This window comes from Streptomyces sp. NPDC031365, from assembly GCF_055569765.1.
Genome location: NZ_JBVIIM010000015.1, coordinates 1 through 92,104, shown reverse-complemented (window position 1 = coordinate 92,104; position 92,104 = coordinate 1). Strand labels below are relative to the sequence as shown.

The window sequence follows — 92,104 nt, the reverse complement described above, 5'->3', positions numbered from 1 at the left end:
GCCTGACGGCACTGCGCGCCTGACGGCACTGCGCGCCTGACGGCACTGCGCGCCTGACGGCACTGCGCGCCTGACGGCACTGCGCGCCTGACGGCACTGCGCGCCTGACGGCACGCCGGGCCGTTGTGGGTGGCTACTTCTCGTCCGCCGCCCGGTACACGCCGAACATCGCGCCCTGGGGATCCCGGAGCACCGCGATGCGCGGACCCTCCGGGTGCGAGACGGGCTCCATCAGCACCGTGCCCTCCACCGCGGTGGCCGTCACCACGGCGGCGTCCACGTCGTCGACGGCGAAGTACGGCAGCCAGTGTGTCGGCACCTCGTGCGGGAACTTGTCGTCCATCGTCACCATGCCCCCGAAGTCGGCGCCGTCGATGCCCCACTGGGGGTAACGGAGCGACGGCTCCACGCTCCAGCCGAACACGGTGGTGTAAAAGGCCACGGCCTGCCGGGGCGCGCGGGTCAGCAGCTCGACCCAGCCCAGTGACCCTGGCACGTTGAACGCTCCTGCGCCCCGGAAGGTGCCCGCCTGCCACAGCTGGAACACGGCGCCGGTGGGATCGGCGGCCACCGCGAAACGGCCCATGTCGAACACGTCCATGGAGCCGAGCAGCGGCTGCCCGCCCGCCGCGCGCACCGCGCGAAGGGTGGCGTCGGAGTCGGTCACCGCGAACGACACGTTCCAGGCCACCGGCTGCGACTCCTGGTACAGCGGCGCCAGCGCGGCCACCGGCGCCTCATCGAGGTACGCGACCGTGTAGCCGCCCGCCTCCCGGCGCTGATCCGTTTCGGGGCGCCAGCCGAACAGCCGCGTGTAGAACCGTTTCGCGGACTGCAGGTCGGTGGTCCCCAGCTCGGCCCAGCAGGGCCCCCCGGTCACCGGCGCGGACAGTCTCATGACACTCCTTCCGTCCTCCAGCACGCTAAGCCCGGCGCCCGGCCCCGGCCATCCGGCGCGAAAGCGGCTGGCGCGGACCTGAAGCCGGGCCGTACCCTCGCTCCGTACCGCACCGCGTGGCGGCCACCGGCTCCTTCACCCCGCCTGGAGGTACCCCGTGCCCGCACTCGCCGTACGTCCCTTCCGCCGCACCGACCGCGATCAGCTCACCGATCTGGTCAACGCGCATGTCGCGGCCGTCGTCCCCGGCGTCTCCGTCTCCGTGAACACCGTCCTGGCCGACCTGGAGCGTCAACCCGACGAGTTCATCACGGACCCGTGGGTGGCCGAGCGGGCGACGCTCGTCGCCGAGCGGCGCGGACACGTCGTCGCCGGCGCCCATATGCTGCGCTATCGCGCCGATTCCGAGGTCGGCGAACACTACCGGAACGCGGGCGGGATCGACTGGTTCGTCTGCCGGCCGCCGACGTCGTTCCTCCCGGACGTCGTGGACGCCGGGCACACCCTGATGCGGGCGTGCCTGGCCCTGCTCACTCGTTGGAACGTCCGCATCCGCTACGCCGACGGATCCCTGCCCGCCCCCGTCGTGTACGGCCTGCCCCGGAACTGGCCGCACATCCGCGCGGTCTACGAGGCCGCCGGCTTCCGGCACGTCGGGGACACGGAGGTGGTCCTCCTGGCCCGGGTGGCCGACCTGCCGCGCGACGAGCCGGGCGAGGACATCACCGTCGAGCGCACCCTGGGGGAGTGTGGTACACGCTTCACGGTGTACGCGGACCGAAACGCCCACGGCTTCATCGAGATCGACACGGCACTGGCCCGCCCCGAACGCCTCGCGCGGGCCGCCGGCCTGGCGGACATCGGCAATCTGCACCTCGACCCCGTCGCCCACGACACCGGTCTCGAGCACCGTCTGCTCGCGCACGCCGCCGACTGGCTCCGTCTGTGTCGCGTCGACCGCCTGGTCGCCTGTGAGCCGGAGACCGACCGGACCGCGCTCGGCCGTCTCACCCGGCGCCGGCTTCCGCGAGCTGACCCGCACCGACCGGGGCTGGGAGCACCGCCCGGACTGACCGCCGCCCTCAGATTCCCGGCCGGTACCGCAGCGGATGGCCGCCCGGGACCTCGACCAGGACGATCGGTGTCCCGTCCGGATCCTCGATCCACATCTCGATCAGACCCCATGGCTCCTCCACCGGAGGACGGACGACCCCGACCCCCTCGGCCACCAGTTCCTCGTGCACCGCCGTGACGTTCTCGACCTGGAGCCACAGCCGCACATCCGGGGAGGCCGGCGAGGAGGCGTCCGAGCGTCCGGAGAGTTCCAGGAAGCCGCCGCCGAGGAAGTAGACGGTGCCGCGCTCCGGGCCCGTACCGAACTCGCGGTGGACGGCGAGGCCCAGCTGTTCGCCGTAGAACGCGCGGGAGCGGTCGGGGTCGGTGGGGCGGAGCAGGACACGGCTGCTCAGTACATGCACCATGCGGCCGAGCGTAGTGGCCGGGTTAGTCTCGTCCCCGTCCTGGCCACGCCGAAAGCGACGCACACGAATCAGGGGACCAGCCCATGGAATCCGCCACCGACACCGAACCGACCTTCCGCGACGCCACCGACGCCGATGTGGACGCGCTCGTCGCGCTGATCGAGTCGGCGTACCGGGGAGACGCCAGCCGGGCCGGGTGGACCACCGAGGCGGACATCCTCCAGGGGCAGCGGACCGACCCGGAAGGGGTGCTGGAGATCATCAAGTCGCCGGACAGCCGGCTGCTGACGGTGGAGCGCGAGGGCCGGATCGTCGCCTGCTGCCAGCTCGAACACCGTGGCGCCCACGCCTACTTCGGCATGTTCGCCGTCAGCCCCGCCGTCCAGGGCGCGGGGCTCGGCAGAACGATCATCATGGAGGCGGAGCGTCAGGTCCGCGAGACCTGGGGTGTGGACGAGATGCACATGACGGTGATCTCGGTACGCGAGGACCTGATCGCCTGGTACGAGCGGCGAGGCTACCGCCGTACGGGACGGATGACGCCCTTCCCGTACGGCGACGAACGCTTCGGTATCCCCCAGCGTGACGATCTGCAGTTCGAGCTGTTGGTCAAGGAACTGGCCCGACCGTCGTCAGGCACCGGGCCGGTCACGCGGTGAAGCGGCCGGTGCGTTTGATCTCCGGGTAGTCGGTGGTCGCCCCGTCGAGCCCCAGGGCGCGGACCAGCCTGAGGTGGTCCTGGGTGTTGACCACCCAGCCGTAGACGGCCAGGTCGGCCTTCCGTGCCCGCTCCACGATCTCCAGGGTGAGCCGGCGGATGTTGAGGCAGACGGTCGAGGCGCCGGCCGTGACGGCTCGGTCCACGACATCGGTGCCGTAACGGCTGGCGACGAGGGCCGTGCGCACGCCGGGCACCAGCCGGGCGATCTCGATGACCGCATCGTCGTGGAACGACGAGACCTGGACCCGGCCGGCCAGTCCCCGTTCGTTCATCACCTCGGCCAGTGCCCTGGCTGCCCGTACGTCCTTGATCTCGGCCTGGAGCGGGGCCCGGACGGCGTCCAGGACCTCGTCGAAGAGGGGCACGCGCTCGCCGCGCCCCGCGTCCAGGGCACGCAGTTCGGCAAGTGTCTTGTCCGCGATGGCGCCCGTGCCGTCCGTCGTGCGGTCCACTTCGGTGTCGTGCATGACGACGAGCGCGCCGTCCTTGCTCAGATGCAGATCGAGCTCGATGACGTCGAGGCCCGCATCCTGGGCGGCGGCGAAGGACCGGAGGGTGTTCTCGGGCTCGACACCCATGACTCCGCGGTGACCGATGGTGAGGAAGTTCAAGAGACGACTCGCTTCCGTCGACGGCGGCGGGGGGCCGCGTCCCTACGGCCCTCCTGGACCGTATCGCCTGTGCCCGCCGCGTCCAGAGGCTGAACATCGATTGCACACAGCGTCGGCCAGTGGGGTGTCACACAGGAAATAATGCGGTGAGGTTGGGGGCGAGGCAGGATGATTTGCGGAGGTGCCCCTTGCTGGGAGAAACCGCCTATGTATACGGTCTTCTCACGTGAGGTTCTCCTGTGAAGGATGGGAAATGACGGAAATTCTTGTGCAGGTGGGTACGGAGGGGCGGGTTCCTTCGGTGACCAGGGTGATCGAGCACCCGGCATGGCCCGTGCTCAAGGATGCCGTGGAGCGGATCCGGCCCTGGCAGTCCAAGGACGGGTCGATCGACTTCGAGGCCGACGGCGCCCCGGACCGCGCCGATGCCGAGAGTGCGGTGCGGACCGTGGTCGGCGCCGTCGAGGAGCTCTCCGCGCTGCTCCCGCACGACAGTGCCTACCACGAGGCGCTGGCCAAGGACCTGGGCCGCTGGGCCGAGGGCGGTTTCGAGGTGCCCGACTTCCTCGACTCGCTGCTGGCGTTCCAGCCCGCCGCGGCCCGTGAGGACGGCCTCCAGCACCTGGTCGTCTTCCCGATGTACACGCAGAACGGCAACCCCGACCGCAACCTCGAGGCGGTCGTGCTGCGCATGGTCTGGCCCGACTGGCTGGCCGAGCTGGAGCGCACCCGCTACGACAACCCGCTGTTCTGCGGCATCACCTTCGAGGACTTCACCGCGGGATACGACACCAACTCCGCGGTCCTCTTCCCCGAGACCATCGCCGTGCGGGAGGCCCCCGAGCGCTTCACCTGGGGCGGCATCTTCTGCGACCGCGAGGCCGCGCGCTTCCGCCGCGTCACCGAGGCCGCCGTCGACATCCTGGGTCTCAGGCTGCCCGAGGACGTCGCCGCCATGGTGCACGACCAGAAGCGCTGCGAAGAGGCGTTCGTGCTGTGGGACATGGTTCACGACCGCACCCACAGCCACGGCGACCTGCCGTTCGACCCGTTCATGATCAAGCAGCGCCAGCCGTTCTGGATGTACGGCCTGGAGGAGCTGCGCTGCGACCTCACCGCCTTCAAGGAGGCCGTGAAGCTCGCTGACGACGGCATCCCGCAGGCCCGTGACGTGCAGGTCGCGGTGCTGTTCGACAGGATGTTCCGCTTCCCGGTCACCGGTGAGCGGATGCGCAACTACGACGGTCTCGGCGGCCAGCTGCTGTTCGCCTACCTGCACAAGCACGATGTCGTCCGCTGGACCGACAACCAGCTCACCATCGACTGGGAGCGCGCCCCGCAGGTCACCAACCAGCTGTGCGCCGAGATCGAGAGGCTGTACCGCGACGGCATCGACCGCCCCAAGCTCGTCCACTGGTTCGCCGGGTACGAGCTCGTCTCCACCTATCTCTCCCCGCACCCGGGCTCCAAGTGGGCCAAGGGTCCCGACGCCCTCGACCTGACGCTGCCGCCGCGGAAACTCGTGGATGACGTGCTTCCGGACGAGTTTCCGCTGAGCATGTTCTATGAGGCACTGTCCAAGAAGCTGAAGAACGTGATCGCCGCGACCAGGGGCATCACGGCGGACGGCGCCGAGCGGGTCGCCGCGTGAGCGATCCCGTTCACAACACTGCTCAGGAGGCGAGGATCATGGGGAACGGGGCGCTCGACGGTGCGGTGATCGCGGTGGCCGGCGCGGGAGGACCCGCGGGACGTGCGGCGCTGCTCAGGCTGGCCGAGGCCGGCGCGGTCGTCATCGGTTCGGACAACGACCCGGAGCGGCTGGCGGAGGCGGTCGACGCGGCGCGTTACGCGCACGGCGGCGCGACCGTCACCGGTGAGACGGTGGACCTGCTCGACCTGGGCTCCACACGCGAGTGGGCCGCCCGGGTCGAGAAGGAGTTCGGCCGGGTCGACGGCCTGGTCCACCTTGTCGGCGGCTGGCGCGGCAGCGAGACCTTCACCAAGACCAGCCTGGACGACTGGGACTTCCTGGAACTGCTGCTGGTGCGTACCGTGCAGCACACCACCCTCGCCTTCCACGAGGCGCTCCAGCGCAGCGACCGCGGCCGGTACCTGCTGATCAGCGCGGCCGGCGCGAGCAAACCCACCGCGGGTAACGCCGCGTACGCCTCCGCCAAGGCCGCCGCCGAGGCGTGGACGCTGGCCATGGGCGACTACTTCCGCAAGGCCGGGGGCGAGCAGGGGCCCACATCGGCGGCTGCGATCCTGGTGGTGAAGGCGTTGGTGCACGACGCGATGCGCGCCGACCGCCCCAACGCGAAGTTCGCGGGCTTCACGGACGTCAAGGACCTGGCCGAGGCCATCGTCGGAGTCTGGGACAAGCCCGCCGCGGAAGTGAACGGAAACCGTCTGTGGCTGACCGAGAAGCCGTGAACCCACCCAGGACCGACGCGCGTCGTCATCACGACCCGGACGTCCGGGGTTTCGCCAGCGACAACTACGCCGGGGCCCACCCGGAGGTGCTCGCCGCCCTGGCGGTGGCCAACGGCGGGCACCAGGTCGCGTACGGCGAGGACGCGTACACGGAGAACCTGCAGCAGGTGATCCGCAGCCACTTCGGCCCCACGGCCGAGGCGTTCCCGGTGTTCAACGGCACCGGCGCCAACGTCGTCGCGCTCCAGGCGGTCGTCGACCGCTGGGGCGCGGTGATCTGCGCCGAGAGCGCCCACATCAACGTGGACGAGGGCGGCGCACCGGAGCGGGTCGGCGGCCTCAAGCTGCTCACCGTTCCCACCCCGGACGGAAAGCTCACCCCCGAGCTGATCGACCGGCAGGCGTACGGCTGGGACGACGAGCACCGGGCGATGCCGCAGGTGGTCTCCATAGCCCAGACCACCGAGCTGGGCACGGTCTACACGCCGGACGAGATCCGCGCCATCTGCGACCATGCCCACGCGCACGGCATGAAGGTGCACGTCGACGGCTCCCGGCTGGCCAACGCCGCCGCCACGCTGAACGTGCCGCTGCGCACCTTCACCAACGCGGTCGGGGTCGACCTCCTCTCACTGGGCGGAACCAAGAACGGGGCCCTGTTCGGCGAGGCGGTCGTGGTGCTGAACCCGGACGGCATCCGGCACATGAAGCACCTGCGCAAGCTGTCCATGCAGCTGGCGTCGAAGATGCGCTTCGTGTCCGTGCAGCTGGAGGCACTGCTGTCCCGGGACCTGTGGCTGCGCAACGCCCGGCACGCGAACGAGATGGCCCAGCGCCTGGCCGAGGGCGTACGCGCCGTCCACGGCGTGGAGACCCTCTACCCGGTGCAGTCCAACGCCGTCTTCGCGCGGCTGCCGCACGAGGTGAGCGAGCGTCTGCAGAAGCGGTTCCGCTTCTACTTCTGGGACGAGGCAGCGGGCGACGTCCGCTGGATGTGCGCCTTCGACACCACCGAGGACGACGTGGACACCTTCGTGGCGGCGCTCAAGGAGGAGATGGCCCGCTAGCAGGGTGTGCATAGGTATGCGGTCAATCGGAAATTCATTGACTGTCGGTCGGCCGCTTACCTATGCTGTGACGTCATGCAGATGATCCAGGAAACCCCGGACCTCTCCGCGTATCTGGCCGCCGACGAGGCGATCGACCATCACCATCCGCTGGTCCGCGAGACAGCCGCGCGGCTCGCCGCAGGTGTGGCCAACTCGTATGAGTATGCGCGGGTGGCCTTCGAGTATGTGCGTGACGCCGTCCCGCATTCACAGGACTCCGGTGATCTCCGTGTCACCTGGCGCGCCTCCGACGTCCTGGAACGGCGCACCGGCATCTGCTATGCCAAGGCCCACGCGCTGGCCGCGCTGCTGCGTGCCGAGGACATCCCGACCGCGCTCTGCTACCAGAACCTCGGAGTCGTCCACGGTCTGGTCGCCGTGCGGTTCCATGGCGCCTGGCACCGCCAGGACCCCCGCGGCAACAAACCCGGAGTGGACGCCCGGTTCTCGCTGGAGGGTGAGCGGCTGGCCTTCACGCCCGATCAGGGGTCCGGCGAAATGGACTATCCAGTCCTGTATGCACGACCTCATCCCGCCGTGCTGGGCGCCCTCCAGGCCGCTTGTGACCGACCCCATCTGTGGCGCACCCTGCCCACCGCGCTCTGAGGACACGGCGGACCGTGTTCTCCGCACCCGGCCGTGTCACGGCGAGGTGTGCCCTCGCGCCCTGTTTCACCCACGGCACTTGGTGGCCCGGTGCGCGTTCCACACGGCGTTCGGCTCCCAGCCGCTCCGCACCCGCGACTCGTCCGAGGCGCTCGCCGGATTCTCTCGACGCGTTGCCGGCAAACGGAGCCGGCGTGCGAATACGCCGGCTCGCCGTCACGGGCAGGACCCCGGTCGACAGCGCGTGGCACCGGGGGCGACGGGTGTCAGTGTGCCTCGGCCCGGCGGACCTGCTCCGGGGTCGGGGCCGTACCGCCGAGGTGGGCCGGCATCCACCACGTGTCGTCCGGGCCCTTGGGCCGCACCGGGTACGCGCGCTGCGCCGCTTCCAGCAACTCCTGCACGCGCTCGCGCAGCTGACGGGTGATCGCTCCCGCGTACTTGTCCTTGGATGCTTCGATCGCCTCACCCACGCGGATGGTGATGGGGATGTGGCTGCGCTTGAAGTTGCGCGGTTGGCCCTTGGTCCACAACCGCTGCGTACCCCACACCGCCATCGGGATCAGCGGCACGCCCGCTTCCTGCGCCATACGCGCGGCACCCGACTTGAAGCTCTTCAGCGTGAACGACTGCGAGATCGTCGCCTCCGGGAAGACACCCACGATTTCACCCGACCGCAGGGACCGCAGCGCGTGCTCGTACGCCGCCTCGCCCTGCTTGCGGTCCACCGGGATGTGCTTCATGCCGCGCATCAGCGGACCGGAGACACGGTGACGGAAGACCGACTCCTTCGCCATGAAGCGCACCAGGCGCTTCTGGGGAAGCGCCGCCAGCCCGTCGAAGACGAAGTCCAGATAGCTGATGTGATTGCTCACCAGCACGGCGCCGCCCGAGCGCGGGATGTTCTCCGAACCCTGGCAGTCGATCTTGAGGTCCCACGCCTTGAACAGGGTGCGGGCGAAGCCGACGACGGGCCGGTAGACAAGTTCTGCCATGGGCGGGTAGGAACCCTTCCTTCTCTGCCTGGGGTGGGAGGCTCCCAGTCGAAGTTACGCAGCCGTAGGTTTTACGGCTTGTCGCAGATGGTGCCCCAAGAACGGCTGGTGAACCAGCCCTGGTGCCCGTCGGCGGCGAGATTCTCGTCACGTCCACCCCTTGATCCACCTGGTCTTTGTGCGACGCCCGGGAATGTTCGAGGCGCTGGGGACGCTGGTGACGGTTGACAGTGGGCTTATGGCGGGGGAGGGCGAGTGCGAGGCCGGGACGACGAGGGAGGGCTCCGGGTGGACGCGGAGACCTGGGCGGCGCTGGGAATCAGGCCGGGGGAGCGCGCCACCCTTGTGCAGTTCTCCAGCGCCTTCTGCGCGCCCTGCCGGGCGACCCGGCGGGTGCTCGGCGAGGTCGCCGATCTGGTCCCGGGCGTGGCGCATGTGGAGATCGACGCCGAGGCCCATCTGGACCTCGTGCGCCGGCTGGAGATCGTGAAGACCCCGACGGTGCTGGTCCTCGATGCGGGAGGCCGGATCGTGCGGCGAGCGACCGGACAGCCGCGCAAGGCGGATGTGGTCGCGGCGCTCGGGGAGGCGGTGTGAGGGCCTTCGGGACCACGGTGAGGCATCTCCCACATCACGGGACCGACTTGACTGTGCATGCCACACGTCGTCAGCCTGGCTCCATGCCTTCGGAACTCCTTCGCCCCCGACGGGTACCCGGCCGTCCGGCGGCCGCCCGCGCCGCGCAGGTGCGCCGACCGGGCCGGTGAGCAGCCGCGAACCCGCTCGCCACCTCTCGCAGAAGGACAGTTTCATGACGGCCACGTCCGGCCTCGGTACCGCCCGGCCCGCCTCGCCCGACCTGTTGCGCTCCGTCTTCCGCAGGCACGCGGCGGGCGTCGCCGTGATCACTGCGAGCGGCCGTCGCGGCCCGGTCGGCTTCACCGCCACGTCGCTCGCCTCCGTCTCCGCCGAGCCGCCGATGCTGTCCTTCGGGGTCGGCGCGGGGAGCTCCAGTTGGCCCGTGATCGCGACGAGCGACCACGTCGGCGTGCACGTCCTCGGGGAGCACCAGCAGGAGCTGGCGGCGACCTTCGCGCGCAGGGGCGCCGACCGCTTCGGTCCCGCCACCGCCTGGCGGGAAGGGCCCGAGGGCGTCCCCGTGCTGGACGACGTGCCGGCCTGGATGGTGTGCAAGGTGGTGGCGCGGGTGCCCGCCGGCGACCACCGGATCGTGGTCGCCGAGGTGCTGCTGGGCGATCCCTCGGGCCACGGCCGTCCGCTCCTCTACCACCAGGGGCGTTTCAACGGACTGCGTGACTGAGGCGGGGTCGCTCCTGGTCGCGGACCCGTCGAGTTCCGGTTACGCTGCGTTGCGAAGGTCACAGTTCAAAGCGCTTGCTTAGCGGGAAGGAACTGGGTGTACTGACGAGTAATATTTCGTTCGGAGCGCGGGTCGCCCCGACCGGGATCGCCCCCTTCAGGCGCCTATGCTGCCTGCAGGCAGGCAGCCAGAAATGACGATGCAGTAGGAGAGCCGGCGTGAGCTTGAGGATCGTTGTCACTGTGAAGTACGTGCCCGACGCCACTGGCGACCGGCACTTCGCCGATGACCTGACCGTCGACCGTGACGATGTGGACGGTCTGCTCTCCGAACTGGACGAGTACGCGGTCGAGCAGGCGCTGCAGATCTCGGAGAACTCCGACGACGACGTGGAGATCACCGTTTTGACGGTGGGCCCGGAGGACGCCAAGGACGCGCTGCGCAAGGCGCTGTCCATGGGCGCCGACAAGGCGATCCACGTCGAGGACGACGACCTGCACGGCACCGACGCCATCGGCACCTCCCTGGTCCTGGCCAAGGCCGTCGAGAAGGCCGGCTACGACCTGGTCATCTCCGGCATGGCCTCCACGGACGGCACCATGGGCGTCGTACCGGCGCTGCTCGCCGAGCGCCTGGGCGTGCCGCAGGTGACCCTGCTGTCCGAGGTGTCCGTCGAGGACGGCACGGTCAAGGGCCGCCGTGACGGCGACGCCGCCTCCGAGCAGCTCGAGGCCTCCCTCCCCGCGGTCGTGTCGGTCACCGACCAGTCGGGCGAGGCTCGTTACCCGTCCTTCAAGGGCATCATGGCGGCCAAGAAGAAGCCGGTTCAGTCCTGGGACCTCTCCGACCTCGACATCGACGAGGACGAGGTCGGCCTGGAGAACGCCTACACCACGGTCGACGCCGCGGCCGAGCGTCCGGCCCGCACCGCGGGCACGATCGTCAAGGACGAGGGCGAGGGCGGCAAGCAGCTCGCCGAGTTCCTCGCGAGCCAGAAGTTCATCTGAGCCAAGAGGCTCGACCGGCGTCCCGCCCCCTCACACTTCGCAAGCAGGAGAGAAGAAGTCCCATGGCTGAAGTTCTCGTCTACGTCGACCACGTGGACGGTGCCGTCCGCAAGCCGACCCTGGAGCTGCTGACCCTGGCCCGCCGCATCGGCGAGCCGGTCGCCGTCGCGCTGGGCAGCGGCGCCGCCGACACCGCCGCCACGCTCGCCGAGCACGGCGCGGTGAAGGTCCTCACCCACGAGGCCGCCGAGTACGCCGACTACCTGGTCGTGCCGAAGGTGGACGCCCTCCAGGCCGCCCACGAGGCCGTCTCCCCGGCCGCCGTCCTGGTGTCCTCCTCCGCCGAGGGCAAGGAGATCGCCGCCCGCCTGGCGCTGCGGCTCGGCTCCGGCATCATCACCGACGCCGTCGACCTGGAGGCCGGCGACGAGGGCCCGGTGGCCACCCAGTCGGTGTTCGCCGCTTCCTACAGCACCAAGTCCCGTGTCTCCAAGGGCACCCCGGTCATCACGGTGAAGCCGAACTCGGCCGCCGTGGAGGCCGCCCCGGCCGCCGGTGCGGTCGAGGCCCTGTCGGTGACCTTCTCCGACGCGGCGACCGGCACCAGGGTCACCGGCCGTACGCCGCGTGAGTCGACCGGCCGTCCGGAGCTGACCGAGGCCGCGATCGTGGTCTCCGGCGGCCGCGGTGTCAACGGCGCGGAGAACTTCGGACTCATCGAGGCGCTCGCCGACTCACTCGGCGCGGCCGTCGGTGCCTCGCGTGCCGCCGTCGACGCCGGCTGGTACCCGCACACCAACCAGGTCGGCCAGACCGGCAAGTCGGTCTCGCCGCAGCTGTACATCGCCTCCGGCATCTCCGGCGCGATCCAGCACCGGGCCGGTATGCAGACCTCGAAGACCATCGTGGCCGTCAACAAGGACGCCGAGGCCCCGATCTTCGACCTGGTCGACTACGGCATCGTCGGCGACCTGTTCGACGTGGTCCCGCAGCTGACCGAGGAGATCAAGACCCGCAAGGGCTGATCACCCGAGGACCCGACCGGGCCTCCCGTGACCGCATCGGTCGCGGGAGGCCCGGTGTGTCACAGGGTCAGGGATGCCTGGACCGGCAGATGGTCGCTGGGGAACCGGCCGCCGGACGCGAAGGTGTTCACCGACGCCCGGTGTACCGCGGCACCGGGCGTCACCAGGATCCAGTCGATGCGTGCGCCGTCCGGCACCAGCGGCCGGTACCCGTGGAACGTCCCGTACGCCTCCCCGCGCCCGGCGGCCGCGTCCCAGGTGTCGAGGAGCCCGGCGCCCAGCATCGTGTCGTGGACCGGGTCGGAACGCGCCGCCGAAGTGTTGTCGTACTCCAGCGGCACGAGCCGCCGGGTGTCGTAGAGGACCGCCGTGAACTCGTCCCCGCGCTCGTCCGCCGAGGCCGGGGCGCGGGACAGTGCTGTACTGGACAGCGGAAGGGCGGCGGTGGCGGCGAGGCACCCTTCGGTACCGGGCGGCGTGTGAGACGGCTGTGGGTCGGCACGGACAAACGGGGCCAGATGGACGTGTGCATGGCGAGCGGGTGGAGCGGGCCGGCTCACGACACGGTGTTGACCGCCGAAAAGGCCGCTCGATAACTTCATCATGCGGATTGTTGATTCTGCATCGCGGAACCATGGGAGGGTACGGGATGGGTCAGGAGCAGCAGGAGCGGGTGGCGACGAGCCTCGCGGGCGCCGTCACCGAGGAGATCGACGCCTCCCTCGCCACGGTCGACGCCGAACTGGAGCGCCGCTACCCCGGAGACCCCGGCACCCGCCAGCCCGTCCACACCGTCTACGTTCCCGCCGACGCCTTCGCCGAGGACACCCTCCGCACCTGGGGCGACCGGGCCCTCGCGGCACTCGACGAGCACGCCCCCGATGCCGCGTCCTTCGCCGCGGTCCTCGGGCTGGACGACGCGCTGGCCGAGGACGTGTACGGCCGCGTCCGCGCCAAACTGGAACGCGAGCCGGTGGAAGACCTGCGTGTCGACTTCGAGGACGGTTACGGAAACCGTCCCGGGGCCGAGGAGGACCAGACCGCGGCCCGCGCCGCCCGGCTGATCGCCAGGATGTACGCGGCCGGTACCGCGGCCCCGTACATGGGCATCCGCATGAAGTGCATGGAGGCCGCCGTACGTGACCGGGGCATGCGCACCCTCGACATCTTCCTCACCGGCCTGATGGAGGCCGGAGGTCTGCCCGAGGGGCTGGCCCTGACTCTGCCCAAGGTCACCTATCCCGAGCAGGTCACCGCCATGGCCCGCCTTCTCGGCGCCTTCGAGGAGACGCACCGTCTGGCACCCGGCCGGATCGGCTTCGAGATCCAGATCGAGACCAGCCAGTCCATCCTCGCCAGTGACGGCACCGCCGCCGTCGCCCGGATGATCCAGGCCGCCGAGGGCCGTGCCACCGGGCTGCACTACGGGACCTTCGACTACAGCGCCTGCCTCGGCGTCTCCGCCGCGCACCAGTCGAGCGACCACCCGGCCGCCGATCACGCCAAGGCCGTCATGCAGGTCGCCGCCGCGGGCACCGGCGTGCGCCTCTCCGACGGCTCCACCAACGTCCTGCCCGTCGGGCCCACCGAAAAGGTCCACGACGCCTGGCGCCTGCACTACGGACTCACGCGCCGCGCCCTCGCCCGCGCCTACTACCAGGGCTGGGACATGCACCCCGGCCACCTCCCCACCCGGTACGCGGCCGTCTTCGCCTTCTACCGGGAGGGCTTCGAGCGGGCCGCCGCCCGCCTCGCCCGGTACGCCGGGCGGGCCGGCGGTGACGTCATGGACGAGCCCGCCACCGCCAGGGCCCTCTCCGGACACCTCCTGCGCGGTCTGGACTGCGGGGCCCTGGGCAGCGGCGAGGTCGCCCGGGCGGCAGGCCTGACCCGTGCGGATCTGGAGGGCTTCGCCTCGCCCCGGCGGGGCGACCTGACGGTGCCCGCCCGGTAGCCCGGGGGAGGGTGCCCGGCCATTTGCTTCATCTATCGAGTTTCGATAGATTTCCATCGTGGTTCGGGTGAAGGAGGGGCAATGGGACGACTGACCGTGCTCGCGCTGCGCGCCGTGATCGTGGTGCTGCTGGCGGGTTCGCTGGGGGTCCAGGCGGTTCTGGTGCCGCTGCTGGCGAGCGACCTCGAAGGGCTGGACACGGAGTACTCCTCTCTGCGCGCCCCACTCCTGCTCATCGTGGTCCTCACGGCGGTGACGGCCCAGACCGTCCTGGTGTGCGTCTGGCGGCTGGTGACGATGGCCCGGCGGGGGACGGTCTTCTCCCACGCCGCCTTCCGCTACGTGCACCTCGTCATCGGCGCGTTCGTGGCCGCGGCCGTGCTGGTGTTCGCGCTCGGGGCGCTCCTGGCGCCGGGAGAGGCCGTCGCTCCGGGCGTCGTGCTCCTGCTCGGCGGGGCCGGTCCGGCCGTTCTCGGGGTCGCGCTCATCGTCCTGGTCCTGCGGATGCTGCTGGCGCAGGCCGTCGCCCGCGACGTCGAGGCCTCGCGGATGCGGGCCGAGCTGGCCGGGGTGATCTGATGCCGATCGCCGTCGACATCGACGTGATGCTGGCCAGGCGGAAGATGTCCGTGGGCGAACTCGCCGAACGCGTCGGCATCACCCCGGCCAATCTGGCCGTACTCAAGAACGGCCGCGCCAAGGCGGTACGTTTCACGACCCTCGCCGCGCTCTGCGACGTGCTCGAATGCCAGCCCGGCGACTTGCTGCGCTTCGAGCCCGAGGAGGCACCGGCCGCTGCCGTCGTCCCTTCCGCCTAGGCCGTACGCCGTCCCGCGGGCGGTGGGTCCACGGAACGGGACCGGGGCGTCAACGGGGGAGTGCGGACCGGCGGACGGAACCGCTCGGCCGCCACCGGGTCCCCGCTCGGTCGCCGCGGCATGGGCGTCGTCCGGAAAACGGTGGACGAGGCGCGAACGGCCGGTCCGGGGGACCCGGCCGGGGACAGCGCCGCCCCTGCCGGCCCCGGCACGAGCACTGCGGGAAGGCCCGGACAGCGGCGGGTCCGATCCCGGTGCCGCGCCCACGCGGGCCCCGGCCCGCCGGCCCATCGGCGGGGCGGGTAACCCTGCGACGTCCGGCGCACCGCCTGGTCCCCCACCGTCTCCGGCTCCGAGGCCGGCCCTCTCGGTACGCGCACCGACTGCTCCTCCTGCCGGCGGGAACCGGGCCTGCGCCAGGCCCGGGGCCAGGGGGCCCACGTCCGGTGGAACCGAGGACGGCGGCAGCACGGACGTCCGGCCGACGACGTCCCCGTCCCCGTCTACGGCGACGCCCTGATGCCCGGACCTCCGTACCGCTGAGGGTCGGCGTACCGCTCCAGACCGCAGGCCGTCACCCTCTTCTCCACGGCGAACAGCCGTGTGCCCCGGGCGCACAGCTCCCGGTCGGCGCGGGCCCGCGCGCAGAACTCCTCGGGGGAGGCGCCGAACAGCTCCCGCAGCCCCGGCACGTCACTGAGCAGATCGGTGAGCAGCGGCCGCTGGCCCGGATGGGTGCGCGGTGCGCCGGTGCCGTCGTGCAGCACGCCGTGGCGGTTGACGTACGCGTACGCGCCGGACAGCGTGGAGCCGTCGGCGAGTTCGATCCGCACGTCGGGGGCGGGCAGCCAGACGCGACGGAAGTTGCCGTCCGGTCGCGGCACGCCCTCGCTCGCGTCGATCACGGTGAGCTGCCGGGCGCTGAGCCAGAGGACGAAGAGCTCCCGCACCGTTCCCGGGGCGGCGACCGGCGAACGGGAGACGTAACCCATGCGGCTGACGTGCGCCGAGACGCCGATGCCGACGCCCGTCACGCGGGTTCGCACCATCGGCAGCGGCGTGATGATCCCGGACTCGGCCATCTTGTGCCGCAGCTGACCGGGACAGGCGTTGGAGCCGACCGCCAGCACCGGCACCCGGTCCTCGTACACCAGACGGTCCAGTGGCAGCAGCCGCTCTCCGTCGAGCAGCCCCGACGCGCGGGGCCACGCGCCCGGATACAGCAGCGGGTGCTCGCGCGGGGCCTTGTCCAGCCCCAGTGCCCGCAGGGTGCGGTCCTCTTCCACCGGCGCCGCCCGGTCAGTCCGCCGGGGGCAGCTCGCCGGAGCCGCGAGTGATCAGCCGGGTGGGGAGCTCGATGCGCTCCGGGGTGAGCAGGGTGCCGTCCAGCTGGCGGAACAGCCGCTCGGCCGCGGTCCGGCCGAGGGCTGCCGCGTCCTGGGCGACGACCGTGACACCCGGCTGGAGGAGATCGGCGAGCTCGATGTCGTCGAAGCCGACCAGGGCGACCGCGCGGGCGTGCTCGGCCAGCACCCGAATCACGGTGACCGTCACCCGGTTGTTGCCCGTGAAGATCGCCGTGACCGGCTCCGGGCCGGAGAGCATCTCCCGGGCCGCCCGGCGCACCCGCTCGGGGTCGGTGACACCCAGCGACATCCAGGGGTCCGCCACCGGTATCCCCGCGTCCTCCATGGCGGTCCGGTAGCCGCGCAGCCGCTCGGCCGCCGTGTGGATACGGGGCATGTCGCCGATGAAGCCGATTCTGCGGTGCCCGTGCGCGATCAGATGGCTGACGCCGCCGTGGGCGCCGCCGTAGTTGTCCGACACGACGACGTCCGCGTCGATGTTCCCGGCCGGACGGTCCACGAAGACGGTGGCGACACCCGCCTTGAGTTCCGGTTCCAGGTAGCGGTGGTCGTCACCGGCCGGGATCACCACCAGTCCGTCCACCCGCCGGGCGCACAGCGCCAGCACCAGTTCCTGCTCGCGGTCGGCGTCCTCCGCGCTGGAGCCGTTGATCAGCAGCGCGCCGTGGGCGCGGGCCACCTCCTCCACCGCCCGGCTCAGCGGCCCGTAGAACGGGTCCGCGAGGTCCTCCAGGACCAGGCCGATGCTGGCGGTGCGGCCCTTGCGCAGCACCCGGGCGCTGTCGTTGCGGCGGAAGCCGAGCGCCTCGATCGCCTCCTGGACCCGGCGCTCCGTATCCGGCGTGACGCCGGGTTCGCCGTTGACCACCCGGGAGACCGTCTTGAGGCCGACCCCGGCACGGGCTGCCACGTCCTTCATCGTCGGACGGTTGCCGTAACGGGTGCCTGGGAGGCGGCGTTCGGTGCGGCGGGTCGTCTCCGGCACGGTGCGGTGTCCTGTCCTGTCGGCCACGGGAATGCGTAGGTCCATGGGTTGTATGAGGATGTGGCGTCGAGCATAGAGCCTGGACAACGTTGTCAGAGTCGGGAGACACTGTCCGACGCGCACTCCGGCCCATGCTTCACCGCTCGATCGGGCCGCTGTCCGTTTCCATGTGTTACCTCGTGGTCGCACATGGTCGTTCTCGGCGATTTACTGATGTCTGACGGGGAGATCCGACACTGATGCACACCGACCTCGTGGCCGCGCTCGACATCGGCGGCACCAAGATCGCCGGCGCGCTGGTGGACGGCCAGGGCCGGATCCTGGTTCGCGCCCAGCGGCCCACACCCGCGCGGGAGAACGGGGACACCGTCATGCGCGCGGTCGAGGCGGTGCTCGGTGAGCTCACCGCGTCCGAGTTGTGGCGGTGCGCGGGCGCGGTGGGTATCGGCAGCGCCGGCCCCGTGGACGCCTCGGCCGGCACGGTGAGCCCGGTGAACGTGCCGGGCTGGCGCGACTACCCCCTCGTCGCCCGGGTCCGGGAGGCGGCCGGGGGGCTGCCCGTGGAGCTGATCGGCGACGGCGTGGCCATCACGGCCGCCGAACACTGGCGGGGCGCCGCGCGCGGCCACGACAACGCGCTGTGCATGGTGGTCTCCACCGGGGTCGGGGGCGGCCTGGTCCTCGGCGGCCGACTTCACCCCGGGCCCACCGGGAACTCCGGCCACATCGGCCACATCAGCGTGGACCTCGACGGCGACCCCTGTCCCTGCGGCTCGCGCGGCTGCGTGGAGCGCATCGCCAGTGGTCCCAACATCGCGCGCCGGGCTCGGGAGAGCGGCTGGCTGCCCGGCCCGGACGGTGACACCTCCGCCGCCGCGGTGGCCGCCGCCGCCCGGGACGGGGACCCGGTGGCCGTGGCGTCCTTCGAGCGGGCGGCCAGGGCGCTGGCCGCCGGTATCGCGGCCACCGCGACGCTCGTCGAGATAGACATAGCCGTGATCGGCGGGGGCGTGGGCAAGGCGGGCGAGGTCCTCTTCGCCCCCCTGCGCAAGGCGCTCACCGAATACGCCACCCTCTCCTTCGTCCAGCGCCTCGCGGTGATCCCGGCGCAGATGGGCACCGACGCGGGTCTGGTGGGCGCCGCGGCGGCGGCCCTGGCCGGCCGGCCGGACGCGGCGGTCGCGGGAGTCTGAGGCGGCGCGGCACGGACGGCGGGCCACGATCCGGGAAGTGGGGCGTGACTCCGGGGCGGTCCGCGCAGTTGAGCCGGGTATGAAGAAGCGCAGCATGCTCGCCATTGCCTCCCTCGCCACCGGCTTCGTCGTCGCGGCCGTCACCCCGTCCCACGCGCTCGGTGACACCGTCCTCAGTGACACCGCCCTCGGTGGTCTCGACGTCGGGGACAGGCTCAGCACCTTCGACCGGACCGTCGGCGACAACACGCTGGAGCTGGACGTCGCCCAGGAGGACGAGGTCTGACGGGCCCCACGACGGAGCCGTACGGCGCCGGCGCACCCGGACGGGAGGGGCGCCGGCGCCGTCATGCGTTCTCTACGGGAGTTGGTTTCCGTGGCAGGGTGGAGCGGGCAAGCCACAGGGGGCCAACAGAAGAGGGGGAACCGTGATCGTCTGGATCAACGGCGCGTTCGGGGCGGGGAAGACCACCACCGCACGTGAACTGATCGAGCTGATCCCGAACAGCACGCTCTTCGACCCGGAGGTCATCGGCGGAGCACTGGAGAAGCTGCTTCCGCCCAAGCGCCTCGCCGAGGTCGGCGACTTCCAGGACCTGCCGGTCTGGCGACGACTCGTGATCGATACGGCGGCCGCGATGCTCGCCGAGCTCGGCGGGACCCTCGTGGTCCCCATGACCCTACTGCGCCAGGAGTACCGCGACGAGATCTTCGGGGGTCTCGCCGCCCGCCGGATACCGGTCAGCCATGTTCTGCTCGCTCCGGCGGAAACGATCCTGCGGGAGCGGATAGCCGCCCGCGACCTCTCCACGGACCTGCCCGACGGGGAGATACGCGTCCGACAGTGGGCATACGACCACATCGAGCCGTACAAGGCGGCGCTGGCCGCCTGGCTCACCGCCGACGCCCATCCGGTCGACAGCGGAGCCCTCACTCCCTACGACACCGCCCTGAGGATCGCCGAGGCGGTCGGCAGCGGGGCGGCCCCCGCCTGCGACATCGTGCAGACGCCCGAGCCCACCGCCGAGACGGTCGCCGCCGGTGTCCTGCTCTTCGACGAGCAGGACCGGGTGCTGCTCGTCGACCCGACCTACAAGGCGGGCTGGGAGTTTCCGGGCGGAGTGGTCGAACGCGGTGAGGCTCCCGCGCGTGCGGGGATGCGCGAGGTCGCCGAGGAGACCGGGATCCGCCTCGACGACGTACCGTCGCTCCTCGTCGTCGACTGGGAGCCGCCCGTTCCGCCCGGATTCGGCGGCCTGCGGCTGCTCTTCGACGGCGGACGCCTGGAGTCCGCGGACACCGGGCGGCTGCTGCTGCCCGGCCCGGAGCTGCGCGGCTGGCGCTTCGCCTCCGAGGCCGAGGCCGCCGAACTGCTCCCGCCGGTGCGCTACCAACGGCTGTGCAGGGCGCTGCGGGCACGGGAGCGGGGGAAGGCGATGTACCTGGAGGCCGGAGTGCCGGTCGGCTGACGGGGGAGCGCATGTGCGGCCACCCTGCGTTGTCGGCCGTGTCACACCCTGCGTTGTCGGCCGTGTCGGCCGTGTCGGCCTGCGGCTCCTGCCGGACGGACCGGTCTCCGGCCGCCCGTCAGCGTGCTGCCTGCCCGCCATCCGGCGGAGCACCGGCCGCATCCGCCATCGCGTGCAGCGCCCGCGCCGCCCCCGCGAGCACCGGGTCGCCATGACCGAAGCAGGCCACCTCCGCGTCGAGAGCGGCGAGCCGGTGGCAGGCGGCAAGGACCTGGCGCCGGTCGAGGTTGAACACGCCCGGCATCACGGCGCCGTCCACGGGCGAGGCGGCCACCGTGTCGCCGGTGAACAGCACCCCGTACCGGGGCAGATGCAGCGCGACACTGCCATGTGTGTGCCCCGGTACGTGCACGACCTGCGCCCCGCCGCCCACGTCGAGGACGTCACCGTCCGACACCTCCGTCACCCTGACCGGACGTTCGAAGTCCCCTGAGGGAAGGAGCCGCACGGCCCGCTCGTGCAGCGGCCGCTCCCAGTCCTCGAACACCGGTTCCGGACCCCACACTTCGCCGCGCACGTGGGGCGCGTCCAGACGGTGGGCGAGCACCTCGGCACCGGTGAGTGCCGCCACCTCGGCCGCCCCGCCCGCGTGGTCCTCGTGGAAGTGGGTGAGCACGACACGGCATACGTCCCGCGGGTGCAGGCCGAGCGCGGTCACGGCCTCGGCGATCGCCGTCCCGGACCCCGCCGGGCCGGCGTCGATCAGGGTGAGCCCTTGCCCGTGCCCTTCCCGGCCGTCCCGCCAGAGGTACGCCTGGCCGACCGGGAACCGCAGGAGATGAAGGCGCGGGAGGAGTTCGACGACGTCCATGGGACGACCGTAGGGCGAAGTCCCCGCCGAGGACGGGGACTCTGCCGTGAGCAGAGCGGTGAACCGCTGTGGGTCAGTGCGCGCCGGACGCGTAGTTGCGCAGGAACAGCGCCTCCGCGACCGACAGCCGCTCCAGCTCGTCCGGGGACACGCTCTCGTTCACCGCGTGGATCTGCGCCTCCGGTTCGCTCAGGCCGATGAGGAGGATCTCCGCCTTCGGGTAGAGGCCGGCGAGAGTGTTGCACAGCGGGATCGAGCCGCCCTGGCCGGCGTAACTCATCTCCTGGCCCGGATACGCCACCGCCATCGCGTCGGCCATGGCCCGGTAGGCCGGGCTTGTGGTGTCCGCGCGGAACGCCTGGCCCTGACCGATCTGCTCGGTGCTCACCCGCGCACCCCATGGCGTGTGCGCCTCCAGGTGCGCCCGGAGGAGCTTCGTCGCGTGGGCCGCGTCGACGCCCGGTGGCACCCGCAGGCTGATCAGCGCGCGGGCGCTCGCCTGTACGGACGGCGTGGCGCCGACCACCGGCGGGCAGTCGATGCCGAGCACGGTGACCGCGGAGCGCGCCCAGATGCGGTCGGCGATCGTGCCGGAACCGATCAGCTCCACACCGTCGAGCACCTTGGCGTCCTTGCGGAACCGCTCGTCTTCGTACTGCAGGCCGTCCCACGCGCTGTCACCGGTCAGACCGTCCACGGTCGTGGTGCCGTCCTCGGCGCGCAGCGAGTCCAGTACGCGCACGAGTGCGGCCAGCGCGTCCGGCGCGGCCCCGCCGAACTGGCCGGAGTGCAGATTGCCCTCGAGGGTGTCGATCCGTACCCGGACCAGTGTCATGCCGCGCAGCGTGGAGGTGACCGTGGGCAGGCCGGCACGGAAGTTGCCCGCGTCGCCGATCACGATGGTGTCGGCCGTCAGCAGATCGGGGTGCTCCTCCGCGTACCGCTCCAGACCGCCGGTGCCCTGCTCCTCCGAGCCCTCGACGATCACCTTGACGTGTACAGGGATGCCTCCGTCGGCCTTGAGCGCGCGCAGCGCCAGCAGGTGCATGATCACGCCGCCCTTGCAGTCGGCGGTCCCGCGTCCGTACCACCGGCCGTCGTGCTCGGTCAGCTCGAAGGGAGGGGTGGTCCAGCCGGATTCGTCCAGCGGCGGCTGAACGTCGTAGTGCGCGTACAGCAGCACGGTCCTCGCACCGTCGGGACCGGGCAGGTAGCCGTACACCGACTGTGTGCCGTCCGGGGTGTCCAGCAGCGCCACGTCCTCGAAGCCCTCGGCGGTGAGCGCGTCGGCGATCCAGCGTGCGGCGCCCTCGCTCTCGCCTCGCGGGAACTGGCCGAAGTCCGCCACCGACTTGAAGGCCACCAGCTCGGTGAGCTCCTCCTTCGCCCTGGGCATCAATGAGGCGACGGTCGCGGCGACCGGATTCGCGGACATGGGCACGCTCCTTGTGGGTGCGACGTTGTACGTGTGCGTACTTCTTCGTAAGAGATGATCGTTGCGGTGTGCGTGAGGTCCCGTGTACGGGGCACTTGCGCCGCCGATCCTCCCACAGTGGCCCAGGACGACCGCCGCCGTAGGATGCGGGAGGACATCAGCGGCAGGCGGCTGGATCGGGAGCAGTAGACCATCGTGAGCAGCGAGAACTCTTCGGCGGACGACGTGCGGCAGGTGTGGGACGTCGTCGTGGTGGGCGCGGGACCCGCGGGGGCCTCGGCCGCCTACGCGGCGGCGGTCGCGGGACGGCGTGTGCTGTTGCTGGAGAAGGCGGAGCTGCCACGCTACAAAACGTGCGGCGGCGGCATCATCGGCCCTTCACGTGACTCGCTCCCGCCCGGTTTCGAACTTCCTTTCAAGGACCGGGTGCACGCGGTGACGTTCTCCCACAACGGCCGTTTCAGCCGCACCCGGCGTTCGCGTCAGATGATGTTCGGGCTGATCAACCGGCCCGAGTTCGACCAGCAACTCGTGGAGCACGCACAGAAGGCGGGTGCCGAGCTGCGCACCGGTGTCGCCGTACAGCGGGTGGAACAGCACGGCCCGGCCGTACCGGACCGGCGGACGGTCGCCGTGGTGCTGCAGGACGGCGAGACGGTGCTGGCGCGGGCCCTGGTCGGCGCGGACGGCAGCGCGGGACGCATAGGAGCGCACGTCGGGGTCAAGCTGGACCAGGTCGACCTGGGCCTGGAGGCGGAGATCCCGGTCCCGGAGACCGTCGCCGACGACTGGAAGGGACGGGTGCTCATCGACTGGGGTCCGATGCCCGGCAGTTACGGCTGGGTCTTTCCCAAGGGTGACACGCTGACCGTGGGGGTGATCTCGCGCCGCGGTGAAGGCGCCGCGACCAAGCGGTACCTGGAGGACTTCATCGGGCGGCTCGGCCTCGCCGGCTTCGAACCGAGCATCTCCTCAGGACACTTGACCCGCTGCCGCGCCGACGACTCGCCGCTGTCGCGTGGGCGGGTGCTGGTCTGCGGGGACGCGGCGGGACTGCTGGAGCCATGGACCCGCGAGGGCATCTCCTTCGCGCTGCGCTCGGGCCGGCTGGCGGGGGAGTGGGCCGTGCGGATCGCCGAGGCCCACGACGCCGTGGACACACGCCGCCAGGCACTGAACTACGCCTTCGCCGTCAAGGCGGGGCTGGGCGTGGAAATGAGCGTCGGCAAGCGGATGCTCGCGGCGTTCGAACGGCGTCCCGGGGTGTTCCACGCGGTCCTCACCGGCTTCCGCCCGGCATGGAAGGCGTTCAAGGACATCACCCAGGGCTCGACGTCGCTCGGTGAACTGGTCCGCACCCATCCGCTGGCCCACCGCGCCCTGCTGGCACTGGACCGGCGTCCTGCGGGCGACGAGGTCAGTTCCCGACCGTGACCCGGAAGACCGGGTGGTACGCCGTTGGCCTCGTGTATGCGCAGCAGGGCCCCGCGACCGCACCGGGACGGCCCGCGGCCCAGCCGTCATAGGAGGCCGGGCCGCCCGGAGTACTTCGCAGGGAGTACGGGTGAGCACCACGCCGGGCTGACGTCGCCGGGGGTGCCCGGCGTCTAGCGTGACGGACATGGACGAGCGTGGACCCGCCGGCGGGACCCCGGGGCGGTGGCGGCACGGGCGGCCGCCCCAGTGGTGGCGGCACGGCCCACCCGCATGGAGCCGCTGGACCGACGAGCGAGAGGGGGCCCTCGAGGGCGGTGCCGAGGCCGGTGGGAGCCGGCACCCCCGGTGGCCGTGGCGCTCCACCGTGCTGCTCACGGCGTTCGTGCTGACGGGTTCCACCTTCGCGGCCCACGCCCAGGAGGGCGAACGGGTCGCCCTGGATCCCTTGGCCCGCATCCTGCTGTTCATGGCCGGCGCGATGCTGCTGTGGCGCAAGCGCCACCCCGTGCTGGTGCTGTCCGGCACGGTGGCCGCCGTCCTGCTCTACACGGCGGCCGGATATCCGTACGGCCCGGTCTTCCTCACCGTCGCCGTGGCCTGCTTCAGCGCCATCGTCTCGGGACGCAGGCACGCGACCTGGGTGGCGATGGGGGCATTCTGGGCGGGGCAGGCGCTGATCGCCCACGTCCTGTACCGGTGGCTGCCACCGTCCGGTGACCACGCCGTCTCGTGGAACCAGGAGATCGTGATCGCCACCTGGGTGGTGGCGCTCGTGGCGGTTTCGGAACTGGCACGGACCCGCCGTGAGCAGTGGGCGGGGGAACGGGCCGAGCGGGCCAGGGCGGCGCGGCGGCGCGCGGACGAGGAGCGGCTGCGGATCGCCCGGGAACTGCACGACGTGCTCGCGCACAGCATCTCCGTCATCAACGTGCAGGCGGGTGTCGGTCTCGCACTGCTGGACAGCGACCCGGAACAGGCGCGCACCGCGCTGACGGCCATCAAGGCGAAGAGCAAGGAGGCGCTGGGAGAGGTGCGTCAGGTGCTCGACACGCTGCGCGCACCCGGAGCCGCGCCCCGTACGCCCGCACCCGGTCTGGACCGGCTGCCCGAGCTGGTGGAACAGGCCGCGAGCGCGGGCCTCACCGTCACCGTCGAGGGACAACCGCCGCGACTGCCGCCCGGCGCGGACCTGGCCGCCTTCCGGATCGTCCAGGAGGCCCTCACCAACGTCGTACGCCACTCGGGCTCCAGGGAGGCACGCGTGTGCGTCGGACAGGAGGCGGGACGGCTGCGACTGCGCATCGACGACGACGGGCCGGCCACCGGAGACGACGCGGAAGGCGGCGGAAACGGGCTGGCCGGGATGCGCGAGCGGGCCGCCGCGCTGGATGGCACCATCGAGGCGGGCCCCCGCCCCGACGGCGGGTTCCGGGTGCTGGCCCTGCTGCCGCTCGAGGTCGAGGAGGACCGGTGATCCGTGTACTGCTCGCCGACGACCAGTCGCTGGTCCGGGCGGGTTTCCGCGCGCTGCTGGACGCGCAGCCGGACATCGGGGTGGTGGGAGAGGCGCCCGACGGTGAGGAGGCCGTGCGCCTGATCCGCGAACTGCGGCCCGACGTCGTGCTGATGGACATCCGCATGCCCGCACTCGACGGCCTGGCCGCCACCCGCCGTGTGACGCGGGACGTGGAGCTGGGAGACGTCAAGGTGGTCATGCTCACCACCTTCGAACTGGACGAGTACGTCTTCGAGGCCATCCGCGCGGGAGCCTCGGGCTTCCTGGTCAAGGACACCGAGCCGGAGGAACTCCTGCGGGCGGTGCGGGCGGTGGTGGGGGGTGACGCGTTGCTCTCCCCCGGGGTGACCCGTCGGCTGATCGCCGAGTTCGCGGCCCGGTCCAAGGAACCGGCCGCCGCCGACGCCCTCGCCGGCCTCACGGAGCGGGAGCGGGAGGTGATGGCGCTGGTCGGCATGGGCCTGTCCAACGAGGAGATCGCCCGTCGTCTGGTGGTCAGTCCGCTCACCGCGAAGACACACGTCAGCCGCACCATGGTGAAACTGGGCGCCCGTGACCGTGCCCAACTGGTGGTCCTGGCCTATGAGTCGGGACTGGTACGGCCGGGCTGGCTGGGCTGAGCCGCCCGCCGGAACCTGACCAGCACGGCGACGGTGCGGATCACGAACAGGGCGGTCGCGAGCGCGGGCCCGCCGCGGAGCAGCAGCACCTCGGCGAAGACCGGCAGTTCGAAGAGCAGCGCCGGTCCCGCCACGGCGCCGAGGACGACCGCCGCCGCGAAGGCCGCACTCACCAGCGCGTACCCGATCTCGACGGTGATCGCGTCCCGCTCGGCCTGACTCCGGCGTCCCCCGTAACCCGTCACACTCGTCCCCTGGTCGCGCTCACTCAAGGAGTCAAACAGGCGTGCGTCCGGCGGGCAAGCGACGCGGCTGCTACGGTGCGCCCATGGCGGCGGAGACGGCCGAACAGGCGCTCGTGGAACGGTGGCGGGACATACTCGCACTGCATGCGCGCACCCAGTGCGAGATAGACCGCGCTCTGCACCAGCACGGCTTGTGTGCCAGTGACTTCGAGGTCCTCGACATTCTCGCGCCGGGTTCCGGGCCGGAGGGCCGCTCCTACCGCGTCCAGGAGATCTCCGAGCGCGTCCATCTGAGCCAGAGCGCGCTGTCCCGGCTGATCGCCCGGCTGGAGAAGGACGGCCTGGTCGAGCGCGGGACGTGCGCGGAGGACCGGCGGGGGGTGCGGGTGACGCTCACGGCGAAGGGGTGCACGCTGCACGGCGAAGTCCTGCCCGTACAGCGCGCTGTGCTGGCCCGGATGCTCCCTCAGGACTGAGCGGCCGGGCCCGCGGGGCTCAGATCACGGCGGACGTCTCCCGCCACAGCGCGGCGAGTTCCGGGTCGCCCGACAGCGCCGGAACCGGCCGCCGGTTCCACAGCGCCAGATACAGCTCCTCGGCCGGTCCGGCCAGTTCGCACTCCGCGTGCCCTGCCGCGTCCCGCGTGGTCATGGGCGGCTCCGGGGACAGCCGTACGGTCCACACCGCGTCCGCGTCGGTCGTGCGCACCCGCAGGGTGCGGGGCGCCCCGGTGCGCACGCGGCTCCTGTGCCGGGCGTGGAAGCCGCGCAGCAACTCGTCGACACCGTCCACTGCGAAGTCCGTCTCGATCGGTGCCGGAGTGCCGCCGCGGGCCGCCTCCGCGTCGAACCGGTGGACGGTCGTCTCGTGCGCCTGCCGGCGGGCCCAGAACGCGAGCGGGGAGGACGGTCCGGGCAGAAAGGTGAAGCACTCCACGTCGGGCGCGGCGCCCGCCAGGGTGTCCACCAGTCGGCGGTGACTGTCGCGGTACCAGGTGAGGAGCCCGGGCCCGTCCAGCTCGGGAGGCTCACCCATCGGGCGGGGCGCCGCGTGCCCGTCGGCGACGAAGGCGGCGGCCCATCGGTGCACCACGCCGGTGTGCCGGAGCAGGTCCCGTACGTCCCACCCCGGGCAGGGCGGAACGGAGGCGGTCATACCCGCCTCCTCCGCGGCGCCGGCCAGCAACTGGCCCTCTCTCTCCAGGATTTCCAGGAACCAGGCAGTGTCCATGGCGACGAGTCTGCCGTACGGACCACCCGCCCGGGCTACGGCAACGGGGTTCCGCCGGTCGCGTTGACGATATCGGCGGTGATGTACGACGCCTCCTGGGAGGCGAGGAAGACATATGCCGGGGCCATCTCGGACGGCTGCGCCGGCCGGCCGATGGGAGCCTGCTTGCCGAACTCCTGTGTGTCCGGCAGCGTCGCCGGGATCAGCGGCGTCCACACCGGGCCCGGAGCCACGGCGTTCACCCGGATCCCCCGTTCGATCAGCATCTGTGCCAGGCCCTGGGTGAACGTGACGATGGCACCCTTCGTGGTGGCGTAGTCCAGCAGGTGCGGGCTCGGCTTGTAGGCCTGCACGGAGGCGGAATTGATGATGCTGCTGCCCTCCCGCATGTGCGGCAGGGCCATCTTGCACAGCCAGAACATGCCGTACAGGTTGGTGCGCACCACGCGGTCGAACTGCTCGGTGGAGATGGCCTCGATGCCATCTGGCTGGGACATCTGGTATGCGGCGTTGTTCACCAGGATGTCGATCCGGCCGAACTCCCGCGCCGCGCGCTCGACGAGTGCCCGGCAGTTCTCCTCCTCCCGCACGTCGCACGAGACGGGTACGGCCCGCCGGCCCGCCTCCTCCACCCAGCGCGCGGTCTCGGCGGCGTCGTCCTTCTCGCTGTCCAGATGGGTGAAGAGCACGTCGGCACCCTCCCGGGCGAATGCCAGGGCGACCGCCCGGCCGATCCCCGAGTCCCCACCGGTGATCACGGCCGTCCGGTCGGCCAGCCGGCCGCTGCCCCGGTAGGAGTCCTCACCGTGGTCCGGCGGCGGGTCCATGGGGCCGGTCCAGCCGGGATGCGGCTGGTCCTGGGCCGGGAAGTCGGGGGTCGGATACTCGTCGACGGGGTTCTGCTGCTCGGTCACGGTCTCTCCCGCTGGGCGTGAAGGGCGGTCGCGCTGCCGGCGTCCGCCGACGGAAGGACCGGCGGACGCCGGCGTCCGGGTACCCCGACACGGCGCGCCCGATCCCTCCGCCGGCGACACCACCCGTACGGCCGCCGGGGACCGTACGGGATCAGTCCGCCTGCACCTGGCGGGTCGCGAAGCCGATGACGGTGGCGACGGCGGCCAGCACCGCCACGCTGGTCAGCGCCGCCGGGAGGCTGAACCAGTCCGCCATGAAGCCGATCGCGGGCGGACCGAGCAGCATGCCGCCGTAGCCGAGGGTGGAGGCGGTCGCCACCCCGCTGGGGCCGGCGAGAGCTCCCGCCCGTTCGATGGCCACGGGGAAGAGGTTCGCGAGCCCGAGGCCGGTGATCGCATAACCGAGCAGGGCCGCCCACAGGGACGGCGCGAGCGCGCCGAGCAGCATTCCGGCCGCCGCGGTGGAGCCGCCCGCGAGGATGGTGCGGGTCCGGCCCAGGCGTTCCAGCAGCGTCGTACCGGTGAGCCGCCCGATGGTCATGGCGAGCGCGAAAAGGGTGTACCCGACCGCCGCCGCACCGGGTGAGGCGCCGAGGTCCTCCTCGAGATGGAGCGCGCCCCAGTCGGCCAGCGCCCCCTCGCCGTACGCCGTGCACAACGCGATGAGGCCGAAGACGATCACCAGCGCACGGGTACGCCGGTCCAGTCTGCGCGGGGCCACCCGCTCGGCCCGTCCGCCGGCCGCGGGGGTGAGCGGCTCGCACCGCATCAACGCCCGTCCCGCGACTGCGGTCACCAGCAGTCCGACGGTGGCGAGCCCCCACAGATGACGGGTGGGCGACAGGGACCCGGCGACCAGTGCGCCCAGGCCCGCCCCGATCATGCCGCCCAGACTGAACGCGGCGTGGAAGCCGGGCATGATGGGCCGCCGCAGCACCGTCACCAGATCGACGGCGGCACTGTTGAAGGCGACGTTGATTCCGCCGTAGGCGGCGCCGAACAGCAGGAGCACGGTGCCGAGTGCGGCGGCGGAGTGGGTCAGCGGAGGCAGGGCGACGCTGAGGCAGAGCAGGACCGCGCAGACGACGGTGACGAGGTGGCTGCCGTACCGGCGGCACAGGCGGCCGGTGAGCGTCATGGTGATGACGGCCCCGGCGGAAACGCCGAGCAGGGCGAGGCCCAGCGCGCTCGCGGAGGCGCCGGTCTGCTCCTTGATGGCGGGGATGCGGACGACCCAGCCGGCGAAGACGAAGCCGTCGAGGGCGAAGAAGGCGGTCAGGGCGATACGGAGCCGGACAAGGTCGGTACCCGGCACCACGGTGTGCGAACGGGTTTTGTTTATTGGCGGCACAAAGTGAGGCTAAGTGGTGATCGAACCGGGGGCAAGGGTTCCCGGAGGGCACCCGGGGGAGAGTGGAGAGTGCTGCCCGTGTGCCGTCGCGGGGTGAGGGTGTTAGCCCGAGTGAACGTCCCGGATGGTGGGGTCGCGCGGCATGACTGACCGTGGATCGTGCCGGAGGACGGGACAACCGTGCTGACGAGATGTCAGCTGCCCGGCCCCCAGCGGAAGGACTGAACGATGCGCTCTGCCCGCATGGTGCTTGCCACCGCAACGGCCGCGGCGGCCCTTGTCATCGCCGCGCCCGCGGCCTATGCCGATCACGCCGGTGAGGACGGCCACGACACCTCTTCCTACAGCAAGGAGGACGACAAGGAGGGCAAGTACGACAAGGAGGGCAAGCGCGACAAGCCGCACGGCGGAATGCACACGGGCGGCGGGGCTCTGGCCGCTGTGAGCGAGGGGGACTGGGGCACCGCCAAGGACCCGAAGCACGACCCGGAGACCTACAAGGACAAGGGCGACTCCCAGAAGGAGGAGTCCTGGGGCGGCAAGCAGGACAAGGAGTGGAACCACGAGAAGCCGCGCGGCGGCGTGCACACCGGCGGCGGCGGGCTGGCCCAGCCCGGTGTCACCGCCGGCGGCCTGGCCGCACTCGGAGTCCTCGGCGCCGGCGCCTTCGCGCTGCGCCGCAAGAAGGTCGCCGGCGACGTGGCCTGAGTCATGCCCGGCGTCATAGCGGCCGGGGCCGTCGGACGTGCCACGCGCGTCATGACGGCCCCGCCCGCTCTCCCCCGTGTCCCCCCTGCCGTGCCCGAATGAGGTGGTTCCCCCGATGTCGGCCAGTCCCCCCACTCCCCCCGAAACCGATCCGGCGCCGCCGATGAGGCGAAGACTGCGCGCCACCATGACGGCGGTCTTCTGGGGCGGGGCCGGCCTGGTGCTGGCCGCGACGCTGTTCGGGGGAGGGGAGGACCCTCCCGACGACGCCCATGGGCCGCACGCACCCCCCGCGGTCGCCACGGCCGCGGGCGAGCCCGCTCCCACCGCGCCGGCCGGCAGGCATCTGCCGCGGTCCGAGCCGACCCGGCTGGTCATTCCCGGCATCGACGTCGACGCCCCCTTCACCGATCTCGCCATCAACAGCAAGGGACAGCTCGAAGCGCCGCCGTCCCACAACACCAACCTGGTCGGCTGGTACGCCAAGGGCGTCTCCCCGGGAGAACGCGGTACGGCAATCATCGCCGGCCACGTGGACACGGCGACGTCCCCGGCCGTGTTCGCGCGGCTCGGCGAACTGGAGAAGGGAGACCGCTTCCGGGTGCTGCGCGGCGACGGCAGCAAGGCCACGTTCGTGGTCGACGAGACGGAGTCCTTCGACAAGGACGACTTCCCCGACGAGCGCGTCTACGCCGACACACCCGACGCTCAGGTCCGGCTCATCACCTGCGCCGGCGACTACGACCACTCCGCCAAGGACTACACCGAGAACCTGGTGGTCTTCGCCCGTCTCGTCTGACCGGCCTGCTGCCCGGGAGGAGGAGGACGCCTCCCGGGCAGCCCTTCCATCAGGCCAGGGAGCAGTCCGCGCCGTTCAGGCTGAACGCCGTGGGGCTGGGGTTGCTACCGGACCGAGTACCCGTGAAGCCGACGGTGACCGAGCCGGACGCGGGGATCGACGCGGTGTACGAGGCGGAGGCGACGGTGACCTCGGAGCCGCTCTGGACCGGTGTGCCGCCCCACATGGTGGTGATCCGCTGGCCGGCGGGGAAGGCCCAGCGCAGCGTCCACCCGTTGACCGCCGAGCTGCCGGTGTTGCGGACGGTCACCTCACCCTGGAAGCCGCCGGGCCACTCGCCCGTCACCCGGTAGCCCACCTCGCAGGCTCCGGTGGTACCGCCGGAGGACGTGGTGACGGTCACCGCGGCGGAGCGCTGAGAGCGGTTTCCGGCGGCGTCCCGGGCGTAGACGGCGAAGGTGTACGACGTGTCCGGGCCGAGGCCGGTGACGGTCGCGGAGGTGCCGGGGGTGGTGCTGACGGCTGACTCCTCGCCACCGCTGATCCGCACGACGTCATACCCCGTGACGCCGACCGCGTCGGTGGCCGCGCCCCAGCGGAGGGTCACCGATGACGCGGTCACCGCCGAGGCGCTCGGGGCACCGGGAGCGGTCGGGGCGGTGGTGTCGTCGCCCGGGCCGGAGCGGTAGACCGCCGCTTCCTCGGACGTGGCGGCGATGCCGTCGGCGCCGTTGAAGAGACGCTCGCCCCAGCCGGTCAGCTGGGCGGGGTCGAAGTTCGTGACCATGTCCAGGTACTCGACCCCGCCGCCGTTGCCGCTCCAGGACCAGCCGAGGTAGCCGAGACCGAGCTGCCGGGTGACGGCCAGGATGGTGTCCTCGTCGGGGTTGCCGTCGGAGTGGTCGTGGCCGAACTCACCGACCACTATGGGGAGTTCAGCGGCGACGAAGCGGCCCAGGTAGTCGCTGACCTCCGCGGCGGTGTCGAACACGCCGTACATGTGGATGGAGAAGACCGTGTTGGCGTCCGGGTCTGCGGCGAAGACCGATGCGGCGTTGTCGCGCATGGTGAACGCCCAGTCCTGGCCCCAGTTCGGGGCGTCGGCCATCAGGGTGTGGTCGAACCCGGCGGCGCGCAGCTTCTGGATCGCCGCCTTGGTGTCGGCTGTCCAGTTCGCGTAGCCGGTGTTGCCGTGCGGCTCGTTGCCGATGTTGACGATGACGTAGTCCTCCTGGCCGGCCAGGGCACTCTGCACGCTGATCCAGTAGTCGGCGGCGCGGGAGAGGGTGACCGCTCCGCTCTGCTCGCCGTAGCCGGTGGTGTCGTGCACCTCCAGCACGCAGATCAGCCGGTTCTGCCTGCACTGGGCGACGACGTTCGCCACGTCCGAGGCATCGTTGCGGGTCCAGCGGTCGCCGCTGGAGAGCACGACGCGTACGGTGTTGGCGCCCTTGGCCTTGATGTGCGCCAGCGAGTCGATCCGGTCGGCGTACCAGGTGTGCGCGTGATTGACGCCGCGCATCACGAAGTCGTTCCCGGAGGCCTCGAGCAGCCGGCCGTTCTCCACCCGGAACCCGGTGGGCGCCGCGTGGGCCGCAGTGGTGACGGCGAGGAGCGGGAGGAGGAGTCCCAGAAGGGTGACCAGAAGACCGGCGGTGCGTGGGACGGTGCGGCGGCGTTCGGGGGATCTCATGGCGGCTCCAGTGGGTGGGAGGGGATCTGTGTCTGCCTGCCGTGCGTCAGGAGGCGGCTGTGCAGCCGAGGGTTGCCGCCGGGGTGGGCGAGGTTGCGGGGGTGGTGGCAATGAGGCCGAAGGCCGTGCTCGCGCCGGGGGCGAGAGTGCCGTTCCAGCCCGCGTCGGTGACGGTGGCCGTGCCGTCGGCGGCCGAGTCGAGGGTGCCGTTCCAGACCTGGGTGACACGGGCGCCGCCGGCCGGTACGACCGTCACCGTCCAGCCCGGGACAGGGGCGGTGGAGGTGTTGGTCACCGTCACCTCGGCCTGGTAGCCACCCTGCCAGGCGGAGACGGTACGGAAGGACGCCGTACAGGCGGGCTCCCCGGGCTCCCCGGGCTCCCCGGGGTCGCCGTTCTCCAGGAGCGCGGCCAGGGCCGGGAACCAGCGCGCGGCGATCTTCTCGTCGCCGGCGGCGTTCGGGTGCACACCGTCGTAGGTGTCGGTGGCGGTGTCGAATCCCGTCCACTGGTCGACAACGGTGACCGGGGAGTGGCTGGTGCCGGTCGCCGCGGCCCACCCGGGTATCCGGGCGTTGAAGTCGACGACGCGCTGGGCGCAGGCGGCGCACGAGCTCGGGTTCATGGGGATGAGCTGGGCCACGAGCACACGCATGTCCGGGTTGGACGCCCGCATCTGCGCGACCAGCCCGGTGTAGGCGGCGAGAATGCGGTCGGGGGAGACACTGCTCCAGACGTCGTTCGTGCCGAAGTGCATGACAACGATGTCCGGCAGCGTCGCGGCAAGACGTGCGGGAAGCAGGTTCTGGTCCGCCACGCGGGTGGCCAACTCGCCGCCGTGCCCTTCGTTGTCGCCGTCGTGTTCCACACCGCAGCCCTGTTCCGGCAGGGTGCCGACGAAGTCGATGTCCGTATGGCCGGCGTCCTGCAGCCGGTTCCACAGTGCCGCCCGCCAGCAGCCGGGCGAACCGGTGATGGAGTCACCGAGCGGCATGATGCGCACCGGCGCGGCGGCGGCCGCCGCCGGCGCTGCTGCTGCCGCGCCAGGCGCCATGGCCAGCCCGAGGGGGAGGAGCAGGGCGGCCAGCAGGCCGAGGAGCGGAAGCGTGGGTAAGTGCAGAAGGCGGGTGTCGCGCATGGCTTTCCCTTCCTGAGAGTGGGAGCGCTCCCATGTCGGACATGAAGCCACTGTTGTCGCTGACGCGTCAAGAGTTGGGATGGATTGCGGTACGAGCGCGACGGTGCCCGTACGGCGACGGCGTGCGGCCGCCGCGTGCCGTGCCCGGGGAGTCGAACGGCCGGTTCGATCAGGTCCGGGCGCCTTCCGGGGTGCCGCCCTGCATGCCGGCGGCCGGGCGGGGAGGAGTGCCGCAGCCGCGAAAACAATCACCGATAACGGTGTGTTGACCGGACCTGTGACGCGCTGCCCACCGTGATCGTGGTCGTGCTCGGACCGCCCGCCGCCCGCCGCCCGCCGCCTGCCGCCCACCGCCGCGCACGCCACGTCCGGGTCACGGGCGTTCCGGCGGCGCGGGGTTGTCCTGGTCCGCGGCCGGGCCCAGGGTCTGCGGAGAAGGGGCTGCAGTGGCGGGGGCCGCGGGACTTCACCGGGGGAACGGTTCTCGCGCCGGGGCACGGTTCCGGTTCCGGCGCGGATGCCGGGAAGCTCATGGGGACGCGGAGCGCGTGGCTCGCCTTCACGGCGGAGCACGACGCATACGACGGTCACTCCACGCTCGTCTTCGCGCATGCGCCGGAGAACCTCGAGGCGGGGCGGGCTTGTTCACCCGTCGCACTGGTTCGTGCGCTCGGAGCCGGTACCGTCGGTCGCGTTCTCCTGGGCGTTCTTCGAGGAGTTCACGCTGGCGCCGGGCGAGTCCTTCGCGTACCGGTACCGGGTCGTGGTCGCGGACGGTGCCTGGGACGGGGAGCGGGTGGAGGCCTACCTGGACGGCCTCGCGTGGTGAGCGGGGCCGCGCCGTCGCCGGGGCTGTCGTACCGTGCCCTTCGCGGGCACCCGCTGTCGCCCGCCGCGGGCAGCCGCGCCTTCCCCTCCGGCCGCGTCGGAAACGGCCTTGGAGGTATTCCCAGGGCGATCGGGTGGGCCCGGCGGCACCCGGTCGGTGCCGGGCCGGGCATCCCCGCTCCGCGCCAACGCCGGGGGTACCGGTGAGCGGCGGGTGGCGCAACCGGCCCGGGGAGCCGCACCGGCCCCGGGCAGTGGGCGAAACTCCGTTCCCCGGACCTCTGGCGCTCCTCACCGCGCCGTGAGGCAGGCGCCTCACCCCTGCCGGGGCCCCCGCGCATACGACGCGGGGAAACGGGCCGACGCCACGGCCAGCGCGGTCGCCGCACTGGCGATACCGAGCACCGCCCCCGCCGCCACATCGCCGGGATAGTGCACCCCCGTATGGATACGGGAGTATCCGACCGCCCCCGCCAGCGCCCCCAGCGGTACGGACGCCGCAGGCAGCATGGTCCCGACCGCCGTCGCGAACGCGACCGCCGACGCGGTGTGCCCGGAGGGGAACGACGCCGAGGTCGGCATCGGTACATGGCGGTCCACAGTCACCCGCGCCGCCTCCCGGTCCGGACGGTCCCTGCGTACCAGACGCTTGCCCAGCAGATTGGCCGACGCCGACGCCACCGCTATGGCCCCGACACCGGCGAGCGCCGCCCGGCGCGGACGTGACCCCGCCAGGGTGAGCGCACCCGCGATGCTGAACGAGATCTTGGAATGGTCAGCCGCGTGGGAGAGACGGCGCAGCGCCCGGTCGAGGGTCGGCGTCGGCGTGGCCGCGACCGCCGCGTACAGGGCGCCGTCCACCGCTCTGAGATCACCGAGTACCGCGGAGGCCACCCTGCGCAGTCCGTCGGCCGGCGGCACGGGCTCGGTGAGTGGACGGGTGACGTCCTGGGCGGTGGTGGGCGGCTCGCTCATCTGTCTCTCCCGCGGTGGCATCGTGGAGTGGCGTACCCGCACAGTGGTGCGGGAATCACCAGGTGCCCACGGTACGCAAACACCACACGGGGTGCCCGCCCGCCCCGTCCCCCGGCGGGTCAGGCGGCCCGGAAAGTGCGCAGGCGCAGGGAGTTGCCGACCACGAAGACCGAGGAGAAGGCCATGGCCGCCCCCGCGATCATGGGGTTCAGCAGTCCCGCCGCCGCGAGCGGCAGCGCCCCGACGTTGTAGGCGAACGCCCAGAACAGGTTGGACCGGATGGTGCCGAGGGTGCGGCGGGCGAGGCGGATGGCGTCCGCCGCGGCTCGCAGGTCACCGCGGACCAGGGTCAGGTCCCCGGCCTCGATCGCGGCGTCCGTGCCGGTGCCCATGGCCAGGCCCAGGTCCGCCTGCGCGAGCGCCGCCGCGTCGTTGACCCCGTCACCGACCATGGCGACCGAACGGCCCTCGGCCTGCAGCCGCTTGACGACGTCCACCTTGTCCTGCGGCAGCACCTCGGCGATGACGTCCTGCGGTGCGATGCCGACGTCACGCGCGACCGTGTGAGCCACCGCGTTGTTGTCCCCGGTCAGCAGGACCGGCCGCAGACCGAGTGCGCGCAGCCGGCGGACGGCCTCGGGGCTGGTGTCCTTCACCGCGTCGGCGATCTCCAGGACCGCGCGCGCCTCCCCGTCCCAGGCGGCGATCACGGCGGTGCGTCCGGTCTCTTCGGCCCGCTCCCTGGCCCGGGCCAGGCTCTCGGGCAGTTCCAGGGACCACTCCCGCAGCAGCTGGTCGCGGCCGACGAGGACCGCGTGGCCGTCGACGACGCCCTGGACTCCGAGACCGGGGACGTCTGCGAAGTCCTCCGGCACGGGCAGCTCGCCCAGCTTCTCGCGCGCGCCGTCGGCGACCGCCCTGGCGATGGGGTGCGCCGAGGCGTGCTCCAACGCGCCCGCGAGCCGCAGCACTTCGGTCTCGTCGGTACCGGCGGTGGTATGCACGGACAGGAGGGTCATCCGGCCCGTGGTGACCGTGCCGGTCTTGTCGAGGACCACCGTGTCGACGCGGCGGGTGGACTCCAGGACCTCAGGGCCCTTGATCAGGATGCCGAGCTGGGCGCCGCGTCCGGTGCCGACCATCAGAGCGGTGGGCGTGGCCAGCCCGAGGGCGCACGGGCAGGCGATGATCAGGACCGCCACGGCGGCGGTGAACGCGGCCGTCAGGCCGGAGCCGTTGCCGATCCAGAAACCCAGGGTGCCCAGGGCCAGGGCGATGACGACGGGCACGAAGACGGCGGAGATCCGGTCCGCGAGCCGCTGTGCGGCGGCCTTTCCGTTCTGCGCGTCCTGCACCAGCCGTGCCATGCGGGCCAGCTGGGTGTCCGAGCCGACCCGGGTGGCCGTCACGACGAGGCGCCCGCCGACGTTGACGGTCGCCCCGGTGACCGGGTCCCCGGCGGTGACTTCCACCGGCACCGACTCGCCGGTGAGCATCGAGGCGTCCACCGCGGAGGAACCCTCGACGACGGTTCCGTCGGTCGCGATCTTCTCGCCGGGGCGTACCAGGAATCGGTCGCCCACCATCAGCTCGGCCACGGGAATCGACTTCTCGACTCCGTCGGCGGGCAGCACGGTGACGTCCTTCGCGCCCAGCTCCAGCAGGGCCCGCAGTGCCGCGCCCGCCTTCCGCCTGGCACGTGCCTCGAAGTAGCGGCCTGCCAGGATGAACGCGGTGACTCCCGCCGCCGCCTCCAGATAGATGTTCCCGGCGCCGTCCGAGCGGGAGATGGTCAGCGCGAACGGGTGCGTCATCCCCGGGGTGCCCGCCGTCCCGAAGAACAGTGCCCACAGCGACCACAGGAACGCGGCCGAGGTACCGACCGAGATCAGCGTGTCCATGGTGGCCGCACCGTGCCGCGCGTTGGTGAGGGCGGCCTTGTGGAAGGGCCATGCCGCGTACGTCACGACCGGCGCCGCCAGGGTCAGCGACAGCCACTGCCAGTACTCGAACTGCAGCGCGGGGATCATCGCCATCGCCACCACGGGCACCGCCAGCACGACGGCGGTGGTCAACCGGTGGCGCAGCGACTGGAGTCCGTCCGTCTCCGGCGCGGGCCCGGCCGGTGCCGGCTCCTGTGCCGTGTATCCGACGGACTCGACGGTGGCGATCAGGTCGGGGACGGTCACCCCGCCGCCGTAGCCGACCCTGGCCTTCTCGGTGGCGTAGTTGACGGTGGCGGTGACCCCTTCCATCCGGTTGAGCTTCTTCTCGATCCGCGCGGCGCACGAGGCGCAGGTCATGCCGCCGATCGTGAGTTCCACCTCGGCTTCGGCGCCGGCGCCGACATCGGCTGTACGGACGGTCATCCTGTGCTCCTGTGGCAGAAAGATACGGGGCGGGGGTACCCGGTAGGGAGTTCATGTATACCCCGGTGGGGTATGCGCCGCAAGATGGTGAGCCGACTTGACTGAGTACCCCCTGGGGGTATGGTGAGCTCCATGGATCGGCTCGTTGTGAGCCGTGGGTCCCTGTTTCCGAGGAGACGGTCATGAACACCGGACTGAAGATCACCGCATTTGCCGCCGCCCTGGCCGCGACCTTCGGCACGGCCTACGGCATCGGCGAGGCCCTCGACCCGGTCGTCGCGGAGCGTGCGCCGGCGCACGACGAGCGGCACACCTCGGCGTCACCGGAGGCGAAGGAAAGCGGCGGCCACACCGGGCACGACGGCACGCCGCCCGGCGGGCTCCAGATCTCCGAAGGCGGATACACCCTCGATCTGCGGACCCCGCGGGTCACCGCCGGGCACCGCGCCGACCTGCGCTTCACCGTGCGGGACGACAGCGGGCGGGCCGTCACCGAGTACCGTCGCGAGCACGGCAAGGAACTCCACCTCATCGTCGCTTCCCGCGACCTGCTCACGTACCGCCATCTGCACCCCACCCGTGCCGCCGACGGCACCTGGAGCACCCCTGTCGACCTGCCCCGGGCCGGCGGTTACCGGGTCTTCGCCGACTTCACCCCGGCCGAGCGGGGCGCGGAGAACCTCACGCTCGGAGCGGATCTCGCGGCGTCCGGCTCCTACCGGCCGCAGGAACTGCCCCGGGCCGCGGCCACGGCCCGCGTCGACGGCTACGAGGTCGGGCTGACGGGGTCACTGCGGCCCGGCCGGGCGAGCGAACTGCGTCTGAGCGTCTCGCGTGACGGAAAGCCGGTCACCGACCTCCAGCCCCATCTCGGTGCTTACGGCCACCTGGTCGCCCTGCGCTACGGAGACCTCGCCTACTTGCACGTCCATCCGCAGGGCGAACCCGGCGACGGCCGGACCGACCCCGGCCCGGAAGTCTCCTTCACGGCCACCGCACCCAGTGGCGGCAGCTACCGGCTGTTCCTGGACTTCAAGCACGAGGGAGTCGTCCGTACCGCGGCGTTCACGGTCCGGGCCGGAGCGGCCGAGACCGGAGCGGCCGAGACCGGAGCCGAGATCCCTCCGAGCGGCACACCGGGACACTCCGACGGCCACGGGCACTGAGCCTCAGCCCAGGGCGCGGTCCAGATTGAACGCGGCGCTGATCAGGGAGAGATGGGTGAAGGCCTGCGGGAAGTTGCCCCGCTGCTCCCCGGTATGGCCGATCTGTTCCGCGTACAGCCCGAGATGGTTGCCGTACGTCAGCATCTTCTCGAAGGCGAGGGCGGCCTCGTCGACCCGTCCGGCCCGGGTCAGCGCCTCGACGTACCAGAACGAGCAGATGGAGAACGTGCCTTCGTCACCGCGCAGTCCGTCGGGGCTCGCCTGTGGGTCGTAGCGGTAGACCAGGGAGTCGGAGACCAGGTCCTCGGTGAGGGAGTCGAGCGTGGACAACCACTTGGGGTCGGTCGGCGCGATGAACTTCGCCATCGGCATCATCAGTACCGCGGCGTCCAGTACGTCCCCGTCCTCGTGCTGCATGAACGCCTGCCGTGACGCGGACCAGCCGCTGCTCATGATCCGCCGGTAGACGGTGTCCCTGCTCGCCCGCCAGCGGGGCAGATCGGCGGGCAGACCGCGCTGGTGGGCCATCCGGATGGCCCGCTCGACCGCCACCCAGCACATCAGCCGCGAGTACAGGAACTTCTTCCGCCCGCCGCGCGTCTCCCAGATGCCCTCGTCGGGCTGTTCCCAGTGCGCGCACACCCAGTCCACCAGCGCCGTCACGTGGTCCCACTGCTCGCTGGAGACCGGTTCGGCCCACTTGTCGTACAGATAGATGGAGTCGATCAGCGCCCCGTAGATGTCGAGCTGCAACTGGTCGGCCGCGGCGTTGCCGATCCGGACCGGTGCCGAGCCGCAATGACCCTCCAGATGGCCGAGCTCGTGCTCGGTGAGGTCGGTGCGGCCGTCGATCCCGTACATGATCTGCAGTGGGCCGGAGCCTCTGCAGTTACCCGGGCTGACGTGCCGGGACACGAACGCCATGAACGCCGCCGCCTCCTCGGAGAACCCCAGCCGCAGCAGCGCGTACACACAGAACGCCGCGTCGCGCACCCAGACGTACCGGTAGTCCCAATTGCGTTCCCCGCCGAGGTCCTCGGGCAGGCTGGTCGTCGGCGCCGCCACGATCGCGCCGGTCGGCGCGTAGGTGAGCAGCTTCAGCGTGAGGGCGGAGCGGTGCACCATCTCCCGCCATCGCCCCCGGTAGCGCGAGGAGGACAGCCAGTTCCTCCAGTACGACACCGTCGTGGCGAACTCCCCCTCCGCATCCCCGCACTCACACCGGTTCGGCGGCGTGTCGGCGTCGAACTGCTCCAGGGCGAGGACCGCCGTCTCGCCCTCGGCCAGCGTGAAACCGGCCCGCACATCCGGTCCGCCGGCCTCCAGCGGGACGGTCGCGGTGAGCGCGAGGGACAGGTCCCGGGATGTGAAGACCGCGATGCCGCCGGTCAGACGCACGGTGTGCGGGTGAGCGCCGTAGCCGAAGCGCGGCGCCACCCGGGTCCGGAACGGCACGGAGCCGCGTACGCACAGCACCCGCCGGATCAGCCGGTGCGGGTGCTCCCCGGTCGATTCGCCGTCGACGGGCATGAAGTCCTGTACCTCGCCGACCCCGTCCTCGGTGAAGAAACGGGTGATCAGGACGTTGGTGTCGGGAAAGTAGAACTGCTTGGTGTGGGCCGGTACGGCCGCCGCCAGCTCGAAGCAGCCACCCCGCTCGGCGTCCAGGATCGCGGCGAACACACTCGGCGAATCGAAGGACGGGCAGCAGTACCAGTCGATGGTGCCGTCGATCCCCACCAGCGCCGCACTGCGCAGATCACCGATCAGCCCATGATCGGCGATCGGTATGTACCTCGGCGCTGCCGATGCGCTCCGTTCCCTGGCCGTCCCGTCCATCGCAGCCTCCCTGGCCGGCGGCGCACACCGTCACGCGTGCACCACGTCTGTCCAGCCTAGGTCCGTCCGGCCGATCGAGCCGGAGGAGGAAGCCGAAGCGTCGGGTGGCGGCCGCTCCACCCGTGCTGCTGCCGTTGCCCCTCGCCCGCGTGTGCGGCGGGGGCCGCAGGGTGGTTGCCATCCCCACCACATCGACCGGGCCCGCCACCACGCCGGCCAGCTGCGCGGGGGCCTCACACCACGCGACGCGCAGCCCCGTCTCCTCGAAGCGGCGCACGGTCTCCGCGGAGTCCGCGACCCGGGTGTCACCGATGCGGCCGCACATCATCACCCTCGAACACGTCGAGGACCCCCATCGCCGGCGCCGAGTCGCTTCCGGTCACTCAGGCGCAGCGAGAACGCCGTCGGGCTCCGCCACGGCCGGTTCCTGCCGCTCGCCCGAGCCGCCGTCGCCGCCGACCGCGTGACGTCCGTCCCGCTCCACCTCGGCCACGTCCAGAGCGACGCCCCTGCTGCGCCGGGCCCGGACGCCGGCTTCGGTTCCGTGACGCACGACGCGGCCCGGCGCCGACGACCACGCCGCGACCCGACCACGCCGCGACCCGACCACGCCGCGACCCGGGCCGCCGCGACCCGGGCCGCCGTGGACCGGGCCCCACGGCCCGGGGCTGTGGATCGAGGCGGAGCCGGGGAGAATCGCTGGCAAGGCCGGACAGCCCGCGCCCGATGCCCACGCCCCGGCTTACCGACCCCGACCAGGCGCGCGCCTTCGTCGCCCACTCCGGCCCGGACGCCCTGGCCGTCGCCGTCGGGATCACTCACGCGATGACCACCCGCACCGTCGACCGTGCCCTCCCGAAACGGCTGGCGGCCGCCATGGACGTGCGCCTCCTCCTGCACGGTTCCTCCGGCCTCCCCGACGGCGAACCCGCCGCGGCAGTCACGGGCAGCATCACCGGGGTCAACGTCGGAACCGCCCTGCGCATCGCCATGACCGACGCCATCAGTGCGTTGCTCACCGCCCGCTCCGAGGCCGTCGACTCCCGCAGCTGTCCGACGATGGACGGGAGGCGATGGCCCGGGCGGTGGCCGTGATCACCGAGGCAGTCACCGCGCGCGGCACCGCGTGGGCTCAGATTCCGCCGGCCGTCACCCGGACCGTGGTCATCATGCGTTCGACCTCATCGGCCGTGGGCGCCGGCGGGAACACATCGGCCCGTCGTTCGCGCCCCAGAGCCAGCAGGCGCATCAGGGACGCGTCGGCGATGAACGGTGCCGCGACCGGCCCGGGGTGACTGCTCCGGCCGCAGGCGAAGTCGTCCAGTTGGGCCCACGAGTCCGGCTGGACGGCGAGATGGTTGTAGAAGTCCCGGTGTTCGCCGCGCAGGATCAGCAGGAGCGCCAGATGCAGCTGCCGCTCCTGCGTCAACGGCCCCTGACCCGTGCGCTCAAGGATCGCCGTGGCCAGGTTGAGGACGTTGACATAGCGCTTCAGACGCCGCGGGCTCGGTCCCAGGGCCGTCCGGGCCAGCAGCCAGAACGCCTCTCGGTCCGCCAGCCGCGGTACGTACGGGGCGAGCGCGTGCCGCAGGGTGTCCCAGGCGACCTCCGGGAGGAAGAAGGGAAGTTGCACGATCTTCTCCAGATAGACGGATCCCTTCACCGGCGCCAGGTCGCCGAACCTCGCCCCCGCCACCGCGGACAGCAGGTCGTAGTCCATGGCCAGGACGAACACGCAGCGCGAGTCCCCGGTGAAGAGCTTCAGCGACTCCAGGACGGTCACCGCGGCCTCCGGAGTGCAGCGGTCGAGGTCGTCGATGAACACCACGAGACGGTCCGCGTCGCCGAGGAACTCCGCCACGGCCTCCGCGAAGTCCTGCTCGAAGGCGTTGACATGACGGTGGAACTCGGCGTCGCTGCTCGCCAGCCGGTCCAGCACCTGCTGCGCTTCCTCCTTGCCGAACAGCCCGCCCGTCACCATGGGAGCGCCGCTGCTGAGCACACCACGCAGCGACAGCCAGGTGAGGGAGCGGGCCAGCCGCACCGCCTTGTCCCGGGAACGCTCATTCTGCTTGATCTCCGCCAGCACCGAGGTGATGACCGCCGCCCAGATCTCCTGTTTCTGGTCGTACTTCCAGGGGTTCACCCACACCGTGCGTGCGTCCGGCCCCAGCCGCTCCTGCCACATGTGCATGAAGCTGGACTTGCCAGAACCCCACGGTCCGAAGATGCCGACGGTCAGCGGGAGCGGCTGAGCCGCCAACACCGCGTCGGAGAGAACGTCGAGGTAAGGAAGAAACCCGTACAGGTCACCGTCCCGGCTCAGCACCGGGTTGTCGGTGAGCGGTGTGAAACCGGTGTTTGTCATGAGTGCGCCCCCGTCGGCCGTTCCCGTACCTGCCCGCAACGACTCCCGTTCATCCCCCGCCCGCGCAACGTGACGAATTCCGCGGTTCACCGCCCGGGGGAAACGGGTTGTTGGCCATGATGATTCCTGCCGCCCGGTGGGAGGCGGACTCGACCGAAACCCGTGCGGACCGAGGAGCTTCGTGGTGGTGACGGATGCTCCACCGCGGCGGCCGGTGCGTTCCGGGCGAGAGGACGGTGGACGATGACGCTCTCGGAGCCGTTCGACGAGCAGCCGCACGAGCGGCCGGATGCGCCCGCGCTGCCCTCTCAGTCCGGCATCACCTCCACCCCGCTGGCGCTGCCCGAACGCCGGGTGGCCCAGGACCGCCTGCGGGGCCGCGACCGGCTGGTCACCGACCTGAGCACAGCTGTGCGCGCACACGTCGAGCGCCCGGGACACGCCCCGGGCGTATGGGTGCTGTCCGGGCTGGGTGGGTCCGGGAAGACGACCGTGGCCCTGGAGGTTGCCCACCGACTGGCCGAGGAGGGCCCCATGACCCATGTGTGGTGGGTCTCCGCCGAGGGGGACGACGGCCTGTCCGGAGCCCTGTACGCGGTCGCGTTCGACGCGGGCGCGGACCGGGACGCCTTCGGTCTCGGCCACAAGGCCGACTTCCTGTGGCGGCAACTGGAGCAACTCCGTGAGCCGTGGCTCCTCGTGCTCGACAACGTCAACGCCCCCGAACTGCTCGCCGCGAAGGACCGGCCCCTGCAGGAGGGAGTCGGCTGGCTCCGCTCACCGCGACGGCTGCCCGGCGCCGTACTCGTCACCAGCCGGCGTTCGGGCTGGGGGCAACTGGCCGACTGGGCCGGCGAACTGCCGGTCGACGTCCTGGACGCCTCTGACGGTGCCCGCGTCCTGCTCGACCTCGCACCCGGCGCGGGGGATCCGCAACAGGCCGGTGAACTCGCCGCGTATCTCGGGGGACTCCCCCTCGCCCTCGACCTGGCCGGGACCTATCTGGGCCGGGCGGCGCGCACCACGGGGTGGCCCCCGGTGGAGGGACCGAGAACATACGCCGGGTACCGCCGCAGTGTCGACGCACGGCAGGGGGCGATCGCCGCACCGCCACCCGGGCAGGCCGAACTCGACGGGGATCTGGCCCGCATCACCGCCACCTGGGAGCTCTCGCTCGACCTCCTCAAGGAGCAGGGGAACCACGCAGCCGAGCCGCTGATGCTGCTGCTCTCGGCCTTCGGACCCACCCCCGTGCCGCATCTTCGGCTGCTGGACGCGGAGTCGATGGTGAACAGCGCGCTCTTCGCGCCGAACCGGCCCTCCTTCCCGGACCTGAGGACCGCCCTGGAAGGACTGGCCGGACTGCGCTTCGTCCGAGTCGAAAGCTCCGGCGGACCGGCCGGTGACACCGGCGGACGCATTACCATCCACCCGCTGGTCCGTCTCAGCATGCGCACGAGCCGGGCCTTCACCCGCGCCGCCGGGCAGCTGCGGGACCTTGTCGTCCTCCTCCTGCACCAGGCGATGGAGGGACTGAACCCGGCCGAGCCGCCGCACTGGCCCCGCTGGCAGGACATCGCGCCGCACTGCTCGGCCCCGCTCGACCTGCCGGTCGTGGGCGAGGCGGAGTCCGTGGTCGTGGAGGTGACCGAACCCGCGCTGAGGGCCGGGCAGTACCGCTACTACATCGGTCTGTACTCCGACGCACGCAGGGAGCTGGCGCGGGTGACCGACGTGCGGCGGGATCACCTGGGAGCCGAGCATCCCGACACCCTCGCCGCTCGCCTGTCCCTCGCTCTCGCCCTCCGCGACGAGGGCAGCCTGCACGACGCGGAGGCCGAGTACCACGCGGTGGGCCTGGCCTGCGAGGGGACGTTGCCGGCCGACCACGCCCTCGCCCAGTCCGCCCGCAGTGGCCGGGCACGCGTACTGCGCGAGCTGGGTCGGTACGAGGAGGCGGAGCACGAACTGCGCGTCGTGCTGCGCATCCGCCGGGCGCTGAGGCCACCGGACATCAGGGCCGTGCTGCGCACTCGGCACGACCTGGCCACCGTCTGGCACAAGCGTGACGCGGTGCGTGCGGCAGCGGTGGAGCTGCGCGAGGTCTGGGACACCAGCCGCGGCCTGTTCGGGGACGGCGACGAACTCTCCCTGGCCTCCGGCCTGAGTCTCGTGCGGGCCCTGCGCGACTGCGGCGACGTCGAGGAGGCGGCCGCAGTCTGCTCGATGGTGGTGGCCGAGATCGCCAGACACCGGGACCCCGACCACCCCGACATGCTGGTCTTCCGGCACGAACAGGCGCGCATCCACCGGGACCAGCGGCATCTGACCGCCGCCGAGGCCGAGCTGAGACGGTTCTGGACGGTCAACCGCAAGCGCTTCGGGGCGGAGCACCCGGACGCGGTGGCGAACCGCCACGAACTGGCCACCGTACTGCACATGCTGGGACGCCTCGAGGAGTCCGCGGGCCACTTCGAGGCCGTACTGACCGCCAACGTACGACGCTTCGGCGACGACCATCCCAACGTGCTGACGTGCCGCCACAACCTCGGCCTCGTCCGGGCGGATCTGCAGCGGCGGGCGGCGAACGGCGCCACACCGCGGGACGACACGGGAGGAGAACGGACCGTGACCGACAACGGACCGCACGACACCGGCACCGACGGGAGCGGCGCGGCCCCCCGTAAGGCCGACGCGACGCCGAACGGCGGCCTGACCCCGGCCCGGCCGACCCTGGCTGACGCCCTCGCCCGCGTCCCGCCCGCGACCGACCCCGCCACCCGCAGGACGCTCGACCGGTTCACCCGACCGCGGCTGTCCCGGGGTGGCGCCGAGGCCGGCGGCGGCGGAGGCTACTCGTGGGGCCACCAGGACTCGGGCCGGTCCGCCTCCGACCACGTCGTCTACGTGACGCCGGCGCCCGCGGACGAGGGCGGCGAATCCGACGCGCGGATCACCGGGGACACCTCTGCCCGGTTGGTCCTGCCCGGGCCGCTGCGCGAACGGGACACCTTCCGGGCCCTGGCGACCGGCGCCGAGAACCGGGACGTGATCGAGACGCTGAAGGCCGGGCAGCTGGACATCCGCGTCACCGTGCTCCGTGCCCTCCTCGACGAACTCGACGCCCGGCAGCAGGGCGGTACCGGGTTCGTACCCGTCTCGCGCGCCCGCGCCCTGCTGGAGGAAGCGGGCAGGGCGGCTCCGGAGGCCACCGACGACCTCCTCCTGGACCCGGCGGTGGGCCGGTGGATGAGCCACGTCCTGGGCGCGTTACGGGACCGCCACGGCGGCCCCGCCCTTCCGCAGTGGGCCGGCGGCGGCCACCTGTACGCCCTGGCCGCCGCGGCCGGCATCAGGGCCGGACTCACCTTCACCTGCCCGGTTCCCGTGCACCGAGGGCTGGCGGTGCTGCCCCTGCTCGGGGTCGTCGATCTGGGCCCGACGGCGGCTCGGACGGCCGTCGTCGACGTCACCGCCGGGGAGGCCACCGTACGCGTCTCGGCGGTCGACGTGCGTCTGCCGCCGTCGCCCGGGAACGCCGCCGGCGGCTGGTGGCCGCTGCGGCATGTCGGGGGAGACGGCCCGCGGGAGACCTCGGGTGTGTACCTCGACGACCTTCACCCCTTTCGCAGTCCGGGACCACCGGAACGCCCCGCGCGGCTCGGTGACGGCCCGGCGGCCCGGTGGACCGGCCTGGTGGCCGAGGCGTCGCGGATCCTTCGCCGGACCGGCCCGCGGCACGCCGAGGCGCTCGGCGCCGCGCTCACTTCCATCACGCCGCGCCCCGCCGTCCCGGGGCCGCTGGTCACCTCGTCGTCCTCCAGTGACGCGTTCGGCGGTGTCGTTGTCAGCGAACCGCCGGACGCCGTGGACCTCGCCTGCACGCTGACCCACGAGTTCCGCCACCAGAAGCTGAACGCCGTACTCGACCTCATCGATCTGTACGACGACCGCGACGACCACTCCCTGCACTACGCCCCCTGGCGCGATGTCCCCCGCCCGTTCGAAGGACTCTTCCAGGGGGTGTACGCGTTCTTCGGAGTGGTCGAGTTCTGGCAGCGTTACATGGGGACGGTCCAGGGAGCGGCACTGCGGCGGGCGGAGTTCGAACTCGCCTACTGGCGGACCCAGGTCAGGGACGCGTACGCGGCCCTTCGCGAGGCGCCGCGGTGGACCGGGGCCGGTGCGCGGTTCCTGGACCTCATGGGCGCGCACACAGGGCCCTGGCGGGTGGAACACGTGCACGCGGACATTTCCGCGCTCGCCGACGAGGCCGTCGCCGACCACCGGCTGCGCTGGCGGCTGCACCATCTGCGGCCCGCGGACGACGAGGTCACCGTACTGACCGATGCCTGGCTCCGCGGTGCCCGGCGCCCCGCGGGAACCAGCGCGGAGTCCCGTCTGGATCCCTGTCCCGACGCCCAGGGGCTCAGTGACGGCATGGCGCGGCTCAGGCAGGCGGCCGTCGCCCCGGACACCCTCGCGGCTGCGCCACCGGGCGCGGCGGTCGACTGCGCCGCGGACACGGCACGTCTGCTCGGCGACCTGAGCACGGCGCGCGACCTGTGCCTGGCCGGTGCGGCCGCCGACCCGGACAGTCCCGGTCCTTGGACCGGCCTGGCGCTGGTCCTGCGCCAGGCGGACGGTGCCGGGCGCTCCCGGGCCGAAACGCGGCGCGCGGTCCGGGCGCTCTCGCACCGGCCGGAACTGGTGCGCGGCGTGTACACGCGGGCCCGGTCCAGTGGCCCGGCGCCCGACCCGGTCGCCCTGGCCGCCTGGATCGACGGACCGCCCGGTGCCTGGCCTCCGCCCGTCCCCCGCTGACCCGGCACTGCTACCGCACCGCGGGACCGGCACACCTAGCGTTTCCGGGCCCTCAGCACCACGAACTTCGGATCCGACGCGACCACGTCGCTGTTGCCGAACAGCCGCCGCAGCTGCACGTGGTACCCCAGGTGCCGGTTGCCGATCACCCACAGCTCGCCGCCCGGGCGCAAGGTGCGGCGGGCGTCGGTGAACATGCGCCGGGCCGTGGTGTCGGTGGTCGCCTGGTGGGAGTGGAAGGGCGGGTTGTTGAGCACGAGGTCGACGCTGCCTGCCGGCAGGCCCGACAGGCCGTCGCCGACCCGGAACTCGGCGTGTCCCGGCACGCCGTTCGCCCGGTACGTGGCCTCCGCCGACGCCACCGCCTGGAAGGACTCGTCCACGAACAGCACCTCGGCCCGCGGATCGGCCAGCGCCATCGCCGTACCGACGACACCGTTGCCGCACCCCAGGTCCACCACCCGGCCGCCGTTCCGGCCGGCGGGCAGGTGTTTCAGGAAGAACCGGGTGCCGATGTCGAGGCGGTCCGCGCAGAAGACGCCGGCGTGGTTGACGACCGTCCGTCCCGAGACCGGGCCGATGTCCTCGGGCAGTGTGTAGCGGTACGGCCAGGGGTTCTCGGGGCGGGCCGGTGCGGGGCCCGGTGTGCAGAAGACGAGCCGCGCCTTCTTCTCGGCGAGCGAGGTTCTGGTCGGGCCCAGGATCCGCTCGAAGAGGTTCAGAGTGGAGGTGTGGATCTCCTTCACCATGCCGGTGCCGACGACCACCGTGTCCGCGTGCACGGCCGGCGCCAGCCGCAGCAGCTGGTCCTCCAGCAGTGCCAGGCTCTTCGGCACACGCACGAGCAGCACGTCGATCCGGTCCGGCGGGGGATCCTGCGTGGTGAGCAGCCGGACCGTGCCGGGTTCGACGCCGTTGCGGGCGAGATTCGCGCGTGTCGCCTCCTGCCCGAGCCAGGAGTCGGTGATCTGCGTCGGGCCGTACGCCGCGAGCGCCGTGACCAGGGCGCCCCAGCGGTCGCCGACGACCACGACCGTGCCGGACATCGGGGTCCGCCGGTCGGCGAGATGCCGGAGGAGATACGCGTCGGAGGCGTCCCAGGCACGCAGCCTGTCCCGCGGATCCTCGGGGAACCGGGCCAGCACCGTCTCGCCCCACGGAGTCGTCATACGGTCGTTCATCGTCCGACCAGGCTAGCCGAGCACCGGATCGGCGGGTCCCGGGGAGGATGGAGGCATGGACACCGGGCTGTTCCCCAGGACACGGAGCGAGATCGCGCCGGGCGCGGTGCACGTACCGGACTGGCTGGACGCGCGGGAGCAGCGCGAACTGCTGGATGCCTGCAGGGAATGGGCCCGGCCGCCCGCCGGACTGCGTACCGTCCGCACGCCGGGCGGCGGCACCATGACCGCCCGCCAGGTGTGCCTCGGGTGGCACTGGTACCCGTACGGCTATGCCCGCACCGTCGTCGACGGCGACGGCGCGCCGGTGAAGCCCTTTCCCGGGCGGCTCGGTCAACTGGGCCGCCGCGCGGTGACCGACGCGCTGGGCGAGGACGCCGCGCGAGGGACCGGTCACGACATCGCGCTGGTCAACTTCTACGATGCCGACGCACGTATGGGCATGCACCGGGACGGCGACGAAAAGGCGGACGCCCCGGTGGTGTCGCTGAGTCTCGGCGACACCTGCGTCTTCCGCTTCGGCAATCCCCGGGCCCGGACCCGCCCGTACACGGACGTGGAACTGCGCAGCGGCGACCTGTTCGTCTTCGGCGGTCCGTCCCGGCTCGCCTACCACGGCGTTCCCCGGGTGCACGCGGGCACCGGGCCGCCGGAGTTGGGGCTGACCGGACGACTGAACATCACGCTGCGGGTCAGCGGCCTGTAGTCGGCGCCACCTGCGGATCATGGGAGACTCGCCTTCATGAGCGGGAAGGCGGACCCCCGGCCGGCGGGGAAAGGGACCACCTCCAGGACGCGGCTGGACCGGGGGCGTGGCGCGCTCGGACCCGCGCTGGAACTCGTGCACACCGGACGCGCGCCGACCCGCGCGGTGCTCACCGCCGAGCTCGGCGTGACCCGCGCGACGGCCGGAGCGGTCGCCGCCGAGCTGGAGGCGCTGGGGCTGATCAGGGTCGATGCCCGGCCCGGTGCGGCGGCCGGTTCCCAGGGGCGTCCCTCGCACCGGCTCTCCGTGGCCGGGGACGGCCCCGTGGCGCTCGCCGCGCAGGTGCACTCCGACGGTTTCCGGGCGGCGTTGGTCGGGCTCGGCGGCCGTATCGTCGCCACGGCGCCCGGCTGCGAGGTCGTCGACGCCGATCCGGCGAAGGTCCTCGGTTCCGTCGTCGCGGCCGGCGCCGAACTGCTGCGGGAGACCGGGCGGCGGTGCGTGGGCGCGGGGCTCGCCGTGCCGTCGGCGGTGGCGGAGCCGGAGGGGCTCGCCCTCAACCCCCTGCACCTGGCCTGGCCAGCGGGGGCCCCGGTACGGGAGATCTTCGCGGAACAGGTGCGCGCGGCCGGCCTGGACGGACCCGCCTTCGCGGCCAATGACGTCAACCTCGCCGCCCTCGCCGAACACCGGCACGGCGCCGGGCGGGGCTCCCGCGACCTGCTCTGCGTGGCCACCGGCCACCGCGGGGTGGGCGGGGCGCTGGTGCTCGACGGCCGCCTGCACTCGGGCAGTTCGGGTCTCGCCCTGGAGGTCGGCCACCTCGCCGTCAACCCCGAGGGCCGTCCCTGTCACTGCGGCAGCCGCGGCTGCCTCGACGTCGAGGCCGACCCGCTGGCCCTGCTCACCGCGGCGGGACGGGCACCGGGCCCCGAGATGTCCCTGCTGAAGCAGGCCGACGACCTGATCCACGGACAGTACGACGACCCGGACGTACGCACCGCCACCGAGTGCCTCATCGACCGGCTCGGCCTGGGCCTGGCCGGACTGGTCAACATCCTCAACCCGGACCGGATCATCCTCGGCGGCCTGCACCGCACCCTGCTGGAGGCCGATCCGGACCGGCTCCGCGCCGTCGTCGCCGACCGCAGTCTGTGGGGCCGCAGCGGCGGTGTCCCCATTCTGGCCTGCACACTGGACCACAACAGCCTGGTCGGCGCGGCGGAACTTGCCTGGCAGCCGGTGCTGGACGATCCTCTCGGGGCACTGGGATAGGACCACGACCACTCGACGCACCCACAGAAGGCCGACCTCATGACCGACCAGCTCACCGTCAGCGTCCTGGGCACCGGCATCATGGGCGCGGCGATGGCCCGCAGCCTCGCCCGTGCGGGTCACACCGTCCGGGCCTGGAACCGTACGCGCGCCAAGGCCGAGCCGCTCGCCGCCGACGGCGCGCACATCGCGGACACCCCCGCCGAGGCGGTCGAGTCCGCCGACGTCGTGCTGACCATGCTGTACGACGGCCCCGCCACCCTGGAGACCATGCGCCGGGCCGCCCCCGCCCTGCGCTCCGGAACGGTCTGGGCGCAGTCCACCACCGCGGGGATCGAGGCCACCGCCGAACTGGCCGGCTTCGCCCGTGAGCACGGACTGCTCTTCTACGACGCCCCGGTCCTGGGCACCCGTCAGCCCGCCGAGGCCGGACAGCTGACCGTGCTCGCCGCCGGGCCGGCCGAGGGCCGGGACAGGGTGATCCCGGTGTTCGACGCCGTGGGCGCCCGCACCGTGTGGACCGGGGAGGACGGCGCGACGGCCGGCGCCACGCGCCTGAAACTGGTGGCGAACAGCTGGGTGGTCGCCACCACCGCCGCGGCCGGTGAGACCCTCGCCCTGGCCAAGGCCCTCGATGTCGCACCGGGCGGGTTCTTCGATCTCATCGCCGGCGGCCCGCTCGACATGGGCTATCTGCGCGCCAAGGCCGGGATGATCCTGGACGGGCGGCTGTCCCCGGCGCAGTTCGCCGTGACGACCGCCGCCAAGGACGCCAGACTGATCGTGCGGGCCGGTGAGCAGCACGGCGTCCGCCTGGACGTGGCCGCCGCGAGCGCCGAACGACTGGAGCGGGCCGCCGGCCGGGGCCACGGCGACGAGGACATGGCCGCCGCCTACTTCGCCAGCTTCGACGACGGCCCCGCCGTCTGAGTCCCGGGCCCGCCGCACCGTCCACGAACGCCGAGGAGTACGTAGTGTCCAAGCCCCCGCTGCCGCCCGAGGCCGACGCCCTGCTGCGCAGGCCCAACCCCTGCGTCATGGCGACGCTGCGCTCCGACGGCGCGCCGGTCTCCACCCCCACCTGGTACCTCTGGGAGGACGGCCGTGCGCTGATCAACCTCGACGAGGGCCGGGTGCGCCTGCAGCACCTCCGCCGTGACCCGCGCGTCACCCTCACCATCCTCGCCGGGGACGACTGGTACACCCATGTCACCCTGATCGGGCGCGTGGCCGGCCTGTACGACGACGAGGGTCTGGCCGACATCGACCGCCTCTCCCGGCACTACACCGACAACCCGTATCCGGACCGGAGGCGGGCGCGGGTCAGCGGCTTGATCGAGGTCGAACGCTGGCACGGCTGGGGTGCGATGAAGGACACCGCACAGGCGTCCGGCTGACCGACGCGCCCGGCCGGGCCGCGGGCGGTCCTCGCGTGTACGGGAAGCCCCACGCCCTGTCCCGCGGACGAATGGGGTGTCGAAGCGCCCGCGGTGGTGGAGGAACGGCCTCGGCGCCGGAGCCGCAGGGCATCCACCGGAGGCCTTCCCCCGCGTTCACCACCGACTCTCCCGGGACAGCCGGTCCCACGAGAGCCCTCCGGTGCCGGGCACGGGAAAGCAGCCGCCCGCCGCCTACTCCCCGGGAGGTACGCACAGTGCCGCCGGCCGTACGACGCCCCGGCCCTCCGTCCGGGGCGACGCTCGAATGGTCGCGCAAGGAGCGACGAGACGGCGCACCCGAGGAGTTGAACGATCATGCAGACCCTGGCGCACTTCGGTGACGGCGGGCCCGGCCCGTGGATCCTGCTCTTCCCCGTGATCTGGGCCCTGGCCATCGGCGGCGGCATCGCACTGCTGCGCCGCACGGTGTGGCGGGGACGTCGTGGTCCCGGACCCGGCCGGCCCACGGTGGACCACAACTCGCCCATCGCGGTGCTCGGTCACCGCTTTGCCTCCGGCGAGATCGACGAGGACGAGTACTGGCGACGGCTGTCCGTCCTGGACGAGCAGTTCGGCCGTACCGGCAAGGACGGTGCCGCATGACCTTCCGTGACGACCACGGCCATCGGCACCCGGACCGCCGCCCGGGCGCCGGCGCCGTCACGGCGTACGGTACGGCGGTGACACCGCCGTACGGGCCTCGACCGGGTGGCCGCGGCCTTCCGGCCGGCCGATTCGCCGTGGGGCGCCGTGGGGCGGGGCGTGGCGCAGCCCGGTGCCCACCGGGATGCCTCCCCACTCGCGGCTCCGCTCGAGCGGGAGGTGCCCCGAAGAGGCCGGAGCCCGTCGCCCCGGGGTACCCCCCTCGGTGACGGGTCACCGAGGGAGGCACGGCGGCCCGAGTGGGCGACGGCGCGTGACGGCCCCGTGGTGGGTGAACGACCGATTGCCCGTCAGCCCGCGACGGTCGACCGGGCCGGGGCCCGTTCGGGCCTGTGGTCCTCGGCGAACGTGACCTCCGCGAACCGGTGATCCACGGGCTCGGCGGCCGTGAGCAGCGGGCGTCGGTCCCAGGCGGCCGGGGCGTCCGCGGACGGCGCCGGCAGCGTGAACCACACGACCTTGCCGGAATCACCGTCCGGCACGACGCCCCAGCTCTCGCTCATCGCGGCCACCATCGCCAGCCCTCGCCCGCAGGTGGCGAGCGGTCCGGCGTCCGCCACGACCGGAAGACGCGGATCATGGTCGTACACCGAGACCTTGAGCCGGTCGAGCAGCAGCTCCATCTCGACGGTGCACGTCTTGTCGGGCCGGGCATGCCGGTGGACATTCGACAACAGCTCTGTCACACCGAGCGAGGCCCGGTCTATCAACGAATCCATATGCCAGTAGCGCAACTGCGCAGATACGATTCTGCGGACCTGGCCGATCCGCGACGGCAGGGCTTGGAGCTCCACCGTGCAGTGCCTGCTCGGATGACTGATCACGGCTGCGACTCCCCGACGTGAGGTCCGGAAGAACACGGAGTACGGATCCAGCAGGGCGCCTGCGTGACGCTGCCGCCTGCTGTCGTGGCCGGCGGGCTGGTTCGCAGCGTTATCGCCGGTAAACCCAGAGTGATGTGGGACCAGCGTGGCGCAGCGGACGGGGTGGCGCAACTCGCGGACATCTCAGGCGCCGCGCCCCGACGCCCGGCGGACTGCCTCGATGAAACGGCGGGCGGCCGGCGGACCGGGCTCACCCGGCGCGGGATCGTGGTCGCCGAGGGTGAGCAGGTACCGGTTGCCGTTGAGGTCCGCCAGCGCGCGGTCCTCGGGCGCGAACCACGGCTTGGTCGCGCGTACCGCCTGCACCGGCGCGCTGTCGATCTCACTGCCGTAGCTGGTGAGCAACTCCAGCCGGCCGCCGCTGATCCGGACCTGCCCGGCCCGGGTGAGCGAACGCAGCCGCTTGCCGATCCGCACGCCCGTGGCCGTGAACTCCGCCTCCGCCATGCCACCCGCCCTCTTGTGCGCGTCGGTGTGCCGGACCGTGCTCCGCGGGCCGGCTCCCGCCCGGATCCAGTGTGCCCTTGCTCCCGCCGGTGCAGTCTGCCCCCACCCGCCGCCGAGCACCAGTACGCGCACCCCTGATCCCCGGAGCGTGGGGGCACTCGCGCCAATGCGCCCTTGCGCCCGGGCCCCAGGGGTGCCTTTGAGGCGCTCAAAGGAGTGTTTATGCAGGTGAGAGGTGGTGCGGATGGTGCCTATGATCGGGGTACCGGCCGCGCGGGACGCCCGTCGGCGCTCAGCGTAAGGAGCCCTGTCGTGAGCACCCCCCAACAGACCCTGACCGGCGCCACCCTCGACGCCGATCACAGTGACTCCGCCTACCGGACCTGGCTGAAAGAGGCCGTGCGCAGGGTCCAGGCCGACGCCAACCGCTCGGCCGACACCCATCTGCTGCGCTTTCCGCTTCCCGAGCGGTGGGGCATCGACCTCTACCTGAAGGACGAGTCGACCCACCCGACCGGCAGCCTCAAGCACCGGCTGGCCCGGTCGCTCTTCCTGTACGGGCTCTGTAATGGCTGGATCCGTCCGGGCCGCCCGGTGATCGAGGCGTCCAGCGGTTCCACGGCCGTGTCGGAGGCGTACTTCGCGAAGCTGATCGGTGTGCCCTTCATCGCGGTCATGCCGCGCACGACGAGCGCCGAGAAGTGCCGCCTGATCGAGTTCCATGGCGGACGGTGCCACTTCGTGGACGACCCCCGCACGATGTACGAGGCCTCCGCCGCCCTCGCGGCGGACACCGGCGGCCACTACATGGACCAGTTCACCTACGCCGAACGGGCCACGGACTGGCGGGGCAACAACAACATCGCCGAATCGATCTTCCGTCAGCTGGAGTTGGAGCGGTTCCCGGAGCCGGCGTGGATCGTCGCCACCGCCGGCACCGGCGGCACCTCCGCGACCCTCGCGCGCTACGTCCACTACATGCAGTACGACACCCGCATCTGTGTTGCCGACCCGGAGAACTCGTGCTTCTTCGAGGGCTGGACGACCGGTGATCCGGACGTCGCCTGTGACCGCGGCTCCCGTATCGAGGGCATCGGCCGGCCGCGTATGGAGCCGAGCTTCGTGCCCGGTGCGGTCGACCGGATGATGAAGGTGCCCGACGCGGCCAGTGTGGCCGCGGTGCGGGCCCTGGAGGGGGTCATCGGCCGCAAGGCGGGCGGCTCCACCGGCACCGGTCTGTGGAGCGCGCTGAAGCTCGTCGCGGAGATGGTCGCGGAGGGCCGGCGGGGAAGCGTGGTGACGTTGCTGTGCGACCCGGGGGACCGCTACCTGGACAAGTACTACTCGGACGCCTGGCTGGCCGAGCAGGGTCTGGACATCGCGCCGTACTCGATGGCGGTCGAGTCCCTGCTGCGGACCGGCGTCTGGCCGGGCTGAGCGCTACCTCGCCAGCCGCCGGTCCAGCGATGTCACCGCGTCGCGGAACGTCCGCGCCAGCCCGGGCCGGGCGGCCTTCAGCGCGAGCCGGAACGGCGCCGTGCCGTCGCCCGCCATCGTCCACCGCACCCGCGTCCCCGTCCCGGCCGGGGCGAGCCGCCACTCCTCGGCCAGCGCACGGGCGCCCGGCACATTGGTCACGTCGACGCGATAGGCGTACACCTCGGACGCCGCCGCCACCAGGATGGTCTCGCGGAACCGGGCCCCGCCACGCAGGCGGACCTCCCGCGCCGCGCCGCCGTCGAGGGGACGGGCCAGTGCGACCGGGCCGAACCACTCCGGCCAGCCGGTCACGTCCTCGGCCAGCGCGCGGAAGATCTGCTCCGGCGCGGCGGAGATCTCCCGCTCGAAGACCAGACGCACGGGTGCGGACCCGACGAACTCGTGCCCCACGGGGCGCAGACGGTGAGCCATGAATGTATCCCCCTCGACTGATGCCGGCTTCCTGTGCGGGCGGGCAACGTAGCGCGCGGAGTCGCCTTCTGGCGTCCCGTCAGGTGCCGGCGGTCTCCGCGGAGGCCTCGGGCTCGCCCGCCACCACCAGGTGACGCAGATGCTCGGACACCTCCGCGCGCGCCCTCTCGGGCAGCCCGGAGTCGGTGACGAGGGTGTCGACCTGCTCCAGAGAGGCGAACGAACTGAGCCCCACCGTCCCCCACTTGGTGTGGTCGGCGACCACGACCACCCGCCGGGCCGACTGCACCAGGCGCCGGTTGGTCTCGGCCTCCGCGAGGTTCGGCGTCGACAGTCCCGCCTCGACCGATATCCCGTGCACCCCGAGGAACAGCAGGTCGAAGTGGAGCGCCGCGATCGCCTGGTCGGCCACCGGCCCCACCAGTGAATCGGACGGCGTGCGCACCCCGCCCGTCAGGACGACCGTGGCCGCGCCCTGCCGGGGTCCCGAGGTGCGCTGCGCCGCGTGGAAGACGTCCGCCACCCGCACCGAGTTGGTGACCACCGTGAGATCGGGGACGTCGATCAGCTGATGCGCCAGCGCGAACGTCGTCGTACCGCCAGAGAGCGCGAGCGCCGCACCGGGGGCGACCAGTCCGGCCGCCGCCCGCGCGATGTCTTCCTTGGCGGTCAGCTCCAGGCCGGACTTGGCTTCGAACCCCGGTTCGTGCGTGCTCGCCTCGACCACCGGGACCGCGCCGCCGTGCACCTTCTCCAGGACGCCCTGCCGGGCCAGCGCGTCGAGGTCGCGGCGGACCGTCATGTCCGACACGCCGAGCTTGCGGGTCAGCTCGTTGACCCGGACGCCGCCCCGGCGCCGGACCTCGTCGAGGATCAGGGTGCGCCGCTGCTCCGCGAGCAGGTTCTGATTCTCGCTCACGTACGCTCCGGTCCTTTCGCCGCAAAGCCTCCGACACGCCTCACGCACCCAGTACGACGAGCGGATCCCCTCCCGGCACCGGTGCGCGGACCTCCCATCCTCGCATGCCGGACCCCGGACGGCGCCACCGGTCTTTCGTCGCGAGCATGTCACTGTTCGGGTGCCGGTGCTTGCGTGTCACACGGATCGGGGAGATTACGTGACGAGAGGTGTCAGCCGTCCCACCGCGGGAGATCCTGTGCGCGCACGGACGGAGCCGACGGGACGTCACGGGGAAGTGCGAATCGGTGGAGAGCGCGCAGCGACACAGACCGGCCGAGGGGCCCGACGGTCCCGGCCCCCGGTCCGGGGAGCCCGGAACCGCCCTGGAACTCCTGGTCCACGGGGTGGGCGGCACCACCCCCGAGGAGATGCTCGACGATCCGCGCACGGTCAGGATCACCGGTGACCGCATCGCGGCCGTGTTCCGCCGCGCCGACGACACCGACGCGGAGCGGCAGCCCGCCGGCCGCCGCGAGGAGCCCGTCCGCGAGGCATACGTCTGGTGCAACCTCACCTCGGGGAACGGCACCCGCGCCCTGTGGCTGCTGCTGCTCCCGTTCATGGTGGTCAACCTCGCCCACTGGATGCGCCCCACCGCCCGCGGACGCCGGCGCACCGTCCGGCTCTACGGCCTGCTGGTGCGCCTGGCCGCACTGAGCCTGACGGTGCTGCTCGTCGCGGCCGCCTGCGAGGTCGCCCTCGACCTGACCGCATGGCAGTGCGCGGGGACCCGCGCGTGCGCCGACCGGCATTCCTGGCTGGGCTTCCTCTCGCCCGTGTGGTCCGACGGCGGCTGGTGGAGCACGCCGGGCCGCCGGCTCGCGCTCGCCGCCCTGGTGCCCACCGCCCTCACCGGCCTGCTGTGGTTCCTGTCCCTGCGCACCTGGAGCGCGTACGAATCCCAGCAGCCGATGACCCATGACCCGGGGCCCGAGGAGGACGGCGTCCCCACCGCGCTGGGCCGGCCCGGCTTCTGGTACGGCCGGCGCCTGGTCGCCCGGCTGCGCGCCGCGCACACCGCCGCCGGACTGCTGACGGTCGCCGCCGCCGTCGGCTCCGCCGCCGCCCGCTACGACCGTGAGCCGGGCGGTCCCGCCGTCCTGGCCGTTCTCGGTGTGATCCTCGAGGCGCTACTGGCCCTGGGGGCGGGGACCGTGGTGTGGGTGGTCTGCCGCCGGGGCCGCAGCGAACGCCGGCCGGACGGCGAGCCCGACCGGCGCCTGGTGCGCTGTCTGCCCCTCGCCGCCCTCGTCCTGCTCGCGCTCGCCCTGCTGTACGCGGGATGGGAGCGCCCCGGGTGGGAGTCGTCGGGCCGGCTGCCGGGCGACGCCACCTTCGGTGCCCTCGCCCTCGCGCAGGGCCTGCTGGTGATCGTCCTCGCCGGGGTCGCCCACACCCTGTACCGCACCGACCCCGACCGGCGCGCCGCGATGCGGGGCCTGGCCGGACCGGCCGTCGCCATGCTCGCCTGCGCGCTGGGCGGAGTGATGTCCGGCGGGGTCTCGCAACGGGTGTCCGACTGGCTGGACGGCACCGGCACCTCGATGCCCGGGCCGCCGGTGCTCCTCACCTGGCAGGCATCCGTGATCCCACCGCTGCTCGTCCTCGTGCTGGTGATGTGCGGCTGGCTCGCCCGGCGCGCCGTGCGGATCGCCCGCGAGGAACGGGCCGCGGTGGAACGCGAGTACGCCGGCGAGACGGGCGACCCCGGCCGCACCCGCCGCATCGCCTCCGTACGCGCGATGGCCGCCCTCACCGACCGGGGACCGCGCATCCTCGCCGTCACCTCCACCGCCACCCTGCTGCTGGGCGCCGGCGCCCTCGTCGGCGCCCTCGTCACCAACAGGACACCCGGCGAGGCGGCGCGGGGGTCGTACGCCGTCGTCCACGGCGCCGCCGAGACCGCGCAGGCGCTGGGCTCCTGGCTGATCGGACTCGGCTTCATACTCTTCGTCACCTGGGGCCGTCGCGCCTACAAGGACGCCTCCGCGCGGCGCACCATCGGCATCCTGTGGGACGTCGGCACCTTCTGGCCGCGCGCCGCGCACCCCTTCGCGCCGCCCTGCTACGCCGAGCGCGCCGTGCCCGACCTGACCTGGCGGATCGCCACCTGGACCCGGTCCACCGGCGGACGCCTGGTGCTCTCCGGCCATTCCCAGGGCAGCGTCCTCGCCGCCGCCGCGGCCTGGCAGCTCCCGCCGTCCACCCGCAGGCGTGTCGCCCTGCTGACCTACGGATCCCCACTGGAGCGGCTGTACGGCCGCTGGTTCCCCGCACACTTCGGCCCGGACGCACTCGGCCTCCTGCACCAGGAGGTCGACTGCTGGCGCAACCTCCACCGGCGCACCGACCCCATCGGCGGTCCCATGAGGCTGCCCGGCGACCGCGGACCCGACGTGGACCGCCCCGCTCTGAAGGACCCCCTCGCCTACGGCCGCACCGAGACCCACCCGCTGCCCGCGCCGATCCTCGGCCACTCCGACTACCAGGCCGACCCGGCGTTCGCCGAGGAACGCCGCCGGCTGCTCGCCCGTCTCCGGCCCGAGGTACCGGGGCCGCGGCACACGCGGGAGCCCGGCGGCGGCCCTCCGTCCTGAGGGAGCCGTGCTCAGGGAAGCGGGGGCAGGTCCTCGGCGTACAGGAGGGTCAGATCGTCGGTGGTCGGCTCGTCCAGCTGGGCCACGCGGCTCGCGTGCCGCTCGACCATCGCCTCGAAAGTCTGCCGCGCGGTGCGGCCGTTGCCGAACGCGGGCCCCTTGGGGAGCTCGGTGAAGTACGTCAGCAGGGCCTCGGCGGCGCCCGGCGCCAGCCGGTACTCGTGCTCCTCGGCCTGCTGCCGCACGATCCGCAGCAGTTCCTCGGGGCCGTAGTCGCCGAAGGTGATCGTCCGTGAGAAACGGGACGCCACGCCCGGGTTGACCGACAGGAACCGCTCCATCTCCGCCGTGTAACCGGCCACGATCACCACGACCGAGTCCCGCTGGTCCTCCATCAGCTTCACCAGGGTGTCGATGGCCTCCTTGCCGAAGTCCCGCCCGGCGTCCTCCGGGGAGAGCGCGTACGCCTCGTCGATGAACAGCACACCGCCGTGCGCCTTCCCGAACGCCTCCTGGGTGCGGATCGCCGTGGAGCCGATGTGCTCGCCGACCAGGTCGACCCGGGACACCTCGACCAGGTGCCCCTGCTCCAGCACCCCGAGCGAAGCGAGTATCTCGCCGTACAGACGGGCGACGGTGGTCTTGCCTGTGCCGGGGGAGCCGGTGAACACCAGATGCCGCTTGACCGACGCCGCCTTCAGCCCCGCCTGCTGCCGGCGCCGGCCCACCTCGATCATGTCGGTGAGGGCCCGCACCTCGCGCTTGACGCTCTCCAGGCCCACCAGTGCGTCGAGTTCGCCGAGTACCGCCTTCGACGTGCGGGTCTCCGGCCCGGGGACGGGCGGGACGGGCGGTGCCGGCTCGGTCGTCCGGGCGGCCGGGACCGTGCTCAGCAGGCCGGTGGAGTGGGCCGTCCTCTGCACGGCCGGCTCCGGTGCCAGGGGCGCCCCCGGGCTGCCGCTCTCGTCGCTCGTGCAGTCCTCGACGACCGGACCTCCCGAGCCGGAGGCCGCGTCCGCGCCCTCGGCGAACTCGTAACCACCGCGCGAGCAGCGCTCCGTACGGCACTTCCGCAGCGTCGTACGGCTGCCGTCGATCACATGGAAGCCGTAGCCGCCGCTGCCCGTGACCCGGCAGTTCACGAAGGTCCCGCGCCCACCGGCCGAGACGTAGACGCCGGCCTCGGCGGGAGAGCCGACCGTGCAGCGCTCGACGGTCGGGTCGGCGCCCTTGGTGACGATCACACCGGTCTGGGTGCCGTCCAAGGTGCAGTTGCTGAGGGTGCCGCCGCTGCCGTGGTCGCGGAACCAGGCGCCGGTCGCCGCCTCCCGGATCCGGCAGTCGTCGAGCTGTGCGGTGGCGCCGTCGCTCACCGACACGGCCGTGTTGCGCACCTGCGACAGATCGCTGTCGACGACGTCCGCGCGGGAACCGCGGTCGAGGACGAACAGCGCGTCGGGCACGTCGTGCACCCGGCAGGAGTCCAGTACGGCCGTGGCGCCGTCGCTCACCCACACGGCCGGGTAGTCGCCCGTGCTGTCGAAGATCTCGCACTGGTTGGCGTCCACACGCGTGCCCGGGTCCCACACCGACAGACCGTTGCGGCCGAACTGCCGCACACTGGTGCGGGTCAGGGTGAGCATCGAGCGGGACCGCAGGTCGACCGCGTTCTCCGGGATGTCATGGATCCGGCAGTCGTCCAGTGTCAGCACCGCGTCCGTGTCGAGGGTGACGCCGTCCCCGGTCGTACGGTGCACATCGCAGTCGGTGAGGTGTGCGGTGGCGCGGCCGGTCACCTGGACACCGCTGCCCCGCACTTCGTAGACCTCGCAGCCGATGGCCTCCAACGCCGAGTTCTCCCCGGTCGCGGTCAGTCCCGAGCCCGCGGCGTGGTGCACCCGGCAGCGCTCCAGGCGTGGGTGTGCCCCGCCGCGCACGGCGACCCCCGCCTGTCCCGCGGCCACCACCTCGCACTCCTCGAACACCCCGCCCCCGCCGTCCAGTACGGCGATGCCGACGCCCGCCGGATTGTCGACCGTACAGCGGCGCACCGAGGGCCGGGCGCCGCCGCGCACCTCGATGCCGGCCGCGGACCGGGTGACCACGCGGATGTCGCACAGCTCCGGGGTGCCCTCCTCGACCAGCACCGCGGGAGCGGTGGTGTCCTGACCCTCGACATGCAGGTCCCGCACCACCGCCGAGGCGCGCACGGTCAGCGGCACACCGTCCGGGGGTGCGATCCGCACCGCGCCGGGCGCGCCCTCCGGGCCGCGCAGCGTCACCGCCCGCTGGACGACGAGATTCTCCCGGTAGGTGCCGGGAGCGACGGTGAGGACGTCGCCCTCGGCCGCGGCCTCCAGGGCGGCGGCGAGCGATGCGTACTCACCCGTGCGGCGGCGCCACCTCGATGTGCCGGTGTGCGTCACCTGGACCGTGCCCTGTGCCATGGCTGAGCTGTGCCCCCACCTTGTCGTACTGATGGCTCGTTCCCGCCCTTGCTCTCGCCGATCGGTTCGGCCGGACCACCGTAGCGTGCGCGCGGGCACCGGGTTGACCGGAGCGGGAACGCCGTCAGCTGTGGGCTCCGGCCCTGTCCCGGTCCGGGCCCGCCTTGTCCCACGCCCGGTCCGGGCGGGCGTACCGGCGACGGACCATGCGCCGGACGATCAGCCCTGTGCGGCCCTCCGCCGGTCCCGCGGCGATCAGTGCGGCGCCGATGCCGGCGAGCACGGCGTGCGTCGCCGCCGTGGCGGTGTCCGGCGGACGGGCGACGAGGCAGCCGATCACTGGGGCGACGAGGCAGCCGATCACCGGGGCGGCGAGGTCGGCGAACAGCAGGGTGGCGAGCGCCGGCCAGGCCTCGGCCAGATCGGTCCCGCGGCACAGTGGACTGTGCCGCCGGCGCCGGAGTCCGCTGACCGCGCGTACCGCCGCACCCTCTCGCCGGTTCTCTCATGAAGGCCGACGGACGACGCCGGGGACCGGTTCCCGGCCCGCGGCGGATCCGCTACCCGGTCTCCACGCGGTCGCCGACCCGGATGGTGCCGGGGGAGAGCGGCACCAGGTTCTGCCCGAAGACGAGCTTCCCGGCGGGTCGCTGACGGGTGGCCAGCGTGTGCAGGGGCTCCTTCCCGCGCCGGGCGGTGTGCTGGTCCGTGGTGGTCACCACGCACCGGCCGCTCGGTTTCGCGACTCGGAAGGCGACCTCACCGATGGTGACGCGCGTCCACCGGTCCTCCTCCCAGGGTTCGGTGCCCTCGATCACCACGTTGGGCCGGAAGCGGTTCATCGGCAGCGGGCCCTCGGCGCGGTGTTCTCCCTGGGCGATCAGTGAGTTGAGACTTCCGAGGGAGGCGGTCGTGGTGAGCAGAAGCGGATAGCCGTCGGCGAAGGAGACCGTCTCGCCCGGCAGCGCGAACCCGGGATCCACCGGCCGTCGCGTGGCCGGATCGTCCAGGTGCACGAGCCGTACCGGAACGCCCAGGTGGGCACTGCACCAGGCATGCACGGCGTCGTCCTCGGCCGGCACCGCTTCGACCTTGTCACCGAAGAGGACCACCGGGACGGTCCTGCCGGGCGCCGGCACCGCTGCCGTCACGGACTCCTTGCCGGGCGCGGACAGCCGGACGCCGCCGCCGGGCAGAAGCTCGGCGGCGGCCAGCGCGAGACGCTGATGGCGCCGCTGTGTGACGACCCTTCCCCCGTCGTCGACCAGCATCCAGCGCCGGTCCCCGGCCGGACCCCAGGGCTCCACGGCGACCTCCCGGAGCGGCAGGCTCCGGAAGGCCTTGACCGGATGAATGTGAATCGAGTGCAGACGCGCGTTCCCCATGGGGCCATCGTGCCACCCGGCACCGACGGTCCCGGAGCGGCTCAGTACCCGCCGCGGTACTGCTGGCTGTAGTACGGATCCTGGTACGGCGCCGGAGCCGGCCGGGGAGCCGCGGGACGCATCGCCTCGTAGCCGGCCGGCGGGGCCGGACGCGGCGGCTGCGGCTGCGGGCCCGGGTAACCGCGCGGCGCGCCGGCCTGCTGCGGGATGTACGCCGTATGCGCATGCTGCAGCGGCGCGGGCTGGTGCGCTTGCGGATAGCCGTAGGCGGGCTGGGACGGAGCCGCCGGGAGGGCGGGCAGCGCCGAGGGAAGCGCGGGCAGATAACCGGCCGGCGCCTCGTACGCGGCGGGGACCCGGATCGGGGCGATCTGCGGGGTGCCCCGCTCGGCCACGAGCGAGTCGTAGATCGGAGTGTCCGGGAAGGAGGCGGAGTAGTAGCCGCCGCCATAAGTGGAGCGGGGGGAGGTCATGGCACATAAGTTAAGCCCACGATGTGCTTTTGGGGAGACCGATAAGAGGGTTGTTTTCTGTGCTCGCCGTGACCTGGGATCACTAATACGAGCGAACTTGGGGGAAACGGGCAATCTGGCGAGTCTGTTTCCTGTAAAGGCCGAGTTCCGGGGTGGTTACCGGCGGTTGGCCGCCCGTTGCCGCGTACGTCCCGTGGGCGTTCCCGGCCCGGGGGAATAGGTTGTGCGGACGAAGAACGACGGATGCCGGGACCTGGCCTGGCGCGGGCGACCCGTGATGGGGGCGGACATGTCAATGCCGAAGGGATCGAACACACCGGTGCCGACCACGGCGCTGCGGGTGGAAGTGGGCTGGCGTTCCGGTCCGGGCGTACCCGACGCGGATGCGTCGGCGCTTCTGCTGGCGGGCGGGAAGGTCCGTTCCGACAGCGACTTCGTCTTCTACAACCAGCCCGCACATTCCTCCGGCGCCGTCCGGCACGAGGGCAAACGGAATACCGGCGGCCGGACGACCGACACTCTGCTCGTCGACCTCACACGTGTGGAACCCGGCATCGAGACCGTGATTCTGGCCGCCTCCTGTGACAGCGGCGCGTTCGGGCAGGTCCCGGATCTGTACATCGAGGTCAAGGAGGCCGTGAGCGGCACCGCCGCGGCGCGCTTCGACAGCGCGGGCGCCACCACGGAGACGGCGTTCGTGCTCGGCGAGTTCTACCGGAGGCAGGGCGCCTGGAAGTTCCGCGCCGTCGGCCAGGGCTACAGCAGCGGACTCGAGGGCCTCGCCACCGACTACGGCATCACCGTGGACGAACCGCAGCACACCGCCCCGCCGACTCCGGCGGCCACGGTGCCGCCCGTCGCGCCCCCGGTCACCGCGCCGCCACCCCCAGCGGCCGCGCCGGCCGCCCCGCCCCCGCCGGCGGCACCCCCCGCACCGGTCCGGCTGACGAAGGTCACGCTCACCAAGGCGGCCCCCTCGGTCTCGCTGGCCAAACAGGGCGGCACCTCGGGCACCCTGCACGTGAACCTCAACTGGCAGGTGCGCAAGCAGTTCTCCGGCTGGGCCGGGAAACTGGGCCGCCCGGTCGCCATGCACTCCGACCTCGACCTCGACCTGTGTGCCCTGTTCGAACTCACCGACGGCCGGAAGGGTGTCGTCCAGGCCCTCGGCAACGCCTTCGGGGCCCTGCACCAACCACCGTTCATCCACCTGGACGGCGACGACCGCACCGGCGCTGTCTCGACCGGCGAGAACCTCACCGTCAACCTCGACCACAAGCACGACTTCCGGCGCATCCTCGTCTTCGTCACCATCTACGAGGGCGCCCGCTCCTTCGCCGACCTGCATGCCACGGTCACCCTCCAGCCGCAGCACGGCGCGGCGATCGACTTCTCCCTCGACGAGTGCACCGTCCCCTCGACGGTCTGCGCGCTCGCCCTGATCACCAACACCGGCGGCGGCGAACTCGTCGTCCAGCGCGAGGCCCGCTACCTCGTCCCGGAGCGCGGAGTGAGCCCCCAGCGCACCGTCGACTACGCCTACGGATGGGGCATGAACTGGACTCCCGGCCGTAAGTGAGTGCCGGTCAGCCCTCGTCCGTCACGGCCTTTGGGCGTGCGTAGGTGCGGCCCTTCCAGGCCGCACCGCGCCCCCGGTGGTGCTGCACCGCCGAGTCCACCGTCATCAGGAGGTACAGCGACGCGGTGAACGGGAGCAGCGGCGCGAGCCACACCGGCTGCCGGTAGTAACGGAGCATCGGAACGTAGGTGCCCGCCATCACCAGCCAGGCCGCCGCACCCAGGGCCGCGGCGACCGCGCTCCCCGTCACCGCGCCGGCGGCCACCGCGACGGGCGGCACCAGATACACCAGCGCCAGCCCGGCGACCGCAGTGGCCAGCAGCGGCGGACTGTGCCGCAGTTGTGCGTACGCGCTGCGCGACACCATGCGCCACAGATCACGCAGCCGCGGATACGGACGCACGCTGTCCACACCGTCCGCGAGTCCGAGCCAGATCCGTCCGCCGCTCCGCTTGACCGCGCGGGCGAGGGCCACGTCGTCGATGACGGCGTGCCGGACGGCATCCGGGATCCGCGCCCGCCCGGCGGCCCGGGCGCGCAGCAGTACACAGCCACCGGCCGCGGCCGCCGTCCGCGTGCCGTCCTTCCTGATCCGACGGAACGGATACAGCTGGGCGAAGAAGTAGACGAAGGCCGGCACGACCACGCGTTCCCAGCGGCTCTCCACCCGCAGCCGGGCCATCTGCGACACGACGTCGAACCCGCCGGTACGGGCGGCCGCCACCAGCCGGCGCAGACTGTCCGGGGCGTGCGTGATGTCGGCGTCCGTCAGCAGGAGATACTCGGGGTCACGCGCGCGTGCCAGGGCGATACCGTGCCGCATCGCCCACAGCTTGCCGGTCCAGCCGGCCGGCGGCTCGCCCGGAGAGCCCACCGTGAGCGGCAGCCCGCCGTGCCGCCGCGCGAGCTCGCGCGCGAGCTCTCCGGTGCCGTCCGTGCTGCCGTCGTCGACGAGGAAGACCTCGGCCCGGCCCGGATAGTCCTGGGCGAGGACCGACGGCAGGCTCGCGGGCAGCACCGCCGCCTCGTCACGCGCGGGCACGACGACGCACACGTCCGGCCACGTGTCCGGGTCCCGCAGCGGGGGGAGCCGGACGTCGGTACGCCAGAACCAGCCCTGGCAGAGCAGCAGCCACAGCCAGGCGGCGAGTGATCCGGCGGCACTGAACACGATGGCGCTCACGTGCGCAGTCTGCCCCAGGGCACGGCCGCGAAGCGGCTCATCGTCTATCGTGGCCGGGTGAAGATCGCGCTCATGGACTCCGGAATCGGACTGCTGGCGGCCACCGCCGCGGTACGGCGTCTCCGTCCCGACGCCGGTCTCGTCCTCTCCCTCGACCCCGACGGCATGCCTTGGGGACCGAGGACTCCGCAGGACCTCACCGAGCGCGCCCTCACCGTCGCCGAGGCGGCGGCCGCCCACCGCCCCGACGCGCTGATCGTCGGCTGCAACACGGCGACGGTGCACGCCCTCACCGCCCTGCGAGCCCGCCTCGAACCCGGACTGCCCGTCATCGGCACCGTCCCGGCGATCAAACCTGCCGCGGCCGGCGGCGGACCGCTCGCGATCTGGGCCACCCCCGCCACGACCGGCAGCCCCTACCAACAGGACCTGATCGAGAACTTCGCGGGCGGCGTGGCCGTCACCGAGGTGCCCTGCTGGGGGCTCGCGGAGGCCGTGGAGCGCGCGGACGGGACGGCGATCGACGCCGCCGTCGCCGCAGCCGCCGCTCTCACGCCGGACGACGTGAGAGCGGTCGTCCTCGGCTGCACCCACTACGAACTGGTCGCCGAGCGCATCCGGGCCGCCGTGCAGCGCCCCGGCCGTCCGCGGCTCGCCCTGCACGGCTCCGCCGGGGCGGTGGCCGCCCAGGCCCTGCGCCGCCTCGGCGAACACCCCGCCCCCGGTGCACCGGTGAGCGGCACGCTGACGGTGCTGCTCAGTGGAGGCGAGGGCGTGCTTCCCGAGGCTGCGCTCACCTACGCCGAAGGCAGACTGCTTCAGCCGCTGGCCCCGGCCCGGACGGTGCAGTAACGCTGTGCTACGAGGTAGCCGCTCGGCGAATCCTGAGTAACCTCAAACGTATGAGGGACCCCCGCCACGGCGAGCCCGACCCGTACACCGAGGTCTGGACCGGTCGCGCCACCGGTCGTTTCCAGTGGCTGCTGGCGTTGATCGGCGCCGCCTGCATGGCGCTCGGCATCGCGCTGGCCGTCGACTCCGCGTGGACGACCGGCGTCGCTCCGCTGGCCATGGCCGTCGTCGGCTGCATCGCCGCCGGACTGCTCGTCCTGTTCGGCACCCTCGCGTTCGTACATGTCGCGCTGCGGGTCGACGAGGACCATCTCGAGGTGCGCTGCGGGCACGTCGGCCTGCCCCGCCGCCGTATCCCGCTGTCGCACGTCGCCGGTGCGGAGTTCGCCCCGCATGTCACTCCCCGGCACTGGGGCGGCTGGGGATACCGCTGGCGGCCCGAGAAGGGCACGGCGGTCGTCGTGCGCCGCGGCGAGGGGGTCGTCCTACGCCTGTGGGACGGTCATACCTTCACGGTCACCGTGGACGACGCGGAAGCGGCGGTGAGCGTCATCCGCGAGCGCCTCCGCCCCCGCAGGCCGGGAACGAAACACTGAGCCGAGCGGCCCGGGGCAGCGGACGCGGTGTGGCACGGGGCCGGGCCCGACACCCACGGCGAGCGACCCTGGCTCCTCGCTCCGCAGGGCGGTCGTGGGGTGTCGGGCCGCAGCACCGCGCAGACGTGAGCCGTGGCGCGTACGGGACGATCACCGCGTGAGCCGGTCTCCGCGCGGGTGCGGTCCGCCCACGCCGCGGGTCGCGTCGTCCGTGAAGGGGCGGGACGTCGCCAGGCCCGCCAGCAGACCGCCACCCAGGCACACCGCCGTGAAGCTCAGGGCGTTGCCCACCGAGGCGATGGCGGCGAGGCCCGTGAGAGCCGTGCCCGCCGTCAGCACCACCGGCGTGGCGTGCGGGCTGTGCCACAGGGCGTACAGCAGCCAGCCGAAGGCCAGGGCAGGCAGAGCCATCCCGACGGCGCCCTGCTCGGCCGCCAGCTGGAGCGGTGCGGAGTGCGGCTTGCCGTCGGACAGCGGGGACTGGCCCGACACCGTACTGAGTTCCCCGAAGCGCCCCGGGCCCACGCCCAGACCCGGGTGCTCCCGGAGCATGCCGAGGGCGTCGCTCCACAACCCCACGCGGTGGGAGGTGAGCCGGCCCTCCAGGGTCGCCGCGAGCCCTTCCGGCAGGGCGTCCCCCGCCACCGCCCAGGCCAGTGCGGTCACCCCGACGGCGGCAATGCCCAGCCCCACGAGGGCGGGACCGCGGCGCCGTACACGGCCCACGGCGAGGGAGCACACCAGCACCACCGAGGCCGCGACGCATCCGGCGACCGAGCCGAGCAGGGCCGCGGTCACCGCGACGCCCACGGCCAGCAGACGCAGCGCGATCCGTACTCCCGGCGCGGTGGCCACCCAGGCCGCGCAGCACGCGGCGCCGGCCGAAAGGGTCACCATGGCGGTCGTCGCCCCGGCGTGCCCCAGCGGAGCGGTGATCTGCGGTCCGGGCGTCAGCTGCGGGACCGCGACCGTCAGGCCGATACCGGCCAGGGCACCCGCGCAGGGTGCGGCCACCGGCAGGAGCGCCCCGCCGATCCGGCCCGCCGCGTAGCCCGCGGCCAGGGCCAGGACAGCGAGTAGCATCCCCTCGGGGCGGCCGCCCCGAGCCGCCGCCGTGATCAGCGGCCAGGCCGCGCAGACCCCCAGCACCACGACACCCGCCGCGTCCGGGCCGATCCGTCTCTCGCCGTCCGCTTCCGGACCGCCGGAAGCCATTCCCGTGGAACCCACCCCGCACCCCGCACCGCGTCGCCCCCGACCTGTGACGGGCCCCGGCCGCCGGCGCCGGGACGGGCCGCACGATCAGGGCACCGGCACACCGTAACGGCTGGTGGCCGGTTTGGGGATGTGTGGTGACAAGTCGCGCGGAAACGATGCCGCACGCCTTCCGCCCCGACGGAGGCCGTGCGCCCTTCGTCCGCTTCCCCTGGTGTCGCCCTCCCTTCCGACCGTGCTGTCGGCTGCCAGGTCACGCGCCGTAGACTCCCGGAGTGACCGTCACCGCAACCTCCGTCGGCGAGTCGGACCCGATGCCTCCGCAGACCGCGTCCACCGCGCGGGGCGGACGGCTCGTGCGCCTCCTCCCGGCTGCCGCAGCCGCGCTCTCGGGCCTGCTCCTCTACGTCAGCTTCCCGCCGCGCGCCCTGTGGTGGCTGGCCCTGCCCGCCTTCGCCGTCTTCGGCTGGGTGCTGCGCGGCCGGAGCTGGAAGGCGGCCATCGGTCTCGGCTACCTCTTCGGTCTCGGATTCCTGCTGCCGCTGCTGGTGTGGACCGGTGTGGAGGTCGGTCCGGGACCGTGGATCGCCCTGGTGGTGATCGAGGCGATGTTCGTCGCACTGGTCGGCGCCGGCGTCGCCGTGGTGTCGAAACTGCCCGGGTGGCCGGTGTGGGCGGCGGCGCTGTGGATCGCCGGCGAGGCGGCACGCGCGCGTGTGCCGTTCAGCGGTTTCCCCTGGGGCAAGACCGCGTTCGGTCAGGCGGACGGCGTCTTCCTGCCGCTCGCCGCGCTCGGCGGCACCCCGGTGCTCGGCTTCGCCGTCGTGCTGTGCGGCTTCGGCCTGTACGAGGTCGTCCGGCTCGCGGTGCGGGCCCGCCGTACGGGAACCCTGCGCCGGGGCGCCGCGGTCGTCGGTGTGCTGAGCGTCGTCGTGCCGGTGGCCGCGGCGCTCACGGCCAGGACACTGGTCAGCGACGACCCGGAGAACGGCACCGTGACCGTGGCCGTCATCCAGGGCAATGTCCCCCGCCTGGGTCTCGACTTCAACTCCCAGCGGCGCGCCGTCCTGGACTACCACGCGCGGGAGACGGAGCGTCTGGCCGCCGAGGTCGCGGCAGGAAGGGCCGAGCAGCCGGATGTCGTGCTGTGGCCGGAGAACTCCTCCGACATCGACCCCTTCGCCAACGCCGACGCGCGCGCCGTCATCGACAGGGCGGCCCGGGCCATCGGCGCCCCCGTCTCGGTCGGCGGCGTGGTCGACAGGGACGGCAGGCTGCTCAACGAGCAGATCCTCTGGGACCCGGAGAAGGGCCCCGTCGACACCTACGACAAACGGCAGATCCAGCCCTTCGGCGAGTACCTTCCGCTGCGCTCACTCGTCGGAGCGATCAACGACGACTGGACCTCGATGGTCCGCCAGGACTTCAGCCGGGGCAGCGAACCCGGAGTGTTCCGCATGAACGGCGCCGGGGTCGGTCTGGTCACCTGCTACGAGGCCGCCTTCGACTGGGCGGTGCGCGACACGGTCACCGCCGGCGCCCAGCTGATCTCGGTGCCCAGCAACAACGCCACCTTCGGCCGGAGCGAGATGACGTACCAGCAGCTCGCCATGTCCCGGGTCCGCGCCGTGGAGCACAGCCGCGCGGTGACCGTGCCGGTGACCAGCGGGGTCAGCGCGGTCATCATGCCCGACGGGGAGATCACGCGGAGGACCGGCATGTTCGTCGCGGACTCGCTCGTGCAGGAGGTGCCGCTGCGCTCCTCGCAGACCCCTGCCACGCGTCTGGGCGTCCTCCCGGAGATCGTGCTGGTGCTCGTGGCCGCCGGCGGCCTGGGCGGGGCCGTCGCCGCCGGCGTGCGCGCACGACGTGCCGGGGACGCGTAGAGGCACGCCTTCCGGCGTGCGGGGGAGTGCCGCGAGGGGCCGTTAGGGTTCGCAGCATGGCTACACCTGACTTCATCCGTACTTTGCGCGCCTCGGCCGGTCATCAGCTGCTGTGGCTCCCCGGGGTCACCGCTCTCGTCTTCGACGACGAGGGGCGGGTGCTGCTCAACCGCCGGTCCGACACCCGCAAGTGGTCGGTGATCGGCGGTATCCCCGACCCGGGGGAGCAGCCCGCGGCCTGCGCCGTGCGGGAGGTCGAGGAGGAGACCGCGGTGCGCTGCGCCGTCGAGCGGGTCCTGCTGGTGCAGGCACTGGAGCCGGTGACGTACGAGAACGGCGACATCTGCCAATACATGGACATCACCTTCCGCTGCCGTGCTCTCGGGGGCGAGGCGCGGGTCAACGACGACGAGTCACTGGACGTCGGCTGGTTCGCCGTGGACGCGCTGCCGGAACTGAACGAGTTCGCGAGCTTCCGGATCAAGCAGGCCATGTCAGACGCACCCACATGGTTCGACCCCATTGGAAACGGCTGAACTGTAGGGCCGGACCATATGGGTTGAGCGGGGGGTGCTGCCTAGGGTCGACCCATGACCGCGCCCCGTGCCCTTCCGGCCCACGCCACCCCCCTCGACCTCGGTGGCCGTACCGCCCTCGTCACCGGCGCCGCCGGCGGTATCGGCCGCGCCTGCGCACTGCGGCTCGCGGCCGCCGGGGCCAAGGTCAGAGCCGTCGACCGGGACACCGCAGGACTGGAGGCACTCGCCGGGACGGCCCGGGGCCTCGCGGGCACCGTCGAGCCGCACGTCCTCGACCTCACCGACCTGGACGCCGCCGAGCTCGCCGCCGCCGGCACCGACGTCCTGGTCAACAACGCCGGGCTGCAGCTGGTCCGCCCCATCCAGGACTTCCCGCCCGACGTCTTCCGCACCGTGCTCACCGTGATGCTGGAGGCACCCTTCCGGCTCATCCGGGGCGCCCTGCCCCACATGTACGGTCAGGGCTGGGGCCGCATCGTCAATGTGTCCTCGGTCCACGGGCTACGAGCCTCGGCCTACAAGTCCGCCTATGTGGCCGCCAAACACGGCCTGGAGGGGCTGTCCAAGACCACCGCCCTGGAAGGCGCACCCCACGGTGTCACCTCCAACTGTGTGAACCCCGCCTATGTGCGCACCCCGCTGGTCGAGAAACAGATCGCCGACCAGGCCCGCGCGCACGGCATCCCCGAGGAGCGCGTGCTGTCCGAGGTGCTGCTGCAGGACAGCGCGGTCAAACGGCTCATCGAGCCGGAGGACGTCGCCGAGGCGATGGCCTACCTGTGCGGTCCCCGGGCGTCCTTCGTCACCGGCACCTCACTGGTCCTGGACGGCGGCTGGACCGCGCACTGAGCCATCGGCCGTCAGCGGCCGGCCGTGGGCCGACAGAGTTTTCCACAGGCCTGACGGGGCGGCCGCGGGATGAGGAATCCTGTGAGCATGTCCCGCGAGCACCTGCAGTCCGCCGAGCGTTCCGCCCCCGCTGCCGCAGCGCCGGGCCGGGCACACCCCGACGCCCGTCCCTCCTCCGGCAGCGCCGAGGCGCCGTTCCTCGAGCTGCTGGCCCGCGGCGCCCCCGCCGAGGCCTACGAGCAGCCCGTGCTGCTCGCCCGCGCCGAGGGACTGTCCGCCGAGAGGATCGGCGCCCTCCAGGAGGCCAAGGTGCTCGCCCTGCGCGTGCGGTCCGATCTCGAGGGGCGTCGGCGCCGCGAGGCCGAGCTGTCCGCGCTGTTCGAGACCGCCCACGACCTCGCCGGACTGCGCGACCTGGACGCCGTGCTGCGGGCGATCGTGCAGCGCGCCCGCTCGCTGCTCGGCACCGACGTCGCCTACCTCAGTCTGAACGACACGGCCAGGGGCGACACCTACATGCGGGTCACCGAGGGCTCGGTCGCCGCCCGCTTCCAGCAGCTTCGCCTCGGTATGGGCGAAGGCCTCGGCGGCCTGGTCGCCCAGACGGCCCGCCCCTACGTCACCGACGACTACTTCCGCGACGACCGCTTCCAGCACACCCACACCATCGACACCGGGGTGCGCGACGAGGGCCTCGTCGCCATCCTCGGAGTACCCCTGACGCTCGGCCACCACGTCATCGGCGTTCTGTTCGCCGCCGACCGGCGGGCCAGGGTCTTCGAGCGGGAACAGATCGCCCTGCTCGGTTCCTTCGCAGCCCTCGCCGCGGCCGCCATCGACACCGCCAACCTGCTCGCGGAGACCCGTTCGGCACTCGCCGGCCTGGAGCGCGCCAACGAGATCATCCAGGACCGAAGCGCGGTCATCGAGCGCGCCTCGGACGTCCACGACCGGCTCGCCGAACTGGTCCTGCGCGGCGGCGGGGTGCACGACGTGGCCGCCGCCGTCGCCGAGGTGCTGGACGGCACGGTCGATTTCACCGAGGCCGCCGCGGTGCCGGCCCACGCCCTCGAGTCCTCACGGGCGGAAGGCCACGCCGTACGGCACCGGGAGGACTGGATCGCGGCCGTCACCGCCGGTGACGAACTCCTCGGCGCGCTCGTCCTGAGCGGCCACCCGGGCCTCGACCCCGTCGACCAGCGCACACTGGAGCGCGCGGCCATGGTCACCTCCCTGCTGCTGCTCGCCCGCCGCTCCGCCGCCGAGGCGGAGCAGCGTGTCCGGGGCGAACTGCTCGACGACCTGCTCGACGCCCGTGACCGGGACCCCCGTCTGCTGCGCGAGCGCGCCGCCCGGCTGCACGCCGACCTCGACGCCACCCACGCCGTACTCGCCGCCCGGCTGGAGGGCGGCACCGCCGACGCCGAGCAGGAGGCCGACGCCCGCAGACGGCTGTGGGCAGCCGCCTCGCACCTGGCGGCGACCCGGCAGGGCCTCGCCGCCGCACGCGACGGCGGCACCGTTCTCCTGCTGCCCGTCACCCCCGGCGACACCGCCACCGACCTGGCCCGCCGCACCGCCCGCCACCTGGGAACGGCCGTCCACGAACCGGTCACTGTCGGCGCGTCCGGCCCGGTCGAGCAGCTCACCGCCCGCCCCGACACCGTGGCGGCGGCCTACGCGGAGGCCCGGCGCTGCCTCGACGCCCTGCGTCTCCTCGGCCGCTCCGGCGACGGCTCCGCCGCCGAGGACTTCGGTTTCCTGGGGCTGCTGCTGGCCGGAGAGCGGGACATCGCAGGCTTCGTCGACCGCACCATCGGCCAGGTCGTCGCCTACGACGAACGCCGCGGCACCGATCTGCTGCGCACCCTCGACTCCTACTTCGCCTGTGGCATGAGCCCCGCCCGCACCAAGGACGAGCTCCACGTCCATGTCAACACGGTCGCCCAGCGGCTGGAACGTGTCGGCCGCCTCCTCGGCGACGACTGGCAGAGCCCGGCCCGCGCACTGGAAATCCAGCTCGCCCTGCGCCTGCACCGGCTGTCCGGGGTCGCGCAGCAGCCCGCACGGGGCTGACCCCCGCACGCGGGCGCGTACGGGGGCCGGGGCGGTACCGGATCAGACGGTGCGGGCGTCCTGCTTGGCGGGGGTCCCGACCGGCGCTTCCGGCTTGCCCGAAGGGGCCACGTCCGCCAGGTCACGGTGACGGGTCTCCTTGGCCGCGACCACGGCGACGACCGTGAGCAGGCTCGCGGCGATGACATACAGCGAGATCGGCGTGGAGCTGCCGTAGTCCGCGAGCAGCGCGGTGGCGATCAGCGGCGCCGGGGCTCCCGCCGCGACCGAGGCGAACTGGGCACCGATGGAAGCACCGGAGTAGCGCATGCGGGTCGCGAACATCTCGGAGAAGAAGGCGGCCTGCGGTGCGTACATCGCCCCGTGCAGCACCAGACCGACAGTCACCGCGAGCAGCAGGTTCCCGAAACCGCCGGTGTCGATGAGCCAGAAGAACGGGAACATCCACAGTCCCACCCCGACCGCGCCGATCAGGTACACCGGACGCCGGCCCAGCCGGTCCGACAGGGCGCCCCAGGCGGGGATGACGGCGAAGTGGATCGCCGAGGCGATGAGGACCGCGTTGAGCGCGGTCTGCTTCGAAAGCCCAGCCGAGGTGGTGGCGTACACGAGGATGAAGGCGGTGATCACGTAGTAGCTGATGTTCTCCGCCATACGCGCGCCCATCGCCACCAGCACGTCGCGCCAGTGATGCCGCAGCACCGCCACGACCGGCATCCGCTCCGTGCCGGCGTCCGCCTTGCGGGCCTCGGCCCGTTCCCGCGCCTGCGTGAAGACCGGCGATTCATCGACAGAGAGACGAATCCACAAGCCGACAATCACCAGCACCCCGGACAGCAGGAAGGGGATCCGCCAGCCCCAGGCCCCGAAGGCCGAGTCCGACAGCACGGCGGTCAGCAGCGACAGCACGCCGGTCGCCAGCAGCTGCCCCGCCGGCGCACCGGTCTGCGGCCACGACGCCCAGAACCCGCGCCGTCGCGCGTCCCCGTGCTCCGACACCAGCAGCACGGCACCGCCCCACTCACCGCCCAGCGCGAAGCCCTGGACCAGCCGCAGCACGGTGAGCAGCACGGGCGCGGCACTGCCGATCGTCGCGTGCGTGGGCAGCAGCCCGATCGCGAACGTTGCCCCGCCCATCATCAGCAGGCTCAGCACCAGCAGCTTCTTGCGCCCGAGCCGGTCCCCGTAGTGTCCGAAGACCAGGGCACCCAGCGGCCGGGCGGCAAACCCGACGGCGTACGTCAGGAACGACAGCAGCGTGCCGACCAGCGGGTCGGAGTCCGGAAAGAACAGCTTGTTGAAGACGAGCGCGGCGGCGGAGCCGTAGAGGAAGAAGTCGTACCACTCGATGGTGGTGCCGATGAGGGACGCGGCGACGATGCGCTTGAGGTTGTTCGGAGCTGGTGGAGCGGCTGCGGGCGACGACATCGGCACCACTTCCTGGGGTGTGACGGGGACGTTTGCGTGTCGCCACACCGTAGGAATCCGCAGGTCAGGCGCACATGTGGCGAGACAACATAGTTCGAGGGCCAGCTATGCGCGCGGCCACCATGCCGGCTCATGCAAAGGCGTCTCAGGGGACCGGTGGTGGTCAAAACGAGGGCCGTCCGGGACGCGTAGTTCAGCACGATTTGATGGTGCCGTGCTGACTCCCGTGCTGGTTTGGTGCTGACTAAAATCCCACGTCATCACCCGTCCTCACCTGTCCCGTGCTGACTTGGTGCTGACTACGCTCCGTTGAACTCGGGCATCTGGGATTGATCGCCTCGGAGTCGTTGCGCGGCAGGTGACCGGACTGAGAGACCGAGTCCGGCCTTGCCGCTCAGCCGCCGTCGGCACGGGCAAGGCGCTGCGTCTGGGCACGGTGCACGTTGATCCCAGGAGGTTCTTCGTCTGCTGGTGGTTGAAGTTCACCTTCACCCTGGACACGGACGGTCTGACGCCGAAGGCGCGCAAGGACGGCTCGATCGCGTTCCACGGCGAGTCGACCGACCCGGTGTTGGTGATGCCCGCGGCGTTCATGACGGACGCGCGCAAGGACCGCGAGTCGCCGTACGGCACCGCCTACAGCACCAAGGTCGCCCAGAAGCTGACCCGGGACGGGGACGGCTGGAAGCTGACCGTCGTACCGGACGACGAGTGGCTGGCGGACAAGGACCGTCAGTATCCGGTCATGATCGATCCGACGATCCAGATCGCCCCGACGCCCGCCACGGCGCAGGACGTGATGATCTCCTCGGACGGCCCGGCGTCGAACTACGACGACAACTGGCGCCTGTCGGTCGGCAACACCAGCACCGGCAGCTCCCGGGCCCTGCTCCGCTTCCCGATCGGCAGCATCCCGGCCGGGACCAGGCTGGACTCGGCCGACCTGCGGCTGTACTACGACCAGACGCACACCACCGGCAGCACCGAGGTGCAGCTGGAGGCGCACCGCGCCACCGGTGCCTGGACGGAGTCCGGCGCGACCTGGAACAACGCCAGCGGCCTGACCGGTGAGCTGTCCGGCACCTCGGTCGTCGTGGACGACGGTGACCTGGGTACGACGGCCGCCACCGGCTCGTGGCCCGCCTCGGGGAACACGGCGTACATGCAGTACGCGGTCGGGCAGGACTACCGGTACAACAAGGACACGGTCGCCGGGGACGCCTACACCTGGCAGCCGAGCCTGCCGGAGGACGGCGAGTACCAGGTCGAGGCGCACTACGTGCCCGCCTCCGACCGCGCCACCAACGCCCCCTACACGGTCACCTACGACGGCGGCTCCAAGACGTACACCGTCGACCAGTCGGCGGGCAGCCAGGGCGTCTGGAAGACCCTGGGCACGCACCGCTTCAAGGCGGGCACCGTGGGCAAGGTCGTCCTCGGTGACGGTCCGGCGTCGACGAGCACCGCGGTGATCGCGGACGCGGTCCGGTTCACCAAGGGCGGTGTGGTCACCAAGCAGCCCTCGCAGGTGAACACCTGGCACTCGTTCCCGGTGACGAAGACGGTCCAGCAGTGGATCGACGGCACCTACGACAACCACGGCTTCGTCGTGAAGGCGGGCGACGAGTCCGCCAGCGGCCCGAAGGGCGGCCCGCGCTACGAGGGCAGCGAGTTCGGCTACGGCGGCGAGACCGCCAACTACCCGCGCCTGGTGCTGACCTACGGCCGCCCGGGCGTGGAGCTGGACCCGCCGACGACGATCCACGACACCGGCGCGGAGCTGAAGTGGTCGGCCTACACCGACCCGTCGACCACCACCACGGCCGACGACATCGCCGAGTACCAGGTGCACCGCTCGGTGTTCCAGACCTTCACCCCGTCGGCGGCCCCCCTGGTCGCGCCGGTGGCCTCGAACAGCACCTCCTACACGGACACCTCGGCCACCCCGACCGCGGCGGACAGCTCCGACCCGTTCGGGCGGGCGTACTACTACATGGTCGCCGTCAAGACGAAGGACGGCCGGGTGACCCCGGCGCCGACCCAGCTGGTCCGGCTGCCGAAGGCGGGTCGCACCACCAAGGTGGTCGAGGCCGCGCAGGACACCACCCTGTCGTCGACGGAGTCGACGACCCCGCACGACACGATCACCGACGGCGTGCCGCAGAACTGGCTCACCGTCGGCAACAACTCCGCCACCTACGGCACCACCCGTGCGGCGCTGAAGTTCCCCGACCTGGGAATCCCCGCCTCCGCCCGCGTGATGGACGCCACCCTGCGCCTGTGGAGCACGCAGACCACCACCGGGGCCTCCGGCGCGGTCTACGAGCTGCGCCCGCTGACCCGTGACTTCGACGAGGCCACGGCGACCTGGACCAAGGCCGACGCCACCACCAACTGGACCACCCCCGGCGGCGACGCCGGTGCCCCGCTCGCCGACACGGTCCCGGCGATGAGCAACGACCCGGCCCGCCAGGACTGGAGTGCCACCAGCCTGGTCCAGGACTGGGTACGCGGCTCGGGCGGCGGTCAGGGCGTTCTGTTGAGGATGCAGAACGAGTCGCTCCAGCAGGAGCGCACCGTATTCCTGTCCTCCGAGGCGTCGGAGAAGCGGCTGCGTCCGCGTGTGGTGGTGACGTACATCGACTCGACCACCGCTTCGACGTACCACGCGCCGAAGACCCCGGCGCGGATGACGCCGAACTCGGACTACTCGGTCGAGTTCACCCTCACCAACACCATCTGGCGCGCGGCCGACCAGGCGCTGTCCTACACCTGGGCCCTCCCGGACGGCACCGACGCCACCACCGCCGGCAACCAGGCCCGGACGGCGCTGCCCAGGGACGTGGTCCCCGGTGACACGATCACCCTCCAGGCGCAGGTCAAGACGCCCATCAACTCCGACTCGGGCAACAAGCGCACCGACTACGTCCTGACCTGGGACCTGCTCAACACCACCACCGGCACCTGGCTCTCCGAGGGCACCGGAGGCATCCCCGGCCTGAAGCAGAACGTCGCGGTCGAGGACCCCACCTCCAACACCCTCGGCATGGAGAAGTTCTACGCCTACACCGGGAAGAACACCGGCGCGGGCTCGACCGTCATGAACAACCTGTCGGCCGGTAACAGCGTCTGGTCGTACAACGCGTTCACCAACCCCGGCCGGGGTCTGTCGACGTTCGCGCGGTTCGCGTACAACTCGCTCGACACCTCGGACACCGTCACGGGTGCGGGCTGGTCGGCGCAGCTGGCCGGGCCGATCCGGCTCGGCGCGTCGCTGGACTTCCACCCGAACCCGCACCCGACCGAGGTGCGCCTCCCGGACGGTGACGGCACCACGCACGTCTTCCGCAAGCAGACCGACGGCACCTGGAAGGCACCGGCGGGTGTCCACTACCGGCTCACCGCGAAGGCGGGCCTGGACTGCACCCCGGACAAGGACCCGGTGCCGGACGCCTGGACGTTGCTGCGCCCGGACGGCACCCGCTTCTACTTCGGCTGCGACGGCTATCTGACCTCGGTGGTCGACAAGAACGGCAACACGCAGACGTACACGTACGAGGAGCGCAAGTCCAACAACAAGCCGACGAAGTTCCTCACGTACATCACCGACCCGGCGGGCCGTCAGTCCCTCACGGTCGACTACTACAAGAAGGGCGACGCGTCGTACGACTACATCGACGACACCGGCGCCAAGGTCACCGGCTCCAACCTGACCAACTCCAAGATCTACGACCACATCAAGTCCGTCACGGACATCTCCGGCCGGAAGATCTCCTTCTACTACACCGACAAGGGCCTGCTGGGGCAGTTCACCGACGGTGACGGCGCCGCGCAGCCGAAGATCTTCAAGTTCACCTACGACGCCACCCAGGGCAACACGAACGTCAAGCTGGTCAAGGCGACCGACCCGCGCGGCAACGCCACCCAGCTCGCGTACAACACCCCCACGGCGGGCGACAACCCGAAGTACCACTGGTGGACCAAGACCATCACCGACCGCCTCGGCGGCGACACCGGCTTCACCTACGCGGCCGACACCGTGAACACGGGCTTCACCAGGACCACGGTGACGGACGCCGAGAACCACGCCACGCGGTACGTCACCGACGACTTCGGTCGCGCCGTCGAGACGACGAACGCGAAGTCACAGGTCACGAAGATGGTGTGGGATGCCGACAACAACGTCACGTATCTGGAGGAGGACAACGGCGCCAAAACCGCGTACTGCTACGACCAGAAGACGGGTTACCCGCTCTGGCAGCGCGACGCGGAGAACAACAGTACCGGCGTCCCGCCGCAGTCCGACTGCGCGCCCGGCACCTACCCGGCCAACGCGGCGAAGTTCGAGTATCAGACCCGCGCCGACGGCTACTCCGCCGACCTGTTCCGCAAGACCTCACCCGAGGGCCGCGCCTGGCAGTTCGGCTACGACACCTTCGGCAACCTGAAGACGGTCACCGACCCCAAGGGCGTCGCCACGACGACCGCCGGTGACTACACCACGTCGTACGAGTACGACTCCTACGGCCAGCTCGCCAAGGCGATCGACGCCAACGAGAACTCGACGTCGTACAGCGGCTTCGGGCCCACGGGCTACCCGGCGACGATCACCGATGCCCTGACCAACGAGACGCTGTTCGAGTACGACGACCGCGGCAACGTCACCAAGGTGACCGACCCCAACGAGAAGGCGACGACCCAGAAGTACGACACCTTCGGCCGTCCGCTCGCCAGCACGACGCCCAAGGAGCAGGACAAGGGCGTCCTGGTCACCGTCCCGGCCCCGGAGTACGACGCCAACGACAACGTCACCAAGTCGACGGCCCCCAACGGCGCCGTCTCCACGGCGGTCTACGACGCGGCCGACCAGGTCACCTCGGCCACCGCGCCCAAGGACACCAGCACGTCGGCCGAACGCAAGTCGGCCTACACCTACGACAAGGTCGGCAACCTCAAGACCACAACAGAGCCCAAGGGCACGCTGACCACCACCGACACCACCGACTACGTCACCACCCAGCACTACGACGCGATCTACCAGCTCACCTCGGTCGTCAACGCCGCGGGTGACAAGATCTCCTACGAGTACGACAACGTCGGCAACCTGGTCACGGTCGTCGACCCCAAGAAGAACGCGACCGCCGGCACCACCGACTACACCACCAAGACCGCCTACGACCTGAACCACCGGGTCACCAAGGTCACCGACGCGGCCGGGAAGACCACCGAGCGGACCTACGACAAGGACTCGCTGGTCGTCTCCACCACGGACGCCGAGAACAACACCACGACCGTCTCCTACGACGAGCGCGGCAAGGTCTCCGCGATCAAGGTCCCGCACTCGGGCACCACGTCGATCACCTACCGGACGACGAAGTACGAGTACGACGAGGTCGGCAACCGCACCAAGCTGATCACGCCGCGTGCCGTCGCGGCCGGGACGACCACGGCGTTCACCCAGCGCACCGAGTACGACGCGCTGAACCGCCCGGTCAAGCAGTACCAGCCCTACGATCCGGCGGACACCCGCCACAACGACCCGAACGTCTACACCGAGACGGTGTACGACGCGGTCGGCCGGGTGGCGAAGACCTCGCTGCCGCCGTCCGACGGGCAGACGGTCCGCAACGACACCACCTACAGCTACTTCGACAACGGCTGGGTGCGGTCGACCACGGACCCGTGGGACATCGTCACGACGTACGACTACAACGACCTCGGCAAGCAGACGGCCAGGACGCTGACCTCGGCGGGCGGTTCCTCGGACCGCACCATGAGCTGGACGTACTACCCCGACGGCAAGCTCAAGTCGAAGTCGGACGACGGTGTTCCGGTCGGCAGGAGCGTCGTCCTCGTCGACAACTCCGACACCCAGAACACCTCCTCCACCGGCACCTGGACGAAGGGGGACCGCACCGGCCAGCAGGGCTACGACCACGTCACCCACGCGGCGGGCACCGGCACCGACGCCTTCACCTGGACGCTCAACGTCCCCAAGGACGGCACCTACACCGCGTACGTGAAGTACCCGGAGGTGACGGGCGCCGCGACCACGGCCAAGTACACGCTCACCCACGGCACCACCACCGAACCGTCGGTGACCAAGGACCAGACCGCGAACCCGCGGACCTGGGTGCAGTTGGGCTCGTACAGCCTCAAGCAGGGCGAGGACACCGAGCTGAAGCTGGACCAGAACAGCGGCGGCGTCGCCGTCGCCGACGCGGTCAAGCTGGTCCGCGACACCAGCGGTGAGACCGACGACGAGAAGAAGACCTTCGCCTACGCCTACGACGTCAACGGCAACCTGACCTCGATCGACGACACCTCGTCCGGGGCCAGGATCGACGCCTACTCGGTCGCCTACACCGGCCTCAACCAGGTCCAGAAGGTCACCGAGGCGCTCGCCGGGCAGGAGAAGAAGGCCACCTCGTACACCTACGACGCCAACGGCCAGCCGGAGACGGTCACCCACCCCGACCAGTTCTCCCGGTACACCTACGACCTGCGCGAGCTGGTCAAGACGGTGTCGGTCGGCAAGTCGGCGACGGACGCCGACCCGAAGGTGACCTCGTACACCTACACCGACCGCGGCCAGAAACTGAAGGAGACCAAGGCCAACGGCAACACGGTCGACTACACCTACTACCTCGACGGCTCGCTGAAGACCTCGGTGGAGAACAAGGGCAACGGCACCCTCGTCGCCTCGCACACCTACGCCTACGACGCCAACGGCAACAAGGCGCAGGACGTGGCCGAGAAGATGAACGCCGACAACCACACGGCGTACCTGTCCTCCACCACCGACTACACCTACGACCCGGCCGACCGGCTGCGGGAGTCGGTGAAGACCGGAAACGGCGCCGCCACCGAGACCTACGTCCACGACGACAACGCCAACGTCATCCGGCAGACGGTCAAGGGCAAGGAGACCGTCTACGGCTACGACCGCAACCGGCTGCTGACCGCCAGCACCGGTGGCGTCACCGCCGACTACAACTACGACCCCTTCGGCCGTCAGGAGTCGGTCACCTCCGACGGTGAGATCGTCGAGCGGAGCGTGTACGACGGCTTCGACCACGTCGTGGAGTCCCAGAAGATGGACGACACCGGCGCGCTGAAGTCGACGAAGTACACCTTCGACCCGCTGGACCGCACCGCGTCGAAGACGACGGACGGCAAGACCACCGACTTCGCGTACCTGGGCCTGTCGACCGAGGTCCTGGACGAGAAGGTCGCCGGCGAGCTGACCAAGTCCTACCAGTACAGCCCGTGGGGCGAGCGCCTGTCGCAGGTCAAGCACAACGGCGACGGCACGACCGAGGACGGCTACTACGGCTACAACAGCCACACCGACGTCGAGACCCTGACCGACGACACCGGCAACACCAAGGCCACCTACGGCTACACCGCCTACGGCGCGGACGACGACTCCGAGTTCACCGGCGTCGACAAGCCCAGCGCCACCGATCCCACCAAGGAGGCGTACAACCCCTACCGCTACAACGCCAAGCGCTGGGACGCCCACTCCGGCACCTACGACATGGGCTTCCGGAACTACGACCCGGGGCTCAACCGCTTCACGACCCGGGACATGTACAACGGCGCCCTCGCCGACATGGGTCTCGGTACCGATCTGATGACCGGTAACCGCTACGCGTTCGGCGGCGGCAACCCGTCCACGTTCATCGAGTACGACGGCCACCGCCCGGTCGAGTGCGACGAGTCCGGGTACAGCTGCCGGATGAACAGCGCGGGCGGCTGGGACATCGACTACGTCGAGCCGAGCGTCGATCTGGACCCGGCCCCCGGGACGGACTCCTACGGCGGAAGCGAGGCCGACGCGCAGAAGCTGAGCAGCCAGACCGTCGCCTGGGGCCTCGCCTACGCGAAGAAGTACGGTGTCGACGAGCAACTGGTCGTCGCCCTGCTCATGCAGGAGCAGCCGTTCTACACGACGTGGCCGGAGGGCCTGGACGAGATGGCGAAGTGGGGGGTCTCCACTGGCGGCGCGTGGACCGCGAGGCTCATCGACAGGGACCCCAGCTCCGGCTCCGTGCAGATGAAGGCGGCGACCGCTCGCCAGACGCTGATCGACGCCGGTTACGATGAATTCGAAGGCACATCGCTCGATGCCATCCGTCACGCGCTGAATGTGAACGAGGAGTTCGCCGTCTCCGTCGCGGTCCTGAAACTGAAGGTGGACACCACCAGGGGCAGCAACGCCAAGCAGGCGTATCTTGGCTACTCGCTCAGCGACGACGAGGCGGCCCGTCTGCGCGTCCCGGGTGACAACCTGGCGCAGAGCAGCTCGATCATCTCCAGGAGATCGGCGCGGTTCGACGCGAACATGGCCTACCTGTCCGGAACCGGGCAGTCCATGTCCGACCTGTTCGGGCTGTCGTCGCTGCCGGCCACTCAGTACGGGGATCCGGGCGGCTTTTGCTCCAACGTCGTGAGGAACTGTGGATGATCCTGCAATGGACAAGAACGCTTCGCCTGACGGGAGCGGCCGTGGCCGTCGTCGTGTTGGCGGCCGGGTGGATTCTCATCCGTGAGTGGATGCAGCTGCCCGGTGTGCCGGACGACGTGGTCGAGTCCGCCGCTTCCGGGAATGTGCGCATCCTGGCCGAAGGGCACTCCTCGAACCCGGGGAACGACTGGGAGGAATCGCTCGCCCTCCTTGCCGTCTCCCCGGTGTCCGCGGACGGCGATCCCGCCGAGGACATCGCCAAGTCCCTCCGGTCGGCGGGCTGGAGCACGCGAGCGGGCGGAGTCGGTCCGCTGCTCTTGTCCGGGGACACTCCGGCGGAACATCCCGAATACGGGGTGACGGTGCAGAGCTACGAGGACTTCCCCTGCCTCGCTCGACCCGAGGTCTGTGAGGAGTTCGAGAGCGCGGCGGAAGACGGCGACGAGAACCTGTTCGTGGCCACCTTCATGCCGTACGTCTGAGAGTCCCGTCCACAGTACCGACGAGGGGCCCCGGTCAGCCTGGCGCTGACCGGGGCCCCCTCCGCGGTCCACCGGAACTCCTCCAGGGCCGTCGAGTGTGAGACATGGCACCTCCGGGGTGTCCGAGTGCACCGGTGTGCGGGTGTGCGCCCGGATTCGCGCCCCTGATGCCCGCTTGTCACCACCCCCGGGGGCCGATTACTGTCACCACGCCTTGGTGAACGGGAAATCCGGTGTGATGCCGGTGCGGCCCTCGCCACTTGATCGGGAAGTCCGGCTCCAGCCCTTACGGGCAGCCACTGGGTCCTTCGGGACCCGGGAAGGCGGGGCACGGGCGGTGGTACCCGTCAGCCAGGAGACCGGCCAAGGCGCGTCAACCATCCACGAGGTGCTGGAGAGGGTCTGCTGAGCCATGCACATAGCCGAGGGTTTCCTGCCTCCGGCGCACGCGATCGCCTGGGGTGCCGCGTCCGCTGATGGCGGTCCTCGGCACCATCACGCTGCTGTTCCAGGCGCTGCTGCTGGCGCACGGCGGGCTGACCACGCTCGGCGCCAACGTCTTCTCCATGGCGATCGTCGGCCCCTGGGCCGGATACGGGGTCTACCGGCTGCTGCGCCGGTACGACGTGCCGCTGATGGGCGCCGTCTTCGGCGGCGCGTTCGTCGCCGACCTGTCCACGTACTGCGTCACCAGCGTCCAGCTGGCGCTGGCGTTCCCCGACCCGGGCAGCGGGTTCCTGGGCGCGCTCGGCAAGTTCGGCGCCATCTTCGCCGTCACGCAGATCCCGCTCGCGGTGAGCGAGGGCCTGCTGACGGTGCTGGTGATGCGGCTGCTGGTGCAGTCCAGCAAGGGGGAGCTGACCCGGCTCGGGGTGCTGCTGGCGAGGCCCGCGAAGCGTGCGGCGGTGGCCCGGTGAAGCGCAACACGAAGATCAATCTGCTGCTGCTCGCGGTGGCTGCGCTGGCGGTGCTGCCGCTGGCGCTCGGTCTGGGCGACCACAAGGAGGAGCCGTTCACCGGCGCCGACGGCGAGGCGGAGACGGCGATCGTCGAGAACGAGCCGGACTACGAGCCCTGGTTCTCGCCGCTGTACGAACCGCCGTCCGGGGAGATCGAGTCGGGGCTGTTCTCCCTCCAGGCGGCGATCGGCGCGGGCGTCCTCGCCTACTACTTCGGCCTGCGCCGGGGCAGGCGGCAGGGCGAGGAACGGGCCCGCGCGGCGGCCTCGGCCGATGCCGGGGAACCCGCCAAGGGCCCGGCAGCGGACGGGGACTGACCTCCCGTGCTGCCCATCGACGCGGCGGCGCACGGCAGTCGCTGGCGCCGCCGCCATCCCGTGGACAAAGCCGTGCTCGGGCTCGGCCTGACCGTGCTCGCGATCTCGCTGCCGGCCTGGCCGGGCGCGGCGCTGGTGCTGGTGACGGCGCTGGTGCTGCTGCTCGGCCCGGCCGGGGTGCCGGGCCGGGGGCTGTGGCGGGCGTACAAGGTGCCGTTGGGTTTCTGCGTGACGGGCGCCGCGACGCTGCTGGTGCAGGTCGGCGGACCTGAGGGGTTCGTGTCGCTGGCCGACGACGGGCCGTCGCGCGCCGGGGAGTTGCTGCTGCGGACGTCGGCGGCGTCGCTCGGGGTGCTGCTGTTCGCGTTCACCACCCCGATGTCCGATCTGCTGCCGCGCCTGGTGCGCGCCGGGGTGCCCGCGCCCGTGGTCGACGTCGCCCTGGTGACGTACCGGATGAGCTTCCTGCTGCTCGACTCGGTGCGCCGCATCCGGGCGGCGCAGGCCGCGCGGCTCGGGCACACCACCCGGGCCGCGGCCTGGCGGTCCCTGGCGGGGCTCGGCGCGACCGCGTTCGTGCGGGCCTTCGACCGGGCGGCCCGGCTGCAGGCGGGGCTCGCCGGGCGTGGCTACGACGGCTCCCTGCGCGCCCTTGCCCACCAAGCCGTGGACCTCGGACATCCGCGTAGGGCACTCGCCCTGGCCGATGCCTCCATGTCCCGCGACCGCTACGGTCAGGCGAGCCCCCGGGAGAAAGCCCTGCTCGCGATCGTCCACGCGCGAGCCCTGGCGGCCGACGGTGACCATCCCGCAACTCTCGCGGCCATCAGCCGCGCGGAACGGGACCTCGCTCGAGCCGACAACAACGAGGCGCCGGGCCGCGTGGGCTTCTTCCAGGAAGCCTCCCTTGCCCACGAGACGGCCTGTGCCCTGCGCGATCTTGGGCAGCCGCTCGACGCAGAAATCCACTTCAAATGCAGCGTCGCCACCCGCCGCCGCCAGCAGTACGCCCGCACCCACAGCGTGACCCTCGGCTACCTCGGCGCCGTACAGGTGCAGCAGGGCCACGTCGACGAGGCGTGCGCGACCTGGAGCCGCGCTCTGGACGCCATGACCGGCGTGCAGTCCGGACGGGCCCGGGACGTCATCGTCCGCATGCGGAGTGACCTGTCTCCCGTGCGCGGCCGCGGCGGCCGTCACATCGCGGAGCTCGACCGCCGCGCCCGGGAGATGCTGCGAGCCATAAGCTGACACCCGATCACGTCGGCGTCCTGCTGCGAGGCGTGCAGCCGTGCCGGTAGTCAGAGGGATGGAGAGGGAAGAACGGTGCCCAGCTACGAGGTCAGCTCGATCGCCACGGTCGTCGGAGGTCACACCCAGGTCCTGGACGACTACCAGGGCGGCGTCCGCTCGATCATCCGGCTCAACGACGAGTACCCGCTGGAGACCCTCCAGGGCATTGGGGAGTTTTCGCACCTCACCGTGGTTTGGCGCTTCCACCGGGCGCGCCCCGAAGACGTGCAGTTGCACGCCCGCAGCCCGCGCGGCGACGCCCGATGGCCGGCGACCGGCACCTTCGTGCACCGCAACCACCGCCGCCCCAACCAACTCGCGATCAGCTTCCCGCGCCTGGTCGACGTCGACGGCCGGGACCTTCACGTCACCGACCTCGACGCGGTCGACGGCACTCCCGTGTTGGACCTCGCCCCGTACTTCCAGCAGATGGGCCCACGAGGCCCGATCCGCCAGCCGGCCTGGCCCGGTGAGATGCTCGCCCCGACCTACTGGAGCGACGCCAGCGAGCGCCCGTAGTTGTGTGGAGAGCAGCGGGGCATCCTTCAGACGGCCACTCGGCTCGTCGAGCACGCACGGCGTGAAGACTCCCGGTGTCACAGGAAGTCGTCGGGTTCGGAGGTTTTTCGATGACATGGGTTGTCACGCCGATCGAGAGAGGAGCCCAGTGGGCTCCGGGCAACGGAAGAGGGCCCACACGCCCTTGCCGGTGACCCCTTGGGCGTTTTCTCGCGGCGCTGCCGTCCAGTAGTCGGCCACCGCGTCGACGAGCTTCAGACCACGGCCACAAGTGGCATGCGGGGCAGGCCGAACGGCCGCCATGGACGTCTCGTTGGAGTTGTCAGTGACCAGAACACCCAGCGCTCTGCCCGGCTTGAGGGCCAGCGTGATACCGACGTGCTCGCTGTCGTCCGCCGGCCGGGTCCGGCCGTGCAGCACCGCGTTGGTGACCAGCTCGCTGACAGCCAGTACCACCCCGTCGGTGAAGTCCCCCGCCTCGGGGAAGTGCCAGCCGAAGAGCTGCTGCCGGACGAAGGACCGCGCGTCGCGAACCGACGCCGGCGTGCTCTCGACCTCGATTGCCGCACGCTCGATTCCCTGACCATCGGCCAGCTCGGCCAGGACCGTGTGATACGGCGAGGACGTCATCGATCCACCTCCCTGTGGGTGACGAACGCTGCGTCTTCCCGCCGCAAGGTGCAGTGGGAGGCGACGGCGAATGCAGGCCCGGCGACCGGGCGTTCGACGCCACCGGCCGACGAGCGGTTCGTCGGGCTTCTGGGAGCAGCAAGGTTCGCCCCACCGGTATCGACGAACAACAGTCACCCTTCGCCGATCAGTCACTTCTTGCTTGCAGGTGACTGATCCGGTCGCCAGGCCGTCGAATCAGTCACTGATTACGCGGATGGGGGAGTGCCTCACCGATACGCTGCCGGGAGTAGGAGCAGGGCGAGTTGCAGGAGGGGCCTTGGACCACAAGCCGCACCGTCCGGTCCTGTGCACAGCGGTTACGCGAGGACGCCGTCGACCGTGGAGAGCCGGTCCAGGAAACCGCCCATCGGATCCACGCCCACTGCGGTGTGACGCTGCTCCGCGCGCATCGCCTGGCGCGGGGGCTGACCCTGCAGGAGGCCGCCGACGGCCTCAACACTCTCGGAGCACGGTACGAAGCAGCGCCCCGGGCGGACGGTGATCAACTGGGTCACTGGGAAAAGGGCCGGCAGCCCCGCCCGGTCACCGTGGACCTGTTGTGCGAGTTCTACGCGAGCACGGCCCAGGACCTGGGACTGCGCGGAAGCAGCCAGTTCTCGTCGCCAGACGAGCCTCCGGCTGAGGAGAGGGCGCCGGCACGGAGATCCCAGCAGGCACTCACCCCCGCGGTCGCCTCACGACGCGCGGCGGACACGATTCCCCTCTCCTTCGACCAGCAGATCGACGCCGCCCGGCGGTCGGTCGACCGCACCCTTGCGGTGGGCACGGTGACGCCCACACAGCTGGACCTGCTCGACGAGCAGCTGCTGTGGGCGCGCGAACAGTACGTCTACACGCCGCCCGCGCCGATGATCGAGATTCTGCTGGGCCACCTGTCCGAGGTCGAGGACATCGCCGCCCACCGTCAGCCGGCCGCTGTACAGGTCCGGCTCTCCGAACTCACAGCGATGATCGCCACACTGATCGCCGACGCCCTGATGAAACTCGGGCACCTCCGCCGGGCGCAGTCCTGGTACGCCACCGCCCGCAACGCGGCCGACGACAGCGGCAACACCGAGCTGCGCGCCCGCGTCCGCGCACAGGCCGCCATGCTCCCGTACCACTACGGCCCGATCGAGGCCGCAGTCGCCCTGTCCAGAGAGGCACGAATCCTCTGCCGCAACCGGCCCACGCCCACCGCCGCCTTCGCTTCGGCCGCCGAGGCACGGGCCTTGGCGAAGCTTGGTCATGCGGAGGGAGCGGAAGCCGCCCTTCGGCAGGCCACCGAGATCTTCGAGCGAAGCCACGCCAGAGCGGACACGGGCAACGACGCCTTCGCTTTCCCTGAGCGGCGCTTTCTCCTCTATATGAGCGGCACCCTCACCGCCCTCCGGCGGACCGCCGAAGCCCGACGCGTCCAGGAGAGCGCGCTCGCTCTGTACCCGGAAAAGACCGGCATCGACCCGGCCCTCCTCCACTTCGAGGCAGCCCTCTGCCTCGCCCACGAACACAGCACCGAGGAAGCATGCCAACTGGCGGCCGCCACGTTCCTGCGGACAGATCCGGCGCATCGGACCCCTATCGTCGAGGAGCGGGCGCGGGAGGTCGTGGAAGTCCTGCCGCCGCGCGTTCGAGGCAGCCGTGTGGCGCGGGAACTGCGCGAAATTCTCGCACTTCCTCCCGGCCAGATGTGACACTCGGCCATGTGTCCGCGAGCCTGGAACGCATGAGAGAGATGGCGCCGGCCCCCGGCGGGTACGACGAGGCCGAGATGCACCGGATCCTGGAACGGGCGTGCGCTGCCGCCTGCCTCGACAGCCGCGGTTCCCGCCTCCTCCGCGGCCACACCAACGCGGTTGTCCTGCTGGAGAAGGAACAAGTCGTCGCGAAGATCGCCCGCAAGGGCTCCCGGGTCGAAGACGTGACCCGCAAGGTCGAGTTCGTCAGGCGGCTCATGGCCGCGGGCTTCCCCACCGTTCCGCTCCACCCCGTCGACCAGCCCGTCCTCGTCGACGGCCACGCGGTCACCTTCTGGACCTACCTGCCCCAGCCCGAGCAGCCCGTAGAGGCCCAGCAACTGGCGCAGCCCCTCCGTGAGCTCCACAACTTGCCCCTGCCATCGCTTTGCTTCCCCGAGCACGACAACGTCGGGGCCATCCGACGCTCACTGTCCGCCATAACGTGCCTGCCGCCTGACGCCATCCGATTCATGGAAGCGCAGACGGATCGCCTCGCAGCCGAGCTCCGAGACATTCGTTTCCCCCTGGCCCGAGGGCTGATCCAAGGCGACCCCCAGCACCGGAACGCCCTCCACGCCCCGGACGGCGGGGCGGTCCTGTGCGACTGGGATACGGTCGCCTACGGCCAGCCCGAATGGGACCTGGTCACGATCGAGGTGCACTGCCCCTCTCTGTCAGCCTTGGGTGAGACGTCCCGCTCTGCGGGGTTAGCCTGAGAGGGCACGACAGGAGAACCGCCCCATATGCCAAGCACTGAGC

Annotated in this window: 75 protein-coding genes, 4 pseudogenes and 1 riboswitch; of the genes and pseudogenes, 47 read left to right on the top strand and 32 right to left on the bottom strand. The window is 71.7% G+C overall.

The genetic code is table 11. From position 1 onward, the window contains the following. Positions 1-133 precede the first annotated feature (133 nt). Together ACZ5C2_RS22330 and ACZ5C2_RS22325 are read right to left on the bottom strand one after the other, a co-directional pair. The gene (locus tag ACZ5C2_RS22330; RefSeq protein ID WP_468793590.1) at positions 134-898 is read right to left on the bottom strand and encodes a VOC family protein; all 765 of its coding nucleotides are present in this window, start codon (positions 896-898) and stop codon (positions 134-136) included. 1,082 nt (positions 899-1,980) lie between these two features. Further along, positions 1,981-2,379 (bottom strand): VOC family protein, encoded by a 399-nt coding sequence (locus tag ACZ5C2_RS22325; protein WP_468793588.1) that lies wholly within the window; start codon positions 2,377-2,379, stop codon positions 1,981-1,983. An 83-nt stretch (positions 2,380-2,462) separates the two neighbouring features. Here ACZ5C2_RS22325 and ACZ5C2_RS22320 point away from each other — a divergent pair, with 83 nt between their 5' ends. Next, a complete protein-coding gene (locus tag ACZ5C2_RS22320; RefSeq protein WP_468793585.1) occupies positions 2,463-3,038 on the top strand; it encodes a GNAT family N-acetyltransferase in 576 nt (191 codons plus the stop codon). On the opposite strand, the gene ACZ5C2_RS22315 is transcribed toward ACZ5C2_RS22320, so the two are convergent. Continuing rightward, positions 3,028-3,711: a glycerophosphodiester phosphodiesterase gene (locus ACZ5C2_RS22315; protein WP_468793582.1), complete on the bottom strand. Its 684-nt coding sequence runs from the start codon at positions 3,709-3,711 to the stop codon at positions 3,028-3,030. The genes ACZ5C2_RS22320 and ACZ5C2_RS22315 overlap by 11 nt on opposite strands. Before the next feature lie 253 nt (positions 3,712-3,964). On the opposite strand from ACZ5C2_RS22315, the gene ACZ5C2_RS22310 reads away from it, so the two are divergent. The 4 genes from ACZ5C2_RS22310 to ACZ5C2_RS22295 all read left to right on the top strand — a co-directional run bounded on the left by ACZ5C2_RS22310 (position 3,965) and on the right by ACZ5C2_RS22295 (position 7,862). Continuing rightward, on the top strand, positions 3,965-5,362 hold the full coding sequence (locus tag ACZ5C2_RS22310; protein WP_468793579.1) for a DUF6421 family protein: 1,398 nt from the start codon (positions 3,965-3,967) through the stop codon (positions 5,360-5,362). Between the two features lie 38 nt (positions 5,363-5,400). Next, positions 5,401-6,147 (top strand): SDR family NAD(P)-dependent oxidoreductase, encoded by a 747-nt coding sequence (locus ACZ5C2_RS22305; protein ID WP_468793576.1) that lies wholly within the window; start codon positions 5,401-5,403, stop codon positions 6,145-6,147. Continuing rightward, the gene (locus ACZ5C2_RS22300) at positions 6,144-7,214 is read left to right on the top strand and encodes a threonine aldolase family protein (protein WP_468793573.1); all 1,071 of its coding nucleotides are present in this window, start codon (positions 6,144-6,146) and stop codon (positions 7,212-7,214) included. The genes ACZ5C2_RS22305 and ACZ5C2_RS22300 overlap by 4 nt, the downstream gene beginning before the upstream one ends. 75 nt (positions 7,215-7,289) lie before the next feature. Then, positions 7,290-7,862, top strand: a complete 573-nt coding sequence (locus ACZ5C2_RS22295; protein ID WP_468793570.1) for a transglutaminase domain-containing protein — start codon at positions 7,290-7,292, stop codon at positions 7,860-7,862. A gap of 266 nt (positions 7,863-8,128) precedes the next feature. Here the strand turns inward: ACZ5C2_RS22295 and ACZ5C2_RS22290 are convergent, their stop codons facing one another. Next, entirely contained in the window at positions 8,129-8,857 is a 729-nt protein-coding gene (locus tag ACZ5C2_RS22290) for a lysophospholipid acyltransferase family protein (protein ID WP_468793567.1), read from the bottom strand. A 255-nt stretch (positions 8,858-9,112) separates the two neighbouring features. Between ACZ5C2_RS22290 and ACZ5C2_RS22285 the strand changes: the two genes are divergently transcribed. The 4 genes from ACZ5C2_RS22285 to ACZ5C2_RS22270 all read left to right on the top strand — a co-directional run bounded on the left by ACZ5C2_RS22285 (position 9,113) and on the right by ACZ5C2_RS22270 (position 12,210). Beyond that, positions 9,113-9,454, top strand: coding sequence for a thioredoxin family protein (locus tag ACZ5C2_RS22285; RefSeq protein ID WP_468793564.1), 342 nt, complete (start codon positions 9,113-9,115; stop codon positions 9,452-9,454). A gap of 214 nt (positions 9,455-9,668) precedes the next feature. After that, on the top strand, positions 9,669-10,178 hold the full coding sequence (locus ACZ5C2_RS22280) for a flavin reductase family protein (RefSeq protein ID WP_468793561.1): 510 nt from the start codon (positions 9,669-9,671) through the stop codon (positions 10,176-10,178). A 218-nt stretch (positions 10,179-10,396) separates the two neighbouring features. After that, on the top strand, positions 10,397-11,185 hold the full coding sequence (locus ACZ5C2_RS22275) for an electron transfer flavoprotein subunit beta/FixA family protein (protein ID WP_468793559.1): 789 nt from the start codon (positions 10,397-10,399) through the stop codon (positions 11,183-11,185). Between the two features lie 62 nt (positions 11,186-11,247). Continuing rightward, positions 11,248-12,210 (top strand): electron transfer flavoprotein subunit alpha/FixB family protein, encoded by a 963-nt coding sequence (locus ACZ5C2_RS22270; RefSeq protein WP_468793556.1) that lies wholly within the window; start codon positions 11,248-11,250, stop codon positions 12,208-12,210. 59 nt (positions 12,211-12,269) lie between these two features. Here ACZ5C2_RS22270 and ACZ5C2_RS22265 read toward each other — a convergent pair. After that, positions 12,270-12,506 (bottom strand): annotated as a pseudogene (locus tag ACZ5C2_RS22265) (endonuclease/exonuclease/phosphatase family protein); the annotation flags it as partial. 353 nt (positions 12,507-12,859) lie between these two features. Here ACZ5C2_RS22265 and ACZ5C2_RS22260 point away from each other — a divergent pair. The 3 genes from ACZ5C2_RS22260 to ACZ5C2_RS22250 all read left to right on the top strand — a co-directional run bounded on the left by ACZ5C2_RS22260 (position 12,860) and on the right by ACZ5C2_RS22250 (position 14,982). Beyond that, entirely contained in the window at positions 12,860-14,164 is a 1,305-nt protein-coding gene (locus tag ACZ5C2_RS22260; RefSeq protein ID WP_468793553.1) for a DUF6986 family protein, read from the top strand. An 81-nt stretch (positions 14,165-14,245) separates the two neighbouring features. After that, complete coding sequence (locus ACZ5C2_RS22255; RefSeq protein WP_468793550.1) at positions 14,246-14,743, top strand: DUF2975 domain-containing protein; 498 nt, start codon at positions 14,246-14,248, stop codon at positions 14,741-14,743. Further along, entirely contained in the window at positions 14,743-14,982 is a 240-nt protein-coding gene (locus tag ACZ5C2_RS22250) for a helix-turn-helix domain-containing protein (RefSeq protein ID WP_468793547.1), read from the top strand. Before ACZ5C2_RS22255 ends, ACZ5C2_RS22250 begins: the two co-directional genes overlap by 1 nt. A gap of 503 nt (positions 14,983-15,485) precedes the next feature. Here ACZ5C2_RS22250 and ACZ5C2_RS22245 read toward each other — a convergent pair. Continuing rightward, the gene (locus tag ACZ5C2_RS22245; protein WP_468793544.1) at positions 15,486-16,268 is read right to left on the bottom strand and encodes a hypothetical protein; all 783 of its coding nucleotides are present in this window, start codon (positions 16,266-16,268) and stop codon (positions 15,486-15,488) included. A gap of 13 nt (positions 16,269-16,281) precedes the next feature. Next, complete coding sequence (locus ACZ5C2_RS22240; protein WP_468793541.1) at positions 16,282-17,379, bottom strand: LacI family DNA-binding transcriptional regulator; 1,098 nt, start codon at positions 17,377-17,379, stop codon at positions 16,282-16,284. A gap of 194 nt (positions 17,380-17,573) precedes the next feature. Here ACZ5C2_RS22240 and ACZ5C2_RS22235 point away from each other — a divergent pair, with 194 nt between their 5' ends. From ACZ5C2_RS22235 to ACZ5C2_RS22225, 3 genes are all read left to right on the top strand, one after another. Continuing rightward, positions 17,574-18,527, top strand: a complete 954-nt coding sequence (locus ACZ5C2_RS22235; RefSeq protein ID WP_468793538.1) for an ROK family protein — start codon at positions 17,574-17,576, stop codon at positions 18,525-18,527. Between the two features lie 79 nt (positions 18,528-18,606). After that, positions 18,607-18,813: a hypothetical protein gene (locus ACZ5C2_RS22230; RefSeq protein ID WP_468793535.1), complete on the top strand. Its 207-nt coding sequence runs from the start codon at positions 18,607-18,609 to the stop codon at positions 18,811-18,813. 142 nt (positions 18,814-18,955) lie between these two features. Then, on the top strand, positions 18,956-19,996 hold the full coding sequence (locus ACZ5C2_RS22225) for an NUDIX hydrolase (RefSeq protein ID WP_468793532.1): 1,041 nt from the start codon (positions 18,956-18,958) through the stop codon (positions 19,994-19,996). A 118-nt stretch (positions 19,997-20,114) separates the two neighbouring features. Here the strand turns inward: ACZ5C2_RS22225 and ACZ5C2_RS22220 are convergent, their stop codons facing one another. Then, positions 20,115-20,867 (bottom strand): MBL fold metallo-hydrolase, encoded by a 753-nt coding sequence (locus ACZ5C2_RS22220; RefSeq protein ID WP_468793529.1) that lies wholly within the window; start codon positions 20,865-20,867, stop codon positions 20,115-20,117. Between the two features lie 73 nt (positions 20,868-20,940). Next, positions 20,941-22,302, bottom strand: a complete 1,362-nt coding sequence (locus tag ACZ5C2_RS22215) for a M20/M25/M40 family metallo-hydrolase (protein WP_468793527.1) — start codon at positions 22,300-22,302, stop codon at positions 20,941-20,943. 195 nt (positions 22,303-22,497) lie between these two features. On the opposite strand from ACZ5C2_RS22215, the gene ACZ5C2_RS22210 reads away from it, so the two are divergent. From ACZ5C2_RS22210 to ACZ5C2_RS22200, 3 genes are all read left to right on the top strand, one after another. Beyond that, entirely contained in the window at positions 22,498-23,736 is a 1,239-nt protein-coding gene (locus ACZ5C2_RS22210; protein WP_468793525.1) for a geranylgeranyl reductase family protein, read from the top strand. A 187-nt stretch (positions 23,737-23,923) separates the two neighbouring features. Further along, complete coding sequence (locus ACZ5C2_RS22205) at positions 23,924-25,213, top strand: sensor histidine kinase (protein ID WP_468793523.1); 1,290 nt, start codon at positions 23,924-23,926, stop codon at positions 25,211-25,213. Further along, positions 25,210-25,875 (top strand): response regulator, encoded by a 666-nt coding sequence (locus ACZ5C2_RS22200; protein WP_468793521.1) that lies wholly within the window; start codon positions 25,210-25,212, stop codon positions 25,873-25,875. Before ACZ5C2_RS22205 ends, ACZ5C2_RS22200 begins: the two co-directional genes overlap by 4 nt. Here the strand turns inward: ACZ5C2_RS22200 and ACZ5C2_RS22195 are convergent. After that, positions 25,836-26,120, bottom strand: coding sequence for a DUF6332 family protein (locus ACZ5C2_RS22195; RefSeq protein ID WP_468793519.1), 285 nt, complete (start codon positions 26,118-26,120; stop codon positions 25,836-25,838). The genes ACZ5C2_RS22200 and ACZ5C2_RS22195 overlap by 40 nt on opposite strands. Positions 26,121-26,203: 83 nt before the next feature. Between ACZ5C2_RS22195 and ACZ5C2_RS22190 the strand changes: the two genes are divergently transcribed. Next, entirely contained in the window at positions 26,204-26,596 is a 393-nt protein-coding gene (locus ACZ5C2_RS22190) for a MarR family winged helix-turn-helix transcriptional regulator (protein ID WP_468793516.1), read from the top strand. Positions 26,597-26,615: 19 nt separating this feature from the next. Here ACZ5C2_RS22190 and ACZ5C2_RS22185 read toward each other — a convergent pair whose 3' ends face one another. From ACZ5C2_RS22185 to ACZ5C2_RS22175, 3 genes are all read right to left on the bottom strand, one after another. Further along, entirely contained in the window at positions 26,616-27,350 is a 735-nt protein-coding gene (locus ACZ5C2_RS22185) for a maleylpyruvate isomerase family mycothiol-dependent enzyme (protein WP_468793513.1), read from the bottom strand. Between the two features lie 35 nt (positions 27,351-27,385). Beyond that, the gene (locus ACZ5C2_RS22180) at positions 27,386-28,264 is read right to left on the bottom strand and encodes an SDR family oxidoreductase (RefSeq protein ID WP_468793510.1); all 879 of its coding nucleotides are present in this window, start codon (positions 28,262-28,264) and stop codon (positions 27,386-27,388) included. Between the two features lie 151 nt (positions 28,265-28,415). Next, entirely contained in the window at positions 28,416-29,579 is a 1,164-nt protein-coding gene (locus ACZ5C2_RS22175) for an MFS transporter (RefSeq protein ID WP_468793506.1), read from the bottom strand. 264 nt (positions 29,580-29,843) lie between these two features. Here ACZ5C2_RS22175 and ACZ5C2_RS22170 point away from each other — a divergent pair, with 264 nt between their 5' ends. Continuing rightward, positions 29,844-30,323 (top strand): hypothetical protein, encoded by a 480-nt coding sequence (locus ACZ5C2_RS22170; RefSeq protein ID WP_468793503.1) that lies wholly within the window; start codon positions 29,844-29,846, stop codon positions 30,321-30,323. 115 nt (positions 30,324-30,438) lie between these two features. After that, the gene (locus ACZ5C2_RS22165; protein ID WP_468793500.1) at positions 30,439-31,122 is read left to right on the top strand and encodes a class F sortase; all 684 of its coding nucleotides are present in this window, start codon (positions 30,439-30,441) and stop codon (positions 31,120-31,122) included. 49 nt (positions 31,123-31,171) lie between these two features. On the opposite strand, the gene ACZ5C2_RS22160 is transcribed toward ACZ5C2_RS22165, so the two are convergent. Beyond that, a complete protein-coding gene (locus ACZ5C2_RS22160) occupies positions 31,172-32,815 on the bottom strand; it encodes a cellulase family glycosylhydrolase (RefSeq protein WP_468793497.1) in 1,644 nt (547 codons plus the stop codon). A 46-nt stretch (positions 32,816-32,861) separates the two neighbouring features. Further along, the gene (locus ACZ5C2_RS22155) at positions 32,862-33,953 is read right to left on the bottom strand and encodes a GDSL-type esterase/lipase family protein (RefSeq protein WP_468793494.1); all 1,092 of its coding nucleotides are present in this window, start codon (positions 33,951-33,953) and stop codon (positions 32,862-32,864) included. A 435-nt stretch (positions 33,954-34,388) separates the two neighbouring features. On the opposite strand from ACZ5C2_RS22155, the pseudogene ACZ5C2_RS22150 reads away from it, so the two are divergent. Next, positions 34,389-34,782 (top strand): annotated as a pseudogene (locus ACZ5C2_RS22150) (DUF6807 family protein); the annotation flags it as partial. Positions 34,783-35,096: 314 nt separating this feature from the next. Here the strand turns inward: ACZ5C2_RS22150 and ACZ5C2_RS22145 are convergent. Then, on the bottom strand, positions 35,097-35,756 hold the full coding sequence (locus ACZ5C2_RS22145) for a phosphatase PAP2 family protein (RefSeq protein WP_468793491.1): 660 nt from the start codon (positions 35,754-35,756) through the stop codon (positions 35,097-35,099). Positions 35,757-35,875: 119 nt separating this feature from the next. After that, complete coding sequence (locus ACZ5C2_RS22140) at positions 35,876-38,125, bottom strand: heavy metal translocating P-type ATPase (protein ID WP_468793487.1); 2,250 nt, start codon at positions 38,123-38,125, stop codon at positions 35,876-35,878. A gap of 182 nt (positions 38,126-38,307) precedes the next feature. Between ACZ5C2_RS22140 and ACZ5C2_RS22135 the strand changes: the two genes are divergently transcribed. Beyond that, positions 38,308-39,291 carry a hypothetical protein gene (locus tag ACZ5C2_RS22135; protein WP_468793484.1) on the top strand — a complete coding sequence of 328 codons (984 nt, stop codon included), beginning with the start codon at positions 38,308-38,310 and terminating at the stop codon, positions 39,289-39,291. Positions 39,292-39,294: 3 nt separating this feature from the next. Here ACZ5C2_RS22135 and ACZ5C2_RS22130 read toward each other — a convergent pair whose 3' ends face one another. Beyond that, positions 39,295-41,130 carry a glycoside hydrolase family 15 protein gene (locus tag ACZ5C2_RS22130; protein ID WP_468793481.1) on the bottom strand — a complete coding sequence of 612 codons (1,836 nt, stop codon included), beginning with the start codon at positions 41,128-41,130 and terminating at the stop codon, positions 39,295-39,297. A 311-nt stretch (positions 41,131-41,441) separates the two neighbouring features. Here ACZ5C2_RS22130 and ACZ5C2_RS22125 point away from each other — a divergent pair. Beyond that, a pseudogene (locus ACZ5C2_RS22125) lies at positions 41,442-42,245 on the top strand (class II fructose-bisphosphate aldolase); the annotation flags it as partial. Positions 42,246-42,262: 17 nt separating this feature from the next. On the opposite strand, the gene ACZ5C2_RS22120 reads toward ACZ5C2_RS22125, so the two are convergent. After that, positions 42,263-43,498, bottom strand: a complete 1,236-nt coding sequence (locus tag ACZ5C2_RS22120) for a KAP family P-loop NTPase fold protein (RefSeq protein WP_468793477.1) — start codon at positions 43,496-43,498, stop codon at positions 42,263-42,265. 243 nt (positions 43,499-43,741) lie between these two features. On the opposite strand from ACZ5C2_RS22120, the gene ACZ5C2_RS22115 reads away from it, so the two are divergent. Then, a complete protein-coding gene (locus tag ACZ5C2_RS22115) occupies positions 43,742-48,322 on the top strand; it encodes an aKG-HExxH-type peptide beta-hydroxylase (RefSeq protein ID WP_468793474.1) in 4,581 nt (1,526 codons plus the stop codon). 35 nt (positions 48,323-48,357) lie between these two features. Here ACZ5C2_RS22115 and ACZ5C2_RS22110 read toward each other — a convergent pair whose 3' ends face one another. Next, a complete protein-coding gene (locus ACZ5C2_RS22110; protein ID WP_468793472.1) occupies positions 48,358-49,491 on the bottom strand; it encodes a methyltransferase in 1,134 nt (377 codons plus the stop codon). A gap of 67 nt (positions 49,492-49,558) precedes the next feature. Here ACZ5C2_RS22110 and ACZ5C2_RS22105 point away from each other — a divergent pair, with 67 nt between their 5' ends. The 5 genes from ACZ5C2_RS22105 to ACZ5C2_RS22085 all read left to right on the top strand — a co-directional run bounded on the left by ACZ5C2_RS22105 (position 49,559) and on the right by ACZ5C2_RS22085 (position 53,526). Then, entirely contained in the window at positions 49,559-50,209 is a 651-nt protein-coding gene (locus tag ACZ5C2_RS22105; protein WP_468793470.1) for an alpha-ketoglutarate-dependent dioxygenase AlkB family protein, read from the top strand. A gap of 36 nt (positions 50,210-50,245) precedes the next feature. After that, complete coding sequence (locus tag ACZ5C2_RS22100) at positions 50,246-51,484, top strand: ROK family protein (protein WP_468793468.1); 1,239 nt, start codon at positions 50,246-50,248, stop codon at positions 51,482-51,484. 39 nt (positions 51,485-51,523) lie between these two features. After that, a complete protein-coding gene (locus ACZ5C2_RS22095) occupies positions 51,524-52,414 on the top strand; it encodes an NAD(P)-dependent oxidoreductase (RefSeq protein WP_468793466.1) in 891 nt (296 codons plus the stop codon). Positions 52,415-52,458: 44 nt separating this feature from the next. Continuing rightward, on the top strand, positions 52,459-52,881 hold the full coding sequence (locus ACZ5C2_RS22090) for a PPOX class F420-dependent oxidoreductase (RefSeq protein WP_468793464.1): 423 nt from the start codon (positions 52,459-52,461) through the stop codon (positions 52,879-52,881). Positions 52,882-53,238: 357 nt separating this feature from the next. Next, on the top strand, positions 53,239-53,526 hold the full coding sequence (locus ACZ5C2_RS22085; protein WP_468793462.1) for an SHOCT domain-containing protein: 288 nt from the start codon (positions 53,239-53,241) through the stop codon (positions 53,524-53,526). Between the two features lie 350 nt (positions 53,527-53,876). On the opposite strand, the gene ACZ5C2_RS22080 is transcribed toward ACZ5C2_RS22085, so the two are convergent. Continuing rightward, positions 53,877-54,410 (bottom strand): ATP-binding protein, encoded by a 534-nt coding sequence (locus ACZ5C2_RS22080; protein WP_468793460.1) that lies wholly within the window; start codon positions 54,408-54,410, stop codon positions 53,877-53,879. Between the two features lie 183 nt (positions 54,411-54,593). After that, a complete protein-coding gene (locus ACZ5C2_RS22075) occupies positions 54,594-54,917 on the bottom strand; it encodes a hypothetical protein (protein ID WP_468793458.1) in 324 nt (107 codons plus the stop codon). Between the two features lie 312 nt (positions 54,918-55,229). Between ACZ5C2_RS22075 and cds1 the strand changes: the two genes are divergently transcribed. After that, on the top strand, positions 55,230-56,354 hold the full coding sequence (cds1, locus tag ACZ5C2_RS22070) for an L-cysteine desulfhydrase Cds1 (RefSeq protein WP_468793456.1): 1,125 nt from the start codon (positions 55,230-55,232) through the stop codon (positions 56,352-56,354). Positions 56,355-56,357: 3 nt separating this feature from the next. On the opposite strand, the gene ACZ5C2_RS22065 is transcribed toward cds1, so the two are convergent. Together ACZ5C2_RS22065 and ACZ5C2_RS22060 are read right to left on the bottom strand one after the other, a co-directional pair. Next, entirely contained in the window at positions 56,358-56,828 is a 471-nt protein-coding gene (locus tag ACZ5C2_RS22065; protein WP_468793454.1) for an SRPBCC family protein, read from the bottom strand. A gap of 79 nt (positions 56,829-56,907) precedes the next feature. After that, entirely contained in the window at positions 56,908-57,747 is an 840-nt protein-coding gene (locus ACZ5C2_RS22060) for a DeoR/GlpR family DNA-binding transcription regulator (protein WP_468793452.1), read from the bottom strand. Between the two features lie 287 nt (positions 57,748-58,034). Between ACZ5C2_RS22060 and ACZ5C2_RS22055 the strand changes: the two genes are divergently transcribed. Next, positions 58,035-60,386 (top strand): hypothetical protein, encoded by a 2,352-nt coding sequence (locus ACZ5C2_RS22055; RefSeq protein ID WP_468793450.1) that lies wholly within the window; start codon positions 58,035-58,037, stop codon positions 60,384-60,386. 11 nt (positions 60,387-60,397) lie between these two features. Here ACZ5C2_RS22055 and ACZ5C2_RS22050 read toward each other — a convergent pair whose 3' ends face one another. From ACZ5C2_RS22050 to ACZ5C2_RS22035, 4 genes are all read right to left on the bottom strand, one after another. Then, complete coding sequence (locus tag ACZ5C2_RS22050) at positions 60,398-62,833, bottom strand: right-handed parallel beta-helix repeat-containing protein (RefSeq protein WP_468793448.1); 2,436 nt, start codon at positions 62,831-62,833, stop codon at positions 60,398-60,400. Between the two features lie 124 nt (positions 62,834-62,957). Then, the gene (locus ACZ5C2_RS22045; protein ID WP_468793853.1) at positions 62,958-63,272 is read right to left on the bottom strand and encodes a hypothetical protein; all 315 of its coding nucleotides are present in this window, start codon (positions 63,270-63,272) and stop codon (positions 62,958-62,960) included. Between the two features lie 121 nt (positions 63,273-63,393). Then, positions 63,394-64,218: an MOSC domain-containing protein gene (locus ACZ5C2_RS22040; RefSeq protein WP_468793446.1), complete on the bottom strand. Its 825-nt coding sequence runs from the start codon at positions 64,216-64,218 to the stop codon at positions 63,394-63,396. A 41-nt stretch (positions 64,219-64,259) separates the two neighbouring features. Next, positions 64,260-64,691: a DUF6643 family protein gene (locus ACZ5C2_RS22035; protein WP_468793444.1), complete on the bottom strand. Its 432-nt coding sequence runs from the start codon at positions 64,689-64,691 to the stop codon at positions 64,260-64,262. Between the two features lie 295 nt (positions 64,692-64,986). On the opposite strand from ACZ5C2_RS22035, the gene ACZ5C2_RS22030 reads away from it, so the two are divergent. Beyond that, complete coding sequence (locus ACZ5C2_RS22030) at positions 64,987-66,270, top strand: TerD family protein (protein ID WP_468793850.1); 1,284 nt, start codon at positions 64,987-64,989, stop codon at positions 66,268-66,270. A gap of 7 nt (positions 66,271-66,277) precedes the next feature. Here ACZ5C2_RS22030 and ACZ5C2_RS22025 read toward each other — a convergent pair whose 3' ends face one another. After that, positions 66,278-67,471: a glycosyltransferase gene (locus ACZ5C2_RS22025; protein WP_468793847.1), complete on the bottom strand. Its 1,194-nt coding sequence runs from the start codon at positions 67,469-67,471 to the stop codon at positions 66,278-66,280. A 39-nt stretch (positions 67,472-67,510) separates the two neighbouring features. Between ACZ5C2_RS22025 and ACZ5C2_RS22020 the strand changes: the two genes are divergently transcribed. Together ACZ5C2_RS22020 and ACZ5C2_RS22015 are read left to right on the top strand one after the other, a co-directional pair. Next, positions 67,511-68,305: a glutamate racemase gene (locus ACZ5C2_RS22020; protein WP_468793442.1), complete on the top strand. Its 795-nt coding sequence runs from the start codon at positions 67,511-67,513 to the stop codon at positions 68,303-68,305. Between the two features lie 50 nt (positions 68,306-68,355). Beyond that, positions 68,356-68,901: a hypothetical protein gene (locus ACZ5C2_RS22015; protein ID WP_468793440.1), complete on the top strand. Its 546-nt coding sequence runs from the start codon at positions 68,356-68,358 to the stop codon at positions 68,899-68,901. Between the two features lie 150 nt (positions 68,902-69,051). Here the strand turns inward: ACZ5C2_RS22015 and ACZ5C2_RS22010 are convergent, their stop codons facing one another. Beyond that, positions 69,052-70,116 carry an O-antigen ligase family protein gene (locus ACZ5C2_RS22010; RefSeq protein ID WP_468793438.1) on the bottom strand — a complete coding sequence of 355 codons (1,065 nt, stop codon included), beginning with the start codon at positions 70,114-70,116 and terminating at the stop codon, positions 69,052-69,054. A 275-nt stretch (positions 70,117-70,391) separates the two neighbouring features. Between ACZ5C2_RS22010 and lnt the strand changes: the two genes are divergently transcribed. The 4 genes from lnt (at position 70,392) to ACZ5C2_RS21990 (ending at position 75,466) form a co-directional block, all read left to right on the top strand. Further along, positions 70,392-72,002 (top strand): apolipoprotein N-acyltransferase, encoded by a 1,611-nt coding sequence (gene lnt / locus ACZ5C2_RS22005; protein ID WP_468793436.1) that lies wholly within the window; start codon positions 70,392-70,394, stop codon positions 72,000-72,002. Between the two features lie 56 nt (positions 72,003-72,058). Continuing rightward, complete coding sequence (locus ACZ5C2_RS22000; RefSeq protein ID WP_468793433.1) at positions 72,059-72,538, top strand: NUDIX hydrolase; 480 nt, start codon at positions 72,059-72,061, stop codon at positions 72,536-72,538. Positions 72,539-72,592: 54 nt separating this feature from the next. Then, positions 72,593-73,390, top strand: coding sequence for a 3-hydroxybutyrate dehydrogenase (locus tag ACZ5C2_RS21995; protein WP_468793430.1), 798 nt, complete (start codon positions 72,593-72,595; stop codon positions 73,388-73,390). Between the two features lie 87 nt (positions 73,391-73,477). Beyond that, on the top strand, positions 73,478-75,466 hold the full coding sequence (locus ACZ5C2_RS21990) for a helix-turn-helix domain-containing protein (RefSeq protein ID WP_468793427.1): 1,989 nt from the start codon (positions 73,478-73,480) through the stop codon (positions 75,464-75,466). A 42-nt stretch (positions 75,467-75,508) separates the two neighbouring features. Here the strand turns inward: ACZ5C2_RS21990 and ACZ5C2_RS21985 are convergent, their stop codons facing one another. Next, the gene (locus tag ACZ5C2_RS21985; protein ID WP_468793424.1) at positions 75,509-76,894 is read right to left on the bottom strand and encodes an MFS transporter; all 1,386 of its coding nucleotides are present in this window, start codon (positions 76,892-76,894) and stop codon (positions 75,509-75,511) included. 799 nt (positions 76,895-77,693) lie between these two features. Between ACZ5C2_RS21985 and ACZ5C2_RS21980 the strand changes: the two genes are divergently transcribed. From ACZ5C2_RS21980 to ACZ5C2_RS21955, 6 genes and pseudogenes are all read left to right on the top strand, one after another. After that, entirely contained in the window at positions 77,694-85,364 is a 7,671-nt protein-coding gene (locus ACZ5C2_RS21980; protein WP_468793844.1) for a golvesin C-terminal-like domain-containing protein, read from the top strand. Then, positions 85,361-85,846 (top strand): hypothetical protein, encoded by a 486-nt coding sequence (locus tag ACZ5C2_RS21975; protein ID WP_468793422.1) that lies wholly within the window; start codon positions 85,361-85,363, stop codon positions 85,844-85,846. Before ACZ5C2_RS21980 ends, ACZ5C2_RS21975 begins: the two co-directional genes overlap by 4 nt. A 198-nt stretch (positions 85,847-86,044) precedes the next feature. Beyond that, positions 86,045-86,228, top strand: a riboswitch (cobalamin riboswitch). A gap of 30 nt (positions 86,229-86,258) precedes the next feature. Next, positions 86,259-86,763: pseudogene (locus ACZ5C2_RS21970) on the top strand (energy-coupling factor ABC transporter permease). Continuing rightward, a complete protein-coding gene (locus tag ACZ5C2_RS21965) occupies positions 86,760-87,122 on the top strand; it encodes an energy-coupling factor ABC transporter substrate-binding protein (protein WP_361038001.1) in 363 nt (120 codons plus the stop codon). The pseudogene ACZ5C2_RS21970 and the gene ACZ5C2_RS21965 overlap by 4 nt, the downstream one beginning before the upstream one ends. Before the next feature lie 6 nt (positions 87,123-87,128). Next, positions 87,129-88,373 carry a cobalt ECF transporter T component CbiQ gene (gene cbiQ, locus ACZ5C2_RS21960; RefSeq protein WP_468793419.1) on the top strand — a complete coding sequence of 415 codons (1,245 nt, stop codon included), beginning with the start codon at positions 87,129-87,131 and terminating at the stop codon, positions 88,371-88,373. 75 nt (positions 88,374-88,448) lie between these two features. Next, positions 88,449-88,934 carry an SAM-dependent methyltransferase gene (locus ACZ5C2_RS21955; RefSeq protein ID WP_114872965.1) on the top strand — a complete coding sequence of 162 codons (486 nt, stop codon included), beginning with the start codon at positions 88,449-88,451 and terminating at the stop codon, positions 88,932-88,934. Positions 88,935-89,057: 123 nt separating this feature from the next. Here ACZ5C2_RS21955 and ACZ5C2_RS21950 read toward each other — a convergent pair whose 3' ends face one another. Continuing rightward, positions 89,058-89,564: an ATP-binding protein gene (locus ACZ5C2_RS21950; RefSeq protein WP_468793415.1), complete on the bottom strand. Its 507-nt coding sequence runs from the start codon at positions 89,562-89,564 to the stop codon at positions 89,058-89,060. A 431-nt stretch (positions 89,565-89,995) separates the two neighbouring features. Between ACZ5C2_RS21950 and ACZ5C2_RS21945 the strand changes: the two genes are divergently transcribed. After that, positions 89,996-91,300, top strand: a complete 1,305-nt coding sequence (locus ACZ5C2_RS21945; RefSeq protein ID WP_468793412.1) for an XRE family transcriptional regulator — start codon at positions 89,996-89,998, stop codon at positions 91,298-91,300. A gap of 32 nt (positions 91,301-91,332) precedes the next feature. Next, a complete protein-coding gene (locus tag ACZ5C2_RS21940; RefSeq protein WP_468793409.1) occupies positions 91,333-92,061 on the top strand; it encodes a phosphotransferase in 729 nt (242 codons plus the stop codon). The last annotated feature ends 43 nt before the right edge of the window (positions 92,062-92,104 follow it).

Bases quoted from the DNA above. Each gene is read 5' to 3' on its own strand.
- ACZ5C2_RS22330 (WP_468793590.1), bottom strand. From the start codon at position 898: ATGAGACTGTCCGCGCCGGTGACCGGGGGGCCCTGCTGGGCCGAGCTG.
- ACZ5C2_RS22325 (WP_468793588.1), bottom strand. From the start codon at position 2,379: ATGGTGCATGTACTGAGCAGCCGTGTCCTGCTCCGCCCCACCGACCCC.
- ACZ5C2_RS22320 (WP_468793585.1), top strand. From the start codon at position 2,463: ATGGAATCCGCCACCGACACCGAACCGACCTTCCGCGACGCCACCGAC.
- ACZ5C2_RS22310 (WP_468793579.1), top strand. From the start codon at position 3,965: ATGACGGAAATTCTTGTGCAGGTGGGTACGGAGGGGCGGGTTCCTTCG.
- ACZ5C2_RS22305 (WP_468793576.1), top strand. From the start codon at position 5,401: ATGGGGAACGGGGCGCTCGACGGTGCGGTGATCGCGGTGGCCGGCGCG.
- ACZ5C2_RS22295 (WP_468793570.1), top strand. From the start codon at position 7,290: ATGCAGATGATCCAGGAAACCCCGGACCTCTCCGCGTATCTGGCCGCC.
- ACZ5C2_RS22290 (WP_468793567.1), bottom strand. From the start codon at position 8,857: ATGGCAGAACTTGTCTACCGGCCCGTCGTCGGCTTCGCCCGCACCCTG.
- ACZ5C2_RS22280 (WP_468793561.1), top strand. From the start codon at position 9,669: ATGACGGCCACGTCCGGCCTCGGTACCGCCCGGCCCGCCTCGCCCGAC.
- ACZ5C2_RS22270 (WP_468793556.1), top strand. From the start codon at position 11,248: ATGGCTGAAGTTCTCGTCTACGTCGACCACGTGGACGGTGCCGTCCGC.
- ACZ5C2_RS22260 (WP_468793553.1), top strand. From the start codon at position 12,860: ATGGGTCAGGAGCAGCAGGAGCGGGTGGCGACGAGCCTCGCGGGCGCC.
- ACZ5C2_RS22255 (WP_468793550.1), top strand. From the start codon at position 14,246: ATGGGACGACTGACCGTGCTCGCGCTGCGCGCCGTGATCGTGGTGCTG.
- ACZ5C2_RS22250 (WP_468793547.1), top strand. From the start codon at position 14,743: ATGCCGATCGCCGTCGACATCGACGTGATGCTGGCCAGGCGGAAGATG.
- ACZ5C2_RS22240 (WP_468793541.1), bottom strand. From the start codon at position 17,379: ATGGACCTACGCATTCCCGTGGCCGACAGGACAGGACACCGCACCGTG.
- ACZ5C2_RS22235 (WP_468793538.1), top strand. From the start codon at position 17,574: ATGCACACCGACCTCGTGGCCGCGCTCGACATCGGCGGCACCAAGATC.
- ACZ5C2_RS22230 (WP_468793535.1), top strand. From the start codon at position 18,607: ATGAAGAAGCGCAGCATGCTCGCCATTGCCTCCCTCGCCACCGGCTTC.
- ACZ5C2_RS22220 (WP_468793529.1), bottom strand. From the start codon at position 20,867: ATGGACGTCGTCGAACTCCTCCCGCGCCTTCATCTCCTGCGGTTCCCG.
- ACZ5C2_RS22215 (WP_468793527.1), bottom strand. From the start codon at position 22,302: ATGTCCGCGAATCCGGTCGCCGCGACCGTCGCCTCATTGATGCCCAGG.
- ACZ5C2_RS22205 (WP_468793523.1), top strand. From the start codon at position 23,924: ATGGACGAGCGTGGACCCGCCGGCGGGACCCCGGGGCGGTGGCGGCAC.
- ACZ5C2_RS22190 (WP_468793516.1), top strand. From the start codon at position 26,204: ATGGCGGCGGAGACGGCCGAACAGGCGCTCGTGGAACGGTGGCGGGAC.
- ACZ5C2_RS22185 (WP_468793513.1), bottom strand. From the start codon at position 27,350: ATGGACACTGCCTGGTTCCTGGAAATCCTGGAGAGAGAGGGCCAGTTG.
- ACZ5C2_RS22170 (WP_468793503.1), top strand. From the start codon at position 29,844: ATGCGCTCTGCCCGCATGGTGCTTGCCACCGCAACGGCCGCGGCGGCC.
- ACZ5C2_RS22165 (WP_468793500.1), top strand. From the start codon at position 30,439: ATGTCGGCCAGTCCCCCCACTCCCCCCGAAACCGATCCGGCGCCGCCG.
- ACZ5C2_RS22160 (WP_468793497.1), bottom strand. From the start codon at position 32,815: ATGAGATCCCCCGAACGCCGCCGCACCGTCCCACGCACCGCCGGTCTT.
- ACZ5C2_RS22155 (WP_468793494.1), bottom strand. From the start codon at position 33,953: ATGCGCGACACCCGCCTTCTGCACTTACCCACGCTTCCGCTCCTCGGC.
- ACZ5C2_RS22145 (WP_468793491.1), bottom strand. From the start codon at position 35,756: ATGAGCGAGCCGCCCACCACCGCCCAGGACGTCACCCGTCCACTCACC.
- ACZ5C2_RS22140 (WP_468793487.1), bottom strand. From the start codon at position 38,125: ATGACCGTCCGTACAGCCGATGTCGGCGCCGGCGCCGAAGCCGAGGTG.
- ACZ5C2_RS22135 (WP_468793484.1), top strand. From the start codon at position 38,308: ATGAACACCGGACTGAAGATCACCGCATTTGCCGCCGCCCTGGCCGCG.
- ACZ5C2_RS22130 (WP_468793481.1), bottom strand. From the start codon at position 41,130: ATGGACGGGACGGCCAGGGAACGGAGCGCATCGGCAGCGCCGAGGTAC.
- ACZ5C2_RS22120 (WP_468793477.1), bottom strand. From the start codon at position 43,498: ATGACAAACACCGGTTTCACACCGCTCACCGACAACCCGGTGCTGAGC.
- ACZ5C2_RS22115 (WP_468793474.1), top strand. From the start codon at position 43,742: ATGACGCTCTCGGAGCCGTTCGACGAGCAGCCGCACGAGCGGCCGGAT.
- ACZ5C2_RS22110 (WP_468793472.1), bottom strand. From the start codon at position 49,491: ATGACGACTCCGTGGGGCGAGACGGTGCTGGCCCGGTTCCCCGAGGAT.
- ACZ5C2_RS22105 (WP_468793470.1), top strand. From the start codon at position 49,559: ATGGACACCGGGCTGTTCCCCAGGACACGGAGCGAGATCGCGCCGGGC.
- ACZ5C2_RS22100 (WP_468793468.1), top strand. From the start codon at position 50,246: ATGAGCGGGAAGGCGGACCCCCGGCCGGCGGGGAAAGGGACCACCTCC.
- ACZ5C2_RS22095 (WP_468793466.1), top strand. From the start codon at position 51,524: ATGACCGACCAGCTCACCGTCAGCGTCCTGGGCACCGGCATCATGGGC.
- ACZ5C2_RS22085 (WP_468793462.1), top strand. From the start codon at position 53,239: ATGCAGACCCTGGCGCACTTCGGTGACGGCGGGCCCGGCCCGTGGATC.
- ACZ5C2_RS22075 (WP_468793458.1), bottom strand. From the start codon at position 54,917: ATGGCGGAGGCGGAGTTCACGGCCACGGGCGTGCGGATCGGCAAGCGG.
- ACZ5C2_RS22065 (WP_468793454.1), bottom strand. From the start codon at position 56,828: ATGGCTCACCGTCTGCGCCCCGTGGGGCACGAGTTCGTCGGGTCCGCA.
- ACZ5C2_RS22050 (WP_468793448.1), bottom strand. From the start codon at position 62,833: ATGGCACAGGGCACGGTCCAGGTGACGCACACCGGCACATCGAGGTGG.
- ACZ5C2_RS22040 (WP_468793446.1), bottom strand. From the start codon at position 64,218: ATGGGGAACGCGCGTCTGCACTCGATTCACATTCATCCGGTCAAGGCC.
- ACZ5C2_RS22035 (WP_468793444.1), bottom strand. From the start codon at position 64,691: ATGACCTCCCCCCGCTCCACTTATGGCGGCGGCTACTACTCCGCCTCC.
- ACZ5C2_RS22030 (WP_468793850.1), top strand. From the start codon at position 64,987: ATGCCGAAGGGATCGAACACACCGGTGCCGACCACGGCGCTGCGGGTG.
- ACZ5C2_RS22015 (WP_468793440.1), top strand. From the start codon at position 68,356: ATGAGGGACCCCCGCCACGGCGAGCCCGACCCGTACACCGAGGTCTGG.
- ACZ5C2_RS22010 (WP_468793438.1), bottom strand. From the start codon at position 70,116: ATGGCTTCCGGCGGTCCGGAAGCGGACGGCGAGAGACGGATCGGCCCG.
- ACZ5C2_RS22000 (WP_468793433.1), top strand. From the start codon at position 72,059: ATGGCTACACCTGACTTCATCCGTACTTTGCGCGCCTCGGCCGGTCAT.
- ACZ5C2_RS21995 (WP_468793430.1), top strand. From the start codon at position 72,593: ATGACCGCGCCCCGTGCCCTTCCGGCCCACGCCACCCCCCTCGACCTC.
- ACZ5C2_RS21990 (WP_468793427.1), top strand. From the start codon at position 73,478: ATGTCCCGCGAGCACCTGCAGTCCGCCGAGCGTTCCGCCCCCGCTGCC.
- ACZ5C2_RS21985 (WP_468793424.1), bottom strand. From the start codon at position 76,894: ATGTCGTCGCCCGCAGCCGCTCCACCAGCTCCGAACAACCTCAAGCGC.
- ACZ5C2_RS21980 (WP_468793844.1), top strand. From the start codon at position 77,694: ATGATCTCCTCGGACGGCCCGGCGTCGAACTACGACGACAACTGGCGC.
- ACZ5C2_RS21975 (WP_468793422.1), top strand. From the start codon at position 85,361: ATGATCCTGCAATGGACAAGAACGCTTCGCCTGACGGGAGCGGCCGTG.
- ACZ5C2_RS21950 (WP_468793415.1), bottom strand. From the start codon at position 89,564: ATGACGTCCTCGCCGTATCACACGGTCCTGGCCGAGCTGGCCGATGGT.
- ACZ5C2_RS21940 (WP_468793409.1), top strand. From the start codon at position 91,333: ATGAGAGAGATGGCGCCGGCCCCCGGCGGGTACGACGAGGCCGAGATG.